We start from the raw sequence: 110,665 nt of genomic DNA, 5'->3' as shown, positions 1-110,665 counted from the left end.
ACGATGGCCTGCAAGCCGGAAGCGCACAGACGGGAAACCTGCATGGCGACGGAATCCATCGACAGGCCGGCCTGGATCGACGCGACGCGGGAAACGTAGGCATAACGGGAATCGACCGGCATCGTGGTGCCGACGGTCACGTAGTTGATCTGCTGCGGATCAACGCCGGAGCGGGCGATCGCTTCCTTCATGACGATACCACCCAGATCGCACGGATCCATGTCGGCCAGGGAGCCACCGAAAGCACCAACCGGGGAACGAACTGCGCTCAGAACGACAACATCTTTAGACATGTACCTACCTCCTCAGTGAAATTGATTCAGCCCACCAAGCTGGCGAGCCCCAACAAAAAGAGCAACAACATCCACAGCACCGTGGCCCGCCAGACAAGCCCGACGGCACTTTGCATGAAATCGACATCGGCCGGTTCCCCCAGGCCCAGTTCGGCCCGGTCGGCAAGCTCGACGCCATCGACCACTGGCTGCCCCAGTTGCACACCGAGGGCGCCGGCACCGGCCGCCAGGACGATGCCCAGGTCGCGATCGGGCCAGGCGCCGGCCTGGGTACGCCAGCAATAAGCAGCATCCTCGAAATCGCCGACGATGGCAAAGGCCGCTGCGGTGACGCGAACCGGCAACCAGTCGATGATAGAGAAGCTTTGTGCCGAGAATGTTGCAAAATCCTTGCCTGATTCTCCCCCCTTCGTTGCCCAGCGTTCGCGGACGATCATCGCCAGGCGATAGAGCAAGGCCCCGCACGGCCCGGGCAGCAGGACGAACCAGAGCAAAACGGCAAACACATGGCGGTGCGAGGCGGCCAGAGCCCCCTCGATGGACAGGCGGGCAATGTCGCTTGAACCGAGGTTGTAGGCAGAACGCCCTTGCCAGGTTTCGAGCAACTGGCGCGCCCGGGGCAGGTCCTCCTCGCGCAATGCCAGCTGGATCTCCGTGTAATGATGGCTGAATTGCCGGAACCCCATGGTCAGGTAGAGCACGCCGACATTCAGCAAAAGCGCGAAGATGGGGTTCAGCGCATACAGGGCGGCATAGATCCCGCCGACCACGCCCACCGGCAGCAGTACGGCCAGGCACCAAGCCAGCACGCCATGGCGATAGGCACCAGCATTGAACTGCGACTCGACGAAATCCGCCCAGGCACCCAGCGGCTCGGCAACGATGCGGCGGTAATCCAAGGGTTGCAGTTGCTCGATGAGGAAGACTGCGATCAGCGACAGAAGACTCATGGGGGCCGAGATTTGCCGTATTCGGCTAATTTTCTTATTTCAAAGTACCACGATACCACGGCTCAGGCGGCGCGGAGAAGTCCAAGTCGCTCGGTCAGCGAGCGGATCATGCCAGCCGTCGCCCCCCAGATGAAATAGTCGCCGTAAGGCATGGCAAAGTAATTCCGCAGGGCGCCACGATAATGTAAGGAATGCTGCTGATGGTTGGCCGGATCGAGCAAAAAGGACAGCGGCACCTCGAAAATCTCGGCCACCTCGAACGGATCGGGCTGCAGATCGAAGGGCGGAGTCACCAGCGCAACCACCGGGGTCACCCGGAAACCTGTTCCGGTGCGGTATTCAGGCAGGAAACCGAGGATTTCGACCCGCTCCCGGGAAAGTCCGATTTCCTCCTCGGTCTCGCGCAGGGCCGTATCCATCGGCGTCGCGTCGTGTGCCTCGACCCGCCCACCGGGAAAGCTGATCTGCCCGGCATGGTCGCGCAGATGGGCCGTCCGCTGGGTGAGCAGCACGGTATGACCGGCATCGCGCAGGATAATCGGAAAAAGAACGGCAGCCGGTGTCAGTGGCTCACCGAGCGCCCCGTCCTCCAGCACGACCTGCCCGGTCGGCGGTTCCGCCAGCAGGCTGGCCCGCAAACGCTGCAGATCGACCGTCATCGTGCCGGCGCATCCTCCTCGATTTCGGCATTGACCGACGCCAACGCATCCTGCAGCGTCTCTTCCGACAGATCGTTGATCGACGTCGCCACCAGATCGGCCGATTCGACCGCACCGACCGGCAGACGCTTGCTGTCGAGGCTGGCGATCAGCACGGCGGCCGATCCCGCAACGCGCAACAGCGCTTGACGCTCGCCCATCAGCAATTCAATTTCCCGGCGCAGCAGCGCAATTTCCTGGTCCCGTTGTGGCATTTCGCTCTCCTAGTATCGTTTTTTGAGGGTCATCGTGTGACCATCGCGCTGCATTTCCATCCGGTTGAGGAAGCTCATGCCGAGCAACGCGACGGGCATGTCGGTCTGATGGATCAGCGCATCGACGTTGTGCAACGTGACATCGCCGATCCTGACCGTATCGAGCTGAACCTTGCTTACTACCGCCTGGCCATTGGCTGTGTTGGTCAGCGCCTTCTGGCCGCGGTTGAAATCGACGCCAATCCGGCGCGCATCAGCCGCTCCCAACGAAATCATCGTCGCGCCGGTATCGACCAGAAAGCGCACGGAAGTCCCGTTGACCGTGCCGGTCGTCAAAAAATGCCCCTGGCCGTCGGCAACCATGACAATCTTGCCGGAACCGTCGCCACCGACGGCGCCAACGGCATGCTGGCCAACGCGCAGGGCGCGCTTCTTGCCACCGATTTCGATCACGGCCTGATCCCCCTGAATGGAGATCAGCCGGACGCCATCGACCGTCTGACCAACCGGCACGGCCTGTGGCTCGCCCCCGTTGATCATTAGCATCGCCTTGCTGCCCAGAATGCCGGCCAACCCGACCTCCTGCGCACCAGCCTCATAAGGGATCAAGATCAGCGCCAGGGCAATGAGCGTAAAATGACGTTTCATTTTTTCGACCCGCCCTGCGCCATGAAACCCGTTGCCATCTTCCGTCACACTCCCTCTGAAGGTCCGGGCTATTTTGCCATATTCCTTGAGGAGCACGGGATTCCGTGGCGCCTGATCGCGGTCGATGCTGGCGAAGCGGTTCCCGAAAGCCCCGAGGACTACGCCGGCCTCTGCTTCATGGGCGGTCCGATGAGCGTCAACGACCCCTTGCCGTGGATCGATGCCACCTGCCAGCTGATCCGCCAGGCCGACGCCGCCAACATCCCGCTCATCGGCCACTGCCTCGGCGGGCAACTGATCAGCAAGGCGCTGGGCGGACAGATCACCCCCAACCCGGTCAAGGAAATCGGCTGGGGAACGGTCTACGCCGAATCCGATCCACTCGCACAGCACTGGCTGGGTGCGTTCGCCGGCCGGGCGGGAACCGTCTTCCACTGGCACGGGGAGACTTTCAGCCTGCCGGAAGGTGCCAGCCGCCTCGTTTCCAGCCCGCACTGCGCCAACCAGATGTTCGCCTGCGGCCCACACCTGGCCATGCAATGCCATGTCGAAATGACCCCCGAGATGATCACCACCTGGAGCACGCAGTGGGCCGACGAAGTCGCTGCGGTCGCCGATCAGTCCAGCGTCCAGTCGCCGGAAGCGATGCAGGAACAGACCCCGCAGCACCTCGGTGCCATGCGCCAACTGGCCAGTCAGCTCTACTCGGTGTGGATCCAGGGGCTGGCTCGCTGACCAGGGAAACCACAGAAAACAAAGGGCAGCCTCGGCTGCCCTTGTCGCATGTCGTAACGGAAATACCGGTCAGTCGCGGAAATTGCCCGCCTTGATCGGAAAATCCGTGATCTGCTTGCGAATCAGCGCGATGCATTCCTGCAGGTCGTCGCGCTTGGCCCCCTGGACACGCACGGCGTCCCCCTGGATCGAGGCTTGCACCTTGAGCTTGGCATCCTTGATCAGCTTGACGATCTTCTTCGCCAGTTCGGTTTCGATACCCAGCTTGATCTTCAGCTCCTGCTTCACCTTGTTGCCGGAGACCTTCTGCACCGGCTGCTGATCGAGGCGCTTGGTACTCTCGACCTCCTTCTTCTCCATGGCTGGGAAGAGGATGTCCTTGATCTGGTCAAGCTGGAAGTCCGAATCGCCCTGCAGCGTGATGAGCTTGTCCTTCTCGTTCAACTCGACCTTGGCCGAGGTACCCTTGAAGTCGTAGCGGTTCTCGATCTGGCGGGCCGCCACGTCAATGGCGTTTTTCAGCGCCACCATGTCGGCTTCGGAAGTGAAATCAAAAGACGGCATCGTTTCCTCCTAATGAAAAACCCGGCCACTCGGCCGGGCGCAGTGTCAAACGCTCAGGCAATCAGCCGAAGTGGCAGACGTAGTGATACGGCTCGTCGCAGGCGATTTCGAAGCTGGAATTGCCCGGCACGTTGAAGGACTGCCCTTCGCCGTAGACCTTCCACTCGCTCTCGCCCTTCAGCTTGACGCGGCAGGAACCGCCGACACCTTCCATGATTTCCGGCGCACCGGTGTTGAAAGTCAGGCTGGACGGCAGGATCACGCCGACCGTCTTCTTGGTGCCGTCGGCCAGCACCACGGTGTGGCTGACGCACTTGCCATCGAAATAAACATTGGCCTTCTTGACCACAGAAACGTTGTCGTATTGCGACATTAGATACCCCAGATTTTTTGAATGATGCCCTTGGCGATGAAGCCCAGCATGCCGAAGGCCAGCACGAAGAAGAGCACGAAGGTGCCCGTCTTGCCTGCCTTGGAACGCCAGGCGATCTCACCGATGATGAACAGCATGAACAGGATGAAGGCCCCGACGCCCCAGGTCGAGAAGAAATCAGCGATCTGCTCCTCGTTGAAGCCGAATACGGTGCCTTCCATCGCTTAGCCCTTCTTCTTGGCCGCCGGTTTCTTGGTGGCGGCCGACTTGCTAGCCGGCTTTGCTACTGCCTTGGCCGGAACAGCCTTCGCCGCCGGCTTGGCAGCCGTCTTCGGAGCAGCCTTGGCGACAACCGGCTTGGCCTTCGCCTTGGCGGGTGCCGCCTTCTTCGGAGCGGCAGCCTTCTTGGCTGCTGCCGGCTTGCCCCCCTTGCGGGCAGCCAGGTTGGCGGCAATCCGCATGCGCAGGGCATTCAGCTTGATGAAACCGCCGGCATCCTTCTGATCGTAAGCACCGGCATCGTCCTCGAAGGTGGCAATGGTCGAATCAAACAGCGAATCAGTCTTTGAATCACGGCCGACAACGATGACATTGCCCTTGTACAGCTTCAGGCGAACGGTACCGTTCACGTTCTGCTGGGTGTGGTCGATCAGCACTTGCAACGCCTTGCGCTCCGGGCTCCACCAGTAGCCGTTGTATACCAGGCTGGCATAGCGCGGCATCAGGTCATCCTTGAGGTGGGCGACTTCGCGGTCGAGCGTGATCGATTCGATGGCGCGGTGAGCGCGCAGCAGGATGGTGCCGCCCGGGGTTTCGTAGCAGCCGCGCGACTTCATGCCGACGTAGCGGTTCTCGACGAGGTCGAGACGACCGATGCCATGCTTGCCGCCCAATTGGTTCAGCGTGGCAAGCAGCTCATGTGCCTTCATTTTCTGGCCGTTGATCGAAACCAGGTCACCGGCGACGAATTCGAGGTCGAGGTACTCGGCCTTGTTCGGGGCCTTTTCCGGCGACACGGTCCAGCGCCACATCGACTCTTCGGCCTCGGCTGCCGGATCTTCCAGGTGGCGACCTTCGTAGGAGATGTGCAGCAGGTTGGCGTCCATCGAATACGGGGAGCCGCCCTTCTTGTGTTTCATGTCGATGGGGATGCCATGCGTTTCGGCGTAGGCCATCAGCTTCTCACGTGACAGCAGATCCCACTCGCGCCAGGGTGCGATGATCTTGATGCCCGGTTTCAGCGCATAGGCGCCCAATTCAAAGCGAACCTGGTCGTTACCCTTGCCGGTGGCGCCATGGCAGATGGCGTCAGCGCCGGTTTCATTGACGATCTCAATCAGGCGCTTGGCGATCAGCGGACGCGCGATCGAGGTGCCGAGGAGGTATTCACCTTCGTAGATGGTGTTGGCGCGGAACATCGGGAAAACGAAATCGCGGACGAACTCCTCGCGCAGATCGTCGATGTAGATATTCTTCGGCTTGATGCCAAGCAATTCGGCCTTCTTGCGTGCCGGCTCCAGCTCTTCACCCTGGCCGAGATCGGCCGTGAAGGTGACGACCTCGCACTTGTACACATCCTGTAGCCACTTGAGGATGACCGAGGTATCCAGACCGCCGGAATAGGCCAGCACAACCTTCTTGATATCGCTCATTTGCGTTCCCTTTATTGCGTTTCAATCCTGCCGAGAAGGAGATATTCCATCAGGGCCTTTTGCACATGCAGGCGATTTTCCGCCTCGTCCCATACCACCGACTGCGGACCATCGATCACCTCAGCGGTTACTTCCTCGCCGCGGTGCGCCGGCAGGCAGTGCATGAACAATGCCCCCGGATTGGCCACGGCCATCATCTCGGCATCGACGCACCAATCGGCAAAAGCCTTCATGCGCGCCTCGTTCTCAGCTTCGTAACCCATCGAGGTCCAGACGTCGGTGGTCACCAAATCGGCCCCACGACAGGCATCCATCGGATCGGCAAAAACCTGATAGCACGACGCGTCGACCCCGGCGATCAGCTCCGGCTGCAATTCATAGCCCGGCGGCGTCGACACATGCACCTTGAAATCCAGCACCTGAGCCGCCTGCAGCCAGGTGTTGCACATGTTATTGGCATCACCCACCCAGGCCACGGTCTTGCCGCGAATCGAGCCACGATGCTCGAAATGGGTATAGATATCGGCCAGGATCTGGCACGGATGGTATTCGTTGGTCAGGCCATTGATGACCGGCACACGGGAATTGGCGGCGAAGCGCTCAATGATCTCCTGCTCGAAGGTGCGAATCATCACGATGTCGCTCATCCGGGAAATCACTTGGGCCGCATCTTCGACCGGCTCACCACGCCCAAGCTGGGAATCGCGTGTATTCAGGTAAATCGCCGAGCCACCCAACTGCTGCATCCCTGCCTCAAACGACAGGCGAGTCCGCGTGCTGGCCTTCTCGAAGATCATGACCAGCGTCCGGTCGGAGAGCGGCCAGTACTTCTGGTACGACTTGAACTGGTTCTTGATCCACCCGGTACGCGCGAAGACGTACTCGATCTCGTCGCGGGTGAAATCCTTGAATTGCAGGAAATGTTTGATTGCCATGATCAAGCTGCCAGGAAATCCTTGATCAGCGGCGCGGTGCGCGCCACCAGCTCCCGTGCATCATCATCGCTGAAGATCAGCGGCGGCAACAGGCGAATGATCTTTTCGGAGGTCACGTTGATCAACAAACCCTCAGACAGCGCCTTGCCGACCAGCTCACCACACGGGCGATCCAGTTCGATGCCGATCATCAGCCCATGCCCCCGGATATCGACCACGCCGGCCACACCGGCCAGCGCCTCACCGAACAACTGGCGAATCAACGAACCGATGCGCGCCGCGTTATCGAGCAGCCCCTCCTCCTCCATGACCGCAATCGTCGTCAAGGCAGCCGTCGACGCCAGCGGATTACCGCCGAAGGTCGAACCATGGTTGCCCGGGCCGAACAGCCCTGCCGCCTTGCCACTCGCCATACAGGCGCCGATCGCCACGCCGGAAGCCAGCCCCTTGGCCAGCGTTGCGACATCCGGCAACACGCCAGCCTGCTGATAGCCGAACCACTTTCCGGTGCGCCCCATGCCGCACTGCACTTCGTCGCAGATCATCATCCAGTCGTGGGCATCGCACAATTCGCGCACGCCGCGGTAATAGACTGGATCCGCCAGGTGAATACCCCCCTCGCCCTGGATGATCTCCAGCATGACGGCGACGATATTCTTGTTGTGCTCGGCCACCGCCCGGATGGCATTGAGGTCGCCATAAGGCACCCGGACAAAACCGGAGACCAGCGGCTCGAACCCCGCCTGCGTCTTGCGATTTCCGGTTGCCGACAGCGTCGCCATCGTACGGCCATGGAAAGCCTTTTCCATCACGACAATGGTCGGCAACTCGACGCCCTTCTTGTGTCCATAAAAACGTGCCAGCTTGATCGCTGCCTCATTTGCCTCGGCGCCGGAATTGCCGAAGAACACCTCCTGCATCCCGGACAATTCACACAACTTGTCGGCAAGTTGCTCCTGCTCGCGAATGCGGTAGAGGTTCGAGGTATGCAACATGCGCCCAGCTTGAGCCGCAATCGCGTCGACCAGTCTCGGATGAGCGTGGCCCAAGGTGGAAACGGCAATCCCCGAGAGGGCATCCAGGTATTCCTTGCCCTCGGTATCGGTAATCCGGCAGCCTTTGCCATGACTGAAAGTCACCGGCAACCGGGCGTAGGTATTCATGACATGCGACATGAGGCAACCTCACAAAACAAAAACGGCGGCAACCGCCGCCGAAACGACCGCTGTTTACTGGCGATGTGCCCGCCTGCAAACCGCAGAAAGCTGAATTTTATGAAAAAAACAGGACCGTGTATAGAACGATCCCTGCCACGCACGACCCGCCAGTAGCCGCAGCGGCGCCGTAATTATGGAAAGCGCAACCGCTTCTGCTAGAATGCGCCCACGCAAGGTCGTACCGCCCGCAAACGCAGAGTAGAACAATGACAAACCTAGAATCGACCACATTCATCATTGTTGGCCTCACCAAGGAAGGACGAAAGTTTCGCCCCAGCGACTGGGCCGAGCGCCTGTGCGGCGTCATGTCCGCCTTTGGCGCGGAACGCAAGATGAAGTACTCACCCTACGTGGGCCCCGGCGACTATAACGGGGAAAAAGCCGTATTCGTAGATGGCCGCCTCGGCGAACTGGAACCCATGGCCTACCGCTTCATGCTCAACTTCGCGCAGGATAACGATCTGCAGATCGTTGACGGCGTCTGCCCCATCGACAAGAAAACGCCCTGAAACGAAACCGACACAGCAATAAAAAAGGTAATAAAAAAAGGCGCCCGGAGGCGCCATTTTTATTGGATCAACCCAGTGAGATCAGGCAGCAGCCAGCGCCTTGATCTGAGCAGATAGGCGGCTCTTGGTGCGAGAAGCCTTGTTCTTGTGGATGATCTTCTTGTCGGCGATGCGGTCGAGCACTGCGACGGATTGCTGGAAGACGCCCTGAGCGGCGGCTTTGTCACCAGCATCAATCGCCTGACGCACGCGCTTGATCGCGGTGCGCAGGGTCGAACGCAGGCTGGCGTTGTGGGAGCGCTGCTTGTCAGCTTGACGGGCGCGCTTGCGGGCTTGTGCGCTATTGGCCATTGGAAACCTATGAAGTCGGGAAAAACAAAGGTGCGACTATACCAGAAACTCAATCGTTAACCAAGTGAAATTTCGGATTGGACACACCTTGCCAGGGAGTCATTACTTTCTCTTCTCAGTTGTCAGTGTCCGCCAATTTACACGCTTCAGGCTACCAGCAGGGGGAGCTGACGGATTCCCAACTACAGGATACTTAGCATCAGACGTTGTAACGATGGTTACCACTTTACCGGTCGGAAGTCTGATCGTGTTAATACCCACGATCAAGGAATTGCCGATGTTGACCAACTCCGCTGTCGACGCGGCGACGGACTTGGTTGGCCACGGATTCAAGAAGTACAACCAACTTGTGCCGCCAATATTGCAGACATTTGGATTGGGCACATTGGTCGGCAAGGCCAACCATCCAACCTGATATTTCGGATCAACGTTAACGCGTTCACCATCCTCGGCATCAAAGTCCATATACCAGCCGATATTGGTAGAAAGCATTTCAGTGTATGTCAATTGGCGCGAACCAACCGTACCAGTCAACTGTTGTTCAACCATTCTAGGATCCGAACGGACCAGCCCGTAAGTAGACGTCAAGTCCTCCTTGAGTACATAGAATGACATCCTATCCTTGGAGCCCACATCTGTTGTACCTAAATACCTGCCAGTACCCACCATGACAAGTCGGGTCGGAATACCTGCCACGGAGACCTCCGCAAGTTCAGGCTTAGTCGTTATGGATTGCACACCCACGGGCGCAACCCCGCCAAGAATCGCCAACTTTGCAGCGGTTCTTGCCTCGATATCGAAGCGCCACAAATTGCCCGACAAATCACCGCCATACACATAACGCGTCGAGTTATCTAGGTTGCCATTGTCAACCCAGCTATTGATCTTGGCTATCCCGCTAAGAGCCGGGTCTGTCACCGAGTTATCAGTCACAATGTCAGCGAGAATGCTGCCATCCCTCGCATCCAACACGAACAAATGCCCCTTTCCATCCCCAACTCCGTTGTCATATCCCGAGGCAACGATCACCACCCAAGTACCATTGAGTTTTGTAATCAGGGCATTGCCGAAGCTATACCCCAAATTCGGGTTGGTGAACTCCCACAAAAGCGCCGGCGATGAGGGATTGGTGACATCCAATGCGTAATATGAACGCCCACCTTTACCTAAGCCACCAACCAACATCGTTTTCCATTGATTAGCGGCACAGGTCGTTGCCAGGCAAACGTCACCAACAGTGATAGGTCCATCAACATAGAAACGATGATTCGTTCCATAGCTCTTATCTGCCAATTTGTACAGATTGGGAATTACCGCAGAAGGCACAAAGGCCCACATTTCAACACCAGTATCGCCATTGAATGCGTGAAGCATCCCATCATTGCCACCCGCGTAAACAACTGACTGTCTAGTCTTATTGTTTTCGGCGAACGCTGCGTAATTGCTGTCTGTGTAGCCAAATGGCGGTTTGCTCATAAAAACCGGCGCCGCATTCACGATATCGCCAAGTGCATGTTTCCGGTCGCGATAGAGCTTGTATGTGTTGCTAGTCTCATCCTCATATTGTGACCAGCCTCGTAAGTAGTTAATTACACTCTCTTGCGTCGCAAGCGCCTGATCGGTTGGGGAAAGTGCAGAATACTGAGAGAGCGCACCATTCGGATTGGTCAACCCCGGCTCGAAATATTTTGAGGCAATCTGAGTCGTCAGATTCGTCGCATTGAATGGCCTAAGTGTGCCGCTTTTGTTGAAATAAATATTGCGACTATCAGCGCTTGCCGAAACCAGTTGCCCAAGCTTCGCTTTGGCCGACCACATAGCGATTTCCGAGACGGTACCAACGGAAAGATCAATTTCCCTCGCCTCGATATCCCCATCCCAATCCACCGTGGTGTACATAGCTACATAGGCGTAGTTATCGCCAGCCACCGGCTCCAGATTGGAAGTAGCGGCCGCCGCTGCAGAGGCAGTGCGGGCAGATACACCAGCCAGTGCTTTCTGGACGCCGCTAGCCAGGGATTCCGGTGATTTGGCACTGAAATATTTGCCTCGGCCATTCACTGCCGCATGCCAAAGATCATCCACGCGGTGTAAATCCTCGTTATCGGTGGGATCTGGCCAATTCTTCGTACCTTGAGTCAGTGCAACATAATCTGCACAACCACCTGCCTCGTAATTTTCACAATATTTCAATGAGCCATCGATTCCCAGACCCAATGTGAAAGTGGTCATGTGCTGCGTAGACGCTTTGTCAAGGCCGGCACCCGGCACATTGTTTTCGCAAACATCCTTACCTAAAGCCCCGGTACAGTTTCCCAACGCTGTATCACGAAGATCAGTCTGGTAATAGTACATGGCCACATCAGCCAAGGTATCGCTCTTGTTCAGGCCATCCAGCATCGGGCGTGCCGTCGTTCCACCATCCTGATTACCGATACCACCATTGTCCAGCTTGTAACCCGCATCACCATTCCAAAAACCATCGGTCGCCAAGATCGTGAAATTTTGCTGGCAGGAATACTGCATCGGATCATCAGCCCCCGTGAGCAATTTTCCTGCATACATCTTGCCTACTTTGGAAAGGGCAGCTCGCAACGGGGTGCCGCCGGATGCCGACGCTCCGTAAAGCTTGCTATAGAAATATATGCGCTGTGTGCAACCGTCAGAAGCGCTGCAAAAATCATTTACCTTTTGAAATTCATTGCTTGTACTATTTGTTCCGGTATAACTATGCGTGGTGTAACCCAAGCGATATTTCGATGGCTCCGACAAACTCGCAACTGCTCTTCCCAAAGCAGTTTTTGCCGAATAAATTCGCACACGATAATAACTATACCAATTCGCGAAATTCTGCCTCTCCCCAGCACCAACCGTTACTTTTGTAAAAACATTCTTACCCGGTGTATCTCCAATCGAGCTAGTACACTCTTTATAAAACGTCGTAGTCGTTTGAACATTACCAGAAGCATCGTACGTATAAGAGAGCGCAGCCTGGCTTCCAGAATATGAGTAATAATAGGCAGCCTGCTCCGCGTCGCTTCCACCACCGTAGCTTGTATCATTATCATAAGCGCGGAACTCTGAGGACAGATTTTTCTTAACAGAACTGGAATCAAAACCATCATACGGTGCATTGTAAAAATCGACATCCGGATAGCTCGTTCCATCCGCCTTAACTGGCGCCTTGTAGACAACACTCGGGTTATAGTAAATACCATTGCACTGGGGTGATTTATACCCATAATCTGTGCGCAAGCTCCGCACATGATCTGGCAGATGGGTCCAGCCCATACTCCCGGAGTCATCGAGAATAAACATGACATTCGGCTTTACCTCGCCGCTCGTACCGCTCGCCAGAGGTTTATCAGCCAGATCCGGGACTGCGGCGGCAACGCTTCCACCGAACAACAATGAAGCAGCCCAAATACCTAGCAAATTAATTCTTTTCACAATAGCCTCCTTCGCCATCAGAAAACGACCGTAGCCTGAACAAACGCAATCGTATTTCGAGGCCCTGTCACACGGGTTGTTATCCGGTAATATTGCTGCGCAGAACCGCCCAAACCCAACTGACCGTATGACGGTCCACCCTTGGTACTGCCGCCACCGGCTGAACTCGACTGGAAAGCAGAGCATGAATTGGTTGGGTCATTTGCCGGGAGGGCTGCACTGCACCCGCGGTTAATGACATATCGTGCCTCATAGCCAGCGGGCAATCTATTGGCCTGAACCCCCACAGCTACCATTCCACACCCCCCAGCATCGGTAGCCGACCACTTGACTGAGTCATCAACGGCAGCTGTCATGTTGCCCGTGAGATCACAATTCTCCATCCATGTCGCGTAGTAACCATTGCCTGGCGAATCAGTATTCAAGTTGCCTGCGTTGTTCTGAAGCCAGGTAATCGCAGCCTCCGTTCCTGCATCCCCAGCCTGCGTCGTCGCCTGCTTGAAGGCGAGATTACCGGCGATGACAATTCCCGTATCGACGGAACGGCGCAAAGCCAAACCGGCCAACGTGATAGCGACCAGTGCAATTAGCGCCACCAGCAAAACCACACCCGATTGCCTTCCAGGATACAGGGATGCATTTAACCGCTGTCTCATACGCCCCCCCAAATCACGTTACGAATTGGAACGATGGTCGAATAGACCTTATAACGGTAATGTCGGCCGTCCGCGTCGATATTGAAGACAGGGGGAGGATCACCTGGCAACCCAGCCTCCCAAAGTGTGATTGCTGCCGGGCTGACCTCTTCCTTTTCAAACTGAGTGCTCCGCGCCACGATGGCCAAACGTATTGCTCGCACGCGAGGAACGGTCGTTTTGGGATCAGCGAGAATATCGAAGTTACTAGCACTTCTCCACTCGCTAACCTGAGTACTCCCGGCTGGCGAAATTCCGTACTGCGCCGCCATAAAAACAATTTGATCAACGAGAGGAACTGGATCGCACGTATTAAAAGCAATCGGAGCAGTTGCTCCTCCCACCGACAAACTGCGATTACAACCAGCGTTATTTGGGATTAAAAAATACTGCTGGGCAAACGCCCCCATATTTACAACAACATCACCAATCGTATATTCGGGTGCATTAGTAAATACATTTGACGGGTTGGCGGGGTTATATAAATACTGTCCGGAATTATGCTGCAAATTCCATCCATTACCTGTTTTCTGCGGATCCTGCGACATCTGCATGAGGGTGCAGACCTTGCTGCCATTTTTTCCAGCTACTACAAACGTGTCTGTTTGCTTAAGGCCACCATTGCCACTGGCGGTGATTTCTGCAGACGGCGTTGGCATTTTTTTGACGACAGTTGTCGGAATGGAACCAAAATCACTATCCGAGAACAAGGTTTGAATTACATCCGACCCCCTTGCACCTTGCCCAGGCCTTATGATTACTGGAACGGAAAAATCTAGCCCACCATTCGACTTAACAACACCATCATAAAATATATTGATCCCCAACGGGCACAGTAACTTACCATCTGCCCCATACAAACCATAGCCAGCCTGACGAATTGCCTGCTCCACGGTGTACAACGCTACCGATCCATTGATTTGTGCATCTGTTCCACTCGTACTTGTACGCTTCTGGCCTTCAAATGCTGTCAGTACTTGTTGAATAACCAGCGTCGAGACCAATCCAATAACCAATGCCACCATCAATTCGACGAGGCCAAAACCACTTTCAATGAGACTCTTTCTGACAGCGCGTTCAGTTGACATTGACGTACCCCGACACAACAAAATTGTGAGCATCACCACCCGGTAGCTGCCACGTAATCGTCACCGTAACGCGGTCACCCACAACCTCTACCTTGCGTTTTCCACCAGGCAAACCTGCAAGCGCAGTGTCAGCTTCGACATAAGCGGCCAAATTACCCGGATCAGCCCAAACACGCCCCAAAGCCTGATTGGCCAGAAAGCTGGCATCAGCTCGGTATTTAGCATCTGTTGTCAAGCGAACGGATGTCGCCTGTAGGCCAATAACGGCGAGAATGCCGATGGAGAAAATCAGCACCGCGATTAGTGCCTCAAGTAATGCGACACCTTGTTGTCCACGGCAAGGAATATTTGCTAATTTTGACATTTGCGTACATCCTGCGCATTGAGCCTACCTTCCACATCAGGAAGGCAGATCAAAACCTGGCCACCCACACCGATGCGCAACTCCAGGTTAGTTGTTCGGTCTGCGGGCAGAACACTGGTCGGCAAATCAATGGCAATGCGATTAATTGCCGCACTCCCGTCTGCATTAGCAGTACGTCGCCCTAGCCCATCAAAACTGACTTTGGTTGCCCCTCCAGGTGACGTAACAACAACTACGTTCCCCGTACCCTCACCGGCTCCTCGCGACTGAACCACCTCGTTACCTGCACGAATTGTCCACCCGGCGGTATTTCCTCCAGTGATTTCCAATTCAACGACGGCGTTACGCCGGACAGCCTCGGCACGTGCCAACTGGAGGCCGGCAAGCATTCCATCGCCAGCGGTCCGAATACGTGAATTGGAAAGCCATTCATTACCCGCAGGCAGCGCAAGAATCAACAAAATGGCAACCAACGCGACTACGATCATTGATTCGATGATCGAGACACCGCGCTGAAAGGGGAAACGATCATTCAACACGCATCACCTCGACGAGCAATCCAGCAGGTCGCCCCATTACCCCACGGAGTTGCCGAGGTCATCGCACCTGCTTGATCGATGGTATAAGTGAAGCCAGCCATCGTACCGATACCAGTGGCAGTGATCGTAAATGTATCTGCCGTCTGGGGATTGCATACAAAGCCAAAACTCTGCGTTGCGCCTGGGCACCGAGCCCCAACGTAAGTCCGGTTATCTTGGAACCACTGCTCCATGACGACCCGCCCTTGGCCCAGCCCGGAGGTCGCCTCCGGAATACGCCCCCGACGCACGTAATCCTGATAGGACGGCAAAGCGATCGACGCCAAGATAGCGACAATCGCAACCGCAATCATCAGTTCGATCAGAGTAAAGCCTGAATTTTTTCCAACTAAGCCACGCATGATGACCCTCCTTTGAAGGGTAATCTAATTCACTAGGCGGGGCTTTGCTTCTTGAGGGCGACCAAAGGAAAGGAATTAACGACTAGCGGTATCAGTGATCCAACGCGAGCTCCCTGGGGAGAGGGAATGAAATGTTTTCGTCAATACCCGGTGCCGTTACGACTAACGCACCAGTCAATTGTGCTATACGGTCAATGACTTGACCGACCAGAACATCCGGTGCTGAGGCACCAGCGCTTATGCCAATGCACTTTCTACCATCCAGCCAGGCTGGTTGAACATCGGCCGCACTATCTACCAAGTAAGCATTAACACCGCGGGCAGTCGCCACCTCACGAAGACGCTTCGAGTTCGAACTATTCGGGCTCCCCACCACGATAACCAGATCACACTGCTCGGCCAATGCCTTCACCGCATCCTGCCGGTTCTGCGTGGCATAGCAGATGTCATCTTTCTTCGGCCCCTGGATGGTGGGAAAGCGTTTTTTAAGCGCCTCGATAACCACCGTCGCGTCATCGACCGACAGCGTAGTCTGTGTGACGAACGACAAGTGATCAGGGTCACGGACGACGAGTTGCTCGACGTCTTCGACCGTGTCGACCAGATACATCCCCCCATCGCTCTGCCCCATCGTGCCTTCGACCTCCGGGTGCCCCTTGTGTCCGATCATGACAACCTCACGAGCGCCTTTGCGCATCTTGTCCACTTCGACATGCACCTTGGTGACCAGCGGGCAGGTGGCGTCGAAGACCTTGAGGCCACGGGCTGCGGCATCGGCGCGGACGGCTTTGGAGACGCCGTGGGCGCTGAAGATGACGGTGCTGCCGGCAGGCACCTCATCGAGTTCCTCGACAAAAACAGCCCCCTTGGCACGCAGGTCGTCGCAGACAAACTTGTTGTGCACGACCTCGTGGCGGACATAGATCGGCGCGCCGAATTTTTCCAGGGCGCGCTCGACGATGGCGATGGCGCGTTCGACGCCGGCACAGAAGCCACGGGGGTTGGCGAGGAGAATTTCCATTACATGATTCCGATGATTTCCACCTCGAAGCGGATTGTCTTTCCGGCCATCGGGTGGTTGAAGTCGAACAGGGCTGAACTGCCGTCCAGCTCACGCAAGAACCCGGCGAAGGTGCCGCCGTTGGGTGCGGTGAATTCGACGACAGAATTTTCCTTGAGTTCCATGCCGGCCGGCAGGGCGTTACGGGCGATGCGTTCGACCAGGCGTTCGTTGTGCTGGCCGAAGGCCTGGGCCGGTTCCAGTTCGAAGACGAAACGTTCGTGTGCCGGCAGGCCGATCAGTACGCTTTCGAGGTTCTCGGCCAGTTGGCCGCTACCCATTTGCAGGGTGGCCGGGCTCATATCGAAGGTGGAGAGGAACTCCTCGCCATCGAGCGTGGTGATCCGGTAATGCAGGGTGAGATAGCTGTCGGAGCGGACGGTTGCAGTCATCGGGATTTCTCTTGATGGGGAGCGCCGGTCAGTTGGGCGAAGACCAGCAGGATGGCGCCGACCGTGATGGCGGAGTCGGCAATATTGAAGGCTGGCCAGTAGAAACCAGCGGCATGCCATTGGATGAAATCGACGACGGCGCCAAAGCGGACGCGGTCAATCACGTTGCCTATGGCGCCGCCCATGACCAGCGCCAGGGCCAGGGCGAGCAGCTTTTGAGCAGGATGCCGCCTGATCTCGACAGCCATCCAGGCTGAAACAGCCAACGCCAGTATCGTGAAGAACCAGCGCTGCCAGCCCGGCTGATCGGCCAGGAAGCTGAAAGCCGCGCCGGGGTTGAAGGTCAGCACCCAGTTCCAGAACGGCGCGACGTAGATCGTCTCGCCGAACTGGATGTGGTTGAGGACGACCCACTTGCTGAGCTGGTCGAGGATGACGACCAGCCCCGCCAGCACATACCAGTGAGCCGGCTTGTCAGGCACAGCGGCGCGCCTCGCCCGTTCCGTGCAGGTTGCTGACGCAACGGCCACACAGTCCGGGATGTTCAGCGTCGGCACCCACATCCTCGCGAACATGCCAGCAGCGCTCGCACTTGCCATGCTCCAGCGGGCTGGCTTCGACATGCTCCTTGTCATCGCGCACAACGCTGGCGGCCGAGACGATGAAGATGAACTTCAGGTCGTCACCGAGCGACGCCAATGCATCGTATTTCTCACCGGCACAGCGGATTTCGACCGCCGCCTGCAGTGCCGAGCCGATCTTGCCGGCTTCGCGCTGGGCCTCGAGCGCCTTGGTCACGTCGGCACGGGCGGAGCGGATCAGGCTCCACTTGGTGAGCAGCTCGCCCTCGCCGGCCAGTTCGGGCAGATCGTGCCAGACCTGGAACATGACCGAATCGTCTGCCTTTCCGGTCAGCACGGCCCAGACCTCCTCGGCGGTGAAGGCGGTGATCGGGGCCAGCAGGCGGACGAAGGACTGGGTGATGTGCCACAGGGCGGACTGGGCCGAGCGGCGGGCGATCGACTTGGGTGCCGTGGTGTACAGGCGATCCTTCAGGATGTCGAGGTAGAACCCGCCGAGGTCTTCCGAGCAGAAGGTCTGCAAGGCCTGGACGACACGGTGGAATTCGTATCGGTCGTAGTCGGCGCGGCAGGATTCCTGCAGTTCGCGGGTCAGGGCCAGCGCGTAGCGGTCGATTTCCAGCCATTGGTCGACCGGCAGCATGTCGGCGGTGGCATCAAAGTCGGAGACGTTGGCAAGCAGGAAGCGCAATGTGTTGCGGATGCGGCGGTAGCCTTCGACGACGCGCTTGAGGATTTCATCGGAAATACTGAGTTCGCCGGAATAGTCGGTGGAGGCCGTCCACAGACGCAGGATGTCGGCGCCCATCTTGTCCGACACCTGCTGCGGCGCGATGACGTTGCCCTTGGACTTGGACATTTTGTGGCCCTTGCCGTCGACCACGAAACCGTGGGTGAGCAGCGCCTTGTACGGGGCGCGGCCATCGATGGCACAGCCGGAGAGCAGCGAGGACTGGAACCAGCCGCGATGCTGGTCGGAACCTTCAAGGTAGAGGTCGGCCGGATGGGTCGATACATCGGCGTGCGAGCCGCGCAGGACATGCCAGTGCGTCGTGCCGGAATCGAACCAGACGTCGAGCGTATCCTTCATCTTGACGTAGTGCTCGGCTTCGTCACCCAGCAATTCCTTGGCATCCAGGCTGAACCAGGCTTCGATGCCGGCCTGCTCGACACGCTGGGCGACCTGTTCGATCAGCTCGGCCGTGCGTGGGTGCGGCTGGCCAGTTTCCTTGTGCAGGAAGAAGGGAATCGGCACGCCCCAGTTGCGCTGGCGCGAGACGCACCAATCCGGGCGGGTTTTCATCATCGCTTCCAGGCGGGCGCGGCCCCAGGCCGGGAAGAACTGGGTCTCGTCGACGGCGCGCTCGGCGATCCAGCGCAGGGTTGGTTCGCTTTCGTCCTTGCGGTTTTCCATGCCGATGAACCACTGCGTCGTGGCACGGAAGATGATCGGGGTCTTGTGGCGCCAGCAGTGCGGGTAACTGTGCTGGATCTTTTCCTGCTTGAGCAGGCGGCCCTTGGCGTCCAGTTCCTGCAGTACGAGCGGGTTGGCTTCCCAAACCGACTTGCCGGCCAATTCACCGACGGAAAGCGCCGGCACGGTGCTGATGAACTTGCCGTCGTTGCCGACCGGGTTATTCACCGGCAAACCGTACTGTTTGCCGATGTTGTAATCGTCCACACCATGCGCCGGTGCGGTATGCACCAGGCCGGTGCCGGCGTCGGTCGTGACGTGCTTGCCGCAGATGATGGCGACATCGCGGTTCTGGAAGGGATGCTTGAGCAGCACCTGATCGAGGGCCAGGCCCGGGCAGGAACCCACGACCGTGCCTTCCAGGCCGTAGCGCTTCAAGGCGGCTTCGGCCAGTTCGCGCACCAGGATCAGGGCGCCCTTCTCGGTTTCGATCAGGTCGTAGGTCAGTTCGGGATGCACGCTGACCGCTTCGTTGGCCGGCAGGGTCCACGGGGTCGTCGTCCAGATCACCACGAAGGCCGGGCCGCGCAGGTGGGTCAGGCCGAAGGCGGCAGCCAGCTTGGCCGCGTGGTTGTCATGCACTTCGAAGGCGACGTCGATGGCCGGCGAGGTTTTGTCCTCGTACTCGACCTCAGCTTCGGCCAGCGCCGAACCGCAATCCAGACACCAGTTGACCGGCTTCAAGCCCTGGTACAAGTAGCCTTGCTCCATGATCTTGCCCAGAGCGCGGATTTCCTCGGCCTCGGCCTTGAAGGCCATGGTCAGGTAGGGGTTGTCCCAGTCGCCCAGCACACCGAGGCGGATGAAGTCCTTCTTCTGGCGCTCGACCTGCTCGGCGGCGTAGGCACGGCACAGTTCGCGTACCTTGTCGGCCGGGATGTTCTTGCCGTGCAGCTTTTCGATCTGGTGCTCGATGGGCAGGCCGTGGCAGTCCCAGCCCGGCACGTAGGGCGCGTCGAAGCCGCTCAGGGTCTTGGAGCGGACAATGATGTCCTTGAGCACCTTGTTGACCGCATGGCCGATGTGGATGTCGCCGTTGGCATACGGCGGGCCGTCGTGCAGCACGAAGCGCGGCCGGCCGGCGCTGATCTCGCGGATGCGCTGGTAAAGCTTTTTCTGCTGCCAGTCGGCAACCCATTGCGGCTCGCGCTTGGGCAGGTCGCCGCGCATCGGGAAGGCGGTATCCGGCAGGTTCAGGGTGTCTTTGTAATCAGCCATTTTGCGTGCTCACAGCGAGAAGAAAGCCCGCGCCGCCGCGGCATCGGCCGCGATCTGCGCCTTGAGGGCGTCGAAATTGGGGAAACGTTGCTCGTCGCGCAATTTGTGCACAAAACGCACGGCAATGTGCGCGCCGTAGATGTCGCGATTGAAATCGAAAAGGTGGACTTCGAGCAGCGGTCGGGTACCGCCGACGGTGGGACGGACACCGAGGTTGGCCACACCAGCCAGGGGTTGCGCGCCGAGGCCGCTGACTTCGACGGCGAAGACGCCGGTCATCGGTAGCGGATTGTGTTTGATGCGCAGGTTGGCCGTGGCGAAGCCGAGCTGGCGGCCGAGCTTCTGGCCGTGCGAAACCTGGCCGTCGATGATGTAGGGGCGGCCGAGCAGGCGGGCGGCATGTTCCATGTTACCGGCCGCCAGGGCGCGACGCACGCCGGAGCTGGAGACGCGCTCGCCATCGACGGTAACGCTGCCCATGGCTTCGACCGTGAAGCCATGGCGGGCGCCGGCCTGTTGCAGGAACGCGTAGTCGCCAACGCGCCCCTGCCCGAAGCGAAAATCATCGCCGACGATCAGGTGCCTGACCTGGCAGCCCCTGACCAGCACCTGCTCGACGAATTCGTCGGCCGACAAGGCAGCGAAGCGGGCATTAAACGGGCAGATCATGGCCTGCCGGGCGCCGCTATCAGCCAGCAGTTCGAGCTTTTCGCGCAGCGTGGACAAACGGGCGGGCGCGGCTTGCGGCGCAAAAAATTCGCGCGGATGCGGCTCGAAGGTCAGCACCATGGGCGCCAACTGGCGCTCCCCGGCCACTTCGGCCAGACGGCCAACCAGCGCGGCGTGACCGAGATGCACGCCATCGAAATTACCGATGGCGAGCACGACGGGAGCCGGAACGGGACGCGAGTGGCCGCGAAAGACGCGCATGAATCTGGAGGCGGGAAAAACGTTGAATTATAACGGCTTGGGAACGACTGCGGAGCATGGCCACAGGCCCGGCACGACATGCCGGAGGCGGGGAGGCTGATTCCGCTCGAAAAGCAGCCCTGGAAACAGGCCGGCTCGGGGAAAGAGCAAGCCTTTCGTTATAATGGGCCATACCTAGTGCGCCATCGTTTCCATGCTCGACCTCATCAATCACGTCGTCCAGATTTCATCGCGACGGGACCGCACGGAAATCAATTCGGCCATTGTCGACGCCTTGCAGCACCTGTTTCATCCGCGCGAAACAACCATCTACCGTTGCTATACCGGTGCCAGGAAGCCGATGGTCTATACCTGCGCCGCTTACGGGGCGGCCGGCAAGGTGTTGCGCAATGCCTATCTGCCCGACAAGAAGCATTGTTTTGCCCTGGAGCGCGATGCGCTGCTCCAGCGATGCCGCCGGGAAAAATCGGCTGTACTGGATTTTCTGGCCGACGGCTCGCACCGGGTAATTTTCCCCATCATGCATCTGGACGAGCCGATCTACATGATCGACCTGACGCTCTCCGACCAGTTTTCCGGCGACGAGCGCGTCACGCTGATGGGGCTGATCGAGTATTTCGGTAACCATATCAACCTGCTCGATTACGGCGAGACCGATACGCTGACCGGGCTGGCCAGCCGCAAGACCTTCGACAAGCACCTGTTCGAACTGCTCGGGCAGGCCGCCGCCGATCCGCAATCAAACGGCACGTCGCCCAGCCGGCGGCGCGGTGCGAGCGATGCCCCGCATTGGCTGGCGGTTTGTGACATCGACCACTTCAAGCAGGTGAACGACACCTTCGGCCACCTGATCGGCGACGAGGTGCTGATCATGCTCGCCCAGGCGATGCGGCGCGCCTTCCGATTCGACGACCAGCTCTTCCGTTTTGGCGGCGAGGAGTTCATCGCCCTGCTCCAGCCGACCGATGAAGCGGATGCCCTGGCCGTACTGGAGCGCTTCCGCAGCGACATCGAACAACAACCGTTCAGCCGCGTCGGCAGAATTACGATCAGCATCGGCCTCAGTGCCCTGCGCTCAAACGATACGCCGACCGATGTCATCGACCGCGCCGACGAAGCGCTCTACTTCATCAAGCACCATGGCCGCAATCAGGTGGCCTGCTACGAGCAACTGGTGGCCGCCGGGGCCATTGCCGCCAAAGAGATCGCCAAGGGCGAAGTCGAGTTGTTCTAAGCGTTCGACCTGGCGCCCATGGTCTTGATTGACATCAAAATGCAAATCATTCTTATTCGCTTATAATCCACGACTAATTTACCGATCGGCAAGCCAGCCCAGCACCCCGCCAGCCAGCCCCAACCTGATTGATACTGGAGTTGCCATGGCCCTGCCGCACCTGCGTCCGATAACACTTTCCCTGCTTGTCGCCTTCTCTGCTGCCCATGCTGACGATACCGCCCTGTCGGCCGTCAACGTGACCGCCAAGGGCTATTCGGCCAGCGACCTGGAAACGCCGATCTCCACGAGTACCCTCGAGCGCGAGGAAATCGCCCGCCGCGGCGGGCAGAACCTAGGCGACGCGCTGCGCGGCGAGCCCGGTATTGCCATTTCCAACGACAGCGCGCAGGGCCAGAACCCGACGCTGCGCGGCCTGGGCAAGGACAGCATCGTGCTGCTGGTCGATGGCATGCGCTTCAACTCGGCGCAGCCGGCCGGTGCCATCGCCTCCTTCATGTCGCTCGGCATGGCCAAACGGGTCGAGGTGGTCAAGGGCGCTTCATCGGTGCTCTACGGCACCGGCGCGCTGGGCGGCGCGATCAACGTGCTGCTGCCGCAGGCCCGCTTTACGCCGGGGGTCGGCGTCGAGGCCGGCGCTTCCTTCGATTCGGCCAGCAAGGGCTTGCGCGGCACGGCGGTGATGAACGCCAGCGCCGGCGACCATGCACTGATGGTCGGCGCCTCGCTGGCCCGCATCGACGACTACAAGTCGCCGGAAGGCAGCGTCGCCCGCACCGGCTACGATTCCGACAGCTTCATCGGCCAATACCGCTTCCGCCTCGACAGCCAGCAGCAGATTCGCATCTCGGCGCAGCTGCACAAGGACGAGGATGTCTGGTACCCGGGTTCAATCCAACGCCACCCGACCAACCCGGCCACGCGCACGACCATTGTGCATTCGCCGCAACAGGAGCGCCGCCTGCTGGAACTGGGCTACAGCCGCAAGGGCAGCGGCGAGCAACCGCTCAACCTTGACGTGCGCGTCTATCGCCAGGAAATGGAACGCCAGATCTACGCCTACGCCAACTGGCTGAACCGCGACATCGTCACCAACCAGGTCACCTTCCGGACCGACGGCATCGACGCCAAGGCCGACTGGCTGGTGCATCCGCAGCATCTCGTTTCCTTCGGCGTCAATGCCTGGGAAATGACCGGCAACCCGGATCGCTGGCAGGCAGCCGCCCCCAACTTCACGGCCTTCAGCGCCAACAACCCCTTCCAGAAGGCCAAGATCACCGCCGTCGGCGCCTACGTACAGGATGACATGCGCTTCGGCAAGCTGAGCGTACTGGCCGGCCTGCGCTACGACACGGTCAAATCGAGTGCCGACAGCATGCTCAACGGTGCCCGCACGACCGGGCTGGACGGCACCGATAACGCCTTCTCGGGCAACCTGGGCGCCATCTACGAGGTTTCGCCGCTGCTCCGCCCCTACGCCAACTACGCCCGCGCCTTCCGCGCCCCGGGCATGCGCGAGCGTTACGAATCCGGCGTCCGCGGCGACGGTTATTTCTACGCCGGCAGCCCTGAGGTGGAAGCCGAGAAGGCCGACCAGTTCGAGCTGGGCATCAAGGGTGCCAGCAGCCAGTTCGTCTACCAGGTGGCCGGCTATCACAACCGCATCGAGAACTACCTGACCGGCCAGATCCTGACCGGCGCCGCCGCCACGGCGGCTTGCGGAGCCCCCAATGCTGGCAACTGCAAGAAGACCGTCAACCTGGGCAACGTGACGATCCGGGGCTTCGAGGCCAATGCCCGCTGGCAGGTCGTTTCCGGCCACTGGCTGAGCGCTGGCTACTCGTTGGTGCGAGGTACCAACAACGACCTCGACGAGCCGCTGTTCCAGATGCCGGCCGACGAAGCCCGCCTCGGCTGGCTGGGCAACGTGCTGCCCGGCGTCAAGGCCGACTTCACGCTGCGCCTGGTCGACCGCCAGGATCGCATCGCCACCCGCTTCACGCGCGGCACCGAGAACGCCACCGCTGGCTTCGTGACGGCCGACCTGGGCGCCACCTGGGCCTTCGCCAAGAACCAGAGCCTGCGCCTGGCGGTCAGGAACCTGGCCGACAAGACCTACCACGAACACCAGACCGAAGGCCTCTCTGGCTGGGAGATCAAGGCCCCCGGCCGCAGCGTCCAGCTTGCCTGGCGCGGCAGTTTTTAACCGAAAGGAAAGCAACGCGTGATCTCCGCCTTCTTCAGCCCGAAAACCTCCCGTCTCAGCCGCCTGGCGGCGGCCTGCCTGGCTGCCCTGGTGCTGGCCACACCGGCCCGTGCCGACAAGCTGCCCAAGCTGGTGCTGGCCGGCCCGGCCGCCGCCGTCTCGGTGCCGCTGATCCACATGGTGGAAACCAGGGCGCTGAAGGAGGTGGCGGACAACGTCGAATTCGCCCTGTGGAAAGATCCCGACCAGCTGCGCGTGCTGGCGCTGGGCGGCAAGGCGGATTTCGTCGCCATGCCGAGCAACGTGGCGGCCAACCTGTACAACCGCGGCCAGTCGCTCAAGCTGCTCAACATCTCGACCTGGGGCGTGCTGTGGATGGTCTCGCGCGACCCGAACCTGAAGACGCTGGCCGATTTCCGCGGCAAGGAAATCGCCATGCCCTTCCGCGCCGACATGCCGGACATCGTCTTCGGCCTGCTCGCCGAAAAGCAGGGCCTGGACCCGAAAAAGGATTTCACCCTGCGCTACGTCGCCTCGCCGCTCGACGCCATGCAGTTGCTGGTTACCCGCCGCGTCGATCACGCCCTGCTCGCCGAGCCCGCGGTGTCGATGGCGCTGCGCAAGACCAAGTCCTTCCCGGTCAGCGTCATCGCGCCGGACCTGCATCGCAGCGTCGACCTGCAGCAGGAATGGGGCCGCCTGTTCAAGCAGGAGGCGCGCCTGCCGCAAGCCGGCATCACCGTGCTCGGCAAGGCCATGAACGACCCGGCCTTGCAGGCCCGGGTCATGGCTGCGTATGAGAAGTCCGTCCTCTGGTGCCAGAGGAATGCGCTGCAGTGTGGCGAGATGGTCGCCAGGCGCATCGACCTGCTGACCCCGGAGGCGGTCGCCGATTCGCTCGCCGCCAGCCCGCTCAAGCACGTCAGCGCTGCCGCGGCGCGCGACGAGCTGACCCGCTTCTTCCAGCAGATGCACGCCAAAAACCCGGCCCTGGTTGGCGGCAAGCTGCCCGACGCCGGCTTCTACGGCAACCCCGGCCAGCCGTGAGCCGGGCACGCTTGACCTTGGCCCGCCGCCTCGTCGACGGGCTGGCCGCGACCGGCCACTACCTGTGGGGCGGCTGGGGTTCGCTGGCCAGCCTGTGCCTCTTTTTCGCGCTGTGGGAATTCACCGCCCAGCGCCTCGGCTCGCTGATCCTGCCGACACCGGGCGAAGCCTTCGCCACGCTGACCGGCTTGTTTGCCAGCGGCGAGGCTTGGCCGGAGATTGCCGTCACTGCCCGCCGCGCCCTGCTCGGCTACGTGCTGGCCTTGAGCCTGGGCAGCCTGCTCGGCCTGCTCGCCGGCCTGTCGGTCACTGCCTCGGTGATGGCGCGGCCCATTGTCACGCTGCTCGTCGGCACGCCGCCCATCGCCTGGCTGATCCTCGCCCTGCTCTGGTTCGGGGCCGGCGACGGCACGCCGGTGTTTACCGTCTTCATCGCCTGCTTCCCGATCATCTTCGTCGGCGCCATGCAGGGCACGCGCACGCTGGACGGCCAGTTGCAGGCGGTGGCGCAGATGTTCGGCCTGCCCGGCTGGATGAAGCTGACCGACGTTTACCTGCCGCACGTGGTGTCCTACCTCTTCCCGGGCTGGATCACGGCACTGGGCACCGCCTGGAAGGTCGTGGTGATGGCCGAACTGCTCGCCACCAGTGACGGCGTCGGCGCCGCCTTGGCCGTCACCCGCAGTCACCTCGACACGGCTGCCTCGATGGCCTGGATCGTCGCCCTGGTCGGCAGCCTGCTGGCCATCGAATACCTGCTGCTCGAACCGATCAAGCGCAAGGTCGAATCCTGGCGGAACTTTGCGTGAGCCCAAGCCGATGAGCCTGAACATCCACCGCGTCGCCCACCGCTTCGGCTACCAGCGCGTGCTCGAAGACATCGACCTGCGCGTTGCGCCCGGCGAGGCTGTCGCTCTGGTCGGCCCCTCCGGCTGCGGCAAGACCACCCTGCTCAACCTCGCCGCTGGCCTGCTCTCGCCGTGGGAAGGCTGCGTCGAATGCAGTTTCCGGCGGCCGGCCATGATGTTCCAGCAGCCCCGCCTGCTGCCCTGGAAGCGTACCCGCGACAACATCGCCCTCGGCCTCAAGGCGGCCGGCCAGCCACGCGCCGCCCGCCACGCCACGGCCGCGGCGCTGGCCCTGCGCATGGGGCTGACCGAGGACGATCTCGACAAATACCCGAGTGCCCTGTCCGGCGGCATGCAAAGCCGCGCCGCGCTGGCCCGCGCGCTGGCCGTGCAGCCCGACCTGCTGCTGCTCGACGAGGCCTTCTCGGCCCTCGACATCGGCCTGAAGAGCGAGCTGTACCGCCTGCTCGCCGAGGAGCGGGACAACCGCCACTGTGCCGTGCTGATGATCACCCACGACCTGATGGAAGCCATCCGCCTGGCCGACCGCATCCTGGTCATGGCCGGCAGCCCGGGGCGCATCGTCGCCGAGCACCGCGTCGACACGCCGCTCGCCGAACGCGACGAATCCTGGGTATTCACCCGTACCGCCGAATTCATTCGCTGGCCGGACATCCGCACCGCCTTCGCCTTGCCGGAATTGCCATGAATCGCCTGTTCGACCGCATTTTCCAGACCGGTGCGCCGGTCTGGCTCTGCCCCTTCCGCCCCTTCTTCCTGCTCACCGCGGCCCACGGCGTACTGGCCATGGCGGCCTGGATCGCGTTTCTGAGCGGCCTGCTGCCGTTGCCCGACGTGGCCGGCGGGGCGGTGGTCTGGCACGCCCACGAAATGCTGTTCGGTTTCGCCATGGCGTCCATCGTCGGCTTCCTGCTCACCGCCGTGCCGGAATTCACCGGCTTACCCTCCATTCCCCGGCGCCGGCTGCAGGTGCTGGTCGCGCTGTGGCTCGGCGGTCGCCTGGCCTTCACCTTCTCCGGTGCGCTCACTGCCTGGCCGGCTGCGCTGTGCGACCTTGCCCTGCTCCTGACGCTGATCGCCAGCGTCGCCGGGCCGATCTGGCACCAACCGGACCGCCGGCACGTCGCCTTCATCTACAACCTGCTCGCCCTGCTCGCCGTGCATGCCGGTTTCTATGTCGCACTGCTCGGCGGCCACGATCCGATGCCCTGGCTGCGGCTGAGCATCGGCGTGCTGATGGCGCTAATCATCGTCGCCCTGTCCCGCATCTCGATGCGCCTGGTCAACGACGTGCTCGAAGCCCAGGGCGGCGAATCCGCCCCCTACCTGGCCCGCCCGCCCCGCCGCAACCTGGCCATCTTCGCCATCGCCGCCTACAGCGCCGGGGAGTTCCTGCTGCCCGGCCATGCCGTCGCCGGCTGGCTCGCCCTGGCGGCTGCCGCGGCCATCGCCAACCTGCTCAACGACTGGCACGTCGGGCGCGCCCTGTGCCAGCGCTGGGTGCTGATCCCCTACCTCGGCTACGTCTGCATGGCACTCGGTTACGCGCTGATTGGCCTCGGCCGCCTGAGTGGCATGGAGATGACCAGTGCCGGCGAACACCTGCTCGTCGTCGGCGCCCTCGGTCTCGCCGTGCTGATCGTGATGGCCGTGGCCGGCCGCATGCACAGCGGCTGGGGGCTCGATCACCGCGGCTGGCTGCCGCTCGGCGCCCTGCTCTTCGTCCTCGCCGCACTGGCCAGGGTGGGCGCGGGCACGCCGTATGCTGCCGCAGCCGCCACCGCCGGACTGCAGGCGGCAGCCATGCTGTGGATTGTCGGCTGGAGCCTCTATCTGGCCTACTCGCTGAAACCCCTCAGCGGGCCACGGCCGGACGACCGCGGCGGCTGCGACGAAGCTGCGCCGGTGGTCGAAGCCGCTACACCCTGAGCAGCCGGCACAACAGGCAGCCAACCCATACCATCGTCACAAATAGTAACAATTCCTATTTGCAATTCTGGCAAAAACCCCTATGATGAGAAACACTCTCATTTACAGGAGGTGCCATGAACAGCCTGATCGCCCACATTTCGATTGCCGCCCTGCTGCTCGGCGCGGCCCTCGTCACTGCCTTTCCGAACTGAGGAGGAACGCCATGCCTTCGCGCGAACTATGGGCCGGCGCCCTGAGTCTCCTCCTGCTGCATGAGGAAACCGGCTGCGCCCACTCGGCCCACAACGCGGCCCGCCTGCTCGACCAGATTTGCGATGCCGACGATGTCGACGACGACACCCGCAAGCTGTGCGAACGGGCCAGCGCCCGTCTTTGCCTCCATGAAGCGCGCCATGCTTGCCCCGCTTAAGGACCGCAGCATCCTGCTCCGGGCCGACGATGAATCGACCGACAACGAGGCCGCCTTGCGCCTCGCCCTGCGCCAGGCTCGCCAGGCCCAGCGACAGGCTGCGGCGCACGGTGCCCGGCAGTCCATTGCGCTGACCAACGAGGTCGCCCGCCTGAGCGAACACAACCGCCAGCTGCGCAACCGCCTCGACGAGCTGGAAAACGGCCAGGTCATCGTCGCCCTCGGCCAGCAACTGATGGCCCTGCGTGCGGAAAACGAAGCACTGCTCGCCGCAGCGCATCGCGTGTGCAGCCTCAACCAGGCGCTGCATGCCACCCGCCGCGAAGGCGAACGCCTGGCGCGGGCGCGCGACGATGCGCTCGACTGCCTGTACGACTGCACCATCCAGCCTGTAACCCCCTGAAATTCCCGCAGCCAGCCCCCGGCACTCCGGTCAGCCAGCCAGCGTTCCAGTACGGAGCCCGACCATGCCCGATCACCCCTTCCACGTCGCCGGCGGCGTCTTTCTCGGCCACAACCCGGCCAGGCCGGAAATCGACGCCAGCTTCCTGACCCGCCCCCAGGCCGAACTACCGGACTTGCCGGAAGCGGCCAGCACCTCCCGCCGGCGCAAGCTGTGGGAAATTCCCCACAAGTTCCATTGCCCGGTGGTCGGCAGCTGCTTTGCAGTGAAGGAGTTGCGCAGCCTGATGCACAAGGTCATGCACCTGCCGCGCGACACCAGCGACTTCGTGCTGCACACCACGGCCGTCGGCGCCTGCGAAAACCGCAGCCGGCTGGCCGAGTTGCTGCACAAGACACTGGAAAAACGCTACGCCCTGACCATCCGCCGCTTTGCCGCCAGCAAGACGGCCGACGGCGTGCGCCAGCTCTGGCGCGAAGCCACGGCCAGCGGCGTGGAGCTGCCCGGCGCCCTGTGGGCGGCATGGACGCACCCGGCCTGCGACAGCCTGCTCGAACATGAGATCTACGGCGACATCCACATGATCCAGCATCAGGTCGGCACAGGCGCCCGTGCCGATCTCAAGACCCTGCAGGCCTTGCGTACCGAGAATGCCGAACTGCGCCGCCAGGTCGACGTGCTGCGCCAGGATGCCGAAGCGGCCCGCCATGAAAAGGCCGGCGAAACCCGCGCCCTCGGCGAGCGCCTGACCGAACTGCGCGCCGAGCAGGCCGGGCGGGATGCCTGCATTGCCCGCCTGTCGGCCGAACTGGAGCGGCTGCGCGACAGCGTGCCGGAACTGCGCCAGCGCCAGGCCCTGGCCCGCCGCGCCGAAGATGCCGACGCACGCGCCACCGCCCTCGCTGCCCAGTGCCGTGAGCAGGCCGAAACCGTGGACCGCCTGCAGCGCCGGCTTGCTGAGCTCGCCCCAGCCGACAATCGCCAGGCGGAAGACACCTCCTTGCCTGACTCGACGGGCGAAACCTTGCGAACGGCCGCCTGCGAATCGCTCGACGGCAAGTGCGTGCTCTGTGTCGGCGGCCGTTCCGGCGCGGTGGGCGCCTACCGCGAGGCGGTCGAGCGCCAGGGCGGGCGCTTCCTGCACCACGACGGCGGCCTGGAAGAAAGCCTGCACCGTATCGACAGCGCCCTCGCCGCAGCCGACCTCGTCATCTGCCAGGCGGGTTGCATCAGCCACAACGCCTATTGGCGCGTGAAAGAGCAATGCAAGCGCACCGGCAAGCCCTGCCTGTTCGTCAAACGCAGCGGCGTATCGAGTTTTGGCCGGGTCATCGCCGACCTGTGCGGCGAGGAGCCGGAAGCGGTGAGCACCGACTGATCTTGAAAACCGCAGGTCAGGGGCTTTTCAACGCGGAGGCGTGGAGGGTGCGGAGGTACGCCGAGGAAGGCCTTTAACGCGGCAGGTGTGCCTGCAGTTTTGCGCCTGCTCGGTGAAACTCGTTTTTCCCTTGGCGCCTTTGCGTTGACACGGGCTTTCAGGAACCCGGGGGGCTTACAGCGCGCGTTGCAGGATCTCGGCCACCGCCTCCGGCGGGTACGCCTCGGCGATGCCGAAACGCTGGACGCTGAGCTGGACGTTGTCGGCAATCGCCGGCAGGTCGGCGGCCTGGATGCCCAGTTGCCCCAAGCGCGTCGGCGTGCCGATCTTGTCGAACCAGTCTTCCAGCGCGGCAATGCCCTCGGCGGCCGTGGCCAGGCCGAACACCTGCCGGGCGAAGCGCTCGAACTGGGCCGGGTTGCGACCCTGGTACCACTTCATCCAGGCCGGCATGACCACCGATAGCCCGGCGCCATGCGGTACGTTGAACAGCGCGGAGAGCGAATGCTCGATGGCGTGGTTGGGGTAGCCGAAGCCGGCGCATCCGGAAAAAGTCAGCCCGTTCAGGGCCAGCGTCGCTGCCCAGGCGAACTCGCCGCGTGCGTCGTCGTCAGCCGGGTTGGCCAGTAGGGTTTCGGTCGTCTCGATGATGGTGTTGATCACCGCCTCGACCAGCCGCGACTGCAAGCGGGGATGCACCGTCGCGGTGAAATAGGCCTCAATGGAATGGGCGATCACATCGGCTGCGGAATACACCAGATACTCCCGCGACACGCTCCGCATCAGCCGGGGATTGACGATGGACAGCCTGGGAAAGATGGCCGGTGCGGTGATGAAAAATTTTTCCTGGGTCTCGTCGTTGGTCACCACCGCCGAACAGTTCATTTCGCTACCGGTCGCCGCCAGGGTCAGGATGGCGAACACGGGCAAGGCCGACTCGATGCGCGCCTGGCCGGTGAACAGCTCCCAGACATCGCCGGCATGGGCGACACCGGCGGCAATTGCCTTGGCGCTGTCGAGCACGGAACCGCCGCCGACGCTGAGTATGGCATCCACCTGCTCTGCGCGGGCCAGGGCAACGCCTTGCCGCACCTTGGAAAGGAGCGGGTTGCTGACGATGCCCCCCAGCTCGACGAAGCCAACGCCCTGCTCGGCCAGGCGCTGCGTGACCGCATCGAACAGGCCGTCGCGCTTGATCCGCTCGCTGCCGTAGCAGAGCAGCACCTTCCGGACGCCGTGCCGGGCCAGGTGCTGGCCGATCAACTGCTCCTTGTCGGCACCGAACTCGATCCGGGTCGGGTTGAAAAAAGTAAAGTTTTCCATGGTTCTGCTCCTTGATCGCCGGGCTGCCCAAGGATGACACGGCGCGCCGTTTCAGTCAGCCCCGCAGCCGGGGGTATCGCCGATTGTCGCCTTGTTCAGCCCGCCCCGAAATCAGAGCGCCTTTTCGTACCAGGCCTTGCTCGCATTGACCATCCTGACCAGCCAGAGCATCACCGGCACTTCGATCAGCACGCCGACAACGGTGGCCAGCGCGGCGCCGGAATCGAAACCGTAGAGAACGATGGCGACCGCCACCGCGAGTTCGAAAAAATTGGAGGCACCGATCATGGTCGATGGCCCGGCGATATCGTGATCGACGCGGAATTTCCGGTTCAGCCAATACCCGATGCCGGCAATGAGCAGGCCCTGCAGGAAGATGGGAACCGCCAGCATGCCGATGATCAGCGGCTGCTTGACGATGGCCTCGCCCTGGAAGGCGAACAGCAGCACCAGCGTGGCCAGCAGCGCCATGATGGTGAACGGCGCGATGCGCTCGGCCGCCTGCTTGAAGGCCTGCTCGCCGCCACGCAGGAAATGCTTGCGCAGCCCCTGGGCGATGGCCAGCGGAATGACGATGTACATCACCACCGACAGCAGCAAGGTGTCCCACGGCACCGGAATGGCCGACACACCGAGCAGGAAGGCGACGATCGGGGCAAAGGCGAAGACCATCACCAGATCGTTCAGCGCCACCTGCGAAATTGTGAAATTGGCATTGCCGCGGCACAGGTTGCTCCACACGAAGACCATTGCCGTACAGGGCGCCGCGCCGAGCAGGATCAGGCCGGCAATGTAGCTGTCGAGCTGTTCGGCCGGCAGCCAGGGCGCAAAGACATGGCGGATGAACAGCCAGCCGAGGGCGGCCATGGTGAACGGCTTGATCGCCCAATTGACGAACAGCGTGATGCCGATGCTGGCCTTCTGATCCTTGACCTCGCTGATCGACGCAAAGTCGATCTTCATCAGCATCGGCACGATCATCACCCAGATCAGCAGGCCAACCGGCAAATTGACCTGCGCGTACTCGATCCGCCCGAGGGCCTGGAAGGCCGCCGGAAACCATTGGCCGAGCAGGATGCCGGCGACGATGCAGAGAACGACCCAGAGGCTAAGATAACGCTCGAAGAAGCCCATCGACACACCGGCCGCCTGCTTGGTGGCGACACCGCACTGGGCACTCATGCCTCGCCCTCCTCATGGATACGGCGGGCGGCGGCGGCAACCTCTTGTGCCGACAGCGTTTCCAGCGGCAATGTCACGAAAGCGCCGATACGCCGGGCAAGCTGCCAGTAGGCCGTCTCGAAGGCCTCGAGTCGCGCCGCCAGGGGCTCGACATGCGCCGGGTCGGCAATCCCCCAGTGCGCCGTGGTCGGGTGGCCCGGCCAGATCGGGCAAGCCTCGCCGGCCGCCGAGGCGCAGACGGTAAAGATGAAATCCATCTCGGGCGCGCCCGGCGCGGCGAACTCGTCCCACGACTTGCTGCGCGCCTCGGGGAGCGGCACACCATGCCTGTCGAGGGTTTCCAGCGCCACCGGATTCACCGTGCCGGACGGCTGGCTGCCGGCGGAATACGCCGTGAAGCGCCCACCGCCGAGATGATTGAACAAGGCCTCGGCAAGTATCGAGCGGGCGGAGTTGCCGGTGCACAGCACCAACACATTGAAAGGAGCGTGTTTCATCGACAGGCCTTAAACGATGGAGGAGGAGTTTGCGGGTTGCGGCTGGCACACGGGTACCGGCTCGCCACAGGGCTGCCCGCCGCAACACTGCTCGGTCAGGTAGGCCAGCAGCTCGTTCATGGCGGGGTAATGGGCCGAGTAGTAAATGAATCGCCCGGCCTGGCGCGACGTGGCCAGACCGGCATTGACCAGTTCCTTCAGATGGAAGGACAAGCGGCCATTGGGTTCGGTGCCCAGCAGTTCGGCAATGCGCCCGACAGCCAAACCCTCCTCACCCGCCTGAACCAACAAGCGGAACACTTGCAGGCGGGTTTCCTGGGCCAGGGCGCCCAGGGCGACAACAGCGTTTTGTATATCCATGTTTCTATAATAATAGAAATATATAAGTACAACAACGGCGGCATGCTGACAGACCGGCCTGGCGTGCCGCCAGCCTATTCGGCGAGCAAACTCCCCATTACGTAGGTCTCCAGCAGCTGATCCGCCATGCCGGAATGGGGCCGCCCCTTCATCTTTGTGCGGTAGGCCTCCGAGGCTTCCCGGCCACACCAGGGCAAAATGATGTCCGGACGCGACGGATGCTCCGGCAGATAGGCACTGAGGTCGTAGACCTTGCCGTTGATGGCCATCCAACAGTCGTCTTCGGTGGCATGCCGGGCGACCTCGGCCAGGGTAAACCGTTTGCCAACCTCGACCGGTGGCACAACCGGCGTTGCCGACCCCGAGCGGCTGTCCAGCCAGGCAACCCCGACAGCCATCCAGAAGAGCGCGGTCGCGACAAGGAATAGTTTGCGGCTCATCGGAAGTCGAACCGTTCGAAATGAATTTGCCCGCCCGGAACCCCTTGCGCCAACAGGTAATGGACAGCCGCGGCGACCAGGCCCGGGGGGCCGCACAAGTAACAGTTCGTTCCCGGCAGTTCGGGTGTTGCAGGAATGAGGTCGGAAAATGCCGGTGCCTTGCTGCCGCTTTCCCGGGCGGTCAGGCTGAAATGCTGACCTGACTGGGCAAAGCTGCGCAGTTCGTGCAGATAGGCGGCATCCTGTTCACCCCGATAGAGATAAACCAGATGCACCGGACTGGTGGGTGGGCCGGCACGCAGGCGAGCGAGAAACGGCGTGATGCCGATGCCGCCGGCTATCCACAAACTCCGCCCGGCTGCCTGCCCGGAGAGAAAATCCCCGAACGGCCCCTGGATGCTGGCGGTAACGCCCGGCTCCAGTGACTGCAGGTGCTGTGTGCAATCGCCCAGGGCCTTGATGCCGAGCGACAACTCTCCAAGCGCACCGAGGGCACTGATGGTGAACGGGTGGAACTCGTGGCAACCGCGAAAATTCGGACCATCGTGAAAGGCCGCCAAGACGAACTGCCCGGGGCGGGCATCAAGCGCCCGGGACAAGGGTGCAAGCTGAACTTCGACAATATCCCTGGCCGGCGACCGCACCTCGCTGACAACGAATGGTGTGGCGGCCAGCCCGTAATCCGCCCTGACGACGCGCCACAGAATGAAGCCGATGGCAAGCAGTGGCGACCAGAGCAAGGGAAAATCCAGCCCGAGCACGAACAAATGGGCCACCGCCAAAATGATGGCCGCGGCGAGCAGCCAATGCAGCCGGCGCCAGGTCGAATACGGTGTCCGCGAGGCCAACGCGCTGCTCATGCCTGCCATCAGGCAAAGCAGTGCCAGCCAACCCAGCCACCCCGGCCAGCTCTGCTGCCAGGGCGCCAGCACCGCCCAGGCCAGCGCGGGTTGCTCGGCCCAGGCATCGAGCGCCAGGGCAAGCGGATGACATAGGATGACGATGTAGGCCGCCAGACCAAACCAGTGGTGCCAGCCATACATCCTTTCCAGGCCACCAAGCCACTGTGCCAACCATGGCTCCCGGATCATGCACAGCAGGTTGGCCAGCAGCAGACCGGAACCCAGCCAGCCGGAGACGATGGCGGCGCTGCGCCAGATGCCCAGACCCTCCGGGAATGCCCAGTAAACCGGGATGCCCACCAGCAGGGTAGTCAGCAAGGCAAGCGGCATGATGCGCAGCATGTTGTCAGACCGACCGTTAGCGCCGGGGTGCCGGCTGTCTCAAGTGATCGCAGAAATCGCGACGACCGGCAGGCGCGGCAAGCCCTTTTTCGCTGGCCCTGGCCACCATCAGCTGATGATGTTCCTGCCGGTAGGCATGGCAGGCCTCGTAGCTGGTGAACCCGCGAATCCTGGCTTGATGCGCCACACGCTCTTCGGGTGTCATCAAATGCCATCCGGTGGTGTTCCCGTCACTCGCCCGCCAAGGTCCCCTGGCCTGCGCCATATCGATGCAGAGCAGGGACACTATCGCGATGAGCCAACTGCGTCGCCTGACACCCATGACTAGCCCCTTTCATTGGCATAGAAAACCACGCGCCCAAAGCGCGGCCCGTCGTCGGCCTTGCTGCGCGCCCGGCCTTCCGGCGCATCAGCTGAGCCAGGAGCGCAGTTCATCCTTGCTGGGTATACGGCCGGAGCATTTGACCTGTTCATCGACGACCAGCGCCGGGGTGGTCATGATGGGATAGGCCATGATCTGTTCCATCTGGGTCACATGCTCGAAATCGGCCGCGATGCCGAGTTCGGCGGCCGCTTCGCGGGTCAGTTGTTCCAGGCGGTTGCATTTGGCGCATCCCGTTCCAAGAATCTTGATAAGCATGGCGAACTCCTTGGGTTAAGCCTTGCGGCGGGTTTCGATGACATGCAGCGCGCTACTCAGCAGCAGGATGAAGGCGGCCACCGCGACACCCAGCAGCAGGGCCGAGGTGCCGTCCACCCAGGCACCGTAGGTCAGGCCGGCCAGGGTCGAGAACAGCGCGACCAGGCCGACGTAGGTCCAGGCCTTCAATTTGCCGATGATGGCGGAGGTGATCAGGATGCTTTGCAAGGACAGCTCCGGGTCGGCCATCAGGTAGGCGATCAGCGGCCCCGGGTGCATGCCCAGCGACAGGAACATCTTGGCGATTGGTACTTCGACCAGGGTCGGGAAATACATGAAGACGCCGAACACGACGCCCGCCATGTTGGCGAGCAAGGTGTTGGTGCCGGCGACGGCCTGTATCCACTCGGGCTGGATGAAGACCCGAATCACGCCGACCAGGAAGACCCCGACAACCAGCAGCGGGAAAATCATCTTCACGAAACGCCAGGTTTCCCATAGCCATTGCTGAACGTCCCAGGCATCGAAACGGCGAGCCTGTGGCAACAGCGCCAGGCTGGTCACGATTACGGCCAGGGTGCGGCCGGTGACGGTCAGGCTGATGCCGTCCGCTGTCACCTGGACGCCCATGGCGGCAAACGCCAGGGTGGCGACGACCAGCCCGAGCGCGATGGGCGTCAGGCGGTTAAAGCCTGCATCGACCTTGCCCAGGCCCTGCCAGGCGGTGGCACCAATGACCGCGAGCAGGGCGATGAGCAGAGCCCCCTGCAGGCTCAGGCCCTCGGCACCGGTGGCGGCGTTGACCGGCACCCAGCTATCGAGCAGTTGCTGCACGCCAGCGGCGCCTGGCCAGGACAGGGCGGTACTGAACACGACAGCTTTCAGGAAATCGAGCTTCAGAGTGCCGGCAATCAGCAAGGCGACCAGTGTGCCGAGGAAAAGCAGCACCTTGCGCGAAACACCCTCGCCGCCAGCAAAGGTCTGGCTGTCTGCCAGGCGGGCAACCTCGCTGGTGCGGAACAGTACCGCCATGATCATGCCGATGCCGATACCGAACGAGAGCGCCAGCAAAATCCGGGCAATCGCGAAGTCAGCACCGAGGGCGACCCCGGTATACGAGAGCGCCAGGATATTGGCGGCCGGGGCGAAGAACAGGAAGGTAATCGCCGGGCCGAGGCCGGCGCCTTTCTTGTAGATGCCGGCAAACAGGGGCTGTATGGTGCATGAGCAGACGGCGAGCAGGCTGCCCGCCCCGGCTGCCGCAGAGTACGACATCCACTTCGGGGCATCGGGGCCGAGGTAGCGAATGATGGATTGCTGCGGCACCAGTGCCGACAGGCCGCCGGCGATGAAGAAGGCGGGCACCAGACAGAGCAGGACATGAGCTGCCAGATAAGAAGCCAGGCTGGCCAAACCGCTCTGCACCACTGTTATCAACCAGTCCATGACCAATTCCCCTCGTTATTCCTCGCCAGCCTTTGCTCTGCCGCGGCGTTTGTCCGTGGTATCGCAACACACCGTTCGCGGCAGACATTGCTCCCTCTGGCAGCAATTGCGGGTCAGGAAGGCAATCAATTCGTCCATGGTGGCGAAGTTCGCCTTGTAGTGGATGAAGCGGCTTTCCCGCTCGCCCTGGATCAGCCCGACCCGGCTAAGGTGGCCCAGGTGGAACGACAGGGTGGCTGGCGCCATCGCCAACAGCTCACCGATGGCACTGGCATGCATGCCTTTCGGCCCGGCTTCGATGAGCAGCCGGAAGATGCCGAGGCGGGATTCATGCCCCAGGGCTGCGAGAAGTTCAGCGGCGTTTAGTGTTTCCATAATTTGAATAATATCGAATGATTTCAAAAGTTCAAGGCGATTCTGGAAGAAGCGACGCCATGGCATAAACCTTCCGGACTAGGCCAAAATATTGTTGACAATCATTCTCATTAACAAAATAATGCGAACTATTCTCGTTTGAATCAAAATCATGAACAGCCAACCCAAACCGCCTGTCCCGACCCTGGCCAGTTCGCCTGCCGGGCAACGCTCGCGCATTCCGAGCCACAACCTGTTGCAGGGCGCTTCGTCGGTCGAGATCGAGCATGCCGGCCAGTGCTACCTGCTGCGCGTGACCCGCGAAAACAAGCTGATCCTGACCAAATAGACGCGTTTTTTCTCTCCGTTGTAAATCTCTCGTTCCCACAGCCAGCAAGCCGACAGCCAGCGAGCCAGGGTCTTTTTGCCGCGCTCCGGGGCCACATCCGAACAAATTTATGAGCTACGCCCTCTCCCGCCCCACCACAGCCCGCCGCGGCGGCCTGCTGGGCATCGTGATCGGCGCCCACGTCGGGGTCTTCCTGATCATCATGGCCGCCAAGACCGTGGCGCCGCAGATCATGGAAATGCCGCTGATCGTCGATCTGATCCAGCCAGCCCAGGAAAAGCCGCCCGAAGCCAAGCCCCTGCCGGTGGTCAAGCCACAGCCGGTGCGCCAGCAGCCCACGCCGCAGAAGCCGCAGCCGGTGCCGGTCATCGAAGCGACCCAAAGCACGCAACCGGCGCCTGCCGCCCCGGTCGCCACCCCACCCGACATCAAGCCGGCACCGCCCGCCCCGCCAGCCCCCGAGCCGCTGACCCAGGCCCGTTTCGACGCCGACTACCTGGCCAACCCGGCGCCGCCCTACCCGCCGCTCTCCCGCCGCATGGGCGAGGAAGGCAAGGTCATCCTGCGCGTCTCCGTCACCCCGCAAGGCACGGCGGATAGCGTCGAGATCAAGACCTCCTCCGGCAGCCAGCGCCTCGACGAGGCGGCGCAGAAGACCGTGCGCCACTGGAAATTCATCCCGGCCAAGCGCGGCGACACCGCCGTGCAGAGCTTCGTTCTCGTCCCGATCATTTTCAAATTGGAGCAATAAGCATGCAGGAAACCGCCCAAAACGCCTTTGGCTTCGCCCACCTGTGGGCTGCCGGCGACGTCGTCTCGCATACTGTGGCCTACATCCTGGCCGCCATGTCGATCGCCAGCTGGTACCTGATCCTGGCCAAGGCCTGGGACTGGTATCGCACCCGCCGCGCCGCCAGGGCAGTAGCCGGCTTCTGGGCCGCGACCAGCGTCGCCGAGGGCATCGAGAAGCTCCGCCAGAACGGCGAGGACAGTCCCTACGCCCAGCTCGCCGAGCAGGCCAACTGCTGCAACCATGAGTGCGAGGCCGTCACCGGCCGCCTGGCCTCCCGCTTCGACCCGGCCGAGCAGATGGAGCGCGCCCTACGCCAACAGCTAATGGTGACCCAGGCCGGCATGGAAAACGGCCTGACCCTGCTCGCCACCACCGGCGCCACCGCCCCCTTCGTCGGCCTGTTCGGCACCGTGTGGGGCATCTATCACGCCCTGGTCGCCATCGGCCTCTCGGGTCAGGCCGCGCTGGAAAAGGTCGCCGGCCCGGTCGGCGAGGCGCTGATCATGACCGCCGCCGGCCTCGCCGTCGCGCTACCGGCCGTCTTCGCCTACAACGCCTTCACCCGCGCCAACCGCGTCGTGCTGGCCGACCTCGACGCCTTCGCCCACGACCTGCACGCCTTCTTCACCGTCGGCAAGCCTTTCGTGGCCAACAGCGCGCAGATCCACCCGATGCGTGCCCGCGCCGCGACGGAGGCCGCATAACATGGCGATGGGTTCCTTCAATTCGCCGGGCAGCCAGATGCCGACCGCGGAAATCAACATGACGCCGCTGGTCGACGTGATGCTGGTGCTGTTGATCATCTTCATCATCACCGCGCCGCTGATGACGCATTCGGTCAAGGTCGACCTGCCGCGCGCCGCCAGCACGCCGACGCCGGAAAAGCCGATGACGTTGCAGGTTTCGATCACCGGCGAGAACCTCGTTTATGTCGGCAACGACACGGTGGACCGCAACGGCCTGGAGCAGAAGTTCCGCGACGCCGTGGCCCAGGACGCCAACGTCGAGATGCATCTCAAGGCCGACCGCAACACCCGCTACGAAACGGTGGCCGAGACGATGAGCGCCGCCCGCCGGGCCGGGCTGACCAAGATCGGCTTCGTCACCCAGCCGGGAGAAGGCCAGCCGTAATCGCCTCGCCTTCGACAGGCCGCTTGCGAGCGGCCTTTTTCATGATCCACCACACCAAAAAAAGCACTCAGGGAGCAATCATCATGAACACGCATGCGCTTCGCCCGCTGGCCGCCGCGCTGGCCCTGGCCTTCGCCCTGCCGGCGCTGGCCGACAAGCAGCTCGGCGATGTCACCGTATCCTCCGGCCGCAGCGTTGGCGCCAAGCCCGTGCTGCGCGACGAGATCGTCGCCACGGAATCGATCGGCGCCCGCGAACTCGAAAAAACCGGCGCCACGATGCTCACCGAGGCGCTCGACAAGCGCCCGGGCATCTCGGTGCAGACCGAATGCTCGATCTGCAACGTGCGCAACGTCGTGCTCAACAACCTGCCCGGCCGCTACACCACACTGCTCATCGACGGCATTCCGATCTTCTCGTCGGTGTCCACCGCCTATGGCCTGGACAGCGTGAACCTGGGCGGCATCGAGCGCATCGACATCTCGCGCGGCGCCGGCAGCAGCCTGATCGCCCCCGAGGCGCTGGCCGGTTCGGTGAATATCGTCACCCGCCGCCCGCTCAAGGATGAATTCATGGCCAATCAGCAGTTCGGCTCCTTCGGCCAATGGAATACCGACCTGTTCGGCGCCAAGACCTTCGCCGGTGGCGCGCTGACCGCCAACTTCAGCCACAACCAGCACGACACGGTCGATGGCGACGGCAACGGCGTTTCCGAATACACCGGTTTCAAACGCAACATGGGCGGTCTCGGCTTCTTCGTCGACGACATCGGCGGCTTCAAACTCAGGGGCCGCCTCGACGTGGTCGAGGAAAAGCGGATGGGCGGCGCCATGGGCACCGACTACAGCGGCGTCAAGGCCAGCATGAGCGGCAACCCCTTCGACTGGAGCAAGGGCAGGAACGGCTCGCCGGACCGCAACGGCTGGATCGACCCCTCCACCGGCACGGTGATCCCCTACACCGACGGCCGGGGCGGCATGTCGGAAATCATCTTTACCGACCGCCAGCAATTCATTTCCAGCGCCACCCGCAAGCTCGGCGAAGGCAGCCTGCGTTTTGCCGTCGGCTACGCCAAGCACAAGCAGGATTCCTTCTATGAAGGTTCCTACTACAAGGCCGACCAAACCCAATACTACCTGGAAGCCAGCACCCAGCAGCCGCTCGGCGCCACCCTGGTCACCGCCGGCACCACCTACCGCTACGAAGACCTGAGCAGCGTCGGCAGTGCCTACGACAACACGACCGGCGTATCGACCGTCAACGACGGCATCGACAACTACAAGTACCGGACGCCAGGCGTCTTCCTGCAGGCTTACCGTGCCCTCCTCGATGGCGTCGTCGAACTCAACGGCTCGGTGCGCTACGACCAGCACAACATTTTCGGCGGCATCACCAGCCCGCGCTTGAACGTGCTGTGGAACCACAGTCACGAACTGAACAGTCGCTTCGCCATCGGTCGCGGTTTCCGCGCGCCGACTTCCTTCTTCGAGCAGGATCACGGCATCCTGGCGACAACGCGCATCGTACGCAACATCAAGGAAGCCGAGACATCGGACAACCTGTCCTACGCGCTGTCCTACGCCGGCGACCGGATGGCCTTCGTCGGCTCGCTGAACTACAACCGGATCAAGAACATGGCCCTGCTCGATTCGGGCGCCACCGATCCGGTCAGCGGCCAGCCGATCACGCTGTTCACCTCGGCCCATAAGCCGGTCACCGTGGTCGGCGGCGACCTCACCGTCACCTACAAGCTGACACCACAACTGGAAACGACTGCTGCCGTCGAGCACTTCAAGTACCGTTTCAGCGAAATGGGCACCCTCGCCTTTGCCCGTCCGGAAACCCGCGCCTACCTGCGCCTCGATTACGAGGCCGGACCATGGACCGGTATGCTGCGCGGCACCTGGACCGGCCCGATGGATCTCGACAAGTTCTACGGCACCGACCGCTACAACTTCGACGGTACCCGCAAGCTGAGCAAGAGCCCGTCCTACTGGGTCGTGGACCTGCGCGGCGAATACCGCCTGAACAAGCAGTGGAGCACCTTCCTCGGCATCGATAATGTCTTCGACTTCAAGCAGTCCGACAAGGAAAGCATGCTCTGGGTGGATGGCACGGGCAGCTTCGACGTGACCAACATCTGGGGCCCGAACCGCGGCCGATTCATCTACGGCGGCGTAAAATTCACCCTGTGATTTCTAGCCGCTCCGCCTCGCTGCTCATTGGCCTCGCCGCACTGGCGGGGCCTTTTTGCTTGCCTGCCGCTGCCCATGCTGCCGAGGCGGGCGGCGCGGCGCTTGATTTCGAACTCTCCGACGGACGCGCCTTCATCCGTCTGGCTGACCTGCCCCAGCGGGTGACCGTCGTGAATTTCTGGCGCAGCGACTGTCCGCCCTGTGTGCGCGAAATGCCGCTGCTGGCCGACACCGCCCGCCAGGGCCCGTCGCAGGTCGTCGCCATTGCCTTGCAACGCCCCTACGAAACTGCCAACGCACCGGGCGGCGTGCTCGCCGCCCTGCAACCGCCGGTCCGGCTGCTGCACGGCCCGAGCGAGCCGCGCGGCTTGCTTGCCCGCTTCGGCAACCGGGCTGGCGCGCTGCCCTACACCGTCGTGCTCGACGCGCAACGCCGTACCTGCGCCCGACAAACCGGCGAAGTCACCGCCGACTGGCTGAACACCGCCATCCACCGCTGCTCCCGCACCTGATCATCGTGAACACCCACCCTGCCATCCTCCTCGTCGGCCACCCCAACGTCGGCAAATCGGTTCTCTTCCACCGCCTGACAGGCGCCTACGTCAACGTTTCCAACTACCCCGGGACGACGGTCGAAGTCACCCGCGCCACGGCCCGCTTCGACGCCAGCGCCGAACTGCTCGACACGCCGGGCGTCCTCGCCCTGCCCTCGCGCAGCGACGACGAACGCGCCACCATGCGCGCCCTGCTCGGTGAGCCGGTGCGCTGTCTGGTGCAAGTGGGCGATGCCAAGAACCTGCGCCGCACGCTGACCCTGAGCGCCCTGCTCGTCGAACTCGGCGTGCCCATGGTGCTCGCCCTCAACATGCACGACGAAGCGGCGGCGCGCGGCGTCACCGTCGACATCGCCGAACTGGCCGAGGAACTGGGCGCCCCGGTGCTGGCCACGGTGGCAACCGGCGGCGAAGGCATCGGGCATCTGATTACCGCCATCGGCCAGGCGAAGAAGCCGGAAAGCCTGCTCCACTACGACGAGGAGTTCGAGCGCCACATCGCTGCCGTTGCCACCGCCATCACCCAGCACTGCCCGCACCCGCACCTCGCGGCACGCGGCCTGGCCATCCTCTTCCTCGGCGGCGACAGCGTGGTCGAGGACTGGCTGCGCGAACAGGGCGGCACCGCCTACCCGACCCTGGAAGCCCTGCGCCAGCAGGCCCGTACGGCCAGCGAAGGCGACCTGCCGACCCTGCTCGCCCGCGAACGCACGGAAGCCGCCGATGCGCTCGCCGCCAGCGTCATTTCCCGCGCCGTGAAGAGCAGCCCGCTGCTCTCCCAACGTATCGGCCAGGCCGTCGTGCATCCACTGTGGGGCATCCCCATCCTGCTCGGCGTGCTGTTCGCGGTTTACGAATTCGTCGGCGTCTTCGGCGCCACCACGCTGGTCGGGCTGATGGAGGAAGGGCTGTTCGAGGGCATCCTCAACCCGGCCTTCACCCAGTTCATGGAAGCAAATGTCAGCCTCGGCTGGCTGCGCGAACTGCTGGTCGGCCAGTACGGCCTGTGGACCATGGGCATGACCTATGCGCTGGCGCTCATCCTGCCCATCGTCAGCACCTTCTTCATCGCCTTCGGCGTGCTCGAGGATTCCGGCTACCTGCCGCGCCTGACCGTCATCGCCAACCGCCTGTTCGCCGCCATCGGCCTCAACGGCCGCGCCGTGCTGCCCATGGTGCTCGGCCTCGGCTGCGTGACGATGGCGACGCTGACCACGCGCATCCTGCATTCGCCGCGCGAACGGCTGATCACCACCTTCCTGCTCGCCCTGGCCATTCCCTGCTCGGCCCAGCTCGGCGTCGTGCTCGGCATGCTCGGCGGCGTCTCCTTCACCGCCGTGCTGATCTGGGCGCTGGCCATGGTCGGCGTCCTGCTGCTCGCCGGCTTTCTCGCCGCCAAGCTGATCCCCGGCCGGCGCATTCCGCTGGTCACCGAAATGCCGCCGATGCGCCTGCCCATCCTCGGCAACGTGCTGAAGAAAACCGGTGGCCGGCTGAAGTGGTACCTGATCGAGGTCATCCCGCTTTTCCTGCTCGGCACCTTCATCATGTTCGCACTCGACAAGCTGGGCGCCCTGCCCGCCATCATCGAAGCCGGCGAACCGCTGGTTACCGGCTGGCTCGGCCTGCCCAAGGAAGCCTCGGCCGCCTTCGTGATGGGCTTCCTGCGGCGCGATTTCGGCGCCACCGGCCTGTTTGCCATGGCCCACGACCTGTCGCCGATCCAGGCCGTGGTTGGCATGATCACCATCACCCTGTTCATTCCCTGCTTCGCCAGCCTGATGATGATGGTCAAGGAGCAAGGCACGAAGACGGCGATGGCCATGGTCGGCATGATCGTGCCTTTCGCCTTCTTCATCGGCGGCCTGTTCAACCTCGTCCTGCGCGCCGTCTGGTGACCCCATGAGCCCGAAACACGAAGCCCGCCTCCCCCTCGCCTTCATCCCGGCCGGCAGCGAAGTCCGCCTCATCGCCCTCGGTGACGAGATCGACCCGCTGCAGCGCGAACAACTGACAGCCTATGGCCTGGCCGAAGGCCGCCCGATCAAGATCCTGCAGCAGCGACCGATGACGGTGATCCTCGCCGAGGAAGTCGAACTCGCCCTGGAGCATGGTGTTGCGCGACATATCTGGGTGGAGCGCACAACAGACGCAGGCGCCGCATAGCGATTCCTGTTTGGCAGCCAAGACGAAAGTCCTGGCCGGGACAACGCTTTCTCCGCCCCCACCCTTCTGCGAAAATCACCGCTTTCCAGTTTCTCGCCCCACCATGATCCAAGGCCAATTCCGTTCCACCGTCCTGCAGATACCTGCCGAGGTCACGCCGCTCAAGTTCCGTGGCTATCTGCGCAAGGAAATCCAGGCCGTGCAGGCGACCGCCCAGAACCCGGAGGACATCATGGTCGTCCGCCTGTTTGTACTGGAAAAAGTGCTGTTCGGGCTGGGCGCCAAGAAAGTGGACAGCATCCTGCAGGGGGTTGTCGAAAAGTGCCCGAACATCCAGCGTATCGAACTGGAGGCGCTGGCCCGGCCATTGACGGCCGATGAAATGCAGGAAGCCGCCGCGGAGGCTCAGGCCATGCTGCAGACGCTCAGCGAGCGGGTGATGGCCTCGGGCGGCAAGCTGGTGGCGGATTCCGGCCGAGGCTGAGGGGCCAGACCAAGCCTAGCGCAGACGCCCGTTCAGTTCGTCGATGACCGGTGCCCAGTCGGCATCCTCGATGATTTCCTCCTTGAGGAAGGCCCGCTGCGTCGGGCTCCAGAAGGACGCCCTGTAAAGCGGGATATCGTTGGCCAGCGGGCGGTGAGTGGCGATGAAGTTTTCCAGCCCGGCCTCGTCAGCAGGCAATCCGAGTTGGGCAAACAAGTTATTCAGGGTGTGCGTTTGGGATTGCATGGCGGACTCCTTCAGGGCGCGGCGATCTGTCGGTTCGATGGCTGCGGAGGACAACAGTTCCCTCGTCATCCCTCAGAGCTGCGCCTCAATCGTTTCCAGCAGTTCGTCCGGCCGGGTGGCCGGGGCAAAGCGATGGACGACCTTTCCCTCGCGGTTGACCAGGAACTTGGTGAAATTCCACTTGATGGCCTCGGTGCCCAGGATTCCCGCCGCTTCGTGCTTGAGCCAGGTGAAGAGCGGATGGGCGTTGTCGCCGTTGACGTCGATTTTGGCGAATAGCGGGAAAGTGACATCGAAACGCGACTGGCAGAACTGGCCGATCGCTTCCGCATCGCCCGGCTCCTGCCCGCCGAACTGGTTGCAGGGAAAGCCAAGGACGACAAAGCCCCGGTCCTTGAACAAGCGGTAGAGTTCTTCGAGGCCGGTGTATTGCGGGGTAAAGCCGCACTGGCTGGCGGTGTTCACGATCAGCACCAGCTGGCCGCGGTAGGCAGCGAAGTCCTGCCGATCACCGTTCAGGCGCTGGGCGCTGAAGTCGTAGAAGGTCTGGCTCATGAAATGGGGTACCTCCATGTGGGCCTACGCGTTGGCAGGAGAAAGGCGGCGCACCATTCACGGGCTTGCGGAACCACCTTGATCACAGGCGTTGGAGTGCCGATGCCGACGTTGGTTCGTGGATTCGTCGCATCCCGTCGCGGGCTTGCCCCGGATGCCTTGCCGCAGCCTCAAGCCGACACGTTCCATTCCTCAAGAAACTGCGCCACGAACGCTTCCATGAAGCGATGACGCGGCTCGGCCAAGGCGCGGCCGGTCGGCGTGTTCATGCGGTCCTTGAGCAGGAACAGCTTTTCGTAGAAGTGGTTGAGGCTGGCGCCTTTCGAGGCCTTGTAGGCAGCCGCCGTCTGGTGCAGGACCGGCACCTCGTCGGGATCATGCATCAGGCGGCCGGCATGGCCGCCGTAGGCGAAGCAACGGGCGACACCGATGGCGCCGATGGCATCGAGGCGATCCGCATCCTGCACGCACCGGCCTTCCAGCGTCCGCATCGCGGTCGTCACGCCGGCGCCCTTGTAGGAAATGGTGGCAACGATGTCGACCACCGCCGCAATGACTGCTTCCGTTGCCCCCTCACGGCGCAACAGCGCTTCCGCCTCGCGCGGCCCGACGCTGTCGTCACCGCCGTGGAATTTCCAGTCGGCGATGTCGTGCACCAGCGCGCCGAGTTCGGCAATTTGGCTATCGGCGCCTTCCTGGGCGGCGATCCGGCGCGTCAGCTGCCAGACCCGGTTGATGTGGTGCCAGTCATGGCCGGAACTTTCGGCCAGAAATCGGGCCTTGATATGGGCGGCAACGCGGTCGACCAAGTTTTGCATGGGGTTTTCCTCTGGCCTGTCGCCGGATTGAAAGGACGTGCAGTGTACCGGCCGGCAGCCCGGCGCGTATCCTTGTCGCCCCCACTCACCTCTCAATCATGACCAGCCCGCTCCCTCCCCGCGCCGAACGCTTCTTCCTGCTGACGCTGGCCGGCATCCAGTTCAGCCACGTGCTCGATTTCATGATCATGATGCCGCTCGGCCCGATCCTGATGCAGGCCTTTACCATCGGCACCCACGAATTCGGCCTGCTGGTAGCCTCCTATAGTTTCAGCGCCGCTGTCTCCGGCATATTGGCCGCCACCTTCGTCGACCTGTTCGAACGCAAGCGCGTTCTGCTCAGCTGTTTCGCCCTGTTCGGGCTGGCGACGCTGGCCTGCGGCCTGGCACCCAGCTTTGCCACCCTGATTGTCGCCCGCGGCCTGGCCGGCGTCTTCGGCGGCATCATGGGTGCGCTGATCCACACCATGATCGGCGACGCCATTCCCTTCGCCCGGCGCGCCCGGGCCAGCGGTGTGGTATCCAGCGCCTTTTCGCTATCGACGATTGCCGGCGTGCCCCTGTCGCTGTGGCTGGCCAATCATCTCGGCTGGCGGGCGCCGTTCGTGCTGATCGCCCTGCTCTGCGTGCTGTTCATCATCGTCGGCCTGCGCTTCCTGCCGGAACTGCGCCATCACCTGGGTGAGGAAAAACGGCCCCACCTGCTGTCGGCAACGTTCAGCGTCCTGGCCGACGCCAACCACCTGCGCGCCTTGCTGTTCTCGGCACTGATCATCTTTTCGGGCTTCACGGTCATTCCCTACATCACCGTCTATGCGGTGAACAATGTCGGCATCGCCCAGGCCGACATTCCCCTCGTCTATCTGGTCGGCGGCACGGCCACCTTCATCAGCGCCCGCCTGATCGGGCACTGGGCCGACCGATACGGCAAGATCGAGGTGTACCGCCGGGTCGCGCTGCTTGCCACGCTGCCCCTGCTCGCCGTCACCCACGCCGGCCCCCTGCCGCTCGCGCTGTGGCTGATCTGCACCACCAGCTTTTTCGTCCTCACCTCCGGCCGCATGATCCCGGCCATGGCCGTCATCGCCTCATCGGCCCAACCCAAGCTGCGCGGCACCTTCATGTCGCTGAACGGCACCGTGCAATCGCTGGCCATGGGGCTGGCCACCACGCTGGCCGGCTTCCTGACCTCGCTCGATGGCAGTGGCCGGATCGTCGGCTACCCGCTGGTCGGCTATGTCGCGGTCGGCGCCAACCTGCTGGCAATCGGGTTCGCGGCCCGCATCGTGATGCACGGGCAAGTGGCGCGCCCAGGTAATGAGAACCGTTCGTAATTAGCTGTAATTAAAGAACTTTTCCATTTCCCGTCGTTCAAACGATCAACGAGCCGACCTACAATAGCGCCCCGGGCAAGCCAGCCGAGGTCGCCAGCCAGCCCGTTCCCATTTGAACCTCCGGAGAAAAGCCATGAAGGGCGACAAGAAAATCATCGACATCCTCAATGCCTTGCTGGCCGGTGAGCTGACCGCCGTTGACCAATACTTGATCCACGGTGAGATGTACGCTGACATGGGTCTCAACCAGCTGGCCGAGAAGAGCCTCCACGAATCCGATCACGAGCGCCAGCATGCCCGCGCCATCATCCAACGCATCCTGTTCCTCGAAGGCAAGCCGGACCTCTCCCAGCGGGAAGGCCTGAAGATCGGCAAGACCGTGCCGGACATGCTGAAGTCCGACCTGGCTGTCGAATACAAGGTTGATGGTGAGCTGAAGAAGGCCATCGCCGCCTGCGAGAAGGCCCAGGACTATGTCACCCGCGAGATGCTGGTGGCGCAGCTCGACGATACCGAGATGGACCACGCCTACTTCCTGGAAAAGCAGCTCAAGCTGATCGAACTGGTCGGCCTGGAAAACTACCAGCAGAGCCAGATGGGCTCGACCCCGGTTTAAGGAGCGGCGACGATGAAAGGCGACAAGAAGGTTATCGAAGCCCTAAACAAGGTGCTGAAGAACGAGCTGACGGCAATCAACCAGTATTTCCTGCATGCCCGCATGTTCCGCAACTGGGGCCTGGAAAAGCTCAACGACTACCAGTACAAGCAGTCGATCCGCGTCATGAAGGAAGCCGACGAACTGATCGAGCGCGTACTCTTCCTCGAAGGCCTGCCCAACCTGCAGAACCTCGGCAAGCTGCTGATCGGAGAGAACGTCGTCGAATGCCTGCAGGGCGACCTGAAATACGAGCAGACCATCCAGCGCCCGTTATTGATCGAGGCCATCGCCCTGTGCGAGGAAACCCAGGATTACGTCAGCCGCGACCTGCTGACCGAGTTGCTGGAAGGCTGCGAGAAGGCCATCGACTGGCTGGAAACGCAGCAATCGCTGATCGAGAACGTGACCCTGCCGAATTACCTGCAGGCCCACATGGAGCCGGGTGGCGATTGAGGCCAGTCCCGACTTCCGGAAAAGCCGCAAACGACCTTGCGGCTTTTTTTGCGCCCGAAACCAGGCTTGTTGTTTTTTAGTTTTTTACTATATTTGTGTAACAACCGTGCCCCTGCCGCCGGCCAGAACAAGGACAACAATCATGCGCGCCCCCATCACCTCCCCTGCCCCGGCAGAAGTCCAGGCCGACCTGCGGCATGTCATCTACGCCCTGTCCGACGCCCTCGACCTCGTCGGCATTGACGACGTCGCCCATGGCAAACGGGTCGGCATCATGGCGGCCGAATGCGCCCGTCAGATGGGCCTGGACGACACGGCAACCACCTTCCTGTTCGATCTCGGCCTGCTGCACGACATCGGCGTTTCCTCGACCCACGTCCATCAGCACCTGGTCGGCGAATTCGACTGGGCCGGTTCGCAGGACCACGCCATCGTCGGTCACCGGCTGCTTGCCGGATTCAAGCCCCTGGCCACCATGGCCGAGCCGATCCGTTACCACCACACGCGCTGGGACAAATTGCTGGCTACCGGGGTCGATCCCTGGGTTGCCCGTCAGGCCAACCTGATCCTGCTGGTCGACCGGGTCGATGCCCTGACCGCCCCCTACTACGCCAGTAACACGATGCTGCTGCACAAGGACGCCATCCGCGAGCAAATCCGCCAGCGGGCCGGCACCTACTTCGACCCCGAACTGGTCGACGGCTTCCTCGCCGCCTCCCGCTCCGAGGCTTTCTGGCTACTACTCGAGCCGCGTTCGATCCAGTGTTACCTGCAGGACATGCTGCTCCGGGGCGAACGCTGCCTGGCCAGTTTCGAGGAGTTAAAGCACCTGGCCACCATCTTCTCCTGCATCGTCGATGCCAAAAGCCCGTTCACTGCCGAACATTCCCTCGGCGTCGCCCGCCTGTCACGCCTGCTCGCCGAAAAAATGGGGGTTTCCGCGAGCAACTGCGACAAGCTGGAAATTGCCGGCCTGCTGCACGATCTGGGCAAACTGCGCGTGCCGGACGAAATCCTCGACAAACCCGCCAAACTCGATCCGGACGAGCGCATGATCATCAATGCCCACAGCTTCGAAACCTTCCAGATCCTGCGCAATATTGACGGCTTCGAAGAGATCTCACGCTGGGCCGCCTACCACCATGAGGAACCGGACGGTTCCGGTTACCCCTTCCGGCTCAGCGCCGAGGCCATGCCGCTCGAAGCACGCATCCTGCGCGTCGCAGACATCTTCCAGGCCATGGCCCAGGACCGGCCGTACCGCCAGGGCCTGAGCGCTGCCGAGGTCGTTGCCTTCCTCGACAAACTGGTCGCCGACGGTCGGCTGGATGGGGAAATCGTTGCCGTCGCCCGACAGTGGATAGTCCCGGCCATGGCGGCCGCTCGCCCCAACCTGCCCCACTGAACCCGGCGCGAAATTCATACGCAAATGCTATTGACAGCCATTCTCATTCACATAAAATAGGAACAGTTCTCATTATCGCAATCAGCGGAGATCGTTCATGTACGTATGTGTCTGCCAGGCTGTTACCGACCGGCAAATTCGCGAAGCCGCGCAAAGTGGCGCCCGCACGCTGAAGGATTTGCGCCGCGAGCTGGGCGTCACCCGCGACTGCGGCCGCTGTGCCACCTGTGCCCACGAATGCCTGCGCGAAGCCCACGCCACGCAAGGCAAGACTTCGTCAGCCATGCGCCGCGCCGCCTGACTCCGCGCCATCCGGTCGGGATCGCCCGACCGTTCTCCTGGGCCAGGCCCTTTCCCGCCTGCCTTTCTGTAACGCTCCCTGAACGCCGGAGCGATTCGCGGGTCTTAACTAACCGCGCTATCCGCCCCAGCCGGTCCTCGTCCCTCTCCGACACCTGGACGAGGCCCGTCGGGCCCGCCCCTTTCAGGAGTTGAGCATGATTCGTCCTACCCTCGCCCTGGCTCTCGCCAGCCTGAGCCTGCCCCTGGCCGCCCAGACGCCGGCCGCCACCCCGATTGATTTCATCGACGCCTTCCGCGCCCTGAGCGGCGAGCACAAGGGGGTCCGCAAGGGTCACGCCAAGGGGGTCTGCGCCGAGGGTGAGTTCGTGGCCAGCGAACTGGCCCACCAGCGCTTTGCCGGCCCGCTGTTCTCCGGCCAGGCGATCCCGGCCCAACTGCGCTTCTCGATGGCCGGTGGCAATCCGCACGTTCCCGACAACACCCGCTCGCCACGCGGTCTGGCGGCCCAGTTCCAACTGCCGGACGGCAGCCTGCACCACATCGCCACGCTGACGACGCCGGTCTTCGGCGCCAAGGACCCGGACAGCTTCCTCGGCCTGTTGCGGGCACAACGGCCGGGCCCGGAAGGCAAACCCGATGCTGAACGGGTGGCTGCCTACCGGGCAGCACATCCGGACACCCGGCCCCAGGCCGAGTGGCTGGCCAGCAACCCGCCCCCCTGGAGCTACGCCACGGCCACCTATCATGGCCTGCACACGTTCTACCTGGAAACCCGCCAGGGGGAAAAGCGCAAGGTGCGCTGGCACCTGCAGCCCCAGGACAGAGAAAAAGGCCTGAGCACCGCCGAAATGGCCGAGGCCCCCGCCGACTTCCTGGCGCAGCGGCTGGCTGAGCGCTTGCGCCAGGGGCCGGTGCGCTTCGACTGGATCATGGTTTTCGGCGAAGCGGAAGATAGCGATGATGACCCGTCCCGCCCCTGGCCGGCAGCCCGGCCGGTCCTCAAGATCGGCACCCTGAGCATCCGCCAGTCAGGCGGCGAGGCCTGCACGCCGATCAACTTCGACCCCAACGTGATGAGCGCCGGCTTCTCGGCCGGCAACGATCCCATCCTGCGCATGCGCTCCCCGGTCTATGCCGTCTCCTTCGGCCAACGGCTGAGCGGGCAATAAGGAAAAACGGGAGCCGACCGGGCTCCCGTTTCAGCATGCCGCCAGGCCCGATCAGGCTTCGCTGACCAGCACCCAGTGGTTGTCCAGTGCCATCGGCTTCGGCCAGGCCAGGAACACCGGCTTGGCGACCGGGTGCCAGCGCACCAGGCCGAGCGCCGTCGCGACCAGCACGCCGCCGCCCGGCTGGGGGCCTGACCATTCGGCCATGGCATAGGCTTCCTGCAACTCAACGACCGGCGTCAGTTTTTCCGGCGCGCCCGGATGCCAGAGCTGGGCCAAGCCCGCCTGGTTGCTGGAAACGACGAAACCGCCGTTGTAGGCGGCCGCCAGATCGCCACCGTATCCAAAGCCATCGTTGGCCCGCGTCGGCACGATCAACGCATCGCCCTCCAGCACGGCCAGCACGGGCGCCCGGCTGCGCTGGGCCGCATCGCCGTGCTCGGCCTGCATGGCGATGCCCAGCCGCCGCTCGCCATCCGGCGCCATGCTCCACGCCAGGTGGCGCAGGCTGAGGCGGCTGTCGTCCAGCTTCCACTGGCGCAACAGTTTGCCAGTGCGGCCGTCCAGGCGAACGAGCGAGGAATCCATGCGCGGCAGGTCGAATTTCTTGTCGGCCCGGTTGCGTGGAATGCCGCCGTTGGCGATGACCAGATGCCCGTTCGCATCAAGCAGCAACTGATGCGGTTCAAGGCCGCCGCTCTCCCATTCGTCGAGCTTCTTCAGCGTTGCCCGGTCGCGCACGCCGATTCGGCCGCGCCCCGAGGCAAAGTCGGTTTCCGTCGTGAACACGAGGTCGCCCGTCGCGTTGTGAATGGCATGGCCATTGAGCAGCACGTCGGCCGAGGCGTCGATATCCAGTTGGCGGGCGACTTTGCCTTCCGGGTCGATACGCAGCAGCCAGGTGCCGGGCCGCACACCGGCCACCAGCAGGCTGCCGTCCAGCTCGGGCAGCAGGCCATGCGGCCGGGTCGGCAGGGGAACAGCCGAGAGGATCTCAAGTTTCTTGCGCCCCCAGTCGGCGAGCAGGGTGCCAGCGTAGTAGGTATCGGTCGGGTTCGGGCCGCGCCAGGCGGCGGCGATACGGGCGCTGTGCGGCTCCCGTTCGCCGGCCGCCAGGGCCAGGCCGCCCTGGGCGAGCAGGCCGCAGGCGCCGGCCAGCTTGAGGAAATCCCGACGCTGCAGGCCTGGTTTCATCAGCGATACCCCGCGCGGTCGAGCAGTTTCTGCGCGGCCGCGACATTCCTGGCCAGGTTGCCGATCGGCAGCTCATCCGCCTTGAACTTGCCCATCGCTTCCAGCGCCGGGTTATTGGTGGCGACACTCGGCACCACCGGCCACTCGTTGTTGCCATCGGCGAAATAGCGCTGCGCCTCGTCGCTCGCCAGGTATTCGAGGAACTTGACGGCGGCTTCCGGATTCTTCGCGGTCTTGACCATGCCGGCACCGGAAATGTTGATGTGCGTGCCGCGATTGGCCTGGTTGGGCCAGACGATGCCGACCCGCTCCATCATGCGGCGGTCCTCAACCTTGTCGGAGCGGATCAGGCGGGCCAGGTAGTAAGTATTCGACACCGCGACGCCGCACTCGCCGGCGGCTACCGATTTGATCTGGTCGGTATCGCCGCCCTTCGGCGCCCGGGCGAAGTTGGCAACGACGCCCTTGGCCCATTCCTCGGTCTTCGCCTCGCCATCGTGCGCAATCAACGAGGCGACCAGCGACAGGTTGTAGGGGTGGGCGCCGGAGCGGCTGCACACCTTGCCCTTCAGTTTCGGGTCGGCCAGCGACGCGTAGGTCGCCACGTCTTCCGCCTTGACCGCACTGCGGTTGTAGATGATGACCCGGGCCCGCGTCGAGAATGCGAACCAGGTGTCAGTGTGCAGGTGTGCCGGGATGCGGCTCTCCAGCAGCTTCGACTTGACCGGTGCGAACAGGCCATAGCTGTCGGCCACTGCCAGGCGCGTCGCGTCGACCGTGATGAACACGTCAGCCGGGCTGTTGGCGCCTTCGTTGCGCAGACGCTCCATCAGTTCGTCTTCCTTGCCTTCGATCCGGTTGATCTTGATGCCGGTCTGCTGGGTGAAATTCTCGTACAGGCGCTCGTCGGTCTGGTAATGGCGGGCCGAGTAAAGGTTGAGAACCTTTTCCTGGGCCTGGGCTGCCGTCACGGCGAGCAGGGCGAGCGACAGGACAGTGAGTGTCTTTTTCATGGCGATTCGTCGATTGGTTGAGAGAAGAAGGCCGCCGCCTCGCGCGACAGCCGACCGGAATTGCAGAAGCCCCGCCAGCTGGGCGGGGCTTTGCCAGGAGATCAGAACTTGTACTCGGTACTCAGGATGAAGCGACGGGCCTGGCCGGGTACGGTGAAGCCGCCGTTGTCATACAGCGCGTCGTAGTACACCTTGTCGAAGATGTTCTGGACGTTGAACTTGACCGTGTACTTCGGCTGGTCATACGACACCATGGCATCCCAACGGGTATAGGAGTCCACCCAGTTCGGGTTGAATGCCGCCGTTCCGGTCGGCGAACCGCCATAGCGCCGGCTCTTGTACTCCATCCCGCCGCCGACCTTGAAGCCATACGGCAACTGGTAGGTCGTCCACAAGTTGAAGGTCTTCCTCGGCGTGTTGCGCGGCGCCTGGCCGATGAAGTTGGGGTTGCCGTTGCCCGGCGCGACCTCGCGAATCTCCGCATGAATGTAGGAAACGCCGCTGAACACCTCCCACTTGTCGGTGATCCGGCCGGCCACTTCCAGCTCGATACCGTCCGACTGGCGCTTGCGGGTCAGGATGGTCGCGGTGGATTCCAAGTCGGTATTACGCTCCCAGTCCTTGACGGCGCGATACAGCGAGGTGCGCAGGGAAACGTTGCCATCGGCGAGCAGCCACTTGCTGCCCAGCTCGATCACCTTGGACCGTTCGGCCGGATACTGGCTGCCGGAAAGCTGATAGAGGTCGGCCGTCGGGCTGAAGGAATCGCTCCAGCCGGCGTAGTAATGCTGGGCTGCCGTCGGCTGCCAAGACAGGCCGGCACGGTAGCTGTTCTCGCTGAAATTGCCGCTGAACGCAGCGTTGGTGAAATACTCCGAACGCATGATGTCGCGGCGCACACCGAGCGTCAGCTTCCAGTCCGGAATAAACTCGAGGGTATCCTGCACATAGGCGCTGTAGGTCTCGCCCTTGTAGGTCGCCGGCGCCCCCGTGGTGAACTGGCCAGGCTTGTAGAGCGGATTGCTGGCCGTACCCAGATTGCGCAGCGCCCAGCGGATGGAATCCTCGTTCAGATATTCGACGCCGGTAACCAGCTCATGACGCATGCCGAGCAGGTTGAAGGCGGTGTTCAGATCGCTCTGCAGCACATAGTTGTTGGTATCGAATTGACGTGTCTTGGCCTGTTGCTGCGTGCTGTTGGCCGTCAATGTTCCCTGGCCAGCCACCGCCCAGTAAGCGCGCTTGTAGTTGGCCGCCCGCAATACGGTGCGCCACTGGGTATCCGGCGAAATCTTGAACAGGTAGTTCAGGGTCGAGACATTCGTTTCGCTGTCGTCGAAGTTGCCGTCCACGCCGTAGTAGTTGCCGGCCTTGGCCATGGCTTCGTTCGGACGCTTGTTGACGAACGGGATGCCGTAGTCCGGGCGATCCTGCGTCTTGACCCACAGGTGACTGAGCGTGACCTCATGGTTGGTGCCGAGGCCGAAGGCGATGCTCGGCGCGAAGCCCATGCGGTGGATTTCCGGCTCGGTGCCGGTGTAGGGATTGCTGCGCGCACTCCCCTCATCGCGATTCATGACGTTGAGGCGCAGCGCGGTGGTATCAGCCAGACGCTGGTTCAGGTCAGCCTTGATCTCACGGAAACCATCGGTACCGACCCCGACGCCCACCTTGTTGATGCCATACAGCATCGGCGTCTTGCTGACCTGGTTGATGACGCCGCCGGCCTGACCGCGGCCGAACAGCATCGCCGCGGCGCCGCGCAGCACATCGATTTGCTCCAGGTTGAAGACTTCGCGGTTGTACTGCGCCGTATCGCGGATACCGTCGAGATACATGTCACCGAAGGTATAGAAACCGCGCAGATTCATGTTGTCGCCAGCCCGTCCGCCTTCGGCTGCATTGAAGGTCAGGCCGGAAACGTTGCGCAGCGCTTCACGCAGCGAGTTGGCTTCCTGTTCCTCGATCAACGCCCGGGTCACGGTCGTGATCGCCTGCGGTACGTCGTGCGGGTCCTGCACCACCTTGCCGACGCGGGTCTTGGTGGCGCGATAGCCGTCCTGCTGCTCCTGATTGGCTGTCACGGTGACCGAGGAAAGGGTTTTTTCAGCTTCCGCCAGCGCACCATTGGCCACACCGAGGCAGGCCGCCAGGACGGCAGCACGGGCGGGAAGGCGACGAGCAGCCGGGCGCTCGGCGCCAAATAGAGGGGTGAAACCGTCCAGAGCGCGGGCGTGCGCGCCCGCTTGATCTTGTTTTTTCACAGGCAAACCTTCTTGTTGTCAGTCGGGGATGGCTGGCTGGCATGAAGGCTGGCTTGCCGGTTTGTACTCGTCAGGTCAGCGGCCGGGGTGGCAACAGGAGGGAACTGCACCAGAACCCGGCCCGACGATAACGATAATGCGAATATATCGTATTTACAAATCGGAAACAACTGCATACAGAACCGGGACACACGATAGGGCTCGCTCGCCAGCGATCCCAAACGGCGGCGTTCAACACCACAAGCGCAGAAGAAAGGACAGGGTTACCCGGCGAAAGGCGAATGACACCGGCTCGGCGCCGCGTGACAAGCCCTGCTTGTTTTCGTCAGCACCCCGGCAGTGACCAATGCTTGACCGATTGTCTTCCGGTCGATCGGATGAGCCGATCAGCGGATATCGATACCCGGCTCGCCTTCGCTCATCTCGCCAATCACCGAGACCTGCGAGAAACCGTGCTGCAGGAAGAGGGACAGCACTTCGGTAACCGTGTCCGGCGAGCAGGAAACGAGCAGCCCCCCCGAGGTTTGCGGGTCGGTCAGCAGGGTTCGCGCCGTGGCATCCAGCCCCTCGGCCAGCCTGACGGCTTCGCCGTAGCTGGCCCAGTTGCGGCCGGAGGCACCGGTCAGATAGCCGGCTTCGACAAATTCCCGGGCACGCGGCAGGAGCGGTAGATCGGCAAAATTCACCCGGGCGCGCAGCCGGCTGCCTTTGCACACTTCGAGCAGGTGCCCGGCCAGGCCGAACCCGGTGACGTCGGTCACTGCATGCACGCCATCGAGGCAGGCGAGCAGCGGCCCCGGCGTGTTCAGCTGCGTGGTAGCGGCAATCATCGCGTCGTAATCGCTGCCGTGCAGTTGATCCTTCTTCAGCGCGGCGCTGTAGACGCCGACGCCGAGCGGCTTGCCGAGAATCAGCTTGTCGCCGGCCCGGGCGTCGGCATTGCGCTTCAGGTGGGCTGGATTGACGATGCCGATGGCAACCAGGCCATAGATCGGCTCCACCGAGTCGATCGTATGTCCGCCGGCAATCGGGATACCGGCCGCCCGGCAGACATCCTCGCCGCCCTGCAGGATCTTGCCGATGGTTTCCAGCGGCAGCACATTGACCGGCATGCCGACCAGGGCCAACGCGAACAGCGGTGTGCCGCCCATGGCATAAACGTCGGAAATGGCGTTGGTTGCCGCGATACGGCCGAAATCGTGCGGATCGTCGACGATGGGCATGAAGAAGTCCGTCGTCGCGACAATCGCCTGCTGCGGATTGATCTGGTAGACCGCCGCATCGTCGCTGGTTTCGGTACCGACCAGGAGTTGTGGCGGCAGGATGCCCGGCGCAGAACCGGCCAGGATTTTTTGCAGGATGGCGGGCGCGATCTTGCAACCACAGCCCCCGCCATGGGAAAGCTGGGTCAGGCGAACGGCGGGTTCGGACACGACTGTTCTCTCGGATGAAACGTGATGGGGATTTATTCGGCGTCGAAGCCGGCGTCTTCGATGGCTTCGAGCAAGGCCGCCCGAGCAATCACTTGCGGGTCGAACGCCACCTGCGCTTCGGCTGCATCAAGCGAGACTTCGGCCGATGCAACGCCGGGCAGCGCGCCGAGCACACCGCTGATGTTCTTGACGCAGCCCTGGCAGCTCATGCCGCCGATCTTGATTACCGTACTTTCCATGCTGTCACCTGTTGACGAAGGGTTGGCGGCGCAGCAGGTCGGCCATCGCCTCGGCCAACACCGGACGGCTGAACAGATAGCCCTGCGCCATGTCGCAACCCATTTTACGCAATAACGCCAGTTGTTCGGTCGTTTCCACGCCTTCGGCCAGCACCGTCATGCGCAGGCTGCGTCCCATGCTGACGATGGTCGAGGCAATCGCCCAGTCGTCGGGATCGGTTTCCAGGTCGTTCACGAAGGACCGGTCGATCTTCAGCTTGCCGACCGGGAAACGCTTCAGGTAGGCGAGCGACGAATAGCCGGTGCCGAAATCGTCGAGCGACAACTCGACGCCCATACGATGCAGGGCGGACAGCGTGCCCATATTGACGTCGGCATCGTGCATCACCGTGCGTTCGGTCAGTTCCAGTTCCAGCCGACCGGCATCGAGCCCGGAAGTGGCGAGCGCCCCGGCCACCACCTCGATGAAACCGGACTGCCGGAACTGCACCGGCGCGACGTTCACCGCCATGACCACCGCCGGCAAACCGCTGTCGCACCAGGCCTGGGCCTGCCGGCTGGCCTCGCACAATACCCAGTCGCCGATCGGGTTGATCAGGCCGGTTTCCTCGGCCACGTGGATGAAGCGGTCCGGCATGATCAACCCGAGTTCCGGATGCTGCCAGCGGATCAGGGCCTCGACACCGACGATCAGGCCGCTCTGCAGATTGACCAGGGGCTGGTAATGCAGCACGAATTCATTCTGCTGCAAGGCACGGCGCAGGTTGCTCTCCATCAGCAGGCGATCGAGCGACTTGGAATTCATTTCGCTCGAATAGAACTGGAAAGCATTGCGGCCGACTTCCTTGGCCTGGTACATCGCCGTATCGGCATTGCGCAGCAGCGTTTCCAGGTCTTCGCCATCGTGCGGGTAGATGCTGACGCCGAGCGACGGCGTGACCGTCAGCTCATGGCCAGCGATCTCGAAGGGGCGGGCAAAAACCTGCAGCAGGCGGCGCGCTACATCGGCTGCCGCGGCGCTATGGAAGCCCGGCATGGCGAAGATGAATTCGTCGCCCCCCAGGCGGGCCAGCGTATCGACCCGACGCACCACGCTACCTAGGCGACGGGCGACTTCGCACAGCAGTTCGTCGCCGACACTGTGCCCGAGCGAATCGTTCACCCGTTTGAAATGATCGAGATCGAGAAAGATGACGGCCAGCTCTTCCTGGTCGCGCTCGGCGGCGGCCAGCAGCTGCGCGAAACGCTCCTGCAGCAGGCGACGGTTGGGAAGGCCGGTCAGCACGTCGTAGTCGGCCAGTTCCCGGATGCGCTGTTCGGCTGCCTTCTGTGTGGAAATGTCGAGCAGGGTGCCAACCGATGCCGGGCGCCCGTCAATGAGCGCGGCGGCGCCGAGCACGGTGGCCGGGAAGCGGGAGCCATCCTTGCGCACGATGACCAGTTCGTAGGCATGGCCAGCCACGCCTGCCGCCCGCCGGGCCATGTTCTCGACCACAATGCCGTGATATTCGGGAGCGACGACATCGAGCGGCCCCATGCGGCCGATCAACTCCTCCTCGGCATAGCCGAGCAGCCCGGCCAGGAAGGGATTGACGAATCTGAAGCGCTGGTCCTGCAGGACAAAGATGCCGACCTGGGCGGCCGCCATCGTCGTCCGGAACATTGTCTCCTGATCGCTCATCGTCACCGTGCCATCTGCTGACTGGGGGCCGCCCGCGGCAGCCCGCTCCCCTTTTTGTAATCGTTCTTCCAGCTTTTCGGCCATCAAAACCCCGTGATCATCCGGCCTTTCAGGCCCGCGGCCGCCAACGCTTCAACAGGAGCGAATTCGAGACGACGGAAACCGAACTCATGGCCATGGCCGCTCCCGCCACCACCGGATTGAGCCAACCCAGGGCAGCCAGCGGAATGCCGAGTACATTGTAAATGAAGGCAAAGAAAAGATTCTGCCGGATTTTCCCCAGTGTCGCGCCGGACAAGGCGATGGCGTCGCTCACCCCGAGCAGGTCGCTACGGATCAGGGTAAGGTCGGCCGCCTCGATCGCCGCATCCGAGCCGGCGCCGATGGCAAAGCTGACATCGGCCGCCGCCAGCGCCGGCGCGTCGTTGATCCCGTCACCGACCATGCCGACCAGCACACCACCGGCCTTCAACTCGGCAACCGCCTGTGCCTTGTCGCCGGGCAGGATGCCGGCGCGGAACTCCTCGATTCCGGCCTCGCTGGCAATCGCCGCGGCCGTCAGCGCATTGTCGCCGGTCAGCATGACGACGTGGATGCCCCGCTCGCGCAGGCGCGCCACGGCCGCCCGCGAGGTCGGCCGCAAGGCGTCGGCAATGGCGAAAACGGCCAGCGTGGTTGCCCCTTCCTGCAGGCCGATCACGGTCTTGCCCGCCTGCTGCCACTGGCGCACCACGGCGTCATCCTGCAGGCCAAGCCATTCCGGTGAGCCAAGGCGCAGGCGGCGCCCGTCCACCTCGCCCTCCACCCCCATGCCGGCCATCGCCCGGAAGCCGCTGACCGCCGCGATCTCCCCCTCACCGTTCGCCGCAACGATGGCCCGCGCCAGCGGGTGTTCCGAGTGGTGCTCCAGCGAGGCCGCCAGGCGCAGCGCTTCCGCCTTCGGCAGGCCGCGCGCCTCACTGTCCGTCATCTGCGGCCGACCGCAGGTCAGCGTGCCGGTCTTGTCCAGCGCCAGCACGGTGATTTTCTCGGCGCGCTCGAGCGCTTCGGCATTCTTGACCAGGATGCCCGCCCGGGCGCCCTGCCCGGTGCCCACCATGATCGCCGTCGGCGTTGCCAGACCGAGGGCACAGGGGCAGGCAATGACCAGGACGGCCACCGCATTGACCAATGCCTCGGCAAACTCGCCGGAATACGCCCACCAGCCCACGAAGGTGGCCAGCGCGATGAGGCAGACGGTCGGCACGAAAATCCCGGATATCCGGTCGGCCAGGCGCTGCACCGGCGCCTTGGAGCCTTGCGCCTCCCCCACCAGGCGGATGATGCCGGCCAGCAAGGTATGCTCGCCGACGCCGGTCGCCTTGCAGCGCAGGGAACCCTGTCCGTTGGCGGTGGCCGCGAAGACCTGGTCGCCGGCCCGCTTGCCGATCGGCATGCTTTCGCCGGTCAGCATCGCCTCATTAACGCTCGATTCGCCATCGACCACCTCGCCATCGACCGGCACGCTCTCGCCCGGCCGGACCAGGAAGATGTCGCCCGGCATCAGCCCATCGACCGACATCTCGACCCACTGGCCGTCACGCTCGACGCGTGCCGTCTTCGGCTGCAGACGAACCAGCGATTCGATGGCCTCCGAGGTGCGCGCCTTGGCCCGCGCCTCAAGCAGCTTGCCAAGCAGGACCAGCGTGATGACCGCCGCGCCACCTTCGAAATAGACGTGCTGCGGCAGTTCGAACAACGTGACCACCGTCGAAAAGCCCCAGGCCATGCTGGTGCCCAGCGCGACCAGCACATCCATGTTCGCCCCGCCGCCGCGCAACGCCTTCCAGGCGCCGTCGTAGAAGCGCCAGCCAATCCAGAACTGCACGGGCGTCGCCAGCAGCAATTGCAGCCAGCGCGGCAATTCGTTGTGATGGCCGTGTTCGCCGAACATGAAGAACATTTGCCCGACCAGCGGCAAGGTCAGCAGCACGGCAATCCAGAAGCGCTTGATCTCGCTGCGGTAGGCCTTGGCCTTTTCCGCCTTTTCGCGTTCCCGCGTCTGCTTGTCAACCACCTCTGCCTTGAAACCGGCCTTGGCCACCGCAGCGATCACCGCAGCCTCGTCGGCCCCGCCGGACAGGCGCACCCGGGCACGCTCGGCGGCCAGATTGACGTTGGCCTGCATGCCGGCCTGGCGGTTGAGTACCTTCTCCAGACGCGTCGAGCAGGCGGCACAGGTCATTCCGCCGATAGCGAACTCAACGACCCGCGCCTGATCCGCCCCACTCATTTGACGAACAGTACCGGACACGCTGCGAGATGCAGCACACGGCTAGCCACCGACCCCATCACCATGCCGGCCACCGGGCCACGGCCATGCGTACCGATCACGATCAGGTCACAGGCCAGCTCGCCGGCGACTTTGGCAATCACTTCCGCCGGCTGCCCGACATGGATATGCGTCGTATGGAAGCGCCCGGCTGCGTCAAGCTTTTGCTGCGCGGCGAGCAGATGCTGCTGACTTTCCTCCAGATAATAGGCATGCAGCGTCTCCTTGCCGACATGGGCCTGGACACGGCCGATGGGGATCGGCGGATGAACGTGCAGCACGTGAATTTCGGGAATCTCGCGCAGGCAATAGATAAGGTCGATCAGCTGGTCAACCGCGCGCAACGAGCAGGAAGAGCCGTCGACCGGCAGCAGAATTTTCATGGCGAAAACCTCTCAAATCCAGCCCGACAGACGCATCAGGCCGAAGAATCCATAGATACCGAAGCCTAGCACCAACAGGCCGGAGACGGTACGGACGACCGGGCGCTTGACGATGCCGTTCAGACGGGCCAGCAGCAGCCCGGCGAGCAGCAGGTTGGGCAGTGTGCCAAGGCCGAAGGCAAGCATCATCGCCGCACCGCGCCCGGCCGAGCCGGCAGTCAGCGCGCTGGCCAGGGCGCTGTAGACCAGACCGCAGGGCAACCAGCCCCACAGCACACCCAGCGGAAAAGCCTGCGCCACGCCACGCACCGGCAGAAAGCGCCGGGTCAGCGGCTGCACGCGTCGCCACAGCGCCTGCCCGGCGCGTTCGGTGAAAGCCAGCGCGCCGCTCAAGCCGATCAGGTACAAGCCGAGCGCGACCAGCATCAGGTTGGCGATGAAATAGAGCACCATGCGCACCGGCACCTGACCCTCCAGCCCCAGGCTGGCTGCACCCAGCGCACCGGCGACGGCGCCGGCCACAGCATAGGAGAGGATGCGTCCGGCGTTGTAGGCGAGATGCAGTCCCCACCCCGCCTGGCCGCCCATCGACATGGCGCTGACGATGCCGCCGCACATCCCGACACAGTGCGTGCCGCCAAGCAGGCCAACGAGAAACAGGGCGAGAAAACCGGTATCGGGCATCAGGGGCAGGCCTGAAAGACAAAACGGGCAGTTTAACCTGCCCGTTTCGGTTGTTCTCAGGCGATCAGATCACCTTCGAATAGCTGGCCCGTTGCCGCCCTTCGCGCAGGTAGCGGTCGAAAACCATCGAGATGATGCGCACCAGCATACGTCCCGGCGGCAACACGGTGATCCACTCGCGGTCGATTTTGAGCAAACCGGCGCGCTCCATTTCCTTCATGTCCTCCAGCTCGGCGGCAAAATACTTGCGGAAGTCGATCAGGTGGGCACTTTCAATGCTCTCAATGGACAACTCGAAATGGCACATCAGGGCCTGGATGATCGAGCGACGCAGGATGTCGTCGGCCGTCAGCTCGATGCCGCGGAAGACCGGCAGCACGCCGGCATCGATGCGGTCATAGTACTCGTCCGAGGTCTTGACGTTCTGGTAGTAGGTCGGCCCGACCTTGCTGATCGACGAGATGCCGAAGGACAGCATGTCACAGTCGGAATAGGTCGAGTAACCCTGGAAGTTGCGATGCAGACGCCCCTGGCGCTGGGCCACGGCGAGCTCGTCGTCCGGCTTGGCGAAGTGATCCATGCCGATATAGACATAACCGGCCTCGGTCAGCTTCTTGATGGCGAGTGCCAGGATCTGCATCTTGGTGTCGCCGGACGGCAGATCGGCTTCGGCGATGCGGCGCTGCGGCTTGAACAGGCTGGGCAGGTGGGCGTAGTTGTAGATCGACAGGCGGTCCGGGTCCATGGCCAGGACGCGCTCCAGCGTGCGGTTGAAGCCCATCACCGTCTGGTGCGGCAGGCCGTAGATCAGGTCGACGGACACCGACTTGAAGCCGTTGGCGCGTGCTGCATCAATGACCAGCGCGGTTTCCTCCTCGCTCTGGATGCGATTGACCGCTGCCTGCACCTTTTCGTCGAAATCCTGGACACCGACGCTCATCCGGTTGAAGCCGAGTTCACCAAGCAGGGCGACGGTTTCGCGGTCCACCTTGCGCGGGTCGACTTCGATGGAATATTCGCCGCCGTCGAGCAGCTTGAAATGCTTGCGCGTTTCGCCCATCAGCTGGCGCATTTCAGCATGCGACAGGAAGGTCGGCGTACCGCCACCCCAGTGTAGCTGGATCACCTCATGTTCGCCGTCGCGGCCTTCCAGCGCGGCGGCCTGCATGTCCAATTCCTTGGCCAGATACTTCAGGTATTTGGCGCTGCGCCCGTGATCCTTGGTGATGATCTTGTTGCAGGCACAGTAGTAACAGATGGTGTTACAGAATGGGATGTGGAAGTATAATGAGAGCGGTCTGCTGATGCCGCCGATGTTGCGCTTGCCCAGCCACAGCTTGGCAGCCTCCGAGTCGAATGCCTCGACGAAACGGTCGGCAGTCGGATAGGACGTGTAGCGCGGGCCGTTGACGTCAAATCGGCGAATGATCTGCGGATCGAAGACGAGGTTTTCAGTTGCGAAATTCATTTGACAAGCCACCAAGTGTTCTCTGGATTATGTTCGGAGGGCATGATACCGTGGTTGACGTGGATCAAGCGAACGCAGGTTCCCCATGGCACGGACACAACCGTTGAATCAGGAAATTTCGCTGACCGTCATCAAGACGGCCTGTTCCAATTGCAACCTGCGCGAGCTGTGCCTGCCGTTCGGCCTCAGCATCGAGGAATTGACCCGACTGGACGATCTGGTTTCGACCCGGCGCCGCATCAAGCGCGGCGATCACCTGTACCGGGCCGGCGAAGCCTTCGACGCAATTTACGCCATTCGCAGCGGCTTCTTCAAGACCGACGTGCTGCTCGAAGATGGCCGCGACCAGGTGACCGGCTTCCAGATGGCCGGCGAACTGCTTGGCCTGGACGGCATCAGCACCGAACACCACACCTGCAACGCCATCGCGCTGGAGGACAGCGAGATCTGCGCCATCCCCTTCTCCCGGCTGGAAGTCCTGTCGCGTGAAATCCACACACTGCAGCACCATTTCCACAAGGTGATGAGCCGCGAGATCGTCCGCGACCACGGCGTGATGATGCTGCTCGGCACCATGCGCGCCGAGGAGCGCCTGGCGGCCTTCCTGCTCAACCTGTCACAGCGCTTCACCGCCCGCGGCTTCTCGCACGCCGAGTTCTACCTGCGCATGACGCGCGAGGAAATCGGCAGTTATCTCGGCCTCAAGCTGGAAACGGTGTCGCGCGCCTTCTCCAAATTCCAGGAAGAAGGCTACATCGCCGTTCAGCAGAAACACATCCGGATTCTGAACGTCAATGGCCTGAAGGCCTTGATGAATCACCAACGCTGAACGCAGCCGGATTACCAGCGAAGTTTTCCCAGACTGACTGCCCGCTCCACCAGGTGGGCTAATAGCTGATCGGCCCGCGCCCTGGCTGGCGAGTCACCCCCCGTCAAACGGTAGGCCAGAACAACAACATTGGGTTCCCCAACGGAAACATAGATGGCGATGGAGAGTGGGCAGAGCGTCATCTGCGTCAGGTCCTCCAGAACCATGCGACGCGCCAGGCCGGCGCTGCAGAACTGGACGATCTCTGCCTCGACATACGGGCTGACCTGCCCTTGTCCGGTACGCTCCAGCATCAGCCCGAAGGGGAGCACCTGGCCGATCACCATGCCTTCGGCTTCGACGACCTCGACCACAGCCTCGCGTACTGAGCGGAAGTCTCCCCCTTCAACCCGGTGCCTGACAATCCCATCTGCCGCTTGCAGCGGAAGGCAGACGAGCAAGAAGGCCCAGCAAAGAAAAACGGGCACCCCGCAGGGTGCCCTGAACAGATGCGAGGAAAACATCTGACGCAAGAAATACAAAATGACCCGGTCGATCAGAAGAAGATCAGGCCGCCGATGGAGATGGTGCGGTTCTTGTTGTCGTAGTTGGTGTCGAGGACGTTGGTGATGCGCTCGTCGTTGTACTCTCCAACCAGCGTGATGTACTTGTTCAACGAGTGATAAATCCCCACCGTAACCGCACGGTTCTTGATCTGGTTATCCGGTGTGGCACGCGTACCGCGGATGCTGGTCAGCGCGTAGCCGTCCTTGTCCTTGTTCTCGCCAAAATTGATACCGACCTTGGTGTCCCCGAACTTGTAGGTACCCTGCAGGAAATAACCCTGCGAATCCGTCTTGTTGCCGTTGCCATCGCTACCGCCGAAGAACTGCGCACCGACGGTGGACAGGCCGAGACCTGTGCCCTTGAAGGCGTAGGCAACCGCCTCGAAATTGCCGAAGCCGGCCTTGGCGCCAATTTCGTAACCGGTGCCGGTAAAGGACTTGGTCGCGCACGGCTCGACCGAGCAACTGGTCGATTGCGTCACCAGACCACCCCACACCTTGCCCGGCATGCTGCCCTTCCAGTCATAGTCAATCTTGGCCTGAAAGCCCGGCGTCTTGGTCTCATTGCCGGCGAATTTGCTCGGCTGGAAGATGCCGGCCGAAGCCTGCAAGCCACCCATGTTCGGGGTCGTGTAGGTGATTTGCGGCTGGAAGCCGGTGTACATGTAACCGTGGCCGATCATGCCGAAGGTCGTGTTGTAGGGGATGCCGGCATTGCTGGTGCCGCCGACGCCGAGCAGGGTCATGTCGGACAGGATGATGTTCTGGCCGAACAAGCCAATGTCGCGACCGAACTTCAGGGTACCCCAACTGCTGTTACCGAACTGGAAATACACATTGCGGGTATCGATCTGGCTGTACGGGTTGGTCGTACCCGCACCGTCAGCGTTATTGCCGATCGGCAGGCCGACCACCTGGGAATTGTTGTTGATGCCTGGTGCAAAGCTGATGTGTGCCTTGATGTCCTGCCCCTTGGCCTGGGTGGTGGCAACAAAGTTGATCCAGCCGGGCAGCAGACCGTTGGTCAGTTCGCTGTTGGTGGTTTTCGTCGTCGTACCAGTAATCCGGTCGATGCTCTTGGCTTCTCGTACAACATAGAAACCATTGATGGTGCCGTTGATGTCGATGGTGACATCGTTCTGCGTAAAGCTGACCGCATGACTGGCGGAGCTGCCGCAAGCCAGCAGGGCAAGAACCAGAGGACGAAGGGACGGAATTTTGTGCATGAAAAGTCTCCAGATGTTTTCGTTGATATGTGCCGCCCGGGGACAGGCCCCGAGCTGTTTCCCCCGCTGCCATCCCGGGCGACGGCATGGAACCCGACTGATCGCGAAGCCCGTGCCAGGCCGTTAAAAATCAGCTGACGAATCGTCAAATCGACCAACTGACGGCCATCTTCGGACACTTGACGGGTTTGCGGGCGGCCTGAACGAGTGCTCCGAATCCGTTCAAATACTGGACATTTGCTCTACTTCTGCCAAAAAACGGAGCAACGCAATGTGGACGAAAAAAAGCCCGGCGCACGGCCGGGCTGAACGGGAAAGGAGACAACTCAGAATGTATAGCGGGCACTGACGCCGGCCAGCCAGTTGCGGCCGGGAGCGGACTCGTAGAAGCGGTTGTTGCTGTCGCCGACGATGACCGACCCGACATACTGGCGGTCGAAGACGTTGTCGAGACGGACAAAGCCGCGCAGATTGAGCGGGCCGTAACGGCGGTCGATGCCGAGGCGCAGGTTGGCGATGGCGTAACCGGGGGCTGCCTGTTTCTGGTTGCTGTCTTCGACATGGACCTTGTCCCGGACGATGCCCTCGACCGCGGCGTGGAAGCCGCTCGGTTGGTGCCGCCAGGCGATCTCGCCGAACAGGTTGTGGGCGGCGACGCCGGGCAGGCGGTTGCCGGCATTGACAGTGCCGGAGGAGGTGGTAAACGCCTCGGCATAGGTCGCATCCAGCCAAGTGTAGGCCAGGCGACTGCTCAGTCGCTCGCCCCAGCGGCTGTCCACCGCGACCTCCATGCCCTGGCGCTCCGTCTTGCCGGCGTTCTGGTAGGCGGTGCGGCCGCCGGTACTGGACAGGACGACCAGTTCGTCCTGCGTCCTGATCTCGAACAGCGCGACATCGAGCCGGCTGCGGGCACCAAGCATGGCCTTGGCGCCGACCTCGTAATGCGTGCTGGTCGCCGGCTTGAGCGACAGGTTGAAGGAACCGCCGTTGCTCGAGTAGAACATTTCGTTGAAGGTCGGCGCTTCGAAGCCGCGGGCGACACTGGCGTAGAGGTTGAGTGCGTCGGTCACCCGGTACAGGGCGGCAAGGGTCGGCGTCGTCTTTTCGTAGGCAACTCGGCCGCTGTCGTCACCGTTGCTCAGGTAGCGATCATCGACCTTGAAGGCGACGCGGCTGTGGCGCAGGCCGCCCGTGAAGGCCCAGCGCTCGCCCTGCCATTCGGCCTGGGCGTACTGGTCGAAGCTGGCGACACGGTCTTCCTCGTTGCGGCGCAGGCGCCCCATGACGCCACAGGTATTGGCCACGCAATTGGCCGGCGTGCCGCTGCCGACAAAGTTTTCGTAGCCCTGGCGATCATCCGTGGCCTGCTCGTAGTCGAAACCGAGCGTCGTCGTCAGGCGGCCGCCGGCCAGGCCGAAACGGCCGGTCCACCGGCCCGACACTCCGGCGAAGTCACGGTCGAAATCGATCACGCCGCCGGAATGACGTGTGGAGCCGGTCTGCGCACCGACCGGAATCGACTGGTACTGCGTCGTCGAACGCTGGCCAGCGTAGGCCGAGAGCAGCACGCTGTGATCGCCAAAGCGATGCTCGTAGCTGACGCCGCCCTGGGTATGGTCAATGCTCTTGCGCGTGTCGTAGGCGATGGCCGGATAGTTGCCGCGTGTCGCATCCCAGGCCACACCGCGCGGATTGCTCTTGAACTCGCTCCACTGCAGCCCCTGCGGGTCCTGCGCATCCTGGCGGAAGGTGTTGGCGATGAAAGTCAGCTTACCGTCCTGGCTTGGCCGGTAGGTCAGCTTGACCATCGCCTGGTCGCGCTCGGCGGCGCTCCGCTCGCGGTAGCCGTCGGTGGCGAAACGCGAGGCGTCGATCACGTAGCCGACGCCGCCCACTTCACCCTGGGCGCTGAGGTCGGTTTTCCAGGTGCCGTAGCTGCCAGCCGCGAAGTTGGCCTCGACACTCGGCGCGCCCTTGCCGTCCGGCGTAAACAGCTGGATCACGCCCCCGGCGTGATTGCCGTAAATCGCCGACAGCGGGCCACGCATGACTTCGATGCGCTCGGCGCGGTCGAGGTTGAAGGTGGCTGCCTGCCCCTGACCGTCCGGCATCGAGGCCGGAATGCCGTCGCTGATCAGGCGGATGCCGCGCACGCCGAAGGCCGAGCGGGCGCCGAAACCGCGCGAGGAAATCTGCAGGTCCTGCGCATAGTTCTGACGGTTCTGGACGGTGATGCCAGGCACAGAGGCCAGGGCCTCCGAGGCGTTGACCCTGGCCTGGTCGGCGCCGATACGACTGGCGTCGACGACGTCGATGGCGGCCGGCAGGTCGAAGGTGTTGTGCTCGACGCGGCTGCCGGTGACGACGATGCTGTCGAGGCTGACGGTGGTTTCAGCCTGCGCCCCGCCGGCGAAGGCGGCGGCAAGCAGGATGGCCAGGCGGCCCGGGCGGGCGAGATGAGCGGGAAGTGGGGAGGAAAAGCGGGTTTGCATGGTTGTCTCCTGTTTTTTTATCGGCAAGCGGACTTGCCCCAGGAGGGATTATTCGGAAGCCCGCCCCCGGCTGCTTCCAGACTATCGCCCAACTCGCCTACAGAAAATCATGAGGGAATGCCAAACGCCTTGGCAGGCGGACATTTGACAAATTTGCGGAGTATGATGAAAGGCATCGATCGCCCGGACAGCGTTCGACGCCATTCCCAGCCCCGGGCTGGCCGACCTGCGACAACCAACAATAACCATCGCCCTCCCTATGCCGCCTGCTGCGTCGATGAATTCAATAGACATCTTCCCCTGGGACGACAATTTCAACACCGGCTTGCCGACAGTCGATGAGCAGCATCGCAATCTGGTTCGCCTGATCAACCAGCTGGCCGGTCATGTCGCATTCCGCTCCGAGAGCCTGGTCCTCGACCGCCTGTTCGATGAGCTGACGGATTACACGGTCTATCACTTCACGTCGGAAGAGGCGATCTGGCGGCAGTTCATGCCGGACGACCGGCACGAAATCGAGCACCGCAAGACACACGCCTTCTTCGTGCAGGAAGTCACCCGGCTGCGGGGCGAACTGAGCACCCGCCCGCTGATTGCCGTGGCCGAGGAAGTGCTCGGCTTCCTGGCGCGCTGGCTGGCTTCGCATATTCTCGAATCCGACCGGGCCATGGCCTACACCGTGCATGCACTGCAGGAAGGGTTGCCGCTCGAGGCTGCCCAGGCGCGGGCCAAGGAACTGATGGGAGGCAATACGCGGACGCTGATCGACCTCATCCTGTCGATCTATGGCACGCTGTCGAACAACACCCTGCATCTGATGCGCGAACTGGCCGAGCACCGGGAACTGGAAGCCTCCCTGCAGGAGGCCAAAGCGGCGCTCGAAGATTCGAAGAACCTCCTGCAGTCGGTCGTTGATGCGGCCCCCGTGCGCATTTTCTGGAAGGACCGCCAGCTCAACTACCTTGGCTGCAACCCGGCCTTTGCCCGGGATGCGGGTAAACGCGACCCCGGCGACGTGATCGGTCACGACGATTACGCGATGGCCTGGGCAGCGCAAGCCGACCTCTATCGGGCCGACGACCTGACGGTCATCGAAACCGGCCAACCCAAGCTCGACTACGAGGAACCGCAAACCACGCCGGACGGCGGAACTCTCTGGCTGCGCTCCTCCAAGGTGCCGCTCAAGGGGCGCCACAACGAGATCATCGGCGTGCTCGGGGTCTACGACGACGTCACCGACCGCAAGGCCGCGGTTGAGGCGCTGCGGCACAGCGAGCACAAGTTCCACTCGTTGTATTCGGCCATGAACGAGGGCGTCGCCCTGCACGAACTGATCGTCGATGGCAACGGCCAACCGGTCGACTATCGCTTGCTCGACGTCAACCCGGCTTTCGAAACCATCCTCGGCATCAGCCGGCAACAGGCCGTCGGGCGGCTCGCCAGCGAGGTCTTTGGCGAGGTTCCCTTCCTGGCCGACTATGCGCAGGTCGCCCTGACCGGCAAGGCCCTGCGTTTCCAGCCGCCTTTTGCCCCGATGGGCAAGGTCTTTTCCATTTCGGTCTTTTCGCCCGGCCGCAATCAGTTCGCCACGGTGTTCAAGGACGTCACCGAGAAGGTGCGCGCCGAGGACAGCCTGCGCGAGAAGGAAGAACGCCTGCGCCTGGCCCTGCATGCTGCCAACCAGGCCTGGTTCGACCTCGATCTGCTGACAGGCGCAGTCACCGTCAGCCCGAACTATCCGCAGATGATCGGCTACCCATCCGAAGGCTTCGAGAGCAGCCTCGACAGCTGGCTGAAGCAGATCCACCCGGACGACCTGGACGGCTTGAAGCAGCAGATCGCCCGGTGCCTGGCGGATGGCGGGCCGAAAACCATGGAATACCGGCGCCGAACGGCTGCCGGTGACTGGATCTGGCTGGAATCGGTCGGCGAGGTGGTCAAGTGGGATGCGGCGGGCCGCCCCCTGCGCATGATCGGCATCCACACCGACATCACCGAGCGCAAGCAATCGCTCAACGAACAGAAGCGCCTGAACCGGGCGCTGCGCCTGCTCAGCGAATGCAACCTGGCGCTGGTGCGCAACGAAGATGAAATCCGCCTGCTCAACGACATCTGCCATCTGATCGTTGGCACCGGGGGCTATCTGATGACCTGGGTCGGCTATGCCGAAGACGACCCCGAACGGACGGTCCGCCCGATGGCTCAGGCCGGCTACGACGACGGCTACCTGTGCCGGACCCGGATTTCCTGGGATGCTCATAGCGAATTCGGCCAGGGACCAACCGGCAAGGCCATCCGCTCGCGCCGGCCGGAAATCAACCAGAACGTACTCGACAACAGCCAACTCAAACCCTGGCGCGCCGCAGCCATTGCGCGGGGCTACCAGGCGTCGATCGCCCTCCCCCTGCAGCACGGGGAGACGATGCTTGGCGCCCTGTGCGTCTATGCCGCAGAACCCAACGCCTTCGGTGCCGACGAGGTCCAGTTGCTCGAAGAACTGGCCGGCAACCTCGCGTTCGGCATCATCGGCCTGCGCAACCGCACCCAGCGCGAGCAGGCCGAGGCAGCGAACCGGGCGAAAAGCTCCTTCATCGCCAACATGTCGCACGAAATCCGCACGCCGCTCAATGCGATCAGCGGCATGGTGCACCTGATGCGGCGCTCCGGCGTCGGGGCCGAACAGGCGGAACGCCTGGACAAGATCGATGCCGCCAGCCAGCACCTGCTGGAAACGATCAATGCCGTCCTCGACCTGTCGAAGATCGATGCCGGCAAGCTGGAACTGGAAGAGGCGGCCATCGACCCGGATGCCATCCTGACCAGCGCGGCAGCGATGGTGCAGGAAAAGGCACAGGCCAGGAAAGTCGCCCTGATCGTCCATCCGCTGCCGGAATCCCTGCCGCTGCTCGGCGACAAGACCCGGCTGCAGCAAGCCCTGCTCAACTATCTCTCCAATGCCGTCAAATTCACCGAAGCGGGGAGCATCGAGGTGGGTTGCCGCATCCTTGAGCGCACCGCCGACACGGTGAAATTGCGCTTCGAGGTCCGCGACACCGGGATCGGGATCGCCCCGGAGGCGATGCCCCGGCTCTTTTCCGCCTTCGAACAAGCAGACAATTCGACGACCCGCAAGTACGGCGGCACCGGCCTGGGCCTCGCCATCACCCGCAAAATCGCCCAGTTGATGCATGGCGATACCGGCGCCGAAAGCGTCCTTGGTCAGGGCAGCACCTTCTGGTTCACCGCCCGGCTGAAACGGGCCGCGGCACCCCACGCGACCCCCGAGGCAACCCCGCAGGAAAACGCGGAAAGCCGCTTGAGAAGCGAATACAGCGGCCGCCGGGTGCTGCTCGTCGAAGACGAACCGGTCAACCAGGAAATCGCCTGCCTGCTGCTGGAAGACGTCGGCCTGCAGGTGGCGGTGGCGAATGATGGCGTCGAAGCCGTCGAGCAGGCCGGCAGAGAAGACTACGACCTGCTCCTGATGGACATGCAGATGCCCCGCCTGGACGGGCTGCAGGCCACCCGCCTGATCCGCGCCCTGCCGGGCTACGCCACCAAGCCGATCGTCGCGATGACCGCCAACGCCTTCGCCGAAGACAAGGAGCGCTGCCTGGCTGCCGGCATGAACGACTTCATCGCCAAGCCAGTCGATCCGGCCGTGCTGTTCGCCGCCCTGCTCAGGAACCTGGCCTCACACGACCTACCCTGATTGCAGCGCCGACCACCGCCGGTCGCTCAGTCGTCGTGCATGCCGTTCTGCGCGAACCATGCTGCGAGAAATTCGACGCAGACGCGGACTCTGGCCGATACCGACAGCCGCGACGGATAGACGGCCCAGACATCGGCCGGCTGGAAATACTGCGGCAGCACTGGGATCAGTCGGCCGGCCGCGATGTCGCGGCTGACGTCCCAGGTCGAGCGCAGGATGATACCGTGGCCGTCGATGGCCCACTGCCGGACGATTTCGCCATTGTTGGCGGAGAGCGGGCCGCTGACCTTGATGGCGACGATGCCCGCCGGCCCGTGCAGTTCCCAGCGGCCGAAATCCTGGTCGCGTTCGCGGATCGGGATGCAGCGATGGCTTTGCAGATCGGCCAGGGTATGCGGCGTGCCGTATTGCGCCAGATAGGCGGGCGCGGCGCACAGCACCCGCCGGTTACAGGCGATGCGCCGCTTGATGACATGGCTTTCGCGCACCTGGCCGAGGCGGATGTCGAGGTGGAACCCCTCCTCCACCAGATCGACCGGGCGATCGAACAATTCGACCTGGATTTCCAGCTGCGGAAACTGCCGCGCCAGCTCCGACAGGGCCGGTGCCAGGCGGCTGCGCCCGAAGCCGGTACTGCTGCAGATGCGCAGCAGGCCGGCCGGTGCCGCCTTTTCGCGGGAAATGGCCTCGCCCATCAGGTCGACGTCTTCGAGGATGCGCTGCGCCCATTGATGGACGATTTCGCCCTGGGCGGTCAGCGACACGTTGCGCGTCGTGCGGTGGAAGAGCTTTTCCTGCACGGACGCTTCAAGCAAGGCGATGCGCTTGCTGACCACTGCCTTGGAAATACCCTGCTCGCGGGCGGTTTCGGCAAAGCTGCGGTGACGGGCCACAATGCAGAACAGGCGGAGGTCTTCAAGCTGGGGCTTTATGTTCACGATTTGTGTTCACGAAATTCACAACAGGCTGGATTGTAATTAATCCGGTGACCACTAAGCTGGTGCCTTTCATCCGCCACGAGCGCCCGCACCATGAAACACAGAATCGCAGTCATTGCCGGCGACGGCATCGGCCAGGAAGTGATGCCCGAGGGCCTGCGCGTCCTCGAAGCAGCCTGCCGCCAATTCGGCCTCGACCTGGAATTCACCGCCTTCGACTGGGCACATTGCGACTATTACCTGCAGCACGGCCAGATGATGCCGGACGACTGGTTCGCTCAACTGAAGGACTTCGACGCCATCTATTTCGGCGCTGTCGGCTGGCCGGCCACGGTACCCGACCACATTTCGCTGTGGGGCTCGCTGCTCAAGTTCCGCCGGGAATTCGACCAGTACGCCAACGTGCGCCCGGTACGCCTGATGCCGGGCATTCCCTGCCCCCTGGCCGGCAAGCAGGTCGGCGACATCGACTTCTACGTCATCCGCGAGAACACCGAGGGCGAGTATTCAGCCGTCGGCGGCCGCATGTTCGAGGGCACCGAGCGCGAGACGGTGATTCAGGAATCGATCTTCACCCGCCAGGGCACCGACCGCATCCTCAAATTCGCTTTCGAGCTCGCGCAGCGCCGCCCGAAGAAGCACCTCACCTCGGCCACCAAGTCGAACGGCATCGCCATCAGCATGCCCTACTGGGACGAGCGGGTCGAAACCATGGCCCACGCCTACCCCGACGTGCGCTGGGACAAGTACCACATCGACATCCTGACTGCCCGCTTCGTGCTCAGCCCGGAGCGCTTCGACGTGGTCGTCGCCTCCAACCTGTTCGGCGACATCCTGTCCGACCTCGGCCCGGCGTGCACCGGCACCATCGGCATCGCGCCGTCGGCCAACCTCAATCCGGATCGCACCTTCCCCTCGCTGTTCGAACCGGTGCATGGTTCCGCGCCGGACATCGCCGGCCAGGGCATCGCCAACCCGATCGCCATGATCTGGTCGGGCGCGATGATGCTCGAGTTCCTCGGCAATGGCGACAGCCGCTACCAGGCCGCGCACGATGCGATCATGGCGGCCATCGAGCAGGTGCTGGTTGGCGGGCCGCGCACGCCGGACATGGGCGGCACGGCGCAGACCGCCGATCTCGGCCGGGCGATTGCCGCCGCGCTGGAAAGCGGGAGCTGACCACCCACCGATGACCGCCTTCCTGCACCATCTGACGCTTGGCGCACCGCTCTTTGCGCTGATCCTCATCGGCTACCTGCTGATGCGCTTCGCCGGCTGGCCGCGCACCATGGCGCAGCATCTGACCACTTTCGTGTTCAGTGTCGGCCTGCCGGCCATGCTCTTTCGCATGATGAGCGACCTCTCGCAGTTGCCGCCGGTCGATGGCCGGCTGCTCGTCGCCTTCTTCGGCGGCTGCCTGCTCGTTTTCCTGCTCGGCCGGCTCATTGCGGGGAAGGCTTTCGGGCTCGACGGTATTGGCCAGTCGGTGTTCGGCGTCGGCTGCATCTTCTCCAACAACATCATGCTCGGCCTGCCGCTGGCCAAGGCTTCGCTTGGCGACCCGGCAATCCCGTCGGTCGCCCTGGTGCTGTTGTTCAATGCCCTGATCCTGTGGACGCTGGTCAGCCTGTCGGTCGAATGGCACCGCCATGGCAGCCTGTCGCTCAAGGGTTTGCGGGACACCGTGCAGGGCGTGCTGCGCAACCCGATCATCCTGGCCATCCTGGCCGGCAGTGCCTTCGGATTGAGCGGGGCTGCCCTGCCGGCCATGCTCGACAGCCCGCTGAAAATGCTCGGCCAGACCGGCATGCCGCTCGCCCTCGTGGCGCTCGGCATGAGCCTGGCGGAATACAACCTGAAATCGGAATGGAAGGTCAGCCTGGCCATCGTCATCCCCAAGCTGCTGATCCTGCCGCTGATCGTCTTCGGGCTGGCCAGGCTGCTCGCCCTGCCGCCGCTCGAAACCCGGGTCATCGTGCTGCTCGCCTCGATCGGCCAGGGCGCCAACGTCTTCCTGATGGCGCGGCAATTCAAGGCGGTGGAAGGCGGCATGGCCGGCGCGCTGATCCTGTCGACCGCCCTTTCGGCGATCACCACGCCCCTGGCACTGGCGATGGCCGGTAGCTGATCGGCTCAGCCGTCAAGCAGGCTGCGCAATGTAAGGCTTGAGCCGGAGATCGAATTCGATGACGTGCTGGCTGATGTAGGACACGAAATGACCGATGATGTCCTCGAACGACAGCCGCAGGCCGGCCATGGTATCGAGGTGCATCTGGGTCAGTTCCTCGATGATGCGCGAATGCTCCCGTTCGTGTTCGCGCATCATCTCCGGCGGCAGGGCGAGGCCGGCCATGAAACGCTCCTCGCTCTGGAAATGGTCGTGAATCTGGATCGTCAGACGGGAGATGACTTCGCTGAACCCCTCGTCGCATTTGCCCGCGGCGAGCAGGTGCTGCAGCGAGCGCAACAACTCATCGTGCTGATGGTCGATATTCGGCACGCCGAGCAACAGGTGTTTGTTCATTTTGTTACCTGTGGACAACCCGATCAAAAGCGCCTGGGCCGGACCATTCGGAGCGAGCCAACCCAAACCAAAGTAATAGACGCTTTCGATTCTGCTCCCTTCGCCAGCCAAATGAAATATGTCGAAAGTAATAATCCGGCCGGGTAAAACCGGGAGGGGGTCGGCGGCGAGCGCCGTCAGGTGACGCGCAACCAGCCCTTGTCGCAGGCGGCGGCGAGGAAGGCGCGGGTGTCCTGGGCGATGGCCGTGCGATTGCCGGGGAAGGCGGCGTCTAGGTCGGCGATGATGTCGTCGGTTGTCCGCTCGCCGTCGCAGCGCTGCAGAATTTCGGCCGCGGCCGGGTTGAGCTTGATGAGGCCCTCCGGGTACAACAGGATGTGTGCCTGCTGGCTGGCTTCGTAGCGGAAGAGGTAGTGCGGGCTGAGGCGCGGGCGGTCGGATGGATTCATGGTTGCCATGCTCGGTCAGAGGGAGCGGCTGCCGTTGCCGGCGACCGCTCCGGGGCTCGTTCAGCGAACGTAGACGTAGGCGGTTACTTCGAAGCCGAGGCGGATTTCGCAGTAAGCCGGGGTTTGCCAGTTCATCGTATGTCTCCTTGATTAGGGCGCCGCACCCTGCGGCACCTGTGTGTCATCTTGGCTATTCGCTGGCCGGCTGGCGCCCGGGCATTCGCCAAAAGCCCCTCAAGATTTTCTGGAGGCCGGCGCCAGGGCCAGGGTTCAGCGCGGATAGACCGGCGCCATCGGCCGGTAGGCGCCCCAGCCTTCGATCTGTACCGGGCAGTGGGCGAGCAGCATGGCGTCGAGCATGCTCCACAGGATGTCGAGCTTCATCTGCAGGATGTCGATCACCCGCGCCTGCTGCTCCCGCGTCGTGAAATGGCCGAGGGTGATGCGCAGGCCGTGCACCACGTCGCGCGGCGCTTCGTTCAGGCGGCGGCGGAAGTAGTCATAGCCGGCCGCTTCGATCCACGGGTAATGGCTCGGCCAGTTGTCGAGCCGGGACTGGTGGATGGTCGGTGCGAACAGCTCGGTCAGCGAGGCGGCGGCAGCCTCCTGCCAGGGGCGCTGGCGGGCGAAATTGACGTAGGCGTCGACGGCAAAGCGCACGCCGGGCAGCACGTGGCGCTGCGCGATGATGTCCTCGCGGCTCAGGCCGACCGCTTCGCCGAGGCGAATCCAGGCCTCGATGCCGCCTGCCTCGCCGGCAAAGCCGTCGTGATCGAGAATGCGCTGCACCCAGTGGCGGCGCACTTCGCGCTCCGGACAGTTGGCCATGATCGCAGCATCCTTGATCGGGATGTTGATCTGGTAGTAGTAGCGGTTGGCGACCCAGGCCTGGATCTGGGCGCGCGTTGCCTTGCCCTCCTTCATCATCACCTGGTAGGGGTGGTGGATGTGGTAGCTGGTGCCCATCGCCCGCAGGCGGGATTCGAACTCTTCGGCGCTCCACGGTGGCAGTTCGTTCATGTTCATTGCTTGTCTCCGTTGGTGATCACCATGCCGTCCCAGGCCAGTTCGATGCCGGCGGCGCCCAGTTCGGCACGTTGCGGCGAGTCCTCGTCGAGGATCGGATTGGTGTTGTTGATGTGGATGAGGATCTTGCGCGGCCTGGGGTAGCCAGCCAGCAATTCGATCATGCCGCCCGGCCCGGATTGCGGCAGGTGGCCGATGGAGCGCGCCGTCTTGGGGGCGATGCCGAGGTCGATCATTTCGGTATCGGTCCAGAACGTGCCATCCAGCATCACGCAGTCGGAATCGGCCAGGAAGGTTTCGAGATGCGGCTCCATGGCGCCGAAACCCGGCGCGTAGAAAACCCGGTAGCCGGTCGCCACGTCCTCGATCAGCATGCCCAGGTTGTCGCCCGGATGCGGGTTTTCGCGGTGCGGCGAATACGGCGGCGCCTTGCTGCTCAGCGGCACCGGCGTAAAGCGCAGGCCCGGGGTCCGTGGCACGACGAAACTCGGGCAAGGCTGGCCGGGGCTGACGTCGACCGGCTGCCAGTTCACGGTGCAGAAGTGTTCCAGCACGTTGAAGATCGGATTGCCGGTGGTGAGGTCTTCCTGCACCTGCGGCGTGCACCACACATCGAGCGGCCGCCCCTCGCGCAGCATGAAGAGGCCGGTGGTATGGTCGATCTGCGCATCCATCAGCACGACGCCGACGATGCCGGTATCGCGCAAGGCCCGTCCCGGCTGCAGCGCCGGCTGGGCGCGGATCTGGCTCAGGATATCGGGCGAGGCGTTGAACAGAACCCAGTCGACGCCATCGGCGCTGACCGCGATCGAGGACTGGGTACGCGGCAGGGCCCGCACGCTGCCATCGCGCACACCGGCGCAATTGCGGCAGTTGCAGTTCCACTGCGGGAAGCCGCCACCGGCGGCAGAACCGAGAACGAGTATTTTCATGCCCCCAGTCTGCACGCCGGTTTGGGGGCCGGCATGCGGGAAAGCGCCAAAGACACCTCATGATTTTCATGGCCCGCATGCGTGCTGTTCTGCAGCAGCGACTGTCCCCTTTTTTCACACCCCGGCTGCCAGGCCGACGGTTTTTCGGGGATAGGCCGTTGGCATGAAGATTGCCGCTTGTCTGCTCTTTTCAGGATGAGGAAGGAGCCGATGAATACCAAGGAACTCGTCGCTGCGGCACTGGAAGTCCGGCAGCCCTGGCAGGTTACGCAGATCCGCCACGATCTCGGGCCGGATCAGATCGACGTCTGGATCGGCAAGGAGGCGGCGCGCAGCGGCTGGCTGTTCGGCGCGCGCAGCAGCCCCAACCCCGGGGATGAAGGGCGCTGGCGGCATGTCAATCTCGGCCGCCTGCGTTGCGTGATCCACGGCACGCCGTCGCCCGATGGCGAGGCGCCCGTCTGGCTTGGCGACGAGGAACAGCCCTTCACCCGGCTGCTGTCGCGCCGGGTTGCCGGCCTGATGCATGACGGCGTCGGCTTGGGCACCATTTGCGACCTGCTCGACCTGCCGGTGGCCGACCTGTGGAAATTCAAGCACCGCCTGGATAGCGGCAAGGCCGTCCTGGCTGCGCCTCCGGAGAGCCGCCAGGAAGCGCTGAACACCCTGCCGGCGGCCGACGATCCGGTTTGGGAAAACCTGCTCGACGGCAGTCTCGGCATCGACATGCACGCCCTTGGCCTGAAGCTGCTGCTCACCAAGCTGCGCGAGCAATGGGCCGTGATCGGCGATCCCGAGGTACGCGCCCTGAAGGTGCAGGAATTGCGGCGCTATTTCATCCGCCACGAAAAAAGCCTGGCCCGCGAACTGGCCCAATTGCGCCTGCGCGCCACCTCCGGCGGGGAGCGGCCATGAACCGGCAGCAAACCCTGATGCCGCTCCCGCTCGCGGCCGAGATGATCGCTGCCGGCCAGGTACTGTGCATTGCCGGCGACGAGGCGGCGCTGCGTCAGTTGCCGCACGGCCAGTGGATCGGCGGCACGATCCCCTACTTCATGACCGGCGACGGCGGCCAGGTCAGCCGCGACCAGGTTTTCGTCACCCCCGTCACTGGCTTCGCCGAGCCGCCCCGGCTGCGCTTGCGCGACCGCGCCGCCCTGCCCGGCATCTGCCGCGATGCGCCGGAAAGCGGCTACAGCATCGTGATCATCCCCGCCTTCAGCGACTGCCATGTCGAATTTGCCCAGCATGCGCCGGATTACGAGGAGATGTACCTGAAGCCGCTGGTCGGCTGGATCGCCGGCGTGCATCTCGACGATCTCGCCCAGGCCAAGCCGCGCGTCGTGCTCGGCCCGACCGGCGAGTTTGCCGACGACTGCGCCGTGGTGATGGATGTGCCGCTACCGCCCGAGCGCTTTGCCCAGATCGACATCGTCAACCTGTTCCATCCCGGCCACGGCCCGGCTATCGTCTTCCCGGCCAGCGGTTTCACGGTCGGCGCCTGCAGCCTCGACGGCCAACCGGGCAACCTCGCCGAATACCTGGCCAGCGCCGGTATCGACACGCGCCTGCCGCTGGTCGCCGACTACTGCGGCGCGCTGGTCAACGTCAGCATCAAGGCCGTCGACCGGGCGAGCGGCCGGGTCGAGCTCTACGCGCCAGTCTTCCCCGGGCTCGACTACCGCATCGCGGCGCCGGTGGACGACTACGTGGCGAGCTTTCACCAGGCCCTGCCGGGACAAACACCGGAGATCGCCTTTTCGTGCAACTGCATCCTCAACTACCTGCACTCCGGGCTGGAGGGCAAGCGGACGGGCGATCTGGTCGGGCCGTTCACTTTCGGCGAAATCGGCTACCAGCTGCTGAACCAGACGCTGGTTTACCTGACCGTCCGTTAGGCAGCCAGCAGGGCCGGCGTCGCCGGCCCGTGGCTCAGGAAGAGTCGATGCACCTGGATGCCGTCGGCCCCGGCAGCGCGCGCCGCCTGCACATCGGCCGCGCTGCCGATGCCGCCAACGGCGACGAGGCGCAGGCCGCCAGCGCCGACTGCCGATAGCGCCGCCAGGCCCACGTTATCGGGCAGGACCACGGTCAACTGGTCGACACCGGCCGCGGCCAGGGCCGGCCAGAGGCGGGCCGCATCGTGCGCCGGCAGCTTGACCGCCAGCGGCATAGGCAAGGCGTGCCGGCACGCCGCCAGTTCGGCCAGCGCATCGTCCAGCGCGCCTTGCAGCGACGGGGTCAGAAAACGGCGGTTGGCGGCGGCGCTCAGGTTGAGACTGAGATAGTCGGCAACGCCCCCAAATTCGGCCAGGCAGCCCAAACCGCGCCGCCATTCGCTGCCCAGCGCGGCTGGCGGCAAATCAGGCGGCAGGCCCAGCCCGATGCCGATGGCGGTTGCGGCAATCGCCGGGCGCTGTCCGGCCAGTCGGCTGAGCAGGGGCGGCAGGTCGTCGGCCAGCACCGAGCCGAACTCGACGCTGCCAAAGCCCAGGCCGAGCAGTTCGCCTGCCCGTTCGCCGCTCTTGTCGATGCCGCCGGCCAGGCCGGGGCGGGCCAACCACCAGAAAGCGGGCTTCACACGCAGCGCCGGGCAAAATCGGCCATGAAGCTGGCCAGCGCGGCAGCGCCAGCTTCCGGCATGGCGTTGTACAGGCTGGCACGGATGCCGCCGCGGCGCGGGTGGCCGGCCAGGTGGTGCAGGCCGGCGGCGGCGGCTTCGCTGATGAAGCGCCCGGTCAGCGCCGCATCCGGCAATTGCCAGCACACCGTCACCGGCGAGCGCCAGGCGGAATCGGCCGGGCAGCGGTAGAAGCCGCCGCTGGCATCGATCGCGCCATAGAGCAAGGCCGCCTTGCGCCGGTTGGCGGCAGCCATGGCCGGCAGGCCGCCCTGCCCGGCCACCCAGTCGAAAACCAGGGCGGCCAGTTGCAGGGCGAGGATGGGCGGCGTGTTGACGCCACTCTCCGCCTCGGCCTGCCGGGCGTAAGACCAGATGCCCGGCAGGCTGGCCGGGGAGCGCGCCAGCAGGTCTTCGCGGGCAATGACCACGGCCAGCCCGGCGACGCCGATGTTCTTCTGGGCGCTGGCGTAGAGCAGGCCGAAACGGCCCATGTCCAGCGGCCGGCACAGGAAATCGGCCGTCGCATCGGCGACCAGCGGCACGCCGGCGGGCGCTGCCGGCAGTTCCGGCCAGGCCAGGCCGTCGGCCGTTTCGTTGGTGGTCAGGTGGCAATAGGCGAGATCGTCCGGCACGGCGAGGCCCGCCTCGCCGGGGGGCGGCAATGTCAGCACCGGCCGATGCAGCGCTGCCTCGCTCGCCGCCCGCGCCGACCAGTAGCCGGTGTCGACATAGCCGACCCGCTGCCCGGGGGCCGCCAGGTTGAGCGGCAGCAGCGAGAATTGCTGCATGGCGCCGCCGGCCAGGAAGAGGATGCGGTAATCGTCCGGCAGGTTGATCAGCGCGGCCAGTTGCCGGGTGGCGTGGGCGCGCAAGGCACGAAAGGCGGCGCCGGAGAAGGGTTGCTCGTTGAGGCAGGCGCCGCCGGCATCACGGGCGAACAGGCTGCGCTCGGCCCGGGCCAGCACGGCATCGGGCAGGCGGGCCGGGCCGGCCGCGAAATTCCAGGCGGTCATGCGCCGAACAGGTGCCCGCCGTGGCTGCCGGCCGCCATGAAGAACAGCAGCGGCACCGACAGCATGGTGTTGGTGCGCGACGAGAGGTGGGTGATGCGCGAACAGCGCAGCCGCTCCTCGATGCTGGCCGGCACCAGGCCGAGCACCTTCTTCTGGTGCGGCCAGAGCACCAGCCACAGGTTGGCCAGCATCAGCGTGCCGATCCAGGCGCCCAGGCCGAGCGGCGCCAGCGTGCCTTGCAGCGTGAAGGCGGGCAGCAACCAGCCGCGCTGGGCGAGCATGGCGATGCCCGCCGCCCAGGCCACCACGGCGGCCCAGCGGAAGGTGCCGTGTTCGCGGTTGATGACGGCACGCAGGCGCGGGCTGTCGGGGTCGCGCAGGTCGGCAGCGTTCAGCGGCTGCCAGGTCGGACGCTGGACGACGCTGGAGTAGTTGTGGCCGACCCAGATGATGCCGGCCAGGAAGTGCAGCCAGCGGGCCAGCAGGTCGAAGGTGGCGCCGTCCATGTTCAGCCCATCCAGACGCGCAGCGCGGCATTGAGGGCCAGCGTCAGCAGCAGGCCGAGGGCGATGGTGGCGAGGGCGGAATCGAAGGGATGGCGCATGGCTCAGCCCGCCATGAAATCGGTGCACACCGCCTGCGCCGAGCGCTTGATCAACGGTTTCTGGAAGCGCATTGTCTGCTCGCGCACGGCCACCGCCTGCTGGACCACGCCGTGGTGCGGCGAACGGCTGCAGGCCGGGTCGGTGTTGCTGGCGTCACCGGTGAGCAGGAAGGCCTGGCAGCGGCAGCCGCCGAAGTCCTTTTCCTTTTCCGAACACGAACTGCAGGGCTCGGGCAGCCAGTCCAGGCCGCGGTATTTGCGGAAGAGCGACGACTCGTGCCAGATCCAGTCCAGCGGCTTTTCGCGTACCGAATCGAACTGCAGGCCAGGAATCACCCGTGCCTCCTGGCAGGGCATGGCCACGCCGTCCGGCGCCACGGTCAGGTGGATGGCGCCCCAGCCGTTCATGCAGGCCTTGGGGCGGCCTTCGTAGTAATCGGGGATGACGAAATAGATGGTCATCGTGTTGCCCAGCTTCTCGCGCCAGCGGTTCACCACGGCTTCCGCCTCGCGGACCTGGGCCAGCGTCGGCATCAGCTCGTCGCGGTTCATCAGCGCCCAGTTGTAGTACTGGATGTTGGCGAATTCGATGTACTCGATGCCCATCCCGGCCGCCCAGGCGATCATCGCATCGATCTCGCCGATGTTCTGCTTGAAGACCGGCACGTTGAGCACCATCGGGAAACCGTGCTTCTTGATCAGCCGCGCCGCTTCCATCTTGCCGGCATGGGCCCGGGCGCCGACCAGCGCGTCGGTCAGCTCGGCCCGCGAAGCCTGCACCGACAGCTGGATATGCTTGAGGCCGGCCGCCTTGAGGGCCAGCAGGCGTTCCTCGGTCAGGCCGATGCCGGAGGTGATCAGGTTGGTGTAGAAGCCGATGCGGTCGGCGTGGCCGACCAGCTCCTCCAGATCGTCGCGCAGCATCGGCTCGCCGCCGGTGAACCCAAGCTGCAGCGCGCCAAGCCGGCGGGCATCGTCGAGTACCTTCTTCCACTCGGCGGTGCTCAGCTCCTGGCTGCCGTAATCCTCGAAATCGAGCGGGTTATTGCACCACGAGCACTTCAGCGGGCAACGGTAAGTCAGCTCCAGCGACAACCAGAGAGGAATCCCCTGGCCGTCCAGGCTCAATCCGCGATCTTCCTTGGGCATGGCCAACCTTTCGACGTAAGCGATGTGATGACCGATTGTTGCCCCCCGGCTGCGGGCGGGCGACCATGGAATCGGGAACCGGGGCTAGCGATTTTCAGGAGGCTACCTCGCCAACGGCGCCCGGCTGCACACAAGGCCCCGGAAAGCGGCGAAAATCCGGCTTTCGCCTTCGCCCCCGCCGCATGTCCATCCAGCCCTTCACCGCCCTCGCCTGCCCGCTTGACGGCGCCCCGCTCAACCGCCAGGGCGCCGCCTGGAAATGCCCCGCCGGCCACAGCTTCGACATCGCCAGCCAGGGCCACACGCACTTGCTGCCGGTACAGCACAAGCGCTCGCTCGACCCCGGCGACAGCAAGGAGATGGTCGCCGCCCGCCGGCGCTTCCTCAATGCCGGGCACTACCGCCCGATCGCCGAAGCCGTCGCCCGCCCCGCTCTGGCCGACCTGCCGGCCGGCAGCCCGGCCGCCTGTCTCGACGCCGGCAGCGGTGAAGGCTACTACCTGCGCCAACTGGCCGCCGCAGCGGAAAGCCGGGGCATCGCGCTGGCCGTGCTCGGCCTCGACATCTCCAAATGGGCTGTTCTCGCCGCCGCCAAGCAGGACAAGCGCCCGAACTGGGTGGTCGGCACCAACGCCCGGTTGCCGGTGCTCGACGCCAGCCTCGACCGCATCCTGTGCCTGTTCGGCTTTCCGGTGTACGCCGAATTCGCCCGCGCCCTGAAACCGGGCGGCCAGCTCCTGATGGCCGACGCCGGGCCGGATCACCTGCGCGAATTGCGCGAGATCATCTACCCCAGCCTGAAGCCCGCCCGCCCAGCACCTATGGCGCCGCCCCCCGGCTTCACCGACCTCGCCCCGGAAACCGTCCGCTTCCCGCTCAGCCTCAACAGCCAGGCTGAAATCGCCGACCTGCTGGCCATGACCCCCCACCTCTACCGCGCCACCCCGGAAGGCCGGGCCCGCGCCGCCGCGCTGACTGCGCTGACGATGACCGTGGACATACGACTGCAGCGCTTGGTGAGGGCGGCTTGAGGAGGATCTGACGATCGTCGGCGGGATGCGGCCAGACGCATGCCAACAAAACAGATCAAGGGTTGCATACCCGGAATTCCAGTTTGTGCGATAGTGCTTCATCGATGCCTTTAATGGAAAGGCCGCCTATGAAGCATGACGCTTACGGCTGGCATGCAGGCTTCTATGACCGCCTCTATGAGCCTGCTGCGAAGATTCTCCGGGATGTCGGCCTGACGATTTTTCCCCCGCGGGAAAATATCGCGATTCTGGACGTCGGGTGTGGTACCGGGAGCCAGCTTGCTCTTTATCGAAGAGCGGGCTGCCGTCTTGTCGGCATCGATAATTCCCCCGCAATGCTCGCCGTTGCGAAACAGAAACTGGGTCAGGCCGCCGAATTGTGCATCGGTGATGCGACCCGAATGCCACTCGCCGCCTCTCGCTTCGATCTGATCAGCGTGGTGTTCGTCTTGCATGAGATGGATCCAGAATTGCGGCCGGTAGTCCTGAAGGAATGCCAGCAACTTCTCAAGCCTGGCGGTCGCATCATGCTGATGGATTACCACCCCGGGCCGTACTCCAAGGTCATGGGCAAGATTTGGTATCTGCTCATCAAACTCATGGAAATCAGTGCCGGCCGGAAGCATTACGGCAACTATTGTGATTTCATTGCCTCGGGAGGGCTCGAATCCCTTGTCGCGGACTCACCGTTGCACTTGGTGCGGCGCTACGTTTCTGAGCATGGTGTGACCGCGATCTACCTGATTGCCGCCCACTGAGCTCCGCTTTGCTCATGCGGCACTTGCCGCTTTAGGTCGATTCGCGCCAGTGAAGGCGATGCAGTTCGGCGCCCGGATGGCGCCGACTCCGCGCCAAGGCCCCCCTTCGGCCAACCCTCGCACCTGACAGCCGGGCGCCCTTGATGGGAAAATTCGCCCCCCCAGCTTTTACATGTTGCCGCACCATGATCCTCTCGTTTTTCCCCAATGGCCTCGAACGCTACGTGATCGGCGGCCTTCTGATCGGTGCTGGCGTGGCGCTGCTGTTTGCCACCACCGGGCGGCAAGGGGGCGTCAGTACCTTTTTCAGTTCCAGTTGGTCCTGGCTGCTCAGGACGCCATTTTTCCAGCAGGCATCGTTACGCGATAGCCGCCAGTGGCGCCTGGTTTATGCGCTGGGCCTGCTACTCGGCGGCAGTCTCTACGTGCTCGCCGGTCAGCCGGTCGAGCCCAGCCATCTGCCGCTGTGGAAACTGGTGCTGGGCGGCCTGCTCATTGGCTTTGGCGCCCGCCTGGGCGGCGGTTGCACGTCCGGCCACGGCATCTGCGGCATGGCTTCGCTGTCGGGCGGCTCCCTGCTGATGGTCATCACTTTTCTGAGTACGGCCATCGTCACGGCCTGGGCCTTGTACGGACTGGGGGTTGCACCATGAGCCGCGCCTTCCTGGGCCACATCGCGACGCTGGTCAGCGGCCTGATCTTCGGTTTCGGCCTGGCCTGGTCCACCATGATCCGCCCCGAGTCGATCCTTGCCTTCCTGCGCTTTCAGGATCTTGGCCTGCTTCTTGTCCTGGGCAGCGCCGTCGGCCTCAATTTGCTGGTCTTCCAGTTGCTGCCGCGCCTCACCCGGCACCCGGCTTTCGCGTCCGCCTACCAGCAACGGCCGTTCACGCTCGACCGCCCGGCGCTGGCCGGCGGTGTGCTGTTCGGCCTGGGCTGGGGGATCTGCGGCATCTGCCCCGGTCCGGCGCTGGCCGGCCTGGGGGCGGGCAATGGCGACATGCTGATCGCACTGGCGGCCATCTTCGCCGGGGCCGGGCTGCATGGCCTGTGGGCCGGCCGGCAAGGCCAATAGACGTCAGTTGGCGGCGAGCGCCCGGCGGATGGCCTCCGCCAGCACCCGCGGGTCTTCGGCCCCGACCACGATCTGCTGGCGGTCGACGATAAAGGTGGGCACCTGCCGGATGCCGGCTTGGCGCACGTCGGCTTCCATCGCCCGGACGCTGTCGGTGTCCTGCGTCGAGGCGAGATAAGCGGCCGCGTCGGCGGCCGAATAGCCGCACTCGCCGGCGATGGCGGCGAGCAGGCCGACATCCCCGACATATTCGCCGCGCTGGAACTGCGCGACGAACAAGCGCTCGACCAGCGCCTCGGCGTCGCTCTGCTGCTGGGCCCAATGGATCAGGCGGTGCGCCTGCAGGGTGTTGGCGCGCAGCGTGATCTTCTCGAAGGCGTATTCGATGCCATAAGGCCGGCCGGCTTCCCGCACCCGCTCGAACAAGGCCTCGACCGCCTCGCGGCTGCCGAATTTGTCGACCAGGAAGGGCAGGTACGGCTCACCTTCCGGCGGCGTCTGCGGATTCAGGAAGAATGGGCGCCAGCGCTTGTGGCATTCGAGATCGGGCACGTCGCGGCGCACCTGTTCGATGGCCACCGCCAGGCGGCGCAGGCCAATGAAGCACCACGGGCAAACAAGGTCGGAAACGATTTCGATGGTTGGCATGGATGGGCTCGGCGGAAAGGGGTTTCAGGACCGATGCGGATACCGGCGGCGGCCGCATCACGGGCGCGAGGGCTGCTTACAGATCGCTGGCCAGGATTTCATCCCGCAGTTTGCGCAGGCCGGCCGGCATTTTCAGCGTGGTCCGGTCCCAGCCCTCGATTTCCAGCACCCGGTCAAGGCAGCCTTCCATCACCGCGTGCGCTTCCTGCGAGGCGGCGGCGATGGTCTGGTGCACCAGGCTGGGCGATTTTCCCTCGGTGATGCAGTCGCGCTGATAGCGAATCAGATAGCGCAACTGGCGTAATTCATTGGCCACTTGCCCGGGGCAGGCACACATGTAGATCGAGGCTTCTTCGACGATTTGGTGGAGTTGTTCGTCGCTGAAACGTTGTTGCAGGTCCATTCGATCCTCCCTGGAAATGATGGCAGCCAGGGCATGTTAGCGCATTCGCGCCGGCCGGACGTTCAGACCCCCGGCGGCAGCTTGGCCGCCATCATCGCCCTGCGGTCCAGCCGGCGGCCATCGACGATGAAGGTGCCATCGCCGACTGCATGCAGCAGGCGCCGCTCCTTGCGTTCCGGATCGATCCAGGCGGCCAGCGCTTCGAGCACGACGATGCCGTGCGGCCGGACGATGTCGATCACCCGGCATTCGATGTTAGCCAGGCACTCGCCGAGCAGCGGCGCCGCGACCTGGTGGGCCGGCAGCGCCGTCAGGGCGAAGCGGGCAAACTTGTCGGTATCGGCGCCCGAACAGGTGCCGATGCCGACCACGGTATCGAGCAGGTCCACCGTCGGGATCGCGATGACGCATTCGCGTTGCTGCTCCAGCGCGGCGAAGGAATGATTCCAGGGCCCGGTGGTGAGGGCGAAACGCGGCGAGAAATCGAGCACCATGGTCCACGAAATGGTCATCACATTGGCCCGGCCCGCCGCACAGGTGGTGACCAGCACCACCGGCCCCGGCTCGATCAGGGTGAAGGCCTTGCTCAGTTCGAGTTCGCGCATGGGACACCTCCGCCAGTCCGGGCAGCCCGGACGTGCCGCCCGGGATCTGCTTTTCCGTCATGCCGGATAGCTTATACCGCCCGGCCGACGCTGTCCTTCCCCACCAAGAAGCGGGTGGCGGGCACCGTGCCCCCCACGCTGTCGTCCTCCCGACGCGGCGTTCCGGTAGCCGTATTCAACGGGATCACGCCGGCCCAGACCGGCCACGCCAGATCCTCCGCGTCGTCCACCGTGCCCATGTCGCGTACTTTGGCCGATGCCTCGGCCAGCGGCATGCGCAGCACGCTGGTGGCGTTGAGTTCCTTGTCGGTGATCGGGCGCAGCGTCTCCCAGCGTCCAGGGTAGAGGCCTTCGATGAAAGCCTGCAGGCTACGCTGTTTTTCCAGCGGGTCAGTCACCAACGCGAAGCGACCGTAGATCACCACCGAGCGGTAATTCAGCGAGTGGTGCATGGCTGAGCGGGCCAGCACCAGCCCGTCGGCAAGCGCGATGGTGAGGCAGGCCTCGCCCTCGGTCAGCGCCTTGAGCATGCGCGAAGCCTTGGCGCCGTGGAGGTAGAGGTGCTCGCCGTCGCGCCAATGAAGGGTGGGAATGGCGTGCACGGCGCCGTCGATCTGGAAAGCCACGCTGCAGATGAGCGCGGCGTCGACGATGGCGTTGATGGCGGTTGCATCGTAGTCGGCGCGTTCCGGTTTGCGGCGCACGCGCGTGCGGGCGGACGGGGCGGTAACGGTTGGCATGGGGGCAAGGCTCCAGAGGGTCACGAGGACCCCACTCTAGGGCGCCCGTGGTACCTTTCGTAGTACCACCAAACGATTCACCAAAGGAGCCACGATGGAGCTGGACTGGCTGCTCACCCCACCGTTGCCGGACACCCTGCCACGGCAGCGCGTGCTCTACCACCGCCTGCGCGAGGCGATCCTGTCCGGCCGCCTGGCGCCCGGTACACGCCTGCCGGCCAGCCGCAGCCTGGCGGCTTCGTTGAAGATCGCCCGCAACACCGTGCTGTTTGCCTACGAACAATTGACGGCCGAAGGCTGCCTGTGGGCCGATCGCCAGGGCACGCGCGTCGCATCGTTGCCGGAGCGGGCGACACCGCCCGCCAGCAGCGGGCATTCGCCCGTCACCCGGCTGCGCCTTGCCGCCCGCGCTGCGGCCGTCTTGCAACCCGAACCGGCGCGCGAGGCGGCGGCACTGCCATTTGCCCCCGGCACGCCGGACTACAGTGCCTTTCCGTTCCGCACCTGGCGGGCCTGCCAGGAGCGCGCCTGGCGCGATGCCGGCTGGCGCCAGCTCGGCTATGCCGCGCACGGCGGCGACCCGGTCCTGCGTGAAGCCTTGGCCGGTCATCTCACTACCGTCCGCGGCCTGCCGGTCGATGCGGCACAAATCGTCATCACCAGCGGGACACAGGCCGCGCTGGATCTCTGCGCCCGGCTGCTCGCCGATCACGGCGATACCGTCTGGGCGGAGAATCCCGGCTATCTCGCCGCCCGTGCCGTCTTCGGCCTTGCCGGGCTGCACATCCATGACGTGCCGGTCGACGACGAAGGGTTGGCGCCGCGCGAAGGCGACTGGTCCGGTCATCCGCCGCGCCTGATCATGATTACCCCCTCGCACCAGTACCCGACCGGCCGCGTCATGCCCCTGCCGCGCCGCCTAGCCCTCATCGCGCGTGCCCACCAGGCCGCTGCCTGGATTATCGAGGACGACTACGACAGCGAATTCCGCCGCGCCGGCCCTGCGCCCCCCGCGCTGTTCGGCCTGCAACCCGACGCGCCGGTCGTCTATGCCGGCACCTTCAGCAAGACGCTCTACCCCGGCCTGCGCCTCGGTTATCTCGTGCTGCCGCACGCCATCGCCGCCGACTTTGCCCGCGCCACCACGCAGGCGATGCGCCCCGGGCAGGGGATCGAGCAACGGGCGCTGGCCGATTTCATCCACCGCGGCTACTACACCGCCCATCTGCGCCGCATGCGGGGGCGCTACGCGGCACGGCAGAGCGCACTGAGAACGGCCCTGAAGGAGGCTTTCGGCTCTTCCGTCACGCTGTCGGGCGGCGAAGCCGGCCTGCACCTGGTCATGTGGCTACCCGCCGGGATACGCGATGGCGCGGTGGTGGCGCGGGCTGCAACGCTGGGGCTCGGCGTGCGTGCCCTCAGCAGCTACACCCGGCCACCGATGACCTGCAACGGGCTGGTGCTGGGCTACGGGAATCTGGCCGAGGGGATGCTGGCGGAAGCGGTACGCCGACTGGGGGTGGCGATCGAAGGATTCGACGGGGCCGGTGCCTTGGCCGATTGCCGCCAACCGCCTCCGCTGGCGGCGAACTAGCCTACCGTCTCGACGCATTCCGCCACCCAGCCGAGCGCCTTGATGCAGGCGCGGGCGATGGGCGGCGACAAACCGGCATGGCCGGCCTGGGCGACCGGGAACCAGGTGGCTTCCGGCCAGGCGCGATGCAGGGCTTCGGCGGCCTGCGGCGGACAGACCGGATCGGCCAGGCCTTGCACGATGGCCGCCGGCAGGTGGCGCAGGCGCTCGACACCGGCCAGCAATTGGCCGGGCATCAGGAAGCAGTCGCGCGTCAGGTAGTGCATCTGGATGCGCACCTTGGCCAGTTGGCAGGCATCGGGGTCGTGCCCGAGCGGCGCCTCGCCGAGCAGGGCGCGTTCGTAATCAAGCCAGGCGCGGGCGGCACACCGGGCAACGCTCGGCGTGCCGCGCAGGACGCGGCGGGCGGTCGCGGCAAGCAGGTCGCTCTGTTCCCCGGCCGGCAGGGTGGCGGCGAAGGCCAGCCAGGCCGGGCTCGGCGCCTCGCCATTGCCCTGCACGTAGGCGGCGATCTCGCGCCGGGAGCCGAGGAAGATGCCACGCAGCACGAGGCCGAGGATGTTTTCCGGGTAGATCTGCGCATAGGCCAGGGCGAGCAGGCTGCCCCAGGAGCCGCCGAAGACGATCCAGGCCGGGATGCCGAGCGCCTCGCGCAGCAAGTCGAGGTCGGCGATCAGGTCGGCCGTGGTGTTGTCGTGCAGGTCGCCGAGCGGCAGGCTGCGCCCGGCGCCGCGCTGGTCGACGAGGATGGTGCGGAAGCGCTGCGGATCGAACAGCCGGCGCTGCCCCGGCGTGCAGCCGCTGCCCGGCCCGCCGTGCAGGAAGAGAACGGGCAGCCCATCGGCCGGGCCGATTTCCTCGACGTAGAGATAATGCCCGTCACCGACCGCGATACGGCGTGCGCAGCGGGGCTGCACGTCGGGGAATAGCGGGTCGCCGGTCATCGGCTGGCGGTCACGATTCGATCAGGCCGTTGCGCACGGCGACCAGCGTCAGTTCGGCTGCGTTCTGCACATTGAGCTTTTGCTTGATGTGATAGAGGTGGGTGCCGACGGTGCTCGGGCTGAGGCAGAAATCGCTCGCCACCTCGTTCACCGAACGGCCCTCGGCGAGCTTGAGGAAGACGGCCAGTTCCTTCTCGGTCAACGATTCGACCGGGTTGGCCGAGCCCGAGAGCTGGGCCAGGGCGACGGCCTGGGCGAGTTCCGGGTCGAGGTAGCGGCGGTCGCGCGCCACTTCGCCGACGGCACGCAGAAATTCCTCCGGCGCCGCCCGCTTGCACAAATAACCGCGGGCGCCGAGCTTGAGGGCGCGCACCGGCACGATGTCGTCGTGGTGGGCCGAAAGCATCAGCACACGCGCCCGGGCCTCCCAGACGAGCAGCCGTTCAAGCGCCGCCAGGCCGCCGACGCCGGGCATCGAGACATCCATCACGACGACATCCGGATTCGATTCGGCGTACAGGCGGACGGCGCTCTCGCCGCAATCGGCCTCGCCGATCACGCTGGCGCCGGCCCCTTCGAGCAGCAGGCGAAAGCCGAGGCGGACCATGGCGTGGTCGTCGGCGAGCAGGACGCGGACTCCGTTCAGTTTCATGCTTCTACCCTCCCCTGTGCCACCGGCAGGCAGGCCTGGAGCACGAAGCCCCCGCCCGCCGGCGTGGCGAATTCGAGTTGGCCGCCGAGCAGCGCGATCCGTTCGCGCATGCCCTGCAGGCCGAGGCCGCACCCGGCCTGTCCCGAAGGCCTGCCATCGAGGCCGCGGCCGTTGTCGGCGAGCCGGATTTGCACAGTTGCTCCATTCTGGAGCAGTGTCAGATCGACCCGGCTGGCATCGGCGTGGCGAACGATGTTGGTCAGCCCTTCCTGCACGGTACGGAGCACACACTGTGCCACCTCATCGTCAAAAGCCTCGCCCGTCAGGGCGATACGGCTGGTCAGCTGAATCGGATGCTGCCGGCGCCAGGCGTCGAGCGTGCTCTCCAGCCGCGCGACCAGGCTTTGCCCGGTACGCAGGCGATGCAGGATGCGGCGCACGCCGTCCTGCATCTCGCCAGTCACCGCGACGATGCTCTGCGCGTGGCTGTGCAGGGCCGGCTGTTCGGTGGTGCGCTGGACGATGGCGCCGGCCAGTGCGCGCACCGCCGTGACGCCCTGCGCCAGTTCGTCGTGCAGTTCGCGGGCGATGCCCTCGCGTTCGGCCCGGCGCTCGGCTTCGACCCGGGCCTGCATCTGTTCGGCCACCTCCTTGGCGGTTTCCAGCCGGACGTTGTCGTCCACCGCTGCTTTCAAGCGGTCGGCCATGCCATTGAAGGCACGCGACAGGCGACCCAGTTCCGGCGAGGCGAAACGCGGCAGGCGGGTGTCGAAACGGCCCATGCCGGTGCGGTCGAGCGCCTGCATGACCTGGTTGAGCGGGCGCAAAGCACGCGCCAGGGCGCGCCGGGTGGCGGCGAACAGGCCAATGAGCAGCAGCAAGGCCCAGCCGGCCAGGCCGAGCAGTTCATCCCAGGCGTCGAGCACGGCGCGCGAGGGGTCGGGATGCAGGCTCAGTTCGTAGCCGGCGAACGGCAGGCGGCTGCCCGGCAGGTCGCTGGCCAGCAGCGCGGCGAACCAGGCCGGCGCCGTCCGCCCGGCCTTGTACGGCGACGGCGGCGACACATAGCGCAGCTGGCCGGCGGCATCGCGCACCTCCAGCACATTGGCGCGCACCCGGCCGATGCTGGCCGTCATGGCGAGCAAGCGCTCACCGCGCTCGGCTTCGGGCAGGGCCTGCAACTGGCCGAGCATGACCTTGAGCCATTGCCCGGAAACCCGCGTCGCAGCCTCGACTTCCTCATGCACGGCATTGCGCGTCGCATGCAGCCACAAGCCGCCAAGGACCAGCAGCAGGCAGGCGGCCAGTCCGGTGAGGACCAGGCCGACCCGCGTGTGCAGGCTGGCGTCAGGCAGGGCGAATGGCTGCTGCATGCTCACTTGCCGCCGAAGACGTAGCGGACGCCGACCCAGGCCGCACGGGGCGCGCCGGGCGCGACGAAAGTCTGCCGCCGCCAGTCGTCCGGATCGGCCTGGAAGCTGCCGCCGACGAAGGGGCTTTCGGCCAGCGCGCCGGCCGTGGCGTACCGGCGGTCGAAGACGTTATTGACCTTGGCGAACATCTGCCAGCCGCCGCCCAGCTTCGCCTCGGCGTTCAGGTTGAGGATGGCGTAGCCGCCGATCTTGCCCGGTCCCTCGAAGGTGCGCACATTGCCCAGCGCATCGGTGGTAGTGCCGCTCTGGTGCTGGTTGTTCTCGTTGCCGCGCACGTACTGGCTGGAAAAGGCCTGCACGTCGCCGCCCAGGCGCAGCCAGCTGGTCGCCCGCCAGGCCAGGCCGAGCTTGACGCTGTGCTCCGGCAGGCCGGGCAGGCGGTTGCCCTTTTTGACGAGTATCTCGTCGTCCTGGCCGGCCCCGGTGCATTCGGCCGCCGTGCCGCGCGTGCTGTTGTTTTCGGCGAGCAGGCAGGCGTCGGAACGGAAGGTGGCGTGCAGCCAGTTGTAGCTGGCGAACCAGTCGATGCCGCTCAGCTTGCCGTTGAGGCCGAGTTCGAAGCCCTGGCGCTGTGTCTTGCCGAAGTTGGTGAAATAACCGGCGCTGGTCGAGGTGCCGACGAACAGGATGTCGTCGGTGTTCAAGGTGCGATAGACGCCGGCGTTCCACTGGGTGTTGCCGGCCAGGGTGCCGCGCAGGCCGGCCTCCAGGGTGCGCGATACCACTTGCTTCAGGTAGGGGTCGGCGGCCATCGAGTTGGGCAGGGTACACGGGTTGGCCGGGTCGGCGCAGCCGAGTTCGATCGGCGTCGGGATACGGTTGCCCTGGCTGAAACCGGCGTAGGCGTTGAGCGTCGGCAGCACTTGCCAGCTCAGGCCGAGGGCCGGGTTGAGCTTGCGGTAGCTGTGGTCGCCATCGAGGTTCGGCGCGGTGAGGGTCAGTTCGTCGTGCGTCGTCACCCGACTCATGTTGTAGCGGGCCGAGGCGGTCAGGTGCAGGGCCGGGGTGATCGACCAGGTATCGGTGGCGAACAGGCTGGCCGTGCGGGTGGTGCCCCACAGGCGGTTTTCTTCCTCGACATCGCGCAGGTTGTCGATGCCGCGCGAGTCGTTCAGCGAACCGAGCTGCTGGGTCTGCACGAAGCGCATGCGGGCCTGGTCCCAGGAAGCGCCGACCGCCAGCTGGTGGGCCTGGCTGGTCAGGTTCCACTGCACGGCGGCGCCGGTGCCGACCTGGCGGGTCTGCGTCCGGTTGTGGGCACCGCTCGGGGTGGTCGGATCGCTCGCCCAGTCGTTCTCGTAATCGTCGTTCATGTCGCCGTTCAGCGTCCGGGTGCGCGTCTTGCGGACATAGACGGTGCCGCTCAGGCTCTGGCTGTCGCCCAGCCACAGCTTGCCGTTGAGGGCGAGCTGGGTCAGGTCGTTACGCGTCTGGTCGGGGCGGGTGAAGATCGCTTCGCGGCGCTCGCTGGCCATCGATTGGGGCAACAGCCCGTTGCCGATCAGGCGGGTGCGGGCCTGGGTCAGCGTCAGGTCGGCCTCGCCGGCACTATTGCGAAAGGACAGCTTGCCGAAGAACTGCTTGACGTCGGACGGCGAATAATCACGCCAGCCATCCTCGCGGAACCAGTCGCCGGCCACGTACCAGCCGAGCGTGCCGTTGTTGCCGCCGTATTCCAGTTCGGTGTTGCTGCGCCCGAAGCTGCCGCCGGACAGTTCGAGCTTGCCGCCCGGATGCGAAAAACCGCTCTTGGTGCGGATGGCCAGTGCACCGCCCAGGGTGTTGAGGCCGAAGGCCGGGTTGGAGCCGGGGACAAGGTCGATGCCGGCAATGGCCGAATGCGGAATCAGATCCCAATTCACCGTATCGCCGAAGGGCTCGTTCACCCGCACGCCATCGACGTAGATCGACAGCCCCTGGGCCGTGCCAAGCAGCGGCGAGGCGGTGAAGCCGCGGTAGTTGAGGTCGGCCTGGTAAGGATTGCCCTGGGTTTCATTGACCGTGACGGCCGGTGCCTGGCGCAGCAACTGTTCGGCGATGTTGAGGCTCTCGATTTCCTCTAGGCGCTGGTCGTCGAGCGACACGACGTTGGCCGGCAGGTGCAGGCGCGGCACGCCAACCCCGGCCAGCGGCGTGGTGCCGACCACTTCGACGGTGGCGGTGGTGACGATGGGCTCGGCGTGGGCCGGCGCGAAAGCGGCGGCGATGGCAAGGGCCAGCAGGGTGCGTTGGGGGCTTTGTCTCTTCATGTCGTTTTTCTGAGTTTGTAGTTGATCGGGACGATGACCTGGATTTCACTGGCTTCCAGCGCCTCGGGCAGCGGCGGCAGATCGCCGTAGCTGGCGAGCAGCGACTGGGCGTGCTGGTCGAGCACATCGAAGCCGCTGGAGCGATCGAGCGCGATGCCGAGCAGGTTGCCGCGCCGGGCGACCTTGAGGCGCAGGCGGACTTCACCCTCCCAGCCACGCAGGGCGGCGATGCGCGGATATTCGTAGCCGCGGGCGAACAATTCGGTGAGGTGCTGGCGATAGGCGGCGAGGACGTCACCCTGCGGCCGGACCGGGGGGGCGGCCTCGGCCGGTGCGACCGACGCTGTGGCAGCAACCGCCGGCACAGTCTGGGGCGCGGCCTCGGCAACGACAGCCGGGGCGCGGGTCTGGGCCGGCACATTGGCCGGCCCGGCAGGCTGCGTGACGCGCGGAGCAGTCCGTTGCTCCGCTGCGGCGACTTGCTGCCGGGCCTTCGGGGGAACCGCTGCGGCAGGCGCCGGGGCGCTGGCGGCAACGGGTCGCGGTTCGGGATTGGCTTCGCTCGGAGCGATCAGGCGGAGGGTCGCCATCAGCGTCGGCAGCGGTACCGGCAGTGCCTTGCGCTGCCAGGCCATGCCGGCGAACAGGGCACCGTGGAACAGGAGGGACAGGCCGATCAGCGCCCAGAAACGCCGATCCACCACCCGGACCGGCAGGGTGTCGTGGAGCACGGCGGCGCTCATTACTTGCCCTCCAGCGCGGCCTGCTCGGCGGCCGGGAAGAGGTGGCCGACCGAACGGCGATATTCGCTGGCGGCCACCGGCAGCTCGGCGAATTGCGGCGGCAGCGGGCGGGCCAGCAGGTCGTTCATGTCCAGGCCGTCGCGGGCGGCATCGCGCAGGGTCTGCGTCAGCCAGTTCAGCCAGGCGCGGGTCTGGCGTAGCGGCGCGGCATCGCGGGTCACCGCGCCGTGGCCGGGAACCAGGGCGGTGAAGCCGCTATCGCGGGTCAGCGCTTCGAGGCGGTCGAGGGCGGCCAGCCAGTGCGCCACGTCGGCATGCGGCGTGGTCGGGGCGCGGCCGTTGAAGGCCAGGTCGCCGGCGAACAGCACGCCGCTGACCACGTCGAGCACCACCAGGTCGGCACCGGTGTGGCCGTCGAGGGCGATCAGGCGCAGCTTGCGGCCGGCCACCTCCAGCTCGCCGGCTTGCAGCGTGCGTGTTGGCGCCTGCACCTCGGTGCCTTTCATCCAGTCGCCGCTCATCCGGAACAGGTTTTCGGCGAAGGCGTTGCCGTCGCTGGTAATGCCCAGGCGGGTGTCGGCCAGCGCACCGATGGGCACGTCGGCATAGGCCTGGTTGCCCAGGAAGTGATCGGGATGGTGATGGGTGTTGATGACCAGCGCCACGGGCTTGTCGGTGACCCGGCCGATGGCCTGGCGCATCTGCTGGCCGTAGCGCAGCGACGGGCCGCTGTCGATGACGATGACGCCCTGCGGCGCGACGATGAAGGCGGTGTTGACGATGTTGCCGCCATTGACAGTGTCGAAATCCTCGGTCTTGCCGATGAAGGCATAGACGTCGCGGGCGACCGGGGTGGCGCTCAGGCGATAGTCGAAGTCCTGCGCGGCGAGTTGACCGCAGGCGAGCAGCAGCAAACTGGCGAACAGGCGTTTCACGGCGCGATCCTCGCCTTGAACAGGTTGCCGTTGTTGTCGCGCCCACTGGCCTCCAACGGGCCATCGACGACGCCACGATTGAGCGTGAACACCGGGTTCTCGCTGACCGGCTCGTAGGTCTGCACGCGCATCAGGCGCTTGCCGGCGGCGTCGGTGAAGTTGATTTCCTCGATATGGAAGGCCGGCGTGCCGGCGATCAGGCCGGTGTCCATCGGGTGCACGATGCGCAGGCGGACGCGGCCAGCGTTGGGGCCTTCCGACCACTGGCGACCGCTCACTTCATTGAGGCGCTTCTGCCATTCCGGCGAGGCGGCGGCGGCCGACGGCGCGGTACAGCCGCCGCCCACGGTATTCACCCAGGTGCCGCCGACATGCCAGACGCCATCGCCGGTCCGCACCGCGGCGCGCACCGGCGTCGACTGCTGCAGCTTGACGCGAAAGCCGAGGTAGGCCGGGGCCCCCTCCGGGAAGAATCGCAGCACCTGCACGATGGGGTTGAAGTCGGCAAAGACGACGACCTCGACAATACCCGGCAGGGCCGTGGCATCGACCGTCACCGGCACCTGCATCGGGTTCTCGGCCGTCGACGGGGCGATCACCTTGACGCGCGGATCGAACAGCACCGGCGCGCCAGCGAGGAAGGTCTTGGCCATCTCGCCCCAGCGTGCGGAATCCAGCGGATCGCCGTTCTCTTTCAGCGCGGCGGCCTCGGCCGGCGGCATCAGGGCCGCCAGCGCGATGGCGGCAATGGTCAAGGGATACTTCATGTGTTGTCTCGCTCCGTTTCGCCCTGTGGGCTGTTTGGCGAGACGGTCGCAAACCCCGTGCCAATCCCTGGCCAAATCCGCCAATCGCCCGCCAGACGGCCATTTCGCCTTTGGCACACGGCATCGTCATGGCGTCGCCTTAACGCTGCTGTGCAACTTTGGAGCAGCTGGTGACATTTGATACAGCGCCTTGTGTGACAGCGGCGCACCCCGAAAAACCCGGTGATCGGGCGCTTCGCCGCGCCAATCGGGCAACGGCGCATTCCACGGCGGCTTGGCACAAGCCTTGCGAACACTCCCTCCGCCAGTGCGCCGATTCAGGGAAAGGAAGGCGGCGCGCCAGCAGGTTTCACCGGACAGCCGGGCAACGACCAACACCCCGGCCGGCCGGAACCAATTGGATAAACCAAGGAGACAATCCATGCACAGTCACACCCCCTTCAAGCGGAGCACGATCGCCCTGCTTGCGGCAGCCCTGCTGACCGCCGGCCAGGCATCCGCCGTCGTCACCGACGAGGACATCCTGAACGATGCCAAGACCAAGGGCGACGTCGTCAGTTTCGGCCTCGGCACCCAGGGCCAGCGCTTCAGCCCGAGCACCCAGATCAACACCAAGACGGTGAAGAACCTGGTGCCTGCCTGGTCGATGTCCTTCGGCGGCGAGAAGCAGCGCGGCCAGGAATCGCAGCCGGTCATCCACAACGGCAAGATGTTCGTCACCGCCTCCTACAGCCGCCTGTTCGCGATGGACGCAAAGACCGGCAAGAAGCTGTGGAAGTATGAGCACCGCCTGCCGGACGGCATCATGCCCTGCTGCGACGTGATCAACCGCGGCGCGGCGCTGTACGACAACCTGGTCATCTTCGCCACGCTGGACGCCCAGCTGGTCGCCCTCAACCAGGACACCGGCAAGGTCGTCTGGAAGGAAAAGCTGGATGACTACGCCGCCGGCTACTCGGCCACCGCCGCCCCGATCATCGCCCGCGGCAAGCTGATCACCGGCGTTTCCGGCGGTGAATTCGGTGTCGTCGGGCGCATCGATGCGCGCGACCCGAAGACCGGCAAGCTGATCTGGACCCGGCCGACGGTCGAAGGCCACATGGGCTACATCATGAAGGATGGGGAGAAGGTCGAGAACGGCATCTCCGGCACCCTCAACGCGACCTGGACCGGCGACCTGTGGAAGACCGGCGGCGCCGCCACCTGGAACGGCGCCACCTACGATCCGGAAACCAACCTGATCTTCGCCGGCACCGGCAACCCGGCCCCGTGGAACAGCCACCTGCGTCCGGGCGACAACCTGTTCTCGTCCTCCACCGTGGCCATCGACGCCGACACCGGCAAGATCGTCTGGCACTACCAGAACACCCCGCACGACGGCTGGGACTTCGACGGTGTGAACGAATTCGTTTCCTTCGACTACAAGGACCCGAAGACGGGCAAGCTGATCAAGGCCGGCGGCAAGGCCGACCGCAACGGTTTCTTCTTCGTGAACGACCGGACCAACGGCAAGCTGCTCAACGCCTTCCCCTTCGTGAACAAGATCACCTGGGCCACCGGCTACGACATGAACACCGGCCGCCCGCTCTACACGCCGGATGGCCGGCCGGGTGATCCGTCGGAAACCGCCGACGGCAAGAAGGGCAAGGTCGTCTTCTCCGCCCCGTCCTTCCTCGGCGGCAAGAACCAGCAACAGATCGCCTACAGCCCGCAGACCGGCCTCTTCTACGTACCGGCCAACGAGTGGGCGATGGATATCTGGAACGAACCGATCGCCTACAAGAAGGGCGCTGCCTACCTCGGCGCCGGCTTCACCATCAAGGCGCTGAACGACGATTACATCGGCGTGCTGCGCGCCGTTGATCCGGTCAGCGGCAAGATCGTCTGGGAAAACAAGAACTACGCCCCGCTCTGGGGTGGCGTCCTGACCACCGCCGGCGGCCTGATCTTCTACGGCACCCCGGAAGGCTACCTGAAGGGCGTCGACGCCAAGACCGGCAAGGAACTGTGGTCCTTCCAGACCGGCACCGGCATCGTCGCACCGCCGGTCACCTGGGAACAGGACGGCGAGCAGATGATCGCCGTCACCACCGGCTGGGGCGGCGCCGTGCCGCTCTGGGGCGGCGACGTGGCCAAGCGCGTGAACTACCTGGAACAGGGTGGTTCCGTCTGGGTCTTCAAGCTGCACAAGGGCTGATCTCTCCCAAGGCAGGCGACTGCCACTCCCCACGGCCCGGCTGCCTCGGCACCCGGGCCGTTTTTTCTTTCGCTCCGTCAGCCGTCCCCGGTGTTCAAAGGCAGGGCGCGATTCAATTACAATGTCATTTTTTGGCCATTACGCCCCCTCGACGACCCAGCGAAAGGAATGACTGAGCGATGCGTGTCCCGCCCGCAATGAGAACCATGCCGATGATCGTGGCCTGCTTGCTTCTTGCGGCAGCGAAATGCGCCGCGCGGAAATGAAGGTCCAGGACCAACAACTGGATACGCCGGTCACGGTGACCGTCACCTCACCGCCCTTTGACGAAGCCTATGCCAAAACGGCCCTGGCCAAGGGGAGCAGCACCATCAAGGGCGTGGTATTCCACAAGATCATCAATGGCGGCAAACAGGCGGGGCGGGATGCACCCATCCTGAATTTTTCACAGGGATCGCCGATATCCGGTGTGACGGTGTATCTCTACCCGGCGACCGAACACGTCAAGGAGATCGTTCGCCTGGAAAGCGAAAACCGTTCTCAACGCGCCTGGCGGAAGGTTCAACTGAAGCGCTTCATCGGTGACCCGCGTATTCACAAATACGCCCTGGCCACAAAGACCGACGGCAACGGCCTGTTCGAATTCACCGAGATGCGCCCCGGCAACTACCTGATCTATGTGGAAAACATGCTTATCACCTCGAGCGGCCAGGAAACTGTTCCTGTTGGCACCCGCTACGAGACCGCGGGCTATGTCGTCAGCCGCCATGGCGTTACCGATGTTCCGCGACTGGTCGTCCAGACTGAGGAACAGCACTTCCGGGTGAAAACCGAAGTCGGGTTCAATGAAATCGTCAATGTTCCGGCCAACAACACGGTAGTAAAGATGGAAGCACGCATGCGACCGTTCTAGGTTCGCACCAACTGACAAGCAGCCAGTCACTCGATTGCCGCCCGGCTTTCTACGAAACGCCGGATCATTCAGGCCAATGCCTGATCCAGCACCCCTTCCAGGGCGGCAACACGCTGGTGGCGGTCGATTCAGAGGGTCACTCCAAACCCAGTGACGCCCACCCGGAAACGGGCACCCCGCTGAGCGGCAACAGCACAACCGGCCTCGGCGTGAAGGCCGGCTGGGCATTCTAACCAGGCAGCCCGATCAGCGATTGCGGCCGGGGCCCATGCCACCACCGGGACCCATGCCACCCCCCGGCCCCATTCCGCCCATGCCCGGACCCATTCCGCCTCCCGGACCCATGCGACGTCCCATGCCACCGCCCTGGGGCGGTGGCGCATCCGGCAGGGTCACCCCGCGCTCCTTGGCACGCAACTGCATCTGCTCGTGATGTTGCAGACGAATCTGCTCGCGTTCTTCGACCGTCTTGGCATTACGCAACTGGTTGCGATGCTCGATGCGCTCCTGGTTGGTCATCAACTGGCTACCGTAGATCGGAGCCTCATCGGCCACTGCGCCAGCACCGAAACCGCCCATTGCGAGGGCCAGGAACAGGATTCTGAGATTCCTCTTGGTCATGATTTCTCTCCACAGCAACGATCGATCAAATTCCGGCAACAACTTCCGGAAGGCCAGACTCACTATCAGTCTAGACGCTATTCCGGTTTGCTCCAGTCGACGGTGGCCCGGCGTGGTTTACCTCCTGATCAGGGAGAGCGTGCTGGCATTGGACGCCACTCGGCAAAGCATGCGCGGCGGCCCTCCCCTACTTTGCGGCTGCCCGATCTTCAATGAACAACTGGATGGCCCAGGCCAGTTCCTGCTTCAATACGCCATCCCAGGCCGGCATGTGGGTGACGCCGACGATGATCTTGCCGTGACGCACCGTCTTGGCGAAATAGGCATCGTTATCGCGCTGGCACCAGGCCTTGAGATCAGGATCGGCCATCCGGCGGCAGGAACGGTTGAGGTTGCGCAGATCGGGCGCCGGTGCGGCATGGGTGCTCGCATCGGCCCCATGGCAACGGGCGCAGGCCTGGTTGTAGGCATCGCGACCGAGGGCGATGGCTTCTGTCGCCGCGGCCTGCTGCCGGTAGGGATTGGCGACAAGCCAGGTGGTACCGAGCACCGGCAGGCGGCCGGCGTCGACTGGCGGGGCGCTGGCGGGTTCGCTGGCCGCGAGCGGCAGCACGGTCAACGCGAAGGACAGGGCAAGGAGAATGCGGCGCATCATCGTCTCACCAATCGGTCGGGCAACCGGTACAGCCCTCGAAATCCGCATCCTGGAAGACAGCGAAGCGGCGGTAGGTACCGGTCAGGTCGGCATGGCGCAGATTGACGGTGAACATCTTGGTTTCCTGCAGGTTGGCGTTGGTCAGCCGGGCGCCGGTAAACCAGGCGAAATTGACCTTGGCCGCCTCAAGGTTGGCGCCAGTCAGGTCGGCTTGCGTGAAATCGGTGCGGAACAGGCGGGCAAACTCGAGATCGGCGCCAACCAGCCTGGCGCCACGAAAGGTTGCCGTCGGCGCGGTCACCTTGACGAGTCTGGCCGCCGTCAGGTCAGCCCCGTCGAAATTGGCACCGGCCAGATTGGCGCCGGTGAAATTGACGCGGGCCAGGTTGGCGCCGGAAAAATCGGCGCCGGCCAGGTTCTTCCCCGCCAGGTTGGCGTGGCGCAGGTCGACGCCACGGCATTGGGCATGCGGCCAAATGCCGCACCCATTGATGACCGGCGGATCGCCCTCCTGGGCCAAGACGCCAGGCGGATGGCCGAGCAGCGCGACAAGCAGGGGGTAGAGGTAGCGTGTTCTGGGCATAGTCAGGCTCCTGACGGATCAGGCAAGTTCTCCGGAAAGAGGGACAGGACCGGCGTCCATGCAGCGCCGGCCCTGCCAGGGAAGCCGCCACGGGCGGGGAAAGTCGTACCGCGGCGGTGGGAGAACCCCAGTCTCAGCGACGGGCCAGCTTGGGCAGCTTGAACACCCACATCGAGCCGCCTTGCGTGACCTGCTTGGTCAGGTCGGCCATGTCGCCGCCCCACAGCGGCACCGCACCGCCGTAGCCGGACTGGATACCGACGTACTGCTCGCCATCCATTTCCCAGGTGATCGGCACGGACACCACGCCGGAGCCGGTCTGGAACTTCCACAGCTCCTTGCCGTTCCTGGCGTCGAAGGCCTTGACGTAGCCGTCCGACGTGCCGGTGAAGACGAGGCCGCCGGCGGTAGTCAGGGTGCCGGCCCAGAGCGGGAATTTCTCCTTGTGCTCCCAGACGATCTTGCCGGTCTTCGGGTCCATGGCGCGCAGGGTGCCGACGTGATCGTCGAACAGGCGCTTGATGCGGAAGCCCTGGCCCAGGTAGGCGGAACCGGCCTTGTAGGTCAGTTTTTCCGTCCAGTAGTCCATCGCCCAGTGGTTGGCCGGGATGTAGAACAGCTCGGTCTGCGGGCTGTAGCTCATCGGCATCCAGTTGGTGCCGCCCAGGAAAGGCGGCGAGACGAAGATCGATTCGCCCTTGTCGGCCCCCTCCTTCGGCTTCGGCGGGTGCTGGCCTTCGACAATGTTCGGCTTGCCGGTCTGCAGGTTCCAGCTCTTTGCCCAGGTAATGCCCTCGACGAACGGCCAGGCGCCGATCAGCGAAGTCGGCTTGTTCGGATAGCCGGCGCCGTCGGTCAGTTTTTCGCGGTCGGTCACGAAGAAGTAGCCGTTGCGGTCGGCGTGGGCCGAGGCCTTGACCAGCTTGCCGGTCTTCGGATCCTTGTACTCGAACAGCACGACCGAGTTGTTGCCGGAGAAGTCCCAGGCGTCGTTCGGGGTGTGCTGGAAGAAGCCTTTCAACTCGCCAGTGTTGGCATCGACATAGGCCTGGCCGGAGGTGAACAGGCTGTCCCAGTTACGCGGATCGTCGCCTTCCTTCGTGCGGTGCCAGGTGTTCCACGGTGCCGGGTTGCCGGAGCCGATGACCACCATGTTCTTGTCGACGTCGTAGCTTGCCGTCTGCCATGGGGCGCCGCCACCGTGATTCCAGGCTTCGACCTTCTTGCCGTCCGGGCCTTCCGGCCAGCTCGGCGCCTTCGGGTCGCCTGTCGTCGTGCTGTCCTTGCCGTTCAGGCGGCCCATGTGGCCTTCGACCATCGGGCGGGCCCAGACTTCCTCGCCGGTTTCCGGATCACGGGCAAACAGCCAGCCGACGACGCCGAACTCGTCACCCGACGAGCCATGCACCAGCAGCACCTTGCCGCTCTTCTGGTCTTTCACGACGAAGGGCGCACCGGTCATCGTGTAGCCGACCTTGTGGTCGCCGAACTTCTTGCGCCAGACCACCTTGCCGGTGTCCTTGTTGAGGGCGACGATGGCCGCATCGAGCGTGCCGAAATAGACCTTGTCGCCATAGATCGCAGCGCCCCGGTTAATCACGTCGCAGCACGGGCGGATATCGTCCGGCAGGCGGGCTTCATATTCCCACAGGCGCTTGCCGGTGCGGGCATCGACCGCGTAGATGCGGGAATAGGAAGCGGTGACATAGATCACCCCGTCGTGCACCAGGGCTTGCGCTTCCTGGCCGCGCTGTTTTTCGCCGCCGAAGGAAAAGCTCCAGGCCGGTACCAGGTGCTCGACGTTCTTGGTGTTGATCTTGGCCAGCGGGCTATGGCGTTGCGCTTTCAGGCCAAGCCCGTAGGACAGCACGTCCTGTGTCGTCTTGTCGTCGTTGAGGATGTCTTCCCAGCTTACCGGCTTGCTGGCCATGGCCGGTGCCGTGCAGATGGCGGCGACAAGCGCGGCCAGCAAGGTGCGGCGGGGAGTGATGTGCATTGTTTTCATGTTCTTCCGTGTCTCCAGGTTATGCGTTGCGTCGTGAGCCGGCCCTTATCCGACTGGCCGGCCCAGTGTAGGAAGGCGCCCGCTCGGCTGTCTCGGGAGAACCTCCCCGGCTTTCCGGGAAATCTTCCCGGACTGGGTACGAAACCTGCTCAACCACGACCAGAGACAAGAAGGAGGGAAAACATGGATCTGCGCCGCCGCCTGATGGGCCGGCTTGGCCTGCTGCTCGGCGGCTTGCTCGCCGTCGCCATGCTGGTGCAGCTCTCGTCGCTACGCCAGGACATCGAGGCCGAGGTCGCCGCGTCGGAGCGGCTGGTCGCCACCCTGCTCGCGGCCACCACAGCCAGTCCAACGGCGCTGGCCGAGGCGCTGGCGGGTGCCGAGCTGCGCCACCTGAGCATCCGCCCGGCCGACCAGCCGCCGCCTGCCACGACCAGCCGTGGCTGGACCCGGTGGCTCGGTCTGCAGCCGGCGCGCTCAGCCGAACAACAGATCCGCATCGGCGAGCACCAGTTGATCATCGCCCCGCGGCCGGATTCCGAAATCGACGAGCGGCTGGGGGACACTGTTCGACTATTGATCACCCTGCTGCTCTATTCTGGAACAACCCTGCTCGTCGCCTGGCTGGTTGCCGACCGTGCGCTGCGCCCGGTGCGCGACCTGGAAGCCGGCCTGCACCGCCTGGCGCAGGGCGAACCCGACCCCGCCCTGCCCGCCTTCACCCTGCGCGAATTCGCCCGCGTCGCCGGCGCCATCAACCAGCTGGCGACAGCCCTGCAGGCCGCGCAAGGCGCCCAGCGCGAACTCGCCCGGCAACTGATCAGCGTCCAGGAAGACGAACGCCGAGCCCTCGCCCGCGAACTGCACGACGACATGGGGCAGAGCCTGACCGCCCTGAACGTCACCGCAGCCCATCTCGAACGCCATGCCGGGCAACTCGACGCCGCCGCCGTGGCCGACTGCGCTGCCGACTTGCGACGCGACATCCGCAGTTGCGGCGAGCAATTGCGCCACATGCTGAAGACCCTGCGACCGCATGGACTGGATGCCGCCGGCCTGGCCGAAAGCCTGCGCGAACTGGTCGATGGCTGGCGCAGCCGGGAAACCGGCATTGAATTTGCAGTGGAGTTACCCGGCGCACCGCCGCCGGTTGATGAGGCCGGTGCGCTGGCCCTCTACCGGGTCGTGCAGGAAGCCCTGACCAACGTTGTCCGCCACAGCGGCGCCCGGCATTGTCGGGTCAGCCTGGCCGAGGCCGGCCTGTGGGTCGAGGCGCGCATCGTTGATGACGGCCAGGGCCTGCCCGCCGGACCGGTTCGTCGCGGCGGCCTGCTCGGCATGGCGGAGCGGCTGGATATGGCCGGCGGCTGGCTGCGGCTGGCAGCCACCGGCGAAAGGGATGGCAGGGGCCTGTGCGTTACCGCCCGGGTACCGGCCAGGGCAACAACAGCTGAGCAACGAGGAGCAAAGCAATGATCCGCATCGTGTTGATCGACGACCATGCCGTGGTTCGTACCGGCTACCGCCGGCTGCTCTCGGCCGAGGGGGATTTCGACGTGGTGGGCGAAGCTGCCAGTGCCGACGAAGCCAATGCCCTGGTCCTGCGCAGCCAGCCCGATGTCGCACTGGTCGACCTCAGCCTCAAGGGCAGCAGCGGCCTGGAAGCGATCCGCGGCATGCTCGCCCGTCATCCCCGCCTGCGTGTCCTGGTGCTTTCCATGCACGAAGGTGCCGGTCATGTGCGCCAAGCCCTGAAAAGCGGCGCCCATGGCTACCTGACCAAATATTGCGAACCCGATGACGTGATCGATGCCCTGCGCCGCATCGCCGCCGGCCGCCGCGCCTTCTCGCCGGATGTCGCCGACGTGCTGGCCGACGAGGCGCGGGACGGCGAAGCGCCGCTGCAGCACCTGACGCCGCGCGAATTCGAGGTCCTGCGCATGCTGGCCCACGGCGACACGGCGGCCGACATCGCCGGTGCCATGCACCTGAGCACCAAGACCATCCTCAATTACCTGTCGCTGATCCGGCAAAAGCTCGATGCCGACAGCGATTTCAAACTGCTTCACCTTGCCGCCCGGCATGGCCTGGTCGACATGCGCGACCCGGTCAGCGCCTGACCAAGCCGCTTCTTTCACACAAACCAAACGGAGACATCTTCATGCAACGCCGCATTCCCCACGGGCTCGCCGCCCTCAGCCTCGTCGTCGCCAGCTCGCTGGCAGCCGCTGCCGACCATGCCACGCCGCGCGAAGCCCGCGCCCTGTTCGACCAGGCGGTCAGCTACCTGAAGGCCAACGGCCCGGATAAGTCGTGGAAGGCCTTCAACAACCGCACCGGCCCCTTCGTGAAGAAGGATCTCTACGTTTACGTGATTGACAACAAGGGCACCTACATCGCCAACGGCGCCGCACCGATCGACCTGGTCGGCCTCAATGTGCTCGACACCGTCGATGCTTCCGGCAACCCGTTGTTCCGCAACATGATCGCTGTCACCGACAAGCAGCAGGAAGCGAAGATCCGCTACGTCTGGCTCAACCGCAAGAGCAACCATGTCGAGCCCAAGGTGGCCTGGCTGCACCGTGAAGGCGACTACATCCTCGGCGTCGGCTACTACGCCCCCCGCTCGACGGCCGACGACGCCCGCAATCTGCTCAACGCAGCCAGCGCCGAAGTCAAGAAACTCGGTATCGCCAAGGCGGCGGCCAGTTTCAATGACACGCGGGGCAGCTTCGTGCGCGACGATCTCTACGTCTTTGCCGTCAACCTGCAAAGCGGCAAGTTCGAAGCCCACGGCATGAACCCGAAGTGGGTTGGCGCCGATGCCACCGACCTGCACGACGTCGAGGGCAAGCCGCTGATCAAGGAAATGCTCGAGCTGGCCAAGACCAAGGGCGAGGGCACTGTCGATTACGTCTGGCGCAACCCGGTGACCAATGCCGTGGAAAAGAAACGCACCTTCATCCGCCGCGAGAACGGCAGCCTGATCGGCGTTGGCTTCTACGCCGAGTAAGCAGGGTTACTGGTACCGGCCAGGATGCGCAGCAGGGTGGTGTAGAGCAGTTGCGGCTCGACCGGCTTGGCGAGGAAATCGTTCATGCCGGCCTCGATGCACCGCTGACGGTCTTCGGCGAAGGCGTTGGCGGTCATCGCGACAATCGGCACCCGGCCGCCGCCCGGCAGCGCACGAATGGCGCGGGTGGCGGCCAGACCGTCCATGACCGGCATCTGCATGTCCATCAGGATCAGGTCGTAGGCCTGGCGGGCTGCCGCGTCGACCGCCTGGCGACCGTCGCCAGCGATGTCGGGGACCAGCCCGACATCTTCGAGCAGCGACAGGGCAATCTCCTGGTTGATCGGGTCATCCTCGGCCAGCAGCAGGCGCTTGCCGCGCCCGACCTCGGCCAGGCGGCGGATCACCGTCTCAAGGTCGACTGCCGGCTGGCAAGCCGGCCCGGCATGATCGATGGCAA

116 protein-coding genes and 1 pseudogene (2 of these 117 running past the window's edge) are annotated in these 110,665 nt (G+C 64.0%); 42 read left to right on the top strand and 75 right to left on the bottom strand.

What is annotated here, in order from left to right:
- From K420_RS0110260 to K420_RS0110240, 5 genes are all read right to left on the bottom strand, one after another.
- Window positions 1–293 carry the 5' end (the start) of an acetyl-CoA C-acyltransferase family protein gene (locus K420_RS0110260; RefSeq protein WP_027457980.1) on the bottom strand. It extends 889 nt beyond the left edge of the window, so the window shows 293 of its 1,182 coding nt (coding positions 1–293); its start codon is at window positions 291–293; the stop codon falls past the left edge of the window.
- 26 nt (window positions 294–319) lie between these two features.
- On the bottom strand, window positions 320–1,243 hold the full coding sequence (locus tag K420_RS0110255) for a CobD/CbiB family protein (protein ID WP_027457979.1): 924 nt from the start codon (window positions 1,241–1,243) through the stop codon (window positions 320–322).
- A gap of 62 nt (window positions 1,244–1,305) precedes the next feature.
- The gene (locus K420_RS18690; protein WP_035854717.1) at window positions 1,306–1,902 is read right to left on the bottom strand and encodes a CoA pyrophosphatase; all 597 of its coding nucleotides are present in this window, start codon (window positions 1,900–1,902) and stop codon (window positions 1,306–1,308) included.
- On the bottom strand, window positions 1,899–2,156 hold the full coding sequence (locus K420_RS0110245; protein ID WP_027457978.1) for a hypothetical protein: 258 nt from the start codon (window positions 2,154–2,156) through the stop codon (window positions 1,899–1,901). The genes K420_RS18690 and K420_RS0110245 overlap by 4 nt, the downstream gene beginning before the upstream one ends.
- Window positions 2,157–2,165: 9 nt before the next feature.
- Window positions 2,166–2,804: a retropepsin-like aspartic protease family protein gene (locus K420_RS0110240; RefSeq protein ID WP_027457977.1), complete on the bottom strand. Its 639-nt coding sequence runs from the start codon at window positions 2,802–2,804 to the stop codon at window positions 2,166–2,168.
- Here K420_RS0110240 and K420_RS0110235 point away from each other — a divergent pair.
- Window positions 2,793–3,539 carry a type 1 glutamine amidotransferase gene (locus K420_RS0110235; protein WP_232422760.1) on the top strand — a complete coding sequence of 249 codons (747 nt, stop codon included), beginning with the start codon at window positions 2,793–2,795 and terminating at the stop codon, window positions 3,537–3,539. The two genes, K420_RS0110240 and K420_RS0110235, sit on opposite strands and share 12 nt — an antisense overlap.
- A 69-nt stretch (window positions 3,540–3,608) precedes the next feature.
- Here the strand turns inward: K420_RS0110235 and K420_RS0110230 are convergent, their stop codons facing one another.
- From K420_RS0110230 to K420_RS0110205, 6 genes and pseudogenes are all read right to left on the bottom strand, one after another.
- On the bottom strand, window positions 3,609–4,103 hold the full coding sequence (locus K420_RS0110230) for a YajQ family cyclic di-GMP-binding protein (protein ID WP_027457975.1): 495 nt from the start codon (window positions 4,101–4,103) through the stop codon (window positions 3,609–3,611).
- Between the two features lie 61 nt (window positions 4,104–4,164).
- Entirely contained in the window at window positions 4,165–4,476 is a 312-nt protein-coding gene (gene ppnP, locus K420_RS0110225; RefSeq protein ID WP_027457974.1) for a pyrimidine/purine nucleoside phosphorylase, read from the bottom strand.
- Complete coding sequence (locus tag K420_RS0110220; protein WP_027457973.1) at window positions 4,476–4,697, bottom strand: DUF2788 domain-containing protein; 222 nt, start codon at window positions 4,695–4,697, stop codon at window positions 4,476–4,478. Before K420_RS0110220 ends, ppnP begins: the two co-directional genes overlap by 1 nt.
- Before the next feature lie 204 nt (window positions 4,698–4,901).
- Window positions 4,902–6,128: pseudogene (locus K420_RS0110215) on the bottom strand (argininosuccinate synthase); the annotation flags it as partial.
- Between the two features lie 11 nt (window positions 6,129–6,139).
- Window positions 6,140–7,063, bottom strand: a complete 924-nt coding sequence (argF, locus tag K420_RS0110210; protein ID WP_035854715.1) for an ornithine carbamoyltransferase — start codon at window positions 7,061–7,063, stop codon at window positions 6,140–6,142.
- A 2-nt stretch (window positions 7,064–7,065) separates the two neighbouring features.
- Window positions 7,066–8,238, bottom strand: coding sequence for an aspartate aminotransferase family protein (locus K420_RS0110205; protein WP_027457970.1), 1,173 nt, complete (start codon window positions 8,236–8,238; stop codon window positions 7,066–7,068).
- 248 nt (window positions 8,239–8,486) lie between these two features.
- On the opposite strand from K420_RS0110205, the gene K420_RS0110200 reads away from it, so the two are divergent.
- On the top strand, window positions 8,487–8,789 hold the full coding sequence (locus K420_RS0110200; RefSeq protein ID WP_027457969.1) for a DUF3579 domain-containing protein: 303 nt from the start codon (window positions 8,487–8,489) through the stop codon (window positions 8,787–8,789).
- Between the two features lie 81 nt (window positions 8,790–8,870).
- Here the strand turns inward: K420_RS0110200 and rpsT are convergent, their stop codons facing one another.
- The 12 genes from rpsT to K420_RS0110155 form a co-directional block, all read right to left on the bottom strand.
- A complete protein-coding gene (rpsT, locus tag K420_RS0110195; protein WP_027457968.1) occupies window positions 8,871–9,140 on the bottom strand; it encodes a 30S ribosomal protein S20 in 270 nt (89 codons plus the stop codon).
- 102 nt (window positions 9,141–9,242) lie between these two features.
- On the bottom strand, window positions 9,243–12,608 hold the full coding sequence (locus K420_RS18685; protein WP_157275064.1) for a pilus assembly protein: 3,366 nt from the start codon (window positions 12,606–12,608) through the stop codon (window positions 9,243–9,245).
- Window positions 12,608–13,246, bottom strand: a complete 639-nt coding sequence (locus K420_RS20475) for a pilus assembly PilX family protein (protein WP_157275063.1) — start codon at window positions 13,244–13,246, stop codon at window positions 12,608–12,610. The genes K420_RS18685 and K420_RS20475 overlap by 1 nt, the downstream gene beginning before the upstream one ends.
- On the bottom strand, window positions 13,243–14,373 hold the full coding sequence (locus tag K420_RS20155; RefSeq protein ID WP_157275062.1) for a PilW family protein: 1,131 nt from the start codon (window positions 14,371–14,373) through the stop codon (window positions 13,243–13,245). Before K420_RS20155 ends, K420_RS20475 begins: the two co-directional genes overlap by 4 nt.
- On the bottom strand, window positions 14,363–14,737 hold the full coding sequence (gene pilV / locus K420_RS20150; RefSeq protein WP_084019621.1) for a type IV pilus modification protein PilV: 375 nt from the start codon (window positions 14,735–14,737) through the stop codon (window positions 14,363–14,365). The genes K420_RS20155 and pilV overlap by 11 nt, the downstream gene beginning before the upstream one ends.
- Window positions 14,725–15,273 carry a GspH/FimT family protein gene (locus K420_RS20145; RefSeq protein WP_198293832.1) on the bottom strand — a complete coding sequence of 183 codons (549 nt, stop codon included), beginning with the start codon at window positions 15,271–15,273 and terminating at the stop codon, window positions 14,725–14,727. The genes pilV and K420_RS20145 overlap by 13 nt, the downstream gene beginning before the upstream one ends.
- Window positions 15,270–15,677 carry a type IV pilin protein gene (locus tag K420_RS0110180; protein WP_035854711.1) on the bottom strand — a complete coding sequence of 136 codons (408 nt, stop codon included), beginning with the start codon at window positions 15,675–15,677 and terminating at the stop codon, window positions 15,270–15,272. The genes K420_RS20145 and K420_RS0110180 overlap by 4 nt, the downstream gene beginning before the upstream one ends.
- Window positions 15,678–15,768: 91 nt before the next feature.
- On the bottom strand, window positions 15,769–16,698 hold the full coding sequence (ispH, locus tag K420_RS0110175; RefSeq protein ID WP_027457966.1) for a 4-hydroxy-3-methylbut-2-enyl diphosphate reductase: 930 nt from the start codon (window positions 16,696–16,698) through the stop codon (window positions 15,769–15,771).
- Window positions 16,698–17,129: an FKBP-type peptidyl-prolyl cis-trans isomerase gene (locus K420_RS0110170; protein WP_027457965.1), complete on the bottom strand. Its 432-nt coding sequence runs from the start codon at window positions 17,127–17,129 to the stop codon at window positions 16,698–16,700. The genes ispH and K420_RS0110170 overlap by 1 nt, the downstream gene beginning before the upstream one ends.
- Entirely contained in the window at window positions 17,126–17,611 is a 486-nt protein-coding gene (gene lspA, locus K420_RS0110165; RefSeq protein ID WP_027457964.1) for a signal peptidase II, read from the bottom strand. The genes K420_RS0110170 and lspA overlap by 4 nt, the downstream gene beginning before the upstream one ends.
- Window positions 17,604–20,402, bottom strand: a complete 2,799-nt coding sequence (ileS, locus tag K420_RS0110160) for an isoleucine--tRNA ligase (protein WP_027457963.1) — start codon at window positions 20,400–20,402, stop codon at window positions 17,604–17,606. Before ileS ends, lspA begins: the two co-directional genes overlap by 8 nt.
- A gap of 9 nt (window positions 20,403–20,411) precedes the next feature.
- Entirely contained in the window at window positions 20,412–21,332 is a 921-nt protein-coding gene (locus K420_RS0110155) for a bifunctional riboflavin kinase/FAD synthetase (protein WP_027457962.1), read from the bottom strand.
- A gap of 193 nt (window positions 21,333–21,525) precedes the next feature.
- On the opposite strand from K420_RS0110155, the gene K420_RS18680 reads away from it, so the two are divergent.
- The 9 genes from K420_RS18680 to K420_RS0110110 all read left to right on the top strand — a co-directional run bounded on the left by K420_RS18680 (window position 21,526) and on the right by K420_RS0110110 (window position 30,810).
- Window positions 21,526–22,566: a GGDEF domain-containing protein gene (locus K420_RS18680; protein ID WP_051453066.1), complete on the top strand. Its 1,041-nt coding sequence runs from the start codon at window positions 21,526–21,528 to the stop codon at window positions 22,564–22,566.
- Between the two features lie 145 nt (window positions 22,567–22,711).
- Window positions 22,712–24,772 (top strand): TonB-dependent receptor, encoded by a 2,061-nt coding sequence (locus K420_RS0110145; RefSeq protein WP_084019619.1) that lies wholly within the window; start codon window positions 22,712–22,714, stop codon window positions 24,770–24,772.
- Between the two features lie 18 nt (window positions 24,773–24,790).
- Window positions 24,791–25,819, top strand: a complete 1,029-nt coding sequence (locus K420_RS0110140; RefSeq protein ID WP_408605866.1) for an ABC transporter substrate-binding protein — start codon at window positions 24,791–24,793, stop codon at window positions 25,817–25,819.
- Between the two features lie 11 nt (window positions 25,820–25,830).
- The gene (locus K420_RS0110135) at window positions 25,831–26,628 is read left to right on the top strand and encodes an ABC transporter permease (RefSeq protein ID WP_027457959.1); all 798 of its coding nucleotides are present in this window, start codon (window positions 25,831–25,833) and stop codon (window positions 26,626–26,628) included.
- 10 nt (window positions 26,629–26,638) lie between these two features.
- The gene (locus K420_RS18675; protein ID WP_035854709.1) at window positions 26,639–27,376 is read left to right on the top strand and encodes an ABC transporter ATP-binding protein; all 738 of its coding nucleotides are present in this window, start codon (window positions 26,639–26,641) and stop codon (window positions 27,374–27,376) included.
- Window positions 27,373–28,617 carry an NnrS family protein gene (locus tag K420_RS0110125; RefSeq protein ID WP_035854707.1) on the top strand — a complete coding sequence of 415 codons (1,245 nt, stop codon included), beginning with the start codon at window positions 27,373–27,375 and terminating at the stop codon, window positions 28,615–28,617. Before K420_RS18675 ends, K420_RS0110125 begins: the two co-directional genes overlap by 4 nt.
- 205 nt (window positions 28,618–28,822) lie before the next feature.
- Window positions 28,823–29,029: a hypothetical protein gene (locus tag K420_RS0110120; protein WP_027457957.1), complete on the top strand. Its 207-nt coding sequence runs from the start codon at window positions 28,823–28,825 to the stop codon at window positions 29,027–29,029.
- Window positions 29,013–29,432 (top strand): hypothetical protein, encoded by a 420-nt coding sequence (locus tag K420_RS0110115; RefSeq protein ID WP_051453065.1) that lies wholly within the window; start codon window positions 29,013–29,015, stop codon window positions 29,430–29,432. The genes K420_RS0110120 and K420_RS0110115 overlap by 17 nt, the downstream gene beginning before the upstream one ends.
- 64 nt (window positions 29,433–29,496) lie before the next feature.
- On the top strand, window positions 29,497–30,810 hold the full coding sequence (locus tag K420_RS0110110) for a DUF2325 domain-containing protein (RefSeq protein WP_051453064.1): 1,314 nt from the start codon (window positions 29,497–29,499) through the stop codon (window positions 30,808–30,810).
- Window positions 30,811–30,984: 174 nt separating this feature from the next.
- On the opposite strand, the gene K420_RS0110105 is transcribed toward K420_RS0110110, so the two are convergent.
- From K420_RS0110105 to K420_RS18670, 10 genes are all read right to left on the bottom strand, one after another.
- On the bottom strand, window positions 30,985–32,133 hold the full coding sequence (locus K420_RS0110105; protein ID WP_027457954.1) for an iron-containing alcohol dehydrogenase: 1,149 nt from the start codon (window positions 32,131–32,133) through the stop codon (window positions 30,985–30,987).
- Window positions 32,134–32,244: 111 nt separating this feature from the next.
- Window positions 32,245–33,315, bottom strand: coding sequence for an ACR3 family arsenite efflux transporter (gene arsB, locus K420_RS0110100; protein WP_027457953.1), 1,071 nt, complete (start codon window positions 33,313–33,315; stop codon window positions 32,245–32,247).
- Window positions 33,312–33,812: an arsenate reductase ArsC gene (locus K420_RS0110095; protein WP_027457952.1), complete on the bottom strand. Its 501-nt coding sequence runs from the start codon at window positions 33,810–33,812 to the stop codon at window positions 33,312–33,314. The genes arsB and K420_RS0110095 overlap by 4 nt, the downstream gene beginning before the upstream one ends.
- Before the next feature lie 9 nt (window positions 33,813–33,821).
- A complete protein-coding gene (locus tag K420_RS0110090) occupies window positions 33,822–34,172 on the bottom strand; it encodes an ArsR/SmtB family transcription factor (protein WP_027457951.1) in 351 nt (116 codons plus the stop codon).
- A gap of 74 nt (window positions 34,173–34,246) precedes the next feature.
- Window positions 34,247–34,612 carry a cytochrome b5 domain-containing protein gene (locus tag K420_RS0110085; RefSeq protein WP_027457950.1) on the bottom strand — a complete coding sequence of 122 codons (366 nt, stop codon included), beginning with the start codon at window positions 34,610–34,612 and terminating at the stop codon, window positions 34,247–34,249.
- The gene (locus K420_RS0110080) at window positions 34,609–35,856 is read right to left on the bottom strand and encodes a ferredoxin reductase family protein (protein WP_051453063.1); all 1,248 of its coding nucleotides are present in this window, start codon (window positions 35,854–35,856) and stop codon (window positions 34,609–34,611) included. The genes K420_RS0110085 and K420_RS0110080 overlap by 4 nt, the downstream gene beginning before the upstream one ends.
- Window positions 35,857–35,872: 16 nt before the next feature.
- Window positions 35,873–36,061: a hypothetical protein gene (locus K420_RS20715; protein ID WP_198293831.1), complete on the bottom strand. Its 189-nt coding sequence runs from the start codon at window positions 36,059–36,061 to the stop codon at window positions 35,873–35,875.
- 204 nt (window positions 36,062–36,265) lie between these two features.
- Entirely contained in the window at window positions 36,266–36,496 is a 231-nt protein-coding gene (locus tag K420_RS0110070; protein WP_027457947.1) for a thioredoxin family protein, read from the bottom strand.
- Window positions 36,497–36,511: 15 nt separating this feature from the next.
- Window positions 36,512–37,942 carry a permease gene (locus K420_RS0110065; RefSeq protein ID WP_027457946.1) on the bottom strand — a complete coding sequence of 477 codons (1,431 nt, stop codon included), beginning with the start codon at window positions 37,940–37,942 and terminating at the stop codon, window positions 36,512–36,514.
- A gap of 15 nt (window positions 37,943–37,957) precedes the next feature.
- Entirely contained in the window at window positions 37,958–38,383 is a 426-nt protein-coding gene (locus K420_RS18670; protein ID WP_232422759.1) for an ArsR/SmtB family transcription factor, read from the bottom strand.
- 85 nt (window positions 38,384–38,468) lie between these two features.
- Between K420_RS18670 and hemP the strand changes: the two genes are divergently transcribed.
- The 9 genes from hemP (at window position 38,469) to K420_RS18660 (ending at window position 45,968) form a co-directional block, all read left to right on the top strand.
- Window positions 38,469–38,645, top strand: a complete 177-nt coding sequence (gene hemP, locus K420_RS0110055; protein WP_027457945.1) for a hemin uptake protein HemP — start codon at window positions 38,469–38,471, stop codon at window positions 38,643–38,645.
- A gap of 109 nt (window positions 38,646–38,754) precedes the next feature.
- Window positions 38,755–39,396: an energy transducer TonB gene (locus K420_RS0110050; RefSeq protein WP_027457944.1), complete on the top strand. Its 642-nt coding sequence runs from the start codon at window positions 38,755–38,757 to the stop codon at window positions 39,394–39,396.
- 2 nt (window positions 39,397–39,398) lie between these two features.
- Complete coding sequence (locus K420_RS21070) at window positions 39,399–40,142, top strand: MotA/TolQ/ExbB proton channel family protein (RefSeq protein WP_027457943.1); 744 nt, start codon at window positions 39,399–39,401, stop codon at window positions 40,140–40,142.
- A 1-nt stretch (window position 40,143) separates the two neighbouring features.
- A complete protein-coding gene (locus K420_RS0110040; RefSeq protein WP_027457942.1) occupies window positions 40,144–40,569 on the top strand; it encodes an ExbD/TolR family protein in 426 nt (141 codons plus the stop codon).
- An 83-nt stretch (window positions 40,570–40,652) separates the two neighbouring features.
- Window positions 40,653–42,764, top strand: coding sequence for a TonB-dependent receptor plug domain-containing protein (locus K420_RS0110035; RefSeq protein WP_198293830.1), 2,112 nt, complete (start codon window positions 40,653–40,655; stop codon window positions 42,762–42,764).
- A complete protein-coding gene (locus K420_RS19730; RefSeq protein WP_027457940.1) occupies window positions 42,761–43,276 on the top strand; it encodes a TlpA family protein disulfide reductase in 516 nt (171 codons plus the stop codon). The genes K420_RS0110035 and K420_RS19730 overlap by 4 nt, the downstream gene beginning before the upstream one ends.
- Before the next feature lie 5 nt (window positions 43,277–43,281).
- Window positions 43,282–45,216 (top strand): ferrous iron transport protein B, encoded by a 1,935-nt coding sequence (feoB, locus tag K420_RS0110025; RefSeq protein WP_232422758.1) that lies wholly within the window; start codon window positions 43,282–43,284, stop codon window positions 45,214–45,216.
- A gap of 4 nt (window positions 45,217–45,220) precedes the next feature.
- On the top strand, window positions 45,221–45,484 hold the full coding sequence (locus K420_RS0110020) for a FeoA family protein (RefSeq protein WP_027457938.1): 264 nt from the start codon (window positions 45,221–45,223) through the stop codon (window positions 45,482–45,484).
- Between the two features lie 103 nt (window positions 45,485–45,587).
- Window positions 45,588–45,968 carry a hypothetical protein gene (locus K420_RS18660; protein ID WP_051453061.1) on the top strand — a complete coding sequence of 127 codons (381 nt, stop codon included), beginning with the start codon at window positions 45,588–45,590 and terminating at the stop codon, window positions 45,966–45,968.
- Window positions 45,969–45,983: 15 nt separating this feature from the next.
- Here K420_RS18660 and K420_RS0110010 read toward each other — a convergent pair whose 3' ends face one another.
- From K420_RS0110010 to K420_RS0110000, 3 genes are all read right to left on the bottom strand, one after another.
- Window positions 45,984–46,214, bottom strand: a complete 231-nt coding sequence (locus K420_RS0110010; protein ID WP_027457937.1) for a DUF2789 domain-containing protein — start codon at window positions 46,212–46,214, stop codon at window positions 45,984–45,986.
- Between the two features lie 72 nt (window positions 46,215–46,286).
- Window positions 46,287–46,769 (bottom strand): glutathione peroxidase, encoded by a 483-nt coding sequence (locus K420_RS0110005; RefSeq protein WP_027457936.1) that lies wholly within the window; start codon window positions 46,767–46,769, stop codon window positions 46,287–46,289.
- Between the two features lie 170 nt (window positions 46,770–46,939).
- A complete protein-coding gene (locus tag K420_RS0110000) occupies window positions 46,940–47,587 on the bottom strand; it encodes an HD domain-containing protein (RefSeq protein ID WP_027457935.1) in 648 nt (215 codons plus the stop codon).
- A gap of 98 nt (window positions 47,588–47,685) precedes the next feature.
- On the opposite strand from K420_RS0110000, the gene K420_RS0109995 reads away from it, so the two are divergent.
- From K420_RS0109995 to K420_RS0109970, 6 genes are all read left to right on the top strand, one after another.
- Window positions 47,686–48,921: an MFS transporter gene (locus K420_RS0109995; protein ID WP_035854699.1), complete on the top strand. Its 1,236-nt coding sequence runs from the start codon at window positions 47,686–47,688 to the stop codon at window positions 48,919–48,921.
- Between the two features lie 133 nt (window positions 48,922–49,054).
- Window positions 49,055–49,537 carry a bacterioferritin gene (gene bfr, locus K420_RS0109990; RefSeq protein WP_027457933.1) on the top strand — a complete coding sequence of 161 codons (483 nt, stop codon included), beginning with the start codon at window positions 49,055–49,057 and terminating at the stop codon, window positions 49,535–49,537.
- A 12-nt stretch (window positions 49,538–49,549) separates the two neighbouring features.
- The gene (bfr, locus tag K420_RS0109985) at window positions 49,550–50,032 is read left to right on the top strand and encodes a bacterioferritin (protein ID WP_027457932.1); all 483 of its coding nucleotides are present in this window, start codon (window positions 49,550–49,552) and stop codon (window positions 50,030–50,032) included.
- 142 nt (window positions 50,033–50,174) lie between these two features.
- A complete protein-coding gene (locus tag K420_RS0109980; RefSeq protein ID WP_051453060.1) occupies window positions 50,175–51,437 on the top strand; it encodes an HD-GYP domain-containing protein in 1,263 nt (420 codons plus the stop codon).
- Window positions 51,438–51,534: 97 nt separating this feature from the next.
- Window positions 51,535–51,738 (top strand): (2Fe-2S)-binding protein, encoded by a 204-nt coding sequence (locus tag K420_RS0109975; protein ID WP_027457930.1) that lies wholly within the window; start codon window positions 51,535–51,537, stop codon window positions 51,736–51,738.
- 196 nt (window positions 51,739–51,934) lie between these two features.
- Window positions 51,935–52,909 (top strand): catalase family peroxidase, encoded by a 975-nt coding sequence (locus tag K420_RS0109970; protein ID WP_027457929.1) that lies wholly within the window; start codon window positions 51,935–51,937, stop codon window positions 52,907–52,909.
- Window positions 52,910–52,960: 51 nt separating this feature from the next.
- Here K420_RS0109970 and K420_RS0109965 read toward each other — a convergent pair whose 3' ends face one another.
- The 10 genes from K420_RS0109965 to hemN form a co-directional block, all read right to left on the bottom strand.
- On the bottom strand, window positions 52,961–54,103 hold the full coding sequence (locus K420_RS0109965) for a DUF1513 domain-containing protein (RefSeq protein WP_051453059.1): 1,143 nt from the start codon (window positions 54,101–54,103) through the stop codon (window positions 52,961–52,963).
- Window positions 54,103–55,116 carry a Fe(3+) ABC transporter substrate-binding protein gene (locus tag K420_RS0109960; RefSeq protein WP_027457927.1) on the bottom strand — a complete coding sequence of 338 codons (1,014 nt, stop codon included), beginning with the start codon at window positions 55,114–55,116 and terminating at the stop codon, window positions 54,103–54,105. Before K420_RS0109960 ends, K420_RS0109965 begins: the two co-directional genes overlap by 1 nt.
- 101 nt (window positions 55,117–55,217) lie before the next feature.
- The gene (locus K420_RS0109955; RefSeq protein WP_232422757.1) at window positions 55,218–57,380 is read right to left on the bottom strand and encodes a TonB-dependent receptor; all 2,163 of its coding nucleotides are present in this window, start codon (window positions 57,378–57,380) and stop codon (window positions 55,218–55,220) included.
- Between the two features lie 386 nt (window positions 57,381–57,766).
- A complete protein-coding gene (gene selD / locus K420_RS0109950; protein ID WP_027457925.1) occupies window positions 57,767–58,813 on the bottom strand; it encodes a selenide, water dikinase SelD in 1,047 nt (348 codons plus the stop codon).
- Window positions 58,814–58,845: 32 nt separating this feature from the next.
- The gene (locus K420_RS0109945) at window positions 58,846–59,052 is read right to left on the bottom strand and encodes a heavy-metal-associated domain-containing protein (RefSeq protein WP_027457924.1); all 207 of its coding nucleotides are present in this window, start codon (window positions 59,050–59,052) and stop codon (window positions 58,846–58,848) included.
- 4 nt (window positions 59,053–59,056) lie between these two features.
- The gene (locus K420_RS21065; protein WP_035854697.1) at window positions 59,057–60,817 is read right to left on the bottom strand and encodes a putative bifunctional diguanylate cyclase/phosphodiesterase; all 1,761 of its coding nucleotides are present in this window, start codon (window positions 60,815–60,817) and stop codon (window positions 59,057–59,059) included.
- A 25-nt stretch (window positions 60,818–60,842) separates the two neighbouring features.
- Window positions 60,843–63,005 carry a heavy metal translocating P-type ATPase gene (locus tag K420_RS0109935; protein ID WP_027457922.1) on the bottom strand — a complete coding sequence of 721 codons (2,163 nt, stop codon included), beginning with the start codon at window positions 63,003–63,005 and terminating at the stop codon, window positions 60,843–60,845.
- Complete coding sequence (locus K420_RS0109930) at window positions 63,002–63,427, bottom strand: universal stress protein (protein WP_027457921.1); 426 nt, start codon at window positions 63,425–63,427, stop codon at window positions 63,002–63,004. Before K420_RS0109930 ends, K420_RS0109935 begins: the two co-directional genes overlap by 4 nt.
- 12 nt (window positions 63,428–63,439) lie before the next feature.
- The gene (locus K420_RS0109925) at window positions 63,440–64,111 is read right to left on the bottom strand and encodes a sulfite exporter TauE/SafE family protein (protein WP_027457920.1); all 672 of its coding nucleotides are present in this window, start codon (window positions 64,109–64,111) and stop codon (window positions 63,440–63,442) included.
- Between the two features lie 64 nt (window positions 64,112–64,175).
- Window positions 64,176–65,579, bottom strand: coding sequence for an oxygen-independent coproporphyrinogen III oxidase (hemN, locus tag K420_RS0109920; protein WP_027457919.1), 1,404 nt, complete (start codon window positions 65,577–65,579; stop codon window positions 64,176–64,178).
- 85 nt (window positions 65,580–65,664) lie between these two features.
- Here hemN and fnr point away from each other — a divergent pair, with 85 nt between their 5' ends.
- Window positions 65,665–66,408: a fumarate/nitrate reduction transcriptional regulator Fnr gene (fnr, locus tag K420_RS0109915; RefSeq protein WP_027457918.1), complete on the top strand. Its 744-nt coding sequence runs from the start codon at window positions 65,665–65,667 to the stop codon at window positions 66,406–66,408.
- Window positions 66,409–66,419: 11 nt separating this feature from the next.
- On the opposite strand, the gene K420_RS19725 is transcribed toward fnr, so the two are convergent.
- The 3 genes from K420_RS19725 to K420_RS0109900 form a co-directional block, all read right to left on the bottom strand.
- Complete coding sequence (locus K420_RS19725) at window positions 66,420–66,761, bottom strand: DUF302 domain-containing protein (protein WP_157275060.1); 342 nt, start codon at window positions 66,759–66,761, stop codon at window positions 66,420–66,422.
- A gap of 182 nt (window positions 66,762–66,943) precedes the next feature.
- Complete coding sequence (locus K420_RS0109905; protein WP_027457917.1) at window positions 66,944–68,179, bottom strand: porin; 1,236 nt, start codon at window positions 68,177–68,179, stop codon at window positions 66,944–66,946.
- Between the two features lie 326 nt (window positions 68,180–68,505).
- Complete coding sequence (locus K420_RS0109900) at window positions 68,506–70,671, bottom strand: TonB-dependent receptor family protein (protein WP_084019617.1); 2,166 nt, start codon at window positions 70,669–70,671, stop codon at window positions 68,506–68,508.
- Window positions 70,672–70,948: 277 nt separating this feature from the next.
- On the opposite strand from K420_RS0109900, the gene K420_RS19720 reads away from it, so the two are divergent.
- Window positions 70,949–74,383 carry a bacteriohemerythrin gene (locus tag K420_RS19720; RefSeq protein ID WP_051453057.1) on the top strand — a complete coding sequence of 1,145 codons (3,435 nt, stop codon included), beginning with the start codon at window positions 70,949–70,951 and terminating at the stop codon, window positions 74,381–74,383.
- A 26-nt stretch (window positions 74,384–74,409) separates the two neighbouring features.
- On the opposite strand, the gene K420_RS0109890 is transcribed toward K420_RS19720, so the two are convergent.
- Window positions 74,410–75,321 (bottom strand): LysR family transcriptional regulator, encoded by a 912-nt coding sequence (locus K420_RS0109890; RefSeq protein ID WP_027457915.1) that lies wholly within the window; start codon window positions 75,319–75,321, stop codon window positions 74,410–74,412.
- 93 nt (window positions 75,322–75,414) lie between these two features.
- Between K420_RS0109890 and K420_RS0109885 the strand changes: the two genes are divergently transcribed.
- Both K420_RS0109885 and K420_RS0109880 read left to right on the top strand, forming a co-directional pair.
- The gene (locus K420_RS0109885; protein WP_027457914.1) at window positions 75,415–76,500 is read left to right on the top strand and encodes a tartrate dehydrogenase; all 1,086 of its coding nucleotides are present in this window, start codon (window positions 75,415–75,417) and stop codon (window positions 76,498–76,500) included.
- Window positions 76,501–76,510: 10 nt separating this feature from the next.
- Window positions 76,511–77,449 (top strand): AEC family transporter, encoded by a 939-nt coding sequence (locus K420_RS0109880; protein WP_027457913.1) that lies wholly within the window; start codon window positions 76,511–76,513, stop codon window positions 77,447–77,449.
- Window positions 77,450–77,461: 12 nt separating this feature from the next.
- On the opposite strand, the gene K420_RS0109875 is transcribed toward K420_RS0109880, so the two are convergent.
- The 5 genes from K420_RS0109875 to pqqB all read right to left on the bottom strand — a co-directional run bounded on the left by K420_RS0109875 (window position 77,462) and on the right by pqqB (window position 80,252).
- The gene (locus K420_RS0109875; protein ID WP_027457912.1) at window positions 77,462–77,845 is read right to left on the bottom strand and encodes a bacteriohemerythrin; all 384 of its coding nucleotides are present in this window, start codon (window positions 77,843–77,845) and stop codon (window positions 77,462–77,464) included.
- Between the two features lie 176 nt (window positions 77,846–78,021).
- Entirely contained in the window at window positions 78,022–78,294 is a 273-nt protein-coding gene (pqqD, locus tag K420_RS0109870; protein WP_027457911.1) for a pyrroloquinoline quinone biosynthesis peptide chaperone PqqD, read from the bottom strand.
- A 60-nt stretch (window positions 78,295–78,354) separates the two neighbouring features.
- Window positions 78,355–78,429 (bottom strand): pyrroloquinoline quinone precursor peptide PqqA, encoded by a 75-nt coding sequence (pqqA, locus tag K420_RS21170; RefSeq protein ID WP_084019755.1) that lies wholly within the window; start codon window positions 78,427–78,429, stop codon window positions 78,355–78,357.
- A gap of 135 nt (window positions 78,430–78,564) precedes the next feature.
- The gene (pqqC, locus tag K420_RS18645; protein WP_197905014.1) at window positions 78,565–79,320 is read right to left on the bottom strand and encodes a pyrroloquinoline-quinone synthase PqqC; all 756 of its coding nucleotides are present in this window, start codon (window positions 79,318–79,320) and stop codon (window positions 78,565–78,567) included.
- On the bottom strand, window positions 79,317–80,252 hold the full coding sequence (gene pqqB, locus K420_RS0109860) for a pyrroloquinoline quinone biosynthesis protein PqqB (protein ID WP_027457910.1): 936 nt from the start codon (window positions 80,250–80,252) through the stop codon (window positions 79,317–79,319). The genes pqqC and pqqB overlap by 4 nt, the downstream gene beginning before the upstream one ends.
- A gap of 210 nt (window positions 80,253–80,462) precedes the next feature.
- On the opposite strand from pqqB, the gene K420_RS0109855 reads away from it, so the two are divergent.
- Together K420_RS0109855 and K420_RS0109850 are read left to right on the top strand one after the other, a co-directional pair.
- Window positions 80,463–81,167, top strand: coding sequence for a hypothetical protein (locus K420_RS0109855; RefSeq protein ID WP_035854692.1), 705 nt, complete (start codon window positions 80,463–80,465; stop codon window positions 81,165–81,167).
- Window positions 81,164–82,150, top strand: a complete 987-nt coding sequence (locus K420_RS0109850; protein WP_027457908.1) for a DUF6976 family protein — start codon at window positions 81,164–81,166, stop codon at window positions 82,148–82,150. The genes K420_RS0109855 and K420_RS0109850 overlap by 4 nt, the downstream gene beginning before the upstream one ends.
- On the opposite strand, the gene K420_RS0109845 is transcribed toward K420_RS0109850, so the two are convergent.
- The 4 genes from K420_RS0109845 to pqqE all read right to left on the bottom strand — a co-directional run bounded on the left by K420_RS0109845 (window position 82,147) and on the right by pqqE (window position 85,641).
- On the bottom strand, window positions 82,147–82,833 hold the full coding sequence (locus tag K420_RS0109845; RefSeq protein ID WP_051453056.1) for a beta/alpha barrel domain-containing protein: 687 nt from the start codon (window positions 82,831–82,833) through the stop codon (window positions 82,147–82,149). The genes K420_RS0109850 and K420_RS0109845 overlap by 4 nt on opposite strands.
- Complete coding sequence (serC, locus tag K420_RS0109840; protein ID WP_027457906.1) at window positions 82,830–83,888, bottom strand: 3-phosphoserine/phosphohydroxythreonine transaminase; 1,059 nt, start codon at window positions 83,886–83,888, stop codon at window positions 82,830–82,832. Before serC ends, K420_RS0109845 begins: the two co-directional genes overlap by 4 nt.
- Window positions 83,885–84,394 (bottom strand): urate hydroxylase PuuD, encoded by a 510-nt coding sequence (locus K420_RS0109835; protein ID WP_027457905.1) that lies wholly within the window; start codon window positions 84,392–84,394, stop codon window positions 83,885–83,887. The genes serC and K420_RS0109835 overlap by 4 nt, the downstream gene beginning before the upstream one ends.
- A 101-nt stretch (window positions 84,395–84,495) precedes the next feature.
- Window positions 84,496–85,641: a pyrroloquinoline quinone biosynthesis protein PqqE gene (gene pqqE, locus K420_RS0109825; protein ID WP_027457904.1), complete on the bottom strand. Its 1,146-nt coding sequence runs from the start codon at window positions 85,639–85,641 to the stop codon at window positions 84,496–84,498.
- Window positions 85,642–85,823: 182 nt separating this feature from the next.
- Between pqqE and K420_RS0109820 the strand changes: the two genes are divergently transcribed.
- From K420_RS0109820 to K420_RS0109805, 4 genes are all read left to right on the top strand, one after another.
- Window positions 85,824–86,672 carry a putative RNA methyltransferase gene (locus K420_RS0109820; protein ID WP_027457903.1) on the top strand — a complete coding sequence of 283 codons (849 nt, stop codon included), beginning with the start codon at window positions 85,824–85,826 and terminating at the stop codon, window positions 86,670–86,672.
- Window positions 86,673–86,800: 128 nt separating this feature from the next.
- Entirely contained in the window at window positions 86,801–87,430 is a 630-nt protein-coding gene (locus K420_RS0109815; RefSeq protein ID WP_157275059.1) for a class I SAM-dependent methyltransferase, read from the top strand.
- Between the two features lie 185 nt (window positions 87,431–87,615).
- Window positions 87,616–88,083: a YeeE/YedE family protein gene (locus tag K420_RS0109810; RefSeq protein WP_035854689.1), complete on the top strand. Its 468-nt coding sequence runs from the start codon at window positions 87,616–87,618 to the stop codon at window positions 88,081–88,083.
- On the top strand, window positions 88,080–88,505 hold the full coding sequence (locus K420_RS0109805) for a DUF6691 family protein (RefSeq protein ID WP_027457900.1): 426 nt from the start codon (window positions 88,080–88,082) through the stop codon (window positions 88,503–88,505). Before K420_RS0109810 ends, K420_RS0109805 begins: the two co-directional genes overlap by 4 nt.
- A gap of 3 nt (window positions 88,506–88,508) precedes the next feature.
- Here the strand turns inward: K420_RS0109805 and K420_RS0109800 are convergent, their stop codons facing one another.
- From K420_RS0109800 to K420_RS18640, 4 genes are all read right to left on the bottom strand, one after another.
- Entirely contained in the window at window positions 88,509–89,153 is a 645-nt protein-coding gene (locus K420_RS0109800) for a DsbA family oxidoreductase (RefSeq protein WP_027457899.1), read from the bottom strand.
- 76 nt (window positions 89,154–89,229) lie between these two features.
- Window positions 89,230–89,556, bottom strand: a complete 327-nt coding sequence (locus K420_RS0109795; protein WP_197905012.1) for a hypothetical protein — start codon at window positions 89,554–89,556, stop codon at window positions 89,230–89,232.
- A 62-nt stretch (window positions 89,557–89,618) separates the two neighbouring features.
- Window positions 89,619–90,161 carry a flavin reductase family protein gene (locus K420_RS0109790; RefSeq protein WP_027457897.1) on the bottom strand — a complete coding sequence of 181 codons (543 nt, stop codon included), beginning with the start codon at window positions 90,159–90,161 and terminating at the stop codon, window positions 89,619–89,621.
- A 71-nt stretch (window positions 90,162–90,232) separates the two neighbouring features.
- On the bottom strand, window positions 90,233–90,901 hold the full coding sequence (locus K420_RS18640; protein ID WP_035854687.1) for a pyridoxamine 5'-phosphate oxidase family protein: 669 nt from the start codon (window positions 90,899–90,901) through the stop codon (window positions 90,233–90,235).
- Window positions 90,902–90,995: 94 nt separating this feature from the next.
- On the opposite strand from K420_RS18640, the gene pdxR reads away from it, so the two are divergent.
- Window positions 90,996–92,495, top strand: coding sequence for a MocR-like pyridoxine biosynthesis transcription factor PdxR (gene pdxR, locus K420_RS18635; protein WP_051453055.1), 1,500 nt, complete (start codon window positions 90,996–90,998; stop codon window positions 92,493–92,495).
- Here the strand turns inward: pdxR and pip are convergent.
- The 7 genes from pip to K420_RS0109745 are packed head-to-tail and all read right to left on the bottom strand — an operon-like array spanning window position 92,492 to window position 100,218.
- A complete protein-coding gene (gene pip / locus K420_RS0109775; protein ID WP_035854685.1) occupies window positions 92,492–93,439 on the bottom strand; it encodes a prolyl aminopeptidase in 948 nt (315 codons plus the stop codon). The genes pdxR and pip overlap by 4 nt on opposite strands.
- 10 nt (window positions 93,440–93,449) lie before the next feature.
- Window positions 93,450–94,091 (bottom strand): response regulator, encoded by a 642-nt coding sequence (locus K420_RS0109770; protein WP_027457895.1) that lies wholly within the window; start codon window positions 94,089–94,091, stop codon window positions 93,450–93,452.
- Window positions 94,088–95,464: a HAMP domain-containing sensor histidine kinase gene (locus tag K420_RS18630; protein ID WP_035854682.1), complete on the bottom strand. Its 1,377-nt coding sequence runs from the start codon at window positions 95,462–95,464 to the stop codon at window positions 94,088–94,090. Before K420_RS18630 ends, K420_RS0109770 begins: the two co-directional genes overlap by 4 nt.
- Window positions 95,465–95,466: 2 nt before the next feature.
- Window positions 95,467–97,773: a TonB-dependent receptor gene (locus K420_RS0109760; protein ID WP_027457894.1), complete on the bottom strand. Its 2,307-nt coding sequence runs from the start codon at window positions 97,771–97,773 to the stop codon at window positions 95,467–95,469.
- Window positions 97,770–98,516, bottom strand: coding sequence for an energy transducer TonB (locus K420_RS19715; protein ID WP_051453054.1), 747 nt, complete (start codon window positions 98,514–98,516; stop codon window positions 97,770–97,772). The genes K420_RS0109760 and K420_RS19715 overlap by 4 nt, the downstream gene beginning before the upstream one ends.
- Window positions 98,516–99,451, bottom strand: a complete 936-nt coding sequence (locus K420_RS0109750) for a quinoprotein relay system zinc metallohydrolase 1 (RefSeq protein ID WP_027457893.1) — start codon at window positions 99,449–99,451, stop codon at window positions 98,516–98,518. The genes K420_RS19715 and K420_RS0109750 overlap by 1 nt, the downstream gene beginning before the upstream one ends.
- On the bottom strand, window positions 99,448–100,218 hold the full coding sequence (locus K420_RS0109745) for a quinoprotein dehydrogenase-associated SoxYZ-like carrier (protein ID WP_027457892.1): 771 nt from the start codon (window positions 100,216–100,218) through the stop codon (window positions 99,448–99,450). The genes K420_RS0109750 and K420_RS0109745 overlap by 4 nt, the downstream gene beginning before the upstream one ends.
- A gap of 421 nt (window positions 100,219–100,639) precedes the next feature.
- On the opposite strand from K420_RS0109745, the gene K420_RS0109740 reads away from it, so the two are divergent.
- The gene (locus tag K420_RS0109740) at window positions 100,640–102,415 is read left to right on the top strand and encodes a PQQ-dependent methanol/ethanol family dehydrogenase (RefSeq protein WP_027457891.1); all 1,776 of its coding nucleotides are present in this window, start codon (window positions 100,640–100,642) and stop codon (window positions 102,413–102,415) included.
- A 262-nt stretch (window positions 102,416–102,677) separates the two neighbouring features.
- Window positions 102,678–103,328 carry a hypothetical protein gene (locus K420_RS0109735; RefSeq protein ID WP_157275058.1) on the top strand — a complete coding sequence of 217 codons (651 nt, stop codon included), beginning with the start codon at window positions 102,678–102,680 and terminating at the stop codon, window positions 103,326–103,328.
- Between the two features lie 246 nt (window positions 103,329–103,574).
- Here the strand turns inward: K420_RS0109735 and K420_RS0109730 are convergent, their stop codons facing one another.
- The 4 genes from K420_RS0109730 to K420_RS0109715 form a co-directional block, all read right to left on the bottom strand.
- Window positions 103,575–103,949 (bottom strand): hypothetical protein, encoded by a 375-nt coding sequence (locus K420_RS0109730; RefSeq protein WP_035854679.1) that lies wholly within the window; start codon window positions 103,947–103,949, stop codon window positions 103,575–103,577.
- Window positions 103,950–104,136: 187 nt separating this feature from the next.
- Entirely contained in the window at window positions 104,137–104,601 is a 465-nt protein-coding gene (locus K420_RS0109725; RefSeq protein ID WP_027457888.1) for a c-type cytochrome, read from the bottom strand.
- 7 nt (window positions 104,602–104,608) lie between these two features.
- Window positions 104,609–105,187, bottom strand: coding sequence for a pentapeptide repeat-containing protein (locus K420_RS0109720; RefSeq protein WP_035854678.1), 579 nt, complete (start codon window positions 105,185–105,187; stop codon window positions 104,609–104,611).
- Window positions 105,188–105,320: 133 nt separating this feature from the next.
- Window positions 105,321–107,192, bottom strand: coding sequence for a methanol/ethanol family PQQ-dependent dehydrogenase (locus K420_RS0109715; RefSeq protein WP_027457886.1), 1,872 nt, complete (start codon window positions 107,190–107,192; stop codon window positions 105,321–105,323).
- Between the two features lie 183 nt (window positions 107,193–107,375).
- Between K420_RS0109715 and K420_RS18620 the strand changes: the two genes are divergently transcribed.
- Genes K420_RS18620 through K420_RS0109700 form a run of 3 tightly spaced genes read left to right on the top strand, consistent with a single transcriptional unit; the run spans window position 107,376 to window position 110,205 of the window.
- Window positions 107,376–108,668 (top strand): sensor histidine kinase, encoded by a 1,293-nt coding sequence (locus K420_RS18620; RefSeq protein ID WP_051453053.1) that lies wholly within the window; start codon window positions 107,376–107,378, stop codon window positions 108,666–108,668.
- Window positions 108,665–109,312, top strand: a complete 648-nt coding sequence (locus tag K420_RS0109705; protein WP_027457885.1) for a response regulator — start codon at window positions 108,665–108,667, stop codon at window positions 109,310–109,312. The genes K420_RS18620 and K420_RS0109705 overlap by 4 nt, the downstream gene beginning before the upstream one ends.
- Window positions 109,313–109,353: 41 nt before the next feature.
- Window positions 109,354–110,205, top strand: a complete 852-nt coding sequence (locus tag K420_RS0109700) for a cache domain-containing protein (RefSeq protein WP_027457884.1) — start codon at window positions 109,354–109,356, stop codon at window positions 110,203–110,205.
- Here the strand turns inward: K420_RS0109700 and K420_RS20710 are convergent.
- On the bottom strand, window positions 110,193–110,665 hold the final stretch of the coding sequence (locus tag K420_RS20710; protein ID WP_198293828.1) for a hybrid sensor histidine kinase/response regulator. Its footprint extends 1,519 nt past the window's final position; 473 of the gene's 1,992 nt are visible here — the last part of the coding sequence; its start codon lies off the right edge, out of view; it ends in the stop codon at window positions 110,193–110,195. The genes K420_RS0109700 and K420_RS20710 overlap by 13 nt on opposite strands.

The sequence above is a fragment of the Dechloromonas agitata is5 genome, from assembly GCF_000519045.1.
Lineage (GTDB): Bacteria > Pseudomonadota > Gammaproteobacteria > Burkholderiales > Rhodocyclaceae > Azonexus > Azonexus agitatus.
This window is presented reverse-complemented; position numbering and strand designations above follow the sequence as displayed.

Excerpts from the sequence above, each read along its gene's own strand:
- K420_RS0110255 (WP_027457979.1), bottom strand. The coding sequence starts at position 1,243 with ATGAGTCTTCTGTCGCTGATCGCAGTCTTCCTCATCGAGCAACTGCAA.
- K420_RS18690 (WP_035854717.1), bottom strand. The coding sequence starts at position 1,902 with ATGACGGTCGATCTGCAGCGTTTGCGGGCCAGCCTGCTGGCGGAACCG.
- K420_RS0110245 (WP_027457978.1), bottom strand. The coding sequence starts at position 2,156 with ATGCCACAACGGGACCAGGAAATTGCGCTGCTGCGCCGGGAAATTGAA.
- K420_RS0110235 (WP_232422760.1), top strand. The coding sequence starts at position 2,793 with ATGACGTTTCATTTTTTCGACCCGCCCTGCGCCATGAAACCCGTTGCC.
- K420_RS0110240 (WP_027457977.1), bottom strand. The coding sequence starts at position 2,804 with ATGAAACGTCATTTTACGCTCATTGCCCTGGCGCTGATCTTGATCCCT.
- K420_RS0110230 (WP_027457975.1), bottom strand. The coding sequence starts at position 4,103 with ATGCCGTCTTTTGATTTCACTTCCGAAGCCGACATGGTGGCGCTGAAA.
- ppnP (WP_027457974.1), bottom strand. The coding sequence starts at position 4,476 with ATGTCGCAATACGACAACGTTTCTGTGGTCAAGAAGGCCAATGTTTAT.
- K420_RS0110220 (WP_027457973.1), bottom strand. The coding sequence starts at position 4,697 with ATGGAAGGCACCGTATTCGGCTTCAACGAGGAGCAGATCGCTGATTTC.
- argF (WP_035854715.1), bottom strand. The coding sequence starts at position 7,063 with ATGGCAATCAAACATTTCCTGCAATTCAAGGATTTCACCCGCGACGAG.
- K420_RS0110205 (WP_027457970.1), bottom strand. The coding sequence starts at position 8,238 with ATGTCGCATGTCATGAATACCTACGCCCGGTTGCCGGTGACTTTCAGT.
- K420_RS0110200 (WP_027457969.1), top strand. The coding sequence starts at position 8,487 with ATGACAAACCTAGAATCGACCACATTCATCATTGTTGGCCTCACCAAG.
- rpsT (WP_027457968.1), bottom strand. The coding sequence starts at position 9,140 with ATGGCCAATAGCGCACAAGCCCGCAAGCGCGCCCGTCAAGCTGACAAG.
- K420_RS18685 (WP_157275064.1), bottom strand. The coding sequence starts at position 12,608 with ATGGCGAAGGAGGCTATTGTGAAAAGAATTAATTTGCTAGGTATTTGG.
- K420_RS20475 (WP_157275063.1), bottom strand. The coding sequence starts at position 13,246 with ATGAGACAGCGGTTAAATGCATCCCTGTATCCTGGAAGGCAATCGGGT.
- K420_RS20155 (WP_157275062.1), bottom strand. The coding sequence starts at position 14,373 with ATGTCAACTGAACGCGCTGTCAGAAAGAGTCTCATTGAAAGTGGTTTT.
- pilV (WP_084019621.1), bottom strand. The coding sequence starts at position 14,737 with ATGTCAAAATTAGCAAATATTCCTTGCCGTGGACAACAAGGTGTCGCA.
- K420_RS0110180 (WP_035854711.1), bottom strand. The coding sequence starts at position 15,677 with ATGCGTGGCTTAGTTGGAAAAAATTCAGGCTTTACTCTGATCGAACTG.
- ispH (WP_027457966.1), bottom strand. The coding sequence starts at position 16,698 with ATGGAAATTCTCCTCGCCAACCCCCGTGGCTTCTGTGCCGGCGTCGAA.
- K420_RS0110170 (WP_027457965.1), bottom strand. The coding sequence starts at position 17,129 with ATGACTGCAACCGTCCGCTCCGACAGCTATCTCACCCTGCATTACCGG.
- ileS (WP_027457963.1), bottom strand. The coding sequence starts at position 20,402 with ATGGCTGATTACAAAGACACCCTGAACCTGCCGGATACCGCCTTCCCG.
- K420_RS0110155 (WP_027457962.1), bottom strand. The coding sequence starts at position 21,332 with ATGCGCGTCTTTCGCGGCCACTCGCGTCCCGTTCCGGCTCCCGTCGTG.
- K420_RS18680 (WP_051453066.1), top strand. The coding sequence starts at position 21,526 with ATGCTCGACCTCATCAATCACGTCGTCCAGATTTCATCGCGACGGGAC.
- K420_RS0110145 (WP_084019619.1), top strand. The coding sequence starts at position 22,712 with ATGGCCCTGCCGCACCTGCGTCCGATAACACTTTCCCTGCTTGTCGCC.
- K420_RS18675 (WP_035854709.1), top strand. The coding sequence starts at position 26,639 with ATGAGCCTGAACATCCACCGCGTCGCCCACCGCTTCGGCTACCAGCGC.
- K420_RS0110125 (WP_035854707.1), top strand. The coding sequence starts at position 27,373 with ATGAATCGCCTGTTCGACCGCATTTTCCAGACCGGTGCGCCGGTCTGG.
- K420_RS0110120 (WP_027457957.1), top strand. The coding sequence starts at position 28,823 with ATGCCTTCGCGCGAACTATGGGCCGGCGCCCTGAGTCTCCTCCTGCTG.
- K420_RS0110115 (WP_051453065.1), top strand. The coding sequence starts at position 29,013 with ATGCTTGCCCCGCTTAAGGACCGCAGCATCCTGCTCCGGGCCGACGAT.
- K420_RS0110110 (WP_051453064.1), top strand. The coding sequence starts at position 29,497 with ATGCCCGATCACCCCTTCCACGTCGCCGGCGGCGTCTTTCTCGGCCAC.
- K420_RS0110105 (WP_027457954.1), bottom strand. The coding sequence starts at position 32,133 with ATGGAAAACTTTACTTTTTTCAACCCGACCCGGATCGAGTTCGGTGCC.
- arsB (WP_027457953.1), bottom strand. The coding sequence starts at position 33,315 with ATGAGTGCCCAGTGCGGTGTCGCCACCAAGCAGGCGGCCGGTGTGTCG.
- K420_RS0110095 (WP_027457952.1), bottom strand. The coding sequence starts at position 33,812 with ATGAAACACGCTCCTTTCAATGTGTTGGTGCTGTGCACCGGCAACTCC.
- K420_RS0110090 (WP_027457951.1), bottom strand. The coding sequence starts at position 34,172 with ATGGATATACAAAACGCTGTTGTCGCCCTGGGCGCCCTGGCCCAGGAA.
- K420_RS0110085 (WP_027457950.1), bottom strand. The coding sequence starts at position 34,612 with ATGAGCCGCAAACTATTCCTTGTCGCGACCGCGCTCTTCTGGATGGCT.
- K420_RS0110080 (WP_051453063.1), bottom strand. The coding sequence starts at position 35,856 with ATGCTGCGCATCATGCCGCTTGCCTTGCTGACTACCCTGCTGGTGGGC.
- K420_RS20715 (WP_198293831.1), bottom strand. The coding sequence starts at position 36,061 with ATGACACCCGAAGAGCGTGTGGCGCATCAAGCCAGGATTCGCGGGTTC.
- K420_RS0110070 (WP_027457947.1), bottom strand. The coding sequence starts at position 36,496 with ATGCTTATCAAGATTCTTGGAACGGGATGCGCCAAATGCAACCGCCTG.
- K420_RS0110065 (WP_027457946.1), bottom strand. The coding sequence starts at position 37,942 with ATGGACTGGTTGATAACAGTGGTGCAGAGCGGTTTGGCCAGCCTGGCT.
- K420_RS18670 (WP_232422759.1), bottom strand. The coding sequence starts at position 38,383 with ATGCCATGGCGTCGCTTCTTCCAGAATCGCCTTGAACTTTTGAAATCA.
- hemP (WP_027457945.1), top strand. The coding sequence starts at position 38,469 with ATGAACAGCCAACCCAAACCGCCTGTCCCGACCCTGGCCAGTTCGCCT.
- K420_RS0110050 (WP_027457944.1), top strand. The coding sequence starts at position 38,755 with ATGAGCTACGCCCTCTCCCGCCCCACCACAGCCCGCCGCGGCGGCCTG.
- K420_RS21070 (WP_027457943.1), top strand. The coding sequence starts at position 39,399 with ATGCAGGAAACCGCCCAAAACGCCTTTGGCTTCGCCCACCTGTGGGCT.
- K420_RS0110040 (WP_027457942.1), top strand. The coding sequence starts at position 40,144 with ATGGCGATGGGTTCCTTCAATTCGCCGGGCAGCCAGATGCCGACCGCG.
- K420_RS0110035 (WP_198293830.1), top strand. The coding sequence starts at position 40,653 with ATGAACACGCATGCGCTTCGCCCGCTGGCCGCCGCGCTGGCCCTGGCC.
- K420_RS0110020 (WP_027457938.1), top strand. The coding sequence starts at position 45,221 with ATGAGCCCGAAACACGAAGCCCGCCTCCCCCTCGCCTTCATCCCGGCC.
- K420_RS18660 (WP_051453061.1), top strand. The coding sequence starts at position 45,588 with ATGATCCAAGGCCAATTCCGTTCCACCGTCCTGCAGATACCTGCCGAG.
- K420_RS0110010 (WP_027457937.1), bottom strand. The coding sequence starts at position 46,214 with ATGCAATCCCAAACGCACACCCTGAATAACTTGTTTGCCCAACTCGGA.
- K420_RS0110005 (WP_027457936.1), bottom strand. The coding sequence starts at position 46,769 with ATGAGCCAGACCTTCTACGACTTCAGCGCCCAGCGCCTGAACGGTGAT.
- K420_RS0110000 (WP_027457935.1), bottom strand. The coding sequence starts at position 47,587 with ATGCAAAACTTGGTCGACCGCGTTGCCGCCCATATCAAGGCCCGATTT.
- K420_RS0109995 (WP_035854699.1), top strand. The coding sequence starts at position 47,686 with ATGACCAGCCCGCTCCCTCCCCGCGCCGAACGCTTCTTCCTGCTGACG.
- bfr (WP_027457933.1), top strand. The coding sequence starts at position 49,055 with ATGAAGGGCGACAAGAAAATCATCGACATCCTCAATGCCTTGCTGGCC.
- bfr (WP_027457932.1), top strand. The coding sequence starts at position 49,550 with ATGAAAGGCGACAAGAAGGTTATCGAAGCCCTAAACAAGGTGCTGAAG.
- K420_RS0109980 (WP_051453060.1), top strand. The coding sequence starts at position 50,175 with ATGCGCGCCCCCATCACCTCCCCTGCCCCGGCAGAAGTCCAGGCCGAC.
- K420_RS0109975 (WP_027457930.1), top strand. The coding sequence starts at position 51,535 with ATGTACGTATGTGTCTGCCAGGCTGTTACCGACCGGCAAATTCGCGAA.
- K420_RS0109970 (WP_027457929.1), top strand. The coding sequence starts at position 51,935 with ATGATTCGTCCTACCCTCGCCCTGGCTCTCGCCAGCCTGAGCCTGCCC.
- K420_RS0109965 (WP_051453059.1), bottom strand. The coding sequence starts at position 54,103 with ATGAAACCAGGCCTGCAGCGTCGGGATTTCCTCAAGCTGGCCGGCGCC.
- K420_RS0109960 (WP_027457927.1), bottom strand. The coding sequence starts at position 55,116 with ATGAAAAAGACACTCACTGTCCTGTCGCTCGCCCTGCTCGCCGTGACG.
- K420_RS0109945 (WP_027457924.1), bottom strand. The coding sequence starts at position 59,052 with ATGGAAAGTACGGTAATCAAGATCGGCGGCATGAGCTGCCAGGGCTGC.
- K420_RS21065 (WP_035854697.1), bottom strand. The coding sequence starts at position 60,817 with ATGGCCGAAAAGCTGGAAGAACGATTACAAAAAGGGGAGCGGGCTGCC.
- K420_RS0109935 (WP_027457922.1), bottom strand. The coding sequence starts at position 63,005 with ATGAGTGGGGCGGATCAGGCGCGGGTCGTTGAGTTCGCTATCGGCGGA.
- K420_RS0109930 (WP_027457921.1), bottom strand. The coding sequence starts at position 63,427 with ATGAAAATTCTGCTGCCGGTCGACGGCTCTTCCTGCTCGTTGCGCGCG.
- K420_RS0109925 (WP_027457920.1), bottom strand. The coding sequence starts at position 64,111 with ATGCCCGATACCGGTTTTCTCGCCCTGTTTCTCGTTGGCCTGCTTGGC.
- hemN (WP_027457919.1), bottom strand. The coding sequence starts at position 65,579 with ATGAATTTCGCAACTGAAAACCTCGTCTTCGATCCGCAGATCATTCGC.
- fnr (WP_027457918.1), top strand. The coding sequence starts at position 65,665 with ATGGCACGGACACAACCGTTGAATCAGGAAATTTCGCTGACCGTCATC.
- K420_RS0109905 (WP_027457917.1), bottom strand. The coding sequence starts at position 68,179 with ATGCACAAAATTCCGTCCCTTCGTCCTCTGGTTCTTGCCCTGCTGGCT.
- K420_RS0109900 (WP_084019617.1), bottom strand. The coding sequence starts at position 70,671 with ATGCAAACCCGCTTTTCCTCCCCACTTCCCGCTCATCTCGCCCGCCCG.
- K420_RS19720 (WP_051453057.1), top strand. The coding sequence starts at position 70,949 with ATGAATTCAATAGACATCTTCCCCTGGGACGACAATTTCAACACCGGC.
- K420_RS0109885 (WP_027457914.1), top strand. The coding sequence starts at position 75,415 with ATGAAACACAGAATCGCAGTCATTGCCGGCGACGGCATCGGCCAGGAA.
- K420_RS0109880 (WP_027457913.1), top strand. The coding sequence starts at position 76,511 with ATGACCGCCTTCCTGCACCATCTGACGCTTGGCGCACCGCTCTTTGCG.
- K420_RS0109875 (WP_027457912.1), bottom strand. The coding sequence starts at position 77,845 with ATGAACAAACACCTGTTGCTCGGCGTGCCGAATATCGACCATCAGCAC.
- pqqD (WP_027457911.1), bottom strand. The coding sequence starts at position 78,294 with ATGAATCCATCCGACCGCCCGCGCCTCAGCCCGCACTACCTCTTCCGC.
- pqqC (WP_197905014.1), bottom strand. The coding sequence starts at position 79,320 with ATGAACATGAACGAACTGCCACCGTGGAGCGCCGAAGAGTTCGAATCC.
- pqqB (WP_027457910.1), bottom strand. The coding sequence starts at position 80,252 with ATGAAAATACTCGTTCTCGGTTCTGCCGCCGGTGGCGGCTTCCCGCAG.
- K420_RS0109855 (WP_035854692.1), top strand. The coding sequence starts at position 80,463 with ATGAATACCAAGGAACTCGTCGCTGCGGCACTGGAAGTCCGGCAGCCC.
- K420_RS0109850 (WP_027457908.1), top strand. The coding sequence starts at position 81,164 with ATGAACCGGCAGCAAACCCTGATGCCGCTCCCGCTCGCGGCCGAGATG.
- serC (WP_027457906.1), bottom strand. The coding sequence starts at position 83,888 with ATGACCGCCTGGAATTTCGCGGCCGGCCCGGCCCGCCTGCCCGATGCC.
- K420_RS0109835 (WP_027457905.1), bottom strand. The coding sequence starts at position 84,394 with ATGGACGGCGCCACCTTCGACCTGCTGGCCCGCTGGCTGCACTTCCTG.
- pqqE (WP_027457904.1), bottom strand. The coding sequence starts at position 85,641 with ATGCCCAAGGAAGATCGCGGATTGAGCCTGGACGGCCAGGGGATTCCT.
- K420_RS0109820 (WP_027457903.1), top strand. The coding sequence starts at position 85,824 with ATGTCCATCCAGCCCTTCACCGCCCTCGCCTGCCCGCTTGACGGCGCC.
- K420_RS0109815 (WP_157275059.1), top strand. The coding sequence starts at position 86,801 with ATGAAGCATGACGCTTACGGCTGGCATGCAGGCTTCTATGACCGCCTC.
- K420_RS0109810 (WP_035854689.1), top strand. The coding sequence starts at position 87,616 with ATGATCCTCTCGTTTTTCCCCAATGGCCTCGAACGCTACGTGATCGGC.
- K420_RS0109805 (WP_027457900.1), top strand. The coding sequence starts at position 88,080 with ATGAGCCGCGCCTTCCTGGGCCACATCGCGACGCTGGTCAGCGGCCTG.
- K420_RS0109800 (WP_027457899.1), bottom strand. The coding sequence starts at position 89,153 with ATGCCAACCATCGAAATCGTTTCCGACCTTGTTTGCCCGTGGTGCTTC.
- K420_RS0109795 (WP_197905012.1), bottom strand. The coding sequence starts at position 89,556 with ATGGACCTGCAACAACGTTTCAGCGACGAACAACTCCACCAAATCGTC.
- K420_RS0109790 (WP_027457897.1), bottom strand. The coding sequence starts at position 90,161 with ATGCGCGAACTCGAACTGAGCAAGGCCTTCACCCTGATCGAGCCGGGG.
- K420_RS18640 (WP_035854687.1), bottom strand. The coding sequence starts at position 90,901 with ATGCCAACCGTTACCGCCCCGTCCGCCCGCACGCGCGTGCGCCGCAAA.
- pdxR (WP_051453055.1), top strand. The coding sequence starts at position 90,996 with ATGGAGCTGGACTGGCTGCTCACCCCACCGTTGCCGGACACCCTGCCA.
- pip (WP_035854685.1), bottom strand. The coding sequence starts at position 93,439 with ATGACCGGCGACCCGCTATTCCCCGACGTGCAGCCCCGCTGCGCACGC.
- K420_RS0109770 (WP_027457895.1), bottom strand. The coding sequence starts at position 94,091 with ATGAAACTGAACGGAGTCCGCGTCCTGCTCGCCGACGACCACGCCATG.
- K420_RS18630 (WP_035854682.1), bottom strand. The coding sequence starts at position 95,464 with ATGCAGCAGCCATTCGCCCTGCCTGACGCCAGCCTGCACACGCGGGTC.
- K420_RS0109760 (WP_027457894.1), bottom strand. The coding sequence starts at position 97,773 with ATGAAGAGACAAAGCCCCCAACGCACCCTGCTGGCCCTTGCCATCGCC.
- K420_RS19715 (WP_051453054.1), bottom strand. The coding sequence starts at position 98,516 with ATGAGCGCCGCCGTGCTCCACGACACCCTGCCGGTCCGGGTGGTGGAT.
- K420_RS0109745 (WP_027457892.1), bottom strand. The coding sequence starts at position 100,218 with ATGAAGTATCCCTTGACCATTGCCGCCATCGCGCTGGCGGCCCTGATG.
- K420_RS0109740 (WP_027457891.1), top strand. The coding sequence starts at position 100,640 with ATGCACAGTCACACCCCCTTCAAGCGGAGCACGATCGCCCTGCTTGCG.
- K420_RS0109735 (WP_157275058.1), top strand. The coding sequence starts at position 102,678 with ATGAAGGTCCAGGACCAACAACTGGATACGCCGGTCACGGTGACCGTC.
- K420_RS0109730 (WP_035854679.1), bottom strand. The coding sequence starts at position 103,949 with ATGACCAAGAGGAATCTCAGAATCCTGTTCCTGGCCCTCGCAATGGGC.
- K420_RS0109725 (WP_027457888.1), bottom strand. The coding sequence starts at position 104,601 with ATGCGCCGCATTCTCCTTGCCCTGTCCTTCGCGTTGACCGTGCTGCCG.
- K420_RS0109720 (WP_035854678.1), bottom strand. The coding sequence starts at position 105,187 with ATGCCCAGAACACGCTACCTCTACCCCCTGCTTGTCGCGCTGCTCGGC.
- K420_RS0109715 (WP_027457886.1), bottom strand. The coding sequence starts at position 107,192 with ATGAAAACAATGCACATCACTCCCCGCCGCACCTTGCTGGCCGCGCTT.
- K420_RS18620 (WP_051453053.1), top strand. The coding sequence starts at position 107,376 with ATGGATCTGCGCCGCCGCCTGATGGGCCGGCTTGGCCTGCTGCTCGGC.
- K420_RS0109705 (WP_027457885.1), top strand. The coding sequence starts at position 108,665 with ATGATCCGCATCGTGTTGATCGACGACCATGCCGTGGTTCGTACCGGC.
- K420_RS0109700 (WP_027457884.1), top strand. The coding sequence starts at position 109,354 with ATGCAACGCCGCATTCCCCACGGGCTCGCCGCCCTCAGCCTCGTCGTC.